Genomic DNA, 115,343 nt, shown 5'->3' with positions numbered 1-115,343 from the left:
TTTCTTCTTATGTCATCGGCTTTGTTGATTAAAATGTCAGCATATTTTGAATACCGTTCTTTTAAAATCTCTTTTAATTCCTTATTTAAATCTCTACCAATAAATTTGTTTCTTATATATTCGCTTTCTTCCCACATTTTAACTAGCACATTAATGTTACTTTCTCTCAGAAAGGTATATAGCACACTATTCTCTTTCTTGAGCTTTGACACTTCTTTGTTAAATTTTGAAAACCACCTTGGTAAATTCTGCAAGAAATTGTTATTTCTTCCTCTCCAGAACCTCACTAACTCATCCATAAATTGAATATTTCGCTGATTGATAAACAACCCAGCAGCTTTTAGTTTTGTAATGTGAACTATCATCAATTTTATATCTGCACTAATACCAAATTAATGAACCAAATAAGAAGCATTGCAGAGTTGTTTAACCGTGGAAGGGGAAAGAGAGGTAATAAATTTACACAAAGCACATTCAAGCAGAACAATTGTATCGTAGATTTTATTGCGTAAAATGTTCTGTTTTATATATAACCAAAACCTCTCAACAGGATTGAGGTCAGGTGAGTATGGTGGTAGGTATATAATTTCGATATTTTTAGGTACCTTTAAATTTTTTCCAACTAGCGCAATCCATCACGAGAAAAGCCTTTCTTATTCCTAAATATTGCGACATCTGTTCAAGGAATATATTTATACAATCAGTGTTGACGTTTGGTGCAAATAAGCTAAAATTCTCTCCATTTCTGGGATTAACTGCACTATAGAGATAAAAATTTTCCCTACCTAATTTTACCTTAACCTGTGTCCTACTGCCTTTTTTAAACCACCCATGTCCAATTTTTGAATGTGTACCAAACCGTGATTCATCGAAGAAAAATAGCTCTTTTTCAGAATGCATGACAATAGTTTCATTGAGGTTTTTTTTAAAACTCCTCTTGCTTGTTTTTATCTTGTCCACTATGTTGGTGTGATATATGAGAATTTCATTTTTTGCATATTACGATGTATTGCGGATTTGCTGATATTCAAACCAAATCTTTCTTGGATTCTTATTCTCATTTCTCTAATAGTAATATTGGGGTTTTCCTCGGCGTTGAGGTGGAGCAAATAATTTTTCTTCTCTTCCAAATTTTATGTGCTTTATCCATGTAGTAATTGCCTTTCTCGAAATGCAACATATTTTTGCTACAGCTGTTATACTGTGCTTTTTTCCTGCAATTACAGCATTTAGTTTTTTTGCAACATACGCATTATTTCTTACTCTCTTCAGCATCTCTTTTGCTGATTTTACCACTTTTTCATCCAATAATTTTGATCTTAATGCCATCTAAACCTCGCTATTTTACTTACTTCAGTATGGCTTTTTTTCCATTATTGTCTATTCGTTGCTTGTATAGCGGGAATTGGTATAAGATGACTACTTCTTAAATCATAACTACTTAAAGGAGTATCTCCTTCTCTATTAACTAAATTAATATTTGCCCCTGCTTTAAGTAAAAGTTTTATTACTTCTTTATCGTCTTCACCGCCGCCCATACCACCAACGCAATGAAGTGGAGTATTTCCCTCATCATCTGCTAAGTTAACAGCAGCTCCCTTTTTAAGCAGCTCCTCTAACAAATAACTATGTCCTCCTTCTGCTGCAATATGTAAAGGAGTCTGCATCTTATATGTTAAAAACAAGTCTTTATAAAATATTATAAAATAGTGATATAAAGACACATAGAGAAGAGGAACCGTCCTACATCTTGGTCATAAGGACCGTCCATCAGCAAGGTTCTCTTCTTTTATGTTTTGTACTGAAAGTTCCGAACAACTGGTTGAGCTTTTAGGCTCGTATATAAGGGTGGAAAATGCAGTATACATTATTTTTATGGAGGAATTATGTTATCAAATATAGTTGCTGGAATTGATGTTAGCAAAACTAAACTAGATGTTGATGTCCATCCACTTGGGCATCATAAAGTATTTGAAAATAACGTACAAGCTATTGATCAAATACTCGACTTTTTACGTTTGCATAATGTAACCAAAGTTGGACTTGAAGCAACTGGTGGGTACGAAAAATTATGTGCTTATACTTTACTAAGCCATGGTTTCAAAGTATATGTCATTCAGCCTAGATGGGTTAGAGACTACGCAAAAAGCCTTGGTATTGCTACTAAAACTGATAAAATAGACTGTAGCATTATCTCACGTTATATTAGTAATACAGATATGCGTGTTACTCCTTTAAAAGTTAGTAACAATAATATTGACTGCTTGAAGCAAAAATTATCTCGCAGAAATCAACTAGTAGAAATAGCAAAAATACAAAAAACTCAAGCTCATCAGATAACTGATGTATCTATCATAAAACAAATAGAAGAGTTGCTTGTCATTTTACAAAATCAAATTCAAATTTTAGAAGATGAAATGATGGTATTGGTTGATCAAAGTCAAGAACTTAAAAAAAAATACATATCAATAACTAGTATTCCAGGCGCAGGTAAAACCTTAGCTATTACTATGATTTGTTATCTACCCGAGCTTGGAACTCTCCAACATAAAGAAATATCCAGCCTTTCCGGAGTTGCACCTTTTAATCGAGATAGTGGTTTTAGTAAGGGAAAAAGGTGTATTCAGGGTGGTAGGTTACAAGTTAGAACAGTTTTGCATATGTGTATTCTTAGCGCACGGGAGTGGAATTCTTACATAAAACTTTTTTTGATAGATTATATAACCAATATAAAAAGCCATATAAAGTTGCTTCTACCGCTGCTATGAGAAAGCTACTTTTACTTGCTAACTCTTTGGTAAGAGATGGCAGAACGTTCACTGAGGAATATAATCCAAAGTCTACTTCTATTTAGTACTAGTAAGTTAGTGTAGCTGTGGGTAAGTACGCCCACACAAACTATAAGTACATACTGTAATTGCTATTGAATGATGGAGAGACATACTCCATTATTTTAGCACGAAGTAACAAATTCAATGAATTAGTTCTTCAAGAATAATTTAAACTTTTACAGTAGGAGTAGTCTCATGAAACATTATAGCGGGTTAGATGTCTCACTCAAAGAAACTTTTATTAGTATCATTGATGAGAAAGGAAAAATTGTTAAAGAAGGGGTTGTTGCAAGTGAAAGCAGTGCAATAGCTGAGTTTCTGCTTGGTCAAAACAAAAAATACGAGTCCATAGGAATAGAAAGCGGGCAATTATCAATATCGATGTGCAAAGAGTTGAGGAATCTTGGATTACCAGTAACTTGTGTAGATGCAAGGCATATGGCAGCAGCATTATCTGCGAGAATCAATAAGAATGATAAAAATGATGCAAGAGGCATAGCACAAATGATGAGAGTTGGGCTATTTAAGGAGGTATTAGTAAAATCAGACGAAGCTTGTCAGGTTAAAATAATACTTGGAAGCAGAAGACAATTAATACGTTGCAGAGAGCAAATTGCGGGAACAATAAGGGGATTACTGAAAATATACGGGATAAAAGTTAATCAACGTCTTAGTTCTGCAAACTTTGCTTTAAAAGTGCAAGAAATGGTTAATAATCTAGATGAAATTAGCCAAACCTCAATTGAATCATTAGTACATAGTTTAGAAATAATAGAAGAATCAACAAGAAAACTTGATAAAATGCTCTCAGAACAAAGCAAAAAAGATGAGGATTGTAAATTATTAACTACTGTTCCAGGAGTTGGTATTATAGTAGCAATGACATATAAAGCTGCAATAGATGATCTGCATAGGTTTGAAACATCTTATACAGTTGGAGCCTATATGGGATTAAGTCCAAGACAGTACGCTTCTGGTGAGATTGATCGACACGGAAGTATATCAAAAATGGGACCAGTGGACTGTAGGAATATGTTATATGAAGCCGCGCAGGTCTTACTGGTAAAATGTAAAAGGACATTTAAATTAAGAAGCTGGGGATTGAAGCTTAAAAAGAAAAAGGGCATGAAAAAAGCAATTGTTGCAGTAGCAAGAAAATTAGCCGTGATTATGCACAAGATGCTAATCGATAGAAAAGAGTTTTGCTATCAATAAACACTAAAGAAGTATAAAACGATAATTTTACTGAAAGTAAAGATAGCAATGCCGATGGAAGGGATAAGCAAGAGGATAAGTTGAAGCATAGACTTCGTGGCGTACATGTTGCCGTCCACTTCCGCCTAACAAGTATAGTGCGGCTTGGCTACAATATAAATTAGCCATATTAGACCGCGGAGAGAACAATGGAAGCATGCTACTTTTAACTTATGTAAAATCATTAAGACTATAGAGGAAAAGAATGATACCTTAGTTTTTATAAGCTTAATGAATATGTGGATAAATACTTTAAGTTTGTGTGGACGTATTTATCCACATATTCATTGGCTACATAGTTTAAAAGAGATTAATTGGAAATTAGTGTTGATGTTTTTATTGCCAATAAAACCTCTTTTGATTGAATAAGATAATACAATAATAAATAAAAGGTTGTATTAGAGCTGAATTTTACATCAAAAAATATTTTTCATGATACAAAAAATTATTGTTGACTTTTATGCAATTAGAGAACTTATCCTACCAGATTGTTCCGCAGCTTCAATTGCCTGTAATTTCGCTCTACTTAGGTTAATGTTTTTTACTACTGTACGTTCTGTTGAAATAAATTGAATGCAGGTTACTCCCATTTCAGTTGCTTGTCTTACTATGTTGCTTAAGGCGCCGCTTTTTACCAGAGCACAATACAAATATAGATTTTTTTCATGTTGTTGTTGTTTAGTGCGTTCTTTTATTATAATTTTTGTCGATTTACTTGATATATTCACTACTTCTCCTAACCATTCTCCATCCTTTCCATTAAAAAGATAGATGTTATCATGCTTCTTAAGCCGCATTACATTGTAAATATAGTGACTTTGTCGTGGATGAAGCGCCAAACTTACATTTTGTGATAAAGCTTCTTCAACATAAAGCCTAATTTTTTTCATTCAAAACTTTAGTTATTTGCATTCTGTTTGAGTGACTCTTACGGGATTTGAACCCGTGTTACCACCGTGAAAGGGTGGTGTCCTAACCACTAGACGAAAGAGTCGACTTGGATCTAACTGAGTTATATCGATTATACGTATAAAGTCAATTCAATTATTTTGAATCACACAGTTAGAGTGATATATCAGTGATTTTATATCGACAGCCTCCTATTACCCCATGTTCAATGCTTACTGAACCTATCTCAGATTTAGGAGCTTTAGATCCTAATTCTAATTTTTGTTCAACTTTTGTATCTGAATCATAGCCAGAATCGTATCCAGAATCTCTACGCTCAAAATTTTGCCTTATTTCTTTTACGTTAAAGCCAGCCTTGGTCTTGATTTGCTGACTCGCTGGCTTATTAGCACTTTGCTCATTTAGTTTTACTTGCAAATTATTCACTTTATCCTGCACTAATCCATGATAAGTCCCAGAATTATCTTTTATATGTTTTGCTTGTCTTTCTGATCTCTTTTTCGATAAATCTACCTTAGCATAAATAGGCTCTGGTTGCTCTTTATGATTTAAGCTAGTGGGCTTTTTTTGCTCTGAGAAATCATCTACATCTTCATAAATAGGTTCTCCTGATATACTAGAACAACCACTATCTTTCAATGATAAATTTTCAGTAGATCTTTTATGCAAATCATATACTTCAGCATAAATGGATTCTTCCGATACGCTCAACTCTTCTAATGAGTTACTAACCTTAGCGTCATATACCTCATCATAAATGGGCTCTTTTAAAAGTAAAATATCATCGTGCTCAAAAATTCTAGGAGGTTTTTTAGGTGAGTTGGCCTTAAATTTTAGCTCTACTTCCTCTTTAAGCTTGTCACAACTTTCCGTTTGTTTCAAAATCTCCAATATTTCTTTTCTATAATGCACCCCATAAACTAGACCAAAAAAAAATGGTTGATCCGAGTAGGAAGGTAAAGGGGTAAAAGTATGGCAACAAAAAAATATGAACCAGAGTTAAAAGCAAAGATAGCTTTGGAAGCAATAAAAAATCAAAAAAGCACAGCTGAGATATGTAGTGAATATAAAATACCATCAACAAATCTATATGATTGGCGTGATAGAGTATTGGCAAGGTTAAAAGACCTATTTGTTGAAGAAAGTGAAAGTGCGAGAAAACAAAGAATCTTAGCGCAAGAAATAGAAAGTTTACATAAAGTAATAGGAGAATTGACAGTGGAAAATAGCTATTTGAAAAAAAAATTACTGAAATAAGCAAAAAAGATAGAGTAAGGTTTATAGAAAAAGATTCTGATCTGTCAATTAGGAAACAGGCTGATTTATTGGGGATTTGCAGATCTAGCCTATATTATAGGCCTATAATTAATAACGAAAGTGAAGTAGCAAATTTGATTCAAGAAGTATATTTGGCTTCTGATTGCCGTTATGGATATCGTAAAATTACTGCTGAAATCATAGCGAGTGGAGTAGTAGTCAATCACAAAAAAATCTTAAGAATTATGAAAAAAATGAAGATTAGTGGGCTGTATTGTAGAAAAAGATGTAATACAAGTATTAAAGAAAAAAAGCATAAAATATATCCTTATTTACTCAAAGATTTGATTATTTGTAGAGTTAATCAGGTATGGGCTACTGATATAACATATATTATGGTAGAAGGTAAGTTTATCTATTTTGTGGCAATAATGGACTTGTATAGTCGCTATATTATTGCTCATTCATTATCACCATATCTCGATGCTGGATTTTGCCTTTATACTCTCAAAGAAGCTCTAAAACAAGGTAAACCTGAGATTTTTAATAGTGATCAGGGGGTGCAGTTTACTAGCTACAACTTTATTATGGAATTAGAGCGTGCTAATATTAAAATCAGTATGGACCATAAAGGACGTTGCTTCGACAATATATTTGTTGAGCGCTTATGGAGAACTTTAAAGCAAGAAGCTATATATTATTATAGACCAAATAGTATCAGAGATTTAAATCTTATAATAAATGATTTTGTTGCTTGGTATAACTATAGAAGGCGACATCAGACTCTACATTATAAAGTTCCTGCTGATCTTTATTATCATAAACAGTAAATGAATATATTGATAAATACTTTAAATGTGTGTCGACGTATTTATCAACATATTCATTTTAAAAATCGGATCACTTTGAAAAAAATGGTCTAGACAAATGGGTGCATTATAGTCCTTATCTCCGTACTGCATAGCTTCTGATGCTCTTTTGTATTGAAGGATTACATTTCCTATACTATTATTTATTTCACTAATATTTGCTCCAGCACTAATAAGTAACGTCATTACATTATGATCAAGATTTGTTACTGCATACTCTAAAGCTCGATTTAAAGTTTGATCATTATTCAAGTCAAATGACCCCTTGTTCCTAAAAGGATTAATTCTAGAAAAGAGTTTTTCAAAGCTGTTTACTATATTATGAAGACTTAAAGCTAGCCTCACGCCTCTTATATTGCTATTTCTAGCGGATTTAATTAAAAAACTATCTACTATACCCATGATTGTACCCCTCTATACAAAAGCTCACCATTGTGGTACAATTTTAAACTATAACGATTTATTTTATATTAATAACCGCTTTTCACACCCACTTAACAAGAGGCGGCATCGACATCATAATTGCATCGGGGTTACCATTAGTCATTAAACCAAACCTTGTACCACGATCATAAAGAAGATTGAACTCCACATATCTGCCACGTTTTATCAATTGTTCTTCTCGTTGTTCTTTTGTCCAAGATTTTTGCATATGTTTGTGTATGATGTGTAAGTAAATTTCTAAAAATGCTTCACCTACTGCTTTTGTGAACTCAAAATCATTTTTCCAGTTGCCAGAAGTTAGATTGTCATAAAAAATTCCACCAATACCACGTGGCTCTTTTCTATGTTGTAAAAAAAAGTAATCATCACATTGCTTTTTAAATTTCGGATAATATTCGATGTTGAACTCATCGCAAGTTGCTTTAATTGATTCGTGAATATACTTGCAATCTCCCTCATCTTTATAAATTGGAGTAAAGTCCATTCCTCCACCAAACCATTGTTTTGAGGTATATATCAGCCTTGTGTTCATATGTGCTGCAGGGATAAGGGGAGATTGCATGTGAGACACTAAAGATATACCGCTTGCCCAAAACTCTCCATTGCTTTCACTTGCACCAGGAATTTCATTAATGGCTGAGTCTGCAAGCTTTCCGTATACTCTTGAAACGTTTACTCCAACTTTTTCAAAAATATTACCAAAGATAATTGTAGATTCACCACTTCCTCCACCTGGTCGGTTCCACTTTCTTTTTTCGATTTTTGGTTCTGTGAATGACTGCACCTCAATTGATAAGAAAGATTCGGTGATCTTGTTTCTCAGTGCGCAGAACCATTTAAATGCTTGTATTTTTTGTTCTTCCATAATGCCTTCTGTTGGCTATTAATATTATTGTACTCTATATTTACAGGACTTAATTAGATTGGGATAGTAACTACCCATCAAGGATGTTAATAAATCTATAATAATTAAATCAATATAGTAGAATATTTTTATATGTGCAAGGATGCCAAGCAATAATAATGAGTAAAAGATACATAGATAACAAAAAAGAGAACAGAGTTGACTTCATACTAAGAAATTATGGGATGTCAATTATTGTGATGGCAGTCATTATGTTCTTACCTCCAATAGCAATATCAGTACTCTATTTTTCTAATGTATATAGTCAGAATGTTAATATAGAGATTAATTTATTAACTAGCACTCTAATGATTCTCTTTGTGATATATAATATAAAACGTTACAAGTATCTACTTAATATCATAGAGTTTCAAAATGCAATATTTGCAAATGCGCTAAATCATAATACAGAGTTTTGTCTCATTTTACATAAAGATGAGGGTATTATTTATGCTGATGCTAGATTCTACGAAAGGTTTAAAGATCACATAAACGATGATGTTACGCTAGATAAAATTCTTGAAGCAGGAGATGTTTCAGAAAAAGACAGAAAATCACTCTATCATGCGTTAAGAAATAACACTTCTGTACAAGTATGCATTTCCTTAAGCAAGAAGAGTAGAGTATCTAATTTTCTTTTGCTCTCTGAACCAATACCGGATAATCCACAAATTGCTATAAATAGTAATAAGACTTTAAATTTGTCATTAGCACCAATAGCAAGACCGAATGGGTATTTTGTACTGAAGGCAACACAGGTAAACAAAGAGCAGGTATATGAAGAGTTGATAGAGAAACACAATATAGCAACTTACGTTGCAAATACAAAAGGAGGTATCTTATCTGTAAATAAAAGATTTTTAGACATGTTTGAACTAAAAAAATTGGAAAAAGGTAGCTCAATCAATGATTTTATATCTCAATCTAAGTATGACGATACAATAACCAAAAATGAAATTATGTTTTTTACTATAAGCGGTGCTCCATTTAAGGCTTATATGAGTACTGCTATATTTTGTGATAAATACAATCATAGCTATATACATGGCTTTATAACACCAACTGAATCAAATATTGTTGATTATCAACTACACCCTTGTTTTACAAATTCGTCAATTGCTATTGCACAATGCGACATAAATGGCAATTTTATAAAGAAAAATACAGCATTAATAAAACTTGCGGGGCCAAATAATGATTCTATCTTTGCATTGATGTTAGATAGTTATCATACGAAAGTACGTGAATATTTTTCGAGCAATAGGATAAATAATGCGTCTTTTGACGTGCAGCTCAATGGTGGTAATAATATGAAAATATATTTCAATAAGTTCCTTCATAATAAAGTGATGTTCATACTTTGTTATTTTATTGATAATACTGAACGTAAGAAACTAGAGATAAAACTTGAGCATTATCAAAAGGTGCAAGCTATAGGGCAGTTAGCGGGTGGAATTGCACATGATTTTAACAATATATTAACCGGGATAATAGGATTTTGTGATTTGCTTTTACTCCAACACTCAGCTAGTGATCCATCTTTTGGAGATATAATACAGATACAGCAAAATGCAAAACGTGGGTCAAATTTAGTAAGACAACTGCTTGCTTTTTCAAGAAGACAAACCTTGCAGCCAAAGATTATTAATGTAAATGGTACTATAGCTAATCTTTATGAAATGATTAAAAGATTAATAGGTGAAAATATAAAATTTAATATTTATTATGGTAGCGATTTGGGTGCTGTTAGGGCTGATCAAGGGCAATTAGAGCAAGTTATGCTTAACTTAGCAGTTAATGCTGGCGCTGCTATGGAAAAGGGGGGAGAGTTAACTATACGAACCTTTAATCAAAAGATTAATTCATTAAACTCTACACCTCAGGATATGTTTTCTCCAGATAAGGAAATGATTGAACATGGGAATTATGTTGTGATTGAAGTAATTGATACTGGGTGTGGAATGACAAGTGATACAGTTGAAAAGGCATTTGACCCATTTTTTTCCACCAAAGATATTACTTCTGGTACAGGTCTTGGCCTCTCTACTGTATATGGCATTATTAAACAAACTGAAGGATACATCTATGTTGCTAGCAAAGTAAATCATGGAACTAAATTTAGCATATTTTTGCCCATAGTTTACATATCGGATGAAAATGATAAAGAGGAAGATAGTGAAGAAATAGAGAAACCGGTAGAAATTGAAGGTAATGGTATAATTCTATTAATTGAAGATGAAGATTCAGTAAGGAAGTTTACTGCTAAGGCGCTTACAAGAAAAGGTTTGAATGTAATAGAAGCGAGTATAGGCAGCGAGGCACTAGAGATCATTAGAAAAAAAAATCAACACATAGATCTAATAATCACTGACGTAATCATGCCAGAGGTGAGTGGCCCAGAAATAGTTAAAGAAGCATTGATCCATAGGCCAAATATCAAAGTTATTTTTATTTCTGGATATGCAGAAGATGCTTTTTTGAAGAGTGATGAAATCAATATAGAAGACTTTCACTTTTTACCAAAACCATTTACTCTGAATGAGTTAGGAAATAAGGTTCACAATGTGTTGTGCAAGACAAAAAAAGGCAGTCCACTTTGAATGTGATTGGCAACAAAAAAAATTCTAATGCAAAAATTTCTTGCATATATACAATAGGATTATTTTATACATAAAATAAAAGGCGTGAGCAAGATAATTGCAATAGTAAATCAAAAGGGTGGAGTTGGTAAAACCACAACTAGTATAAATTTATCGACAGCCTTTGCTGCTGTGGGGAAAAGTACTTTATTGGTAGATCTTGATCCTCAAGGAAATGCTAGCACAGGATTCGGGATTTCTTATCGTAGTAGGGAAGAAAAAAATATATACAAAATACTGCTGAGCAGAGGAAGTGAGTTGGTGGAATCGGCAATTTTCAATATAAAGGAAATTCCAAATTTAGCACTAATTTCATCAGTAGTTGACTTATCAGCTGCAGAAATTGAGCTATCACAACTTGAGCGGGGAAAATTCGTACTAAAAGATACGCTAGAGAAAGTACGTAATTATGAGTACATAATTATCGACTGTCCTCCATCGCTTGGTCTGCTTACTATCAATGCGCTGACCGCTGCTAACTCTATTATTGTTCCTCTTCAGTGTGAATTTTTCGCTCTGGAAGGATTGAGCCATTTAGTTAAGACTGTAGAGCTGATAAAAAGAAATAACCTAAATCCTTTCTTAGTAATAGAAGGAATATTGCTCACAATGTATGACAGGCGCAACAAGCTTAGCGAACAGATTAAAAATGATATTTGCCAATATTTAAATGATAAGGTGTATAAAACGATTATTCCATTATATGAGACTATTATTCCACGTAATGTGCGGTTATCAGAAGCACCTTCTCATGGGAAACCTGCTATTGTATATGATCTTAAGTGTCCTGGTGCACAAGCATATATAAGTTTGGCAAAAGAAATTTTAAAGAAACACATGAGCATCTTTAAAGAGAAAAAGCTGGTAAGTGAGGGTGCAGCGTGAAGGACAATAGGCGCTTAGGTAGAGGTCTTGCTGGCCTCATAGGCGATAATTATGATAATAAAGAAGATCGGTTACCTATTTCATTATTACACCCGAGCAAATTTCAGCCGAGAAAATATTTTGATGAGGAGTCATTAAAAGAACTTGCAGGTTCGATAGAGAGAAATGGTATCATACAACCTATTGTGGTGCGCAAAGATCCAAATAATGACGGTTATGAAATAGTAGTAGGGGAACGTCGTTGGCGAGCAAGTAAGGTCATAAATCTTGATAGTGTGCCGGTTATCATAAAAAATTTAAATGACAAGGAATGCTTGGAAGTATCGATAATTGAAAACATACAGAGGCAAGATATTAATCCAATAGAAGAAGGTGAAGCGTATAGTAGACTAATAGATGAATTCTCCTATACACATGAAGAATTAGCCTTAATTTTAGGCAAAAGCCGCAGTCACATAACCAATATGATTCGAATATTATCACTTCCTGATGGAGTAAAAACAATGATCAACGAGAAAAAATTGTCTATGGGCCATTCAAGAGCGCTGGTTAATGTTAAAAATGCGGAAAGTATTGCAAAAAGAATAGTTTCTCAGGGCCTGAGCGTTAGGCGAACTGAAAAATTGATAAAAGACTTACAACAAAATAATGATCAAAAAGAGTATAAATGTACTACAAATCAAGATATGGCAGTACTAGAAGGAGCTATATCTTCTCAGCTTGGGTTAAAGATCAAAATTAATGACAGTAATTCTAAGGGTAAAGTCATGATACGTTATAACAACTCAAATGAATTGGATTTTATATTGAAAATTTTGAATAGAAAACTTGAATCAGCTATTAATGTCGAAAGTAGCTCATAGAAATTTCTTGACAAACCTTCCCACTTGCCTTGTAATGGAAGTGAAATGGTGGAGTTTGTTAAGTAAGTTATTTCGTTTCTACTTCAATAAAAATTTGCACGCAATAGCACGGAAGCATACGCTGCTACTCCTTCATTTCTTCCAATAGAACCCAATTTTTCTGCAGTGGTTGCTTTTACATTTACAAATTCACCATCAATTTCTAATATTTTTGATATGAATTCCTTCATTCCTGCTTTGTAAGGCGATATTTTAGGCTCTTCACAAACTATAGTAATATCTAAATTAGACACGCTATATCCTTTTTCCTGTGCTTTTTTAGCAGCAAAGTCAAGAAAATGAGATGAATTGTAATCCTTCCATTTGGGGGAATTAGGAGGAAAATGTTCTCCTATATCGCCACATCCTAGTGCTCCGAGTATTGCATCAACGATTGCATGTATTGCAACATCACCATCGGAATGTGCCTCTATTGCCATATTATGCTCAATTTCCACACCGCAAATTTTTATAAAGCTCTTAGCATCATTTTGAATTTTAACAAATTTATGTATATCATAACCGGTTCCGACACGGAATTTTGGCTCTCCAAAGAGAAGTTTTGCCATATTGATATCCTCTTTTGTAGTTAACTTAAAATTCTTTTTCTCACCTTCAATAATCGCAACATGTTTTTTATGCTCCACCATTAGTGATGAATCATCAGTAAATTCTTTGACTGATTGATGGCATGATAATAATTCTCCAAAATTAAAAATTTGAGGAGTTTGTATGGCTCTAAACTTTTCCCTTAAAATCGTAGTTTCAACAAAATTATTACTTACCAACGATATAGTATCTTCGACTTCTATTGCTGGAATTACCCCTGTATATTGACCATTAATCATAGATTCTATCAAGTCATCTATTAGAACATTTGACACAAAAGGCCTGCAGGCATCGTGTATAATGACAAAATCTGGATTGATCTTTTGCAAATTCTCCAGTCCGAGTTTAACTGAACTCTGCCTACTCTCTCTTCCGTATATTGGACTTAGTAATTTAGCATCTGTAATTGATGATATTGTTTCCTTATAGAAGTTCTCGTGACTTTTATTTATTACCACTCCTATATAACTTATGTACTGATTAGCTAAGAATTTTCTCATTGTGTGAAATAAAACAGATTTACCTGCCAGTTTTATGTATTGTTTAGGGGTTTTGGCACTGCATCTAATTCCTACTCCTGCTGCAACTATTAATACTGCTATCTTGTATTTCTCAAGTCTATTAGTTATCATTTTCAGCATTAGTAAATAGTAATAGGTTATTTAGCATTTTAAAAAAGTTGATTTGATTCTCAAAAAAGAATATTCTTTTACTAGGTATAATATATGCTAGAAGAAAATAATGCACGTTGCTAAGTATAATAAAGAAAATGAGATACATCTTATATTTTTTCATGGGATAGGTGATAATCATAAAAATGCTACCAGATATATACAAGGTGAATTTACATACCCCCACAGATCTAATTTTCACACTCATGCGCATAAATATTCAACTACGTTTCAAAATTATATAACCTACGCAACAGCAAGCTTCATGCTTCTAGGAGTATCCATACTATTACCAATTTTAATATTACTTATTAATCCAATGACGTCTAAGATAGCAAGTTTAGCCATCTTAGCAGCTTTGACTTGCACCTTTTTATCTGTATCACTACTTATGATTCCATTTATAAATAAGAATCAAAGCTTGTCTCAGCCTTCAATAAAAGAAATTAGTAAATTAATTGACAATGGTGTGAAGCCTGAAAACATTATACTTTTCGGCCATTCTTTTGGAGGAGCAGTTGCATCAGAAGTGCTGAAATATTTTGCAGACAAAAACATTAAACTTGGAGGTATTATTTTTACTAGCACTTTTAGCTCTTTTCATAACGCAATAAAGCATTTTCCAATTCCTCAAGCAAAAATTTTAAGTGTACTGCCCTCATGCTTATTGAAAAAGATGCTTAAGGTCCTAAATTTAGATTTTGATATAGTAAGCAATATACAAAAGCTACAAAATGATAATATACCAATAGTAGTCATTAATCATGAAAGAGACACCTTAATACCATATCCTGTACAATTGGCAAAGGCAGTAGATGATCTATTGTTAAATAGAAATTCGATTAAGATCGTTAATCTGAGAGGCTTTACAGATAACCCGAATAACGGAGTTTTATCTAGTTGGCAATTGAGTGAAAATTTGGCTGATCTCATGCCTAATAAAATAATGAATAGATAGTACTTACAAAAAACTGTATATTTTTCGGTAAATTAACTATTCTAAACACATGCAAAAACGTCATATAACTATTTGTTGTGTACTGCTTTTCATAATAGGGGCATTATTTTTGATGCGTCCTATGATTGTTCCGTGTCTAATATCTGTTTTTGTTGCACATCTATTTAACCCGCTAGTAACCAAGTTTGAAAAATACAGAATACCGCGTTCATGTTCTGTAGTTTTTATAATACTTACCTTATTGATAGCTTTTATATTAGTTATTACATTTGTTTTACCTATTATATATTTTCAAATTACTTTAATATTAAATTTCTTAGTGAATAAGATACCTTCATTAAAGCTTAAAATGATTCCTTCTGTGCTAGAATTTCTTAATATAAAAACTGAAGATAATTTATTTGATCACTTGTCTAAAAATCTAGTAGAAAATTACAGTGATTATATATCTTATTTTATAAATGCTCTTAGCATGGGCAGTAATCTTATAATTCAAGTGCTAAATTCAAGCTTTAGTTTGATTTACATGGTATCATTAATAGCTATTACGCTTGTGGTGTTTTTTTATGTATTACGTGATTGGCCTTCAATTGTAGAAAAGGCTAATAAACTAATTCCCATTCTTTACAGAGAAAAAGCTGCAGGTTATTTTTTCAAAGTAGATTTCATTATATCTAATTACCTAAAGGGACAGTTAAACGTATGTATAGTCATGATGATCTTTTACTCCGTGGGCCTTAGCATAATTGGGCTGAAGCATTCTGTAGCTATTGGAATTTTATCAGGAACATTAACATTTATACCCTATATAGGGCCATTATTATACACTATTATCGGATTTTTGAGCGCCATTACTCAATTTAGTGGATGGTTTGAAAGTGCTGCTGTCTTGCTATTATTTAGTGTTGGTCAATTAATAGACTCAAGCATATTAGTGCCTTTATTAATAGGAAAAAAAGTTCATATACATCCAACTATCATTATTTTGGGAGTTGTCATATGTACCTCATATTTTGGGTTTATAGGTATATTATTTTTTATTCCAATAATAGCAATGTTCAGTGTATTAGTAGAATATGCAGTCAATAAATATTTTGAAAGTGAGCTTTATAAAAATGGCTAATTAGTTCACAATAAAAAGAAAAAGGACCTCTGATACATTTGAGAAATGGTGCGACCTGAAAGTCTTCGGTCATATTGTTTAAAAGGAGAGGAATTCATTCAGAAAGAAACTGAAAGGATTCTAAAACTTATTAAACCAGATGTTTTGCCGTCTGAGTCTACGCATCAGTGCGAATCGGGCAACCGGTTGGTGCCAAGCGATGCGGACAATGAACCTCCTCTTGAAAAAGAAGATGCTCAATTGTGAGAGGGGCATAAACTGCAAGCATCATGTGGTTGGAGGGCTAGGCTAGTGGTATGGTGAACGTAAGTGAAGCTTTATAAGTACCGATACGATGAAAGAGCTAAAGATGCTGATAAGCTCTGACCAAAAGGTAATGTGGATAAGTTACATTTTTCATTTCTAGATGTACGCAAATAATAACTCCACCGGTATAGAGAAGCCACCTAACCCACTATTATAATGCACCCCATAAACTAGACCAAAAAAAAATGGTTGATCCGAGTAGGAAGGTAAAGGGGTAAAAGTATGGCAACAAAAAAATATGAACCAGAGTTAAAAGCAAAGATAGCTTTGGAAGCAATAAAAAATCAAAAAAGCACAGCTGAGATATGTAGTGAATATAAAATACCATCAACAAATCTATATGATTGGCGTGATAGAGTATTGGCAAGGTTAAAAGACCTATTTGTTGAAGAAAGTGAAAGTGCGAGAAAACAAAGAATCTTAGCGCAAGAAATAGAAAGTTTACATAAAGTAATAGGAGAATTGACAGTGGAAAATAGCTATTTGAAAAAAAAATTACTGAAATAAGCAAAAAAGATAGAGTAAGGTTTATAGAAAAAGATTCTGATCTGTCAATTAGGAAACAGGCTGATTTATTGGGGATTTGCAGATCTAGCCTATATTATAGGCCTATAATTAATAACGAAAGTGAAGTAGCAAATTTGATTCAAGAAGTATATTTGGCTTCTGATTGCCGTTATGGATATCGTAAAATTACTGCTGAAATCATAGCGAGTGGAGTAGTAGTCAATCACAAAAAAATCTTAAGAATTATGAAAAAAATGAAGATTAGTGGGCTGTATTGTAGAAAAAGATGTAATACAAGTATTAAAGAAAAAAAGCATAAAATATATCCTTATTTACTCAAAGATTTGATTATTTGTAGAGTTAATCAGGTATGGGCTACTGATATAACATATATTATGGTAGAAGGTAAGTTTATCTATTTTGTGGCAATAATGGACTTGTATAGTCGCTATATTATTGCTCATTCATTATCACCATATCTCGATGCTGGATTTTGCCTTTATACTCTCAAAGAAGCTCTAAAACAAGGTAAACCTGAGATTTTTAATAGTGATCAGGGGGTGCAGTTTACTAGCTACAACTTTATTATGGAATTAGAGCGTGCTAATATTAAAATCAGTATGGACCATAAAGGACGTTGCTTCGACAATATATTTGTTGAGCGCTTATGGAGAACTTTAAAGCAAGAAGCTATATATTATTATAGACCAAATAGTATCAGAGATTTAAATCTTATAATAAATGATTTTGTTGCTTGGTATAACTATAGAAGGCGACATCAGACTCTACATTATAAAGTTCCTGCTGATCTTTATTATCATAAACAGTAAATGAATATATTGATAAATACTTTAAATGTGTGTCGACGTATTTATCAACATATTCATTTTAAAAATCGGATCACTTTGAAAAAAATGGTCTAGACAAATGGGTGCATTATATGTTAAAATCAGAGCGGATGCAAATCCCCTTGACTTAAAATGGAAAAAGTATTTTGATGAGAGAGTGAAACGAACAAGAATGTTAGCAAGCTCTTTCTCAAGAGAAGGTTCTCTACTGTTGGTGTCACCATTAAGAATGATGTTTCCTGAGGAATCATGAAGGACAAGCCGGTTCTAGAAAAGAAGAACTTAGATAAGGGGCTCAAGCGTAGTGTTGGGAAACCTGCATGCTGCGTTTCTAAGGGAGGGGGTAGTAGTAATACTGCTTCCTTACCTGACCAAGTAAATTTTTATGCAAAAATTATTATCAAAAAGTAGCAATTTAAGAGGCTTTACGTGCAATTAAATTTATTTAACAATAATCAAGTTGATTATTGTTGGCAAAATTATATCATCTTAGACGAAAACAAGCACGTATATAACTCAATAGCTAACGATTTATCTTGGAAATGCCTGATTCTTTTTGGACCTAACAGCTCTGGAAAAACTCACCTTGCTCATATTTGGCAATCAATAAACAATGCAATTTTTATCAACGTGAATAATTTTGTAAGCGAGATTAGGTATAGCAATGCGTTTATTTTAGAGGATGTACAAAACATTAAAGATGAGGAAATGTTGTTACATTGTTATAATTATATGAAGGAAAATGATAAGAGATTGCTGATCACTTCTTCAATTTCACCAAAAAAGCTTAACTTCAAGCTCAAAGATTTGAGCTCTCGAATATTGTCAACTATCAGCGTAAAAATTTTACCTGCAAGCGAGGAGTTATTAAGAATTATGCTAATAAAACAATTTTCAGATAAACAATTAAAAATTGATCTAAAGGTAATTAATTATATTCTAGCAAGAATAGAACGTTCTTTCCACAGCATTAATAAAATTATAGAAAAAATAGATAGTGAATCCATAGGATCAAATGTAACCATTCCTTTTATTAACACTTTATTAAAAAAAAGTCCCAAGTGATTCCTTTTGCTGCAAGACATTTGTTATATATATATATTAAAGATTTATTAATACCCATACAATAATGAAGTTGAAATCACTATTTCTTTATGTTAAAATTATAATAAATACTATGATGTAATAAGAATAAACAGACATATCTAAGGGATATTTTTACGATAGTAAAACTTACTTTACAGGATGTTTTTTATAGATTTGATGTTATAATTAAAATATGGTAAAAATAAGATCAAATTTAAAAAAAAGGTTAAAACAAAGGTTTGTAGTACTTACTTTATTGATAAATACTTTGTTTATCTCATATTTTCTTATAAAAAACACAAAAAATACTTTCAATCAAATTATAGTCAAAGAAATAAATATAGGAGCTGATAATGAAAAATAAACAACTACAAAATAAAAAAGAGAATCTTTACATAACGTATTACATAGATACTTTGGTTTCCGAAAAATCCTCTACACAAAATACTTTGGAAAGTTATCGTTCAGATTTACACCAACTTGAAGAATTTTTATTAGAAGGAGGCACTACCTTAGTTGGTGCAAGTAAAGCTAATATTAAAGATTATGTAAGCTTTTTACGTACACAAAAGAAATATAAAACTAGCTCTATATCAAGAAAAATATCTGCTATCAAAAATTTCTATAAGTGCCTATTTAATGATGGAATAATAGACTTTAATCCAGCACCGGCTAATGATAATGAATTAAGAAATCCAAAAGTTTCCCGTCCTTTGCCTAAGTATTTAAGTGTTCAAGAAATATTTTTGCTCATGGAAACAGTAAAAAAATCAGCAAGCGGATCGAATAAAGAGATAAGCAGTAAAAGGCTATGTGCAATTTTAGATATCCTTTACTCTTCCGGGATGCGTGTTTCTGAATTAATTAATATGAAGTTATGTGAAGTATCACATTTAGTAAACAGTAATGGTAAAGAAGGCTATATAATAATAAAGGGAAAAAGTGGCAGAGAAAGGCAAATCTTTTTTAATGAGCAAGCATTGCAAAGCCTTAAAGATTATTTATCAGTTCGTGACAACCTGCTCCCTAACAACAAAAAATCTGATTGGCTATTCCCAGGTGATAAACCTAATAAACCAATTACAAGGCAAAGAGTTGGTCAATTAATAAAGGAATTAGCAAGAAAGTGCGATATTGATGAAAATAAAATCTCCCCACATGTGATTAGGCATTCTCTTGCTACCCATCTACTGAATAGCGGAGCGAATATTGTGCTGATACAAAAAATTCTTGGCCATACTAATCTTTCTACAACGCAAATATATACTCATATTGCTAACGAAAAGTTAAAGGACAAATTAGCTGATTCTCATCCTATTACTCAGATGATCAATAATTAAACTTATTGCTTTTAATTTTGTAGTAAAGTTAAATTCAAATAAGTTTACGTATGTTTGTGATTGCAAGTTTATTGTTTAATTTACTCCTTATATTATGGGAAGTATTCTATACTTTTATTACTCTTCCTGTAATTTTCTTTCCTGAGTGTGTAATAACCATTTTCCTCGTTTGCTCGGTGAGAGTTGTATTATTCATGTTACGTTTATTATGTGGCATTAAATATGAAGTGAGGGGAATGGAAAACATTCCTGAGCAACCTTTTATAATTGCATCTAAACACCAATCTCCATTTGAAACATTTATTTTTATACTACTATTTAGAAAAGCAGTTTTTATTTTAAAACGTGAATTGAAATGGATTCCATTCATTGGTTTGCATCTCATGGCATTAAAAATGATTTTTATTAACCGCTCAGATGGTATTAGTTCTGTGCGTCATATCATGAAATTAGCAAAAATGCGTATAAAAGAAAATAGAGGCATAATAATATTTCCTGAAGGCACAAGAACGACTATAAACCAAAATATAAAATATCAACCAGGTATCGCTGCTTTATATAGCGTATTATCTGTTCCTGTATTACCGATTGCTTTAAACACTGGTTTGTTTTGGCCAAAAAGCATACTTTCTCTGAGAAAGAATCCCGGAAAGGCGGTAATAGAAATATTACCTCCCATATATCCCGGGTTAAACAAAAATGAATTCTTGCAAAGTTTAGAAAAAATCATTGAAGAGAGAAGTAGTAGATTAATTCCAGAAAAAACTGATATTGCAAATTAACAAAAAGACTTTATAATTAAAAGAAAAGTACAGGTATTAATATATGGCAAATCATAAGAGTGCTAAAAAAATGATAAAGGTAATAGCAAAGCGTACTTTAGTGAATAAGATGCGAAAAAGCAAAACTCGTACTGCTATTAGAAGATTAGTTGATATAATCAAGTCTGGTGATAAAGAGAATGTTGTCTTGGCATTTCGGAATGCTGAATCCAATTTACATAGATGTGTAAATAAAGGTGTTATTCATAGGAATACTGCTGCGCGTAAAATAAGTCGTTTAAATGCAAAAGTAAAAGCATTGATGACAGCATAATATGGTTAATGTAAGGTTAACCGGATTAATGTATACTCTTCAATTTGTATACCTTGTATAAAATTTAAGTAGCTCAAGTGATGGATAAAAAAGCATTGTTGGAACTAAGTGATGGGTCAAAAATTGAGCTACCCATATTAAGTGGAACAATAGGTCCTGACGTGTTAAATATCAAGGATTTATATAAAGTAACTGGATTATTTACTTACGATCCAGGATTTGTTTCTACAGCTTCATGTTCTTCTGCAATTACATTCATTGATGGAGATGAAGGAGTTCTTAAATATAGGGGACATGATATAGCTGATTTGGCAGAAAATAATAGTTTTACTGCTGTGATTTATTTATTACTCTATGGTGAACTACCAAGTTCAGAGCAACACAAAAAATTTCTTTTCAAAATACAAGAATTGTCCAAAGTATCAGAGCAAGTTACAAATGTAATCAAAGCATTTCCAAAAACTGCTCACCCTATGTCGATTTTGATTGCATGTTTTGCAAATTTGTCAGCGTCTTACCATGAAATGCATAGCAACAATGTCAATGGTGAGGATTTAGATTTTGGAATTTCTGCAATAGCACAAGTTCCTGCAATTGTTGCAATGACTTATAGGCATATCAACAATCAGGAATTCATAAATGCTAACAATGAATTAAGTTACAGTGAAAATTTCTTAAAGATGATATTTGGCGATGCTGTTGATAATGCCCTTTTTGCAAAAGCTCTGGATAAAATATTTACTCTCCATGCTGATCATGAACAGAATGCTTCTACGGCAGCTGTCAGATTGGTAGGGTCAGCTGGTTCTAATCTATTTGCAAGCCTGTCTGCAGGAGTTGCTACACTTTGGGGTCCAGCACACGGTGGAGCTAATGAGGCAGTTATAAATATGCTAAAAGAGATAGAGCAAAGTGGAGATGTAGATAGATTCATTGAGAAAGCTAAAGATGATAAAGATCCATTTAAGCTAATGGGGTTTGGACATCGTGTTTATAAAAACTATGATCCGCGCGCGCTTATATTAAAGGATGCTTGTCATGAGATTTTAAGCAAACTAGAGCAAAACAATGAATTACTTGAAATTGCAAAAAAACTTGAAGAAGTAGCTTTAAAGGATGAATATTTCATCACGCGTAAATTATATCCAAATGTTGATTTTTACTCAGGTATAATAATAAATGCTATCGGTATCCCTTCAAGTATGTTTACACCCATTTTTGCACTTGCAAGAACCACTGGTTGGGTTGCCCAGTGGTATGAAATGGTAACCGATAAAGAAACCAAGATTTGTAGGCCAAGGCAGCTATACCTTGGCAAATAAACTTTCATTCACAATTTGTCCTCAAATAGTCTAATTTTCTTTAGCTATAAAATACAGCAACTTATGTTTTTACCAACTGATGTATGCTTTTTTGTAGAACACTGTTCAGATTGTAATACAGACGGTTGGTCAAGTATTGGTTTGGGCTTATCATTAAAAGAAGATCGTGCTGAAGAAGTGCCAAGGCCACTATCTTTAGCCGAATTATCATCTTTAATTCTTTGTGCATCTTCATCATAGTAATTGGGGTCAAGTAATTTTCTTGAGTGTCCAGCACGTGATTTACCTATAGTTGAATTCTAAGAACCTGTTCATAATCTTTTGAGGAGTAAAGCAGAGAAAGCAAGAACGATCATTTGTAAGCTAGTGTTGAGTTTTCGCTCGCAATTTTTCCACAAACGCCTGCATTTTTCCAGCCAAGCAAAAGAGCGCTCGACAACCCATCTTTTCGGCAATACAGCAAAAGTGTGTAATTCGCTTCGCTTTATTACTTCAACATTGGCACCAATAGTTGCCTTTATTTGTGTTGCAAAATTTTCTCCATTGTAGCCAGCATCAACCAATATATTTTTAACTTCAGAGAGGGTTTCTTTAGCATTTCCGACCTATAATGCACCCCATAAACTAGACCAAAAAAAAATGGTTGATCCGAGTAGGAAGGTAAAGGGGTAAAAGTATGGCAACAAAAAAATATGAACCAGAGTTAAAAGCAAAGATAGCTTTGGAAGCAATAAAAAATCAAAAAAGCACAGCTGAGATATGTAGTGAATATAAAATACCATCAACAAATCTATATGATTGGCGTGATAGAGTATTGGCAAGGTTAAAAGACCTATTTGTTGAAGAAAGTGAAAGTGCGAGAAAACAAAGAATCTTAGCGCAAGAAATAGAAAGTTTACATAAAGTAATAGGAGAATTGACAGTGGAAAATAGCTATTTGAAAAAAAAATTACTGAAATAAGCAAAAAAGATAGAGTAAGGTTTATAGAAAAAGATTCTGATCTGTCAATTAGGAAACAGGCTGATTTATTGGGGATTTGCAGATCTAGCCTATATTATAGGCCTATAATTAATAACGAAAGTGAAGTAGCAAATTTGATTCAAGAAGTATATTTGGCTTCTGATTGCCGTTATGGATATCGTAAAATTACTGCTGAAATCATAGCGAGTGGAGTAGTAGTCAATCACAAAAAAATCTTAAGAATTATGAAAAAAATGAAGATTAGTGGGCTGTATTGTAGAAAAAGATGTAATACAAGTATTAAAGAAAAAAAGCATAAAATATATCCTTATTTACTCAAAGATTTGATTATTTGTAGAGTTAATCAGGTATGGGCTACTGATATAACATATATTATGGTAGAAGGTAAGTTTATCTATTTTGTGGCAATAATGGACTTGTATAGTCGCTATATTATTGCTCATTCATTATCACCATATCTCGATGCTGGATTTTGCCTTTATACTCTCAAAGAAGCTCTAAAACAAGGTAAACCTGAGATTTTTAATAGTGATCAGGGGGTGCAGTTTACTAGCTACAACTTTATTATGGAATTAGAGCGTGCTAATATTAAAATCAGTATGGACCATAAAGGACGTTGCTTCGACAATATATTTGTTGAGCGCTTATGGAGAACTTTAAAGCAAGAAGCTATATATTATTATAGACCAAATAGTATCAGAGATTTAAATCTTATAATAAATGATTTTGTTGCTTGGTATAACTATAGAAGGCGACATCAGACTCTACATTATAAAGTTCCTGCTGATCTTTATTATCATAAACAGTAAATGAATATATTGATAAATACTTTAAATGTGTGTCGACGTATTTATCAACATATTCATTTTAAAAATCGGATCACTTTGAAAAAAATGGTCTAGACAAATGGGTGCATTATAGTATTTATCAATATATTCATTTACTGTTTATGATAATAAAGATCAGCAGGAACTTTATAATGTAGAGTCTGATGTCGCCTTCTATAGTTATACCAAGCAACAAAATCATTTATTATAAGATTTAAATCTCTGATACTATTTGGTCTATAATAATATATAGCTTCTTGCTTTAAAGTTCTCCATAAGCGCTCAACAAATATATTGTCGAAGCAACGTCCTTTATGGTCCATACTGATTTTAATATTAGCACGCTCTAATTCCATAATAAAGTTGTAGCTAGTAAACTGCACCCCCTGATCACTATTAAAAATCTCAGGTTTACCTTGTTTTAGAGCTTCTTTGAGAGTATAAAGGCAAAATCCAGCATCGAGATATGGTGATAATGAATGAGCAATAATATAGCGACTATACAAGTCCATTATTGCCACAAAATAGATAAACTTACCTTCTACCATAATATATGTTATATCAGTAGCCCATACCTGATTAACTCTACAAATAATCAAATCTTTGAGTAAATAAGGATATATTTTATGCTTTTTTTCTTTAATACTTGTATTACATCTTTTTCTACAATACAGCCCACTAATCTTCATTTTTTTCATAATTCTTAAGATTTTTTTGTGATTGACTACTACTCCACTCGCTATGATTTCAGCAGTAATTTTACGATATCCATAACGGCAATCAGAAGCCAAATATACTTCTTGAATCAAATTTGCTACTTCACTTTCGTTATTAATTATAGGCCTATAATATAGGCTAGATCTGCAAATCCCCAATAAATCAGCCTGTTTCCTAATTGACAGATCAGAATCTTTTTCTATAAACCTTACTCTATCTTTTTTGCTTATTTCAGTAATTTTTTTTTCAAATAGCTATTTTCCACTGTCAATTCTCCTATTACTTTATGTAAACTTTCTATTTCTTGCGCTAAGATTCTTTGTTTTCTCGCACTTTCACTTTCTTCAACAAATAGGTCTTTTAACCTTGCCAATACTCTATCACGCCAATCATATAGATTTGTTGATGGTATTTTATATTCACTACATATCTCAGCTGTGCTTTTTTGATTTTTTATTGCTTCCAAAGCTATCTTTGCTTTTAACTCTGGTTCATATTTTTTTGTTGCCATACTTTTACCCCTTTACCTTCCTACTCGGATCAACCATTTTTTTTTGGTCTAGTTTATGGGGTGCATTATATATCCTTATAAGTAAATTAATGTTATCCTTAACTATTGCTAATCTAAAATTTTTTATGTTCATACACTTACGTGTTCATAGCGTTTATTCTCTGCTTGAGAGTTCGGTTAAAATTGAGGAGCTGATTGGTCTTTGTTTGCAGAACAAAATGCCGGCAGTTGCAGTTACTGATTCAGGCAACTTATTTGGCTCACTTGAATTTGCAGAATATGCAGCTAATAGGGGAATACAGCTAATAATAGGATGCAATATTATCGTTCGACACTTAGAACAAAATTTATCAATACTGCTACTTGCAAAAAATGAACAAGGGTACACTAATTTAGTCACCTTGGTGAGTGAGTCTTTTAAAAAGCGCAAAAATAGCAGCGATATTCCCTACGTTGATTTTGATGAGCTATTAAGTTTTAATACAGGTCTAATCGCCTTAACTGGTGGATGTTTGGCTCAACTGTTATTGGAGCAAGACAAAGAAACGGTTGAAAAACTGCTTTCAGCATTCGATGGTCATTTATATGTTGAATTGCAGCGTCATGGGCTGAATAAAGAGCTAGAGCTTGAAGAAGCTTTAATAGATTTTGCTTATCAGCGCAATATACCACTAGTGGCAACGAATGATGTGTTTTTTTCAAATAGATCTGATTATGAAGCTTATGATATATTAACGTGCATATCGGAGGGCAGTTATGCCCTGGAGAATAACAGAAAGAAGTTAACTACCGAGCATTACTTCAAATCTGTGGAAGAAATGGAGGAACTGTTCAGCGACATTCCCGAAGCAATTTATAACACTTTAGTGATAGCTAAGCGGTGCTCTTACATGCCAAGAAGCAGGCAGCCTATCTTGCCTAAATTTCCTTGTCGAGAAAATAAAACTGAGAATGAAGAACTGAGGGAGCAGGCAGTTGCAGGATTAGAATTCCGCATTGCAAATGAAACAGACATAAACCTTAAACAATACTACGATCGGCTGAATTACGAACTAAGCGTAATAACTTCGATGAACTACGCTGGCTACTTTTTGATAGTTTCTGATTTTATTCGTTGGAGCAAAGCAAATGGCATTCCAGTTGGACCGGGAAGAGGTTCTGGTGCTGGATCAATTGTTGCTTGGAGCTTGCAGATTACAGATCTTGATCCAATAAAATTTGGTCTGATCTTTGAAAGATTTTTAAACCCTGATCGTATATCAATGCCTGACTTTGATATCGATTTCTGCCAAGAGAAAAGGGACCTGGTTATTGATTATGTTCAGAAAAAGTACGGTTATGTTGCTCAAATAATCACTTTTGGAAAATTGCAAGCAAGGGCAGTATTGCGTGATGTTGGTAGAGTATTGCAAATGCCTTACTCTCAAGTGGATAAAATATCTAAAATGGTTCCATTTAATCCAGTAAATCCTGTAACTTTATCGCAAGCGATAGAGCTTGATCAAAACCTACAGAAAGAACGAGATAGTGATGAGGTAATTGCAAAGCTTCTTGATATATCACTAAAGCTCGAAGGAATATATCGTCACGTTTCAACTCATGCTGCTGGAATTGTAATATGCGATCAAAAATTAGAAAATTTTGTTCCCGTCTATTATGATCCAAATTCGGCTCTGCCAATCACTCAATACAGCATGAAATATGTAGAGAAAGCTGGGTTAATAAAATTTGATTTTCTTGGACTTGGTACGCTAACACTAATAGATCATGTATGTCGTTTAATTAATCGTGATGAAAAAAAATTTGATATTTCCTCGGTTTCTTTGATTGATCAAAGAACCTATGAAATGCTCTCAAGAGGTGATTCAATCGGAGTGTTTCAGCTTGAAAGTTCGGGAATGAGAGAAGCTTTAATCAAACTAAAGCCAGACTGCATTGAAGATATCATCGCTTTAATTTCTCTTTATCGCCCAGGGCCTATGGATAACATTCCAACTTATGTTGCAAGAAAGCATGGACTTGAAAAGCCAGATTACATTCATCCATTGCTTGAGAAGGTGTTAAAAGAAACATTCGGAGTAATAATCTACCAAGAACAGGTAATGGAAATAGCGCGTATTCTCTCTGGATATAGCTTAGCAGAGGCGGATTTACTCAGACGTGCCATGGGTAAGAAAATTAAGGAAGAGATGGATAAACAACGTGAACTCTTTGTTCAAGGAGCAACAAAAAACGGTGTTGATTACGACAGGGCAAGTTATATTTTTGATCTTGTTGCAAAATTTGCTGGTTATGGATTTAATAAATCCCACGCTGCAGCATATGCGATTATATCTTACCAAACAGCTTACCTTAAGGCTAACTACCCGCTAGAATTTTTTACGGCCTTGATGAATCTCAATATTGATGATAGAGACAAACTGAATTTGTTTTATCATGCTGCAAAATTCAGTGGAGTTGCTGTTCTTTCGCCTGATATCAGCAAATCTAAGGCTGAATTTTCAATAGAGGGTGAGCACATACGCTACGGAATTGCTGCTTTGCGTAATGTTGGTTTTGCTATAGCAGAAGGAATAGTAAATGCACGCTCAAGTTCTTATAAGGACATATGGGAATTCATTCAAAATTTGGGGCATATAATAAATAAAAGGGCATTAGAAAGTTTAATTAAATCTGGAACATTCGATAGTGTGCACCAAAATAGAAAGCAGTTATACGAGTCAATAGACACATTGATTTACTTTGCAAATAAAAATAGGCAGTCAAATCAAGCTGTTTTATTTGGCAATCTTGATGTCCTCAAGCCAAAACTCGAGGATGTGGAAGATTTTAATGAAGAGGAAAAATTAGAGCATGAGTTGTTTTCACTAGGGTTTTATTTAACTAATCACCCGCTTAAAAAATTTAAAACTCTTTTGAAAAAATTAAATATTGGGTTTATCGGAGAGAGTAAGACGATAAAAACTGCTGGTGTAATATTAAATGTGCGTATGAGAACCTCAGAACGTGGAAGATTTGTTATCCTAACACTTTCTGATCCCCACAATGTTTCTGAAATAGCATTCTACAATAATGAAATAATAGAAGAAAAAAGGAATCTATTTTCACCTGGAGCATTTGTGATAATTGATCTTGAAATTTCAGAAAACACAACGAGACTATCAGGAAAGGACATATCTGAATTTACAGAAAAGGTTACTTCTCTAATGAAAGGATTAGTTTTAACTGCTGTATGTGCAGACTCGCAAAAAGTTGCTGAGGAGTTGAATTCAGTGTTGAAAAATGGAGGCAAAACCAAAATAATGCTAAAGTTTCTTCTCGAAAAACATAAAGTCAGCATCTTGTTGCCAGGTGCATATTCAATCACCCCCCAAGCTATTTATGAAATATCTCACTTAAGTTGGATTGAAGGCGTAGAAATTAATACAAATAACTTGCTTATATAAAAAAGTTTTATATAATAAAGTGTTTAATTGATATTAAAGGAAGATATAGTGAGTCTCTATGAATTTACTTTTATAGCACAACCGAACTTATTGCAGCAAGAAGTAGAAGAAATGGTCCAAGAATTGGCTATTTTGTTGAAAAATATTAAAGCAGATGTTATTTCTCAGGAGGTTAAAGGTCTCATAGAAAGAGAACATAGCACAGTTACAAAACAAGAGCTAGAGGCAAGTACTGAAAGCATTAAAAAAAGTCTGATTGTTTACTCTGATTTTTTGGAAACTCTGACAAAAATTTTATGGGTTGAATTGGAAGAAGATTTTTCAAATTTAAAAGAAATAAAGTCAAGAATCGATAAAGAATTGAAAAATGAACTAAGTGATACGGGAATAAAACAAAATTTTATGGACCTTCCAGGAGCTAACACTAAAAGTGCATTTATCTATAATGTAGTAAATGCTTTTAAGGAAAATATTTCACAACATCTAATAAAATCCCTTCAAGAGGTTTTAAAAAGTTTTAAAATAGTAGACTCAAATCAATTGAGTAAAACGCTGGAAGTGCTTTTGAAAAATATTGAAGCTTCAGGATTGATAAAATATGAATATTGGGGTCTATTGGATTTTGCATACCCAATAAATAAGATGAAAAGTGGTCATTACTGTATGATGTGTATAAGTTTTACTTCAAGCATTATGGATGAATTTGAGCGTAGAGTAAAACTGAATGAGAATATTATTCGCCACTTGTCTGTACGGGTTAATGAGTTTTTTAAAGGTAAATCTTACATGATGGATAAACAAATTGAGGAGAAAAGTGCATAATGATGAAAAGACGAAATAGTTTTAATAATTCTTACGTGTCTGTAAATAACAGAACTGGCTTTAGGCGTCCTAAGGTCTGTCCTCTTGCTGCATCTAAAGATGAGGACATAGACTATAAGAATATAGATTTATTGTCCAAATTCACCTCTGACTATGGTAGAATATTACCTAGAAGGTTAACAGGTGTGTGCGCAAGAAAACAAAGAAAGTTGCGCTTAGCAATTATAAGAGCACGCTTTTTAGCTCTTGCTCCTTACTGTACTAAAAAAGTTAGGTAATTTATGTTAATAATTTTAAAGGAAAATATAACAACTTTAGGTAAGCTTGGTGAAGTTGTCAAAGTTAAGCCAGGTTATGCACGTAATTTTCTTTTTCCACAAAAAAAGGCGATGAAAGCCACTAAGGAAAATTTAATAAAGTTAGAGGAACAGCGTTTATTATTGGAAGAAGAAAATATCAAAAAATTAAATGCAGCAAAAATGCTTGCATCATCACTGCATGATAAATTTATTATATTAATAAAGCAAGCTTCAGAGGATGGAAAGATTTTTGGCTCTGTAACCACACGTGAAATTGCAAAAACTTTATTACAAGAAGGATATGATATAAGTCATCATAGTTTATCTTTTGGTGGAATAAGTATCAAAAATTTGGGCGAGTATCAAGTGAATATAGAATTACATAGTAAAGTGATAGTGCCAATTACTATATACGTTGTCAGATCTGAGAAAGATGCACATGAATTGAGGCAAGTAAAGTTGCAAAATCAGAAATCTGAGCAACAAGAAGATACAAATAACGAATAGCAGTGAATAAAATATTTCAACTACTCCTGTCATTCCAGTGCACTTTTTTTCTGTCGTCCCAGTGTTACACACTGGGATCTAGCATGTTCAAAGATAAGACAGGGATCATCTAATGATCCCACGCTATAGCCGCAAAGAAATCTCTTCCATTTGGGAAGAAAAAAATAAGTTCAACATATGGCTCAAAATAGAAAAATTAGCATGTGAAGCTCAAGCAAAATTAAAAGTTATTCCAAATGATGTTGCTGAAAAGCTCTCTGGTGCTATTGAATTTGATATTGAGCGTATTAACGAAATTGAATCCATTGTAAAACATGATGTTATAGCTTTTTTGACATATATTGCTGAAAAAGCGGGAGTTGATGTTCGTTATCTCCATTACGGAATGACAAGTTCTGATGTTTTAGATACATGCCTTGCAGTGCAGTTGAAAGAGTCATGTGATATTTTACTCAAGAATCTAAAAAATTTACTTATAGTATTGAAAAAAAAAGCTGAGGACTATAAAGATATTGTTTGTGTTGGGCGCAGTCATGGAATGCATGCAGAACCAATAACTCTTGGGTTAAAATTTGCTAGATTTTATGCTGAATTTAAACGCAATTATCAGAGATTAATTAGCGCGCAAAAAGAGATCTCAATTTGTAAAATATCAGGTGCAGTAGGTAATTTTGCAAATATTAATCCATTTGTTGAAGAGTATGTAGCGAAAGAAATGGGACTCATACCTGAAACCATATCGTCTCAAGTCATCCCTCGTGATAGACATGCCATGTTCTTTTCAATTTTGGGAGTAATTGCAAGCTCAATAGAAAATATTGCAATTGAGATTCGTCATTTGCAAAGAACTGAAGTCGGCGAAATCTCTGAATATTTTTCCACTGGGCAGAAGGGAAGTTCTGCTATGCCGCATAAGTGTAATCCTATTTTAAGTGAGAATTTGACTGGGCTCTCACGCTTAATACGCAGCTATGTTTTTCCTGCATTAGAAAATGTTGCACTATGGCACGAACGAGATATATCGCACTCGTCTGTGGAAAGGTGCATTGCTCCTGATGCTTGTATAGCAATGGATTTTGCTTTAGTACGATTAACAGATTTGATAGATAAATTGGTGATCAATAAGGAAAATATTGAAAAGAACTTAAATTCTTCAAAAGGCTTGGTTTTTTCACAACGTGTATTGCTTGAGTTGGTAAGTAGTGGTTTAACTAGGGAAGAGGCATATAAAATTGTTCAGAATAATGCAATGAAAGTAAAGCAAGATAACAGTGATTTTCTGTTCGAATTGAAACAAGATAAATCCTTACATGGAATTATTGACTCTGAAAAACTTGAGTCTTTGTTTGATTTGAAGTATTATATGAAACATATAGATTACATATATAGCAAGGTTTTCAATTAGGCTGAGTAGCTCAGTGGTAGAGCAGGAGGATCATAATCTCTTGGTCGGGGGTTCAAATCCCTCCTCAGCCACTCAAGCTAAACTATGGTTTGGCAAGAGCAGCGCATTTGACAAAATAACGTGATTCATTGTCCAATTAACTGAAGTTTTTTTTCAGTTGTTCATATAGTATATGGAATAATGTATGTGAAGTGATAAAGATACAACATTTGTTGTATCTATTCAGGGGAATGGCTAATGGTATCCGTTCAAGAAAGTGGTAAGGTAGATGAGAAAAGACAACTAAATGAATTTCATCCGAGTAGCTGACACTGGCATCTATATAAAGACAATCTAATGCACTCATTTAAAGTGAAGTTTTCTGGATCCCAGTCTCTAGGCACTCGGATGACAAGAAAAGAGTTGACTTGAATGACACTGAATAGGCACTGGGACAGAGGCTACTTGAATAATATTTCACCATGTCATTCCAGCACTTGATGCTGGAATCCAGAAGTTTTTTGAGCACAAAAGTCATGCTAAGTTTTTGTTGTTAAGAAAGGCTGGATAGCTACTTGAATGACACCATTTGTTACTGTGTTTTTGTCTATCTTATTTTGCTACCCTACTGAACGAATACACAAAATCTAACTTTTTTCTATACAACCAGCTAGATCAAGAAAGGTGAATCTATCTCTTGTTGCAAATGTAAGATTGACTACCTTGCAATATTGCTCTTTGTTCCAATTAAGATGCTCCGGTAAGTACGGAATTGATAGATCTTCAAATACTTTCTGCAGGTGTTTTGCAGATAGTAAATTTTGCTTAATTAAACTAGAAATATTACTCCATTCTTTGCAAATAATCTCTTGAATTTTTTGCTGCATAATTTGCTTCTGCTTTAGAATTTTTATAAATTCGGTATTACCAAAGCACTGAGTTATATGTTTTACATCTAAAGTGATCGGTTTGGTAATCGGGTTTTGTATTGACAATATCTCCTCTTGCAAGTTAGCCATAGTAATCGTCGTAACAGCAATTTTTTCGCCATGTAACGAGGAGGAATAATCTTTTGTTACCGTCTCCATTGCATGAGCTATCATATGTTCTCCTTGGCTTGCAGAGTAGCTGCCTTTTGACATCACCATTCCAAGTCCTGAAATCAATAAGGCTTCCATAAGTAATAAAACTACTCTTTTATCTTTTTTAGCAAGTGCCAAGTGTTCTCTGAGCAAAATTTTCTCCAGATTGCGAACAAGTTTAAAGGGGAGTTCATTATATTCTGTGCCAAGTAATAGATTAGATAATAGCCAATCGGCTTGTACTGTTGAACGGCAGATGAAATCTGCAAATCCACTTAATGTGAGGCGTAGTGGTGCGTTGGCAATTATATCGGTATCAATGTATATTGCCTTTGGAAGATGTGCTCCGAACGATTTTTTATATCCATCAACTAATATTGAAGCGTTTGCAGAGCTATACCCATTCATGGAAGCAGCTGTTGGAAAGGATATGTAGTCTTTGCCTTCTAAATAGCTTGCGTACTTACAGATATCATTAACAGTGCCACTGCCAAATGCAACCATTAAGTCACTATCTTTTGCTTTATTTCTAACTAGGTTTACAGCTTGGAGAGAAGCAGCTCTGTTCAGTCTATTTGGTGTCATCCAAGTAGCGTGACACTGCGATCCATCATAGTCACGCACTGGAATGACAGGTGTGGCTGGAATAATTAAATGAGAAACTTTATTAAGTATGTTTTTGTTTAAAAGTTTTGCTGTATTTTCATCTGCAATCAGAAAAATGTCATTTCCGTATTGTCTACATATTTCATAGATATTATCAGCAAGTACTGTTACTTCCCTTATAAGAACTTGTTCTGTGTGCTGTAATATTTGTTTTAAATATCGCATAGAATGTTTACAATACGGTAATGTTAGTATTTCAAGATTGATATGAAGATTGACCCTGTAGAACTAACTAAGAAATTAATTTCTTTTAAAAGTATAACACCAAAAGACGATGGGGCAATAGAGCATATAGCAGCCATTCTCAAGAAAAGTGGTTTTGAATGTGAGATTTTAGAGTTTGGTGATAAAGTTAAAAATCTTTATGCGAAATATATAAATGGAGTACCAAACTTGTGTTTTGCTGGACATGTTGATGTTGTACCACCAGGTGAGTTAAAAGATTGGATATCTGATCCATTTAAGCCAGAAGTTAGAGATGGAATGCTATACGGAAGAGGAGCAGCTGATATGAAAGGCGGAGTAGCTGCATTTATTGCTGCTATCGTAGATTCAGTTGCAGGTAAGTTTCGATTCAGCGGTTCAATCAGTGCATTGATTACCAGCGCTGAAGAAAGCACGGAAGAACATGGAACAAAGGCCATTTTGGAATGGATGAAAAGCAAGCAAAAAAAGATAGATTTTTGTATAGTTGGAGAACCAACGAGTAGTGAGAAATTAGGTGATACCATAAAAATAGGTAGAAGAGGTTCTGCAACATTTAAATTGATTTGCCATGGTAAACAAGGGCACGTTGCCTACCCAGATCTAGCAGATAATCCAATATATAAAATGGTATCGATACTAAGTAAGATAAAAGATACCACTTTTGATACTGGTAATAAATACTTTCAGCCTTCACATTGCGAAATTACTACTATCGACGTTGGAAATAATACTAATAATCTAATACCTAGTTCAATAGCAGCAGGTTTTAATGTTCGATATAACAATACACAAACACCAGACGTTTTATATAAGATGATTGATGCAATATGCACCAATGTGACTAACGATTATAAACTGTCTATGCAGAGCAGCAGGGACGTTTTTCTCTCTATTCCTGATAGAAATACTGATATTATGCTTGATGCGATAAATAAAATTACCGGTATTGATGCTGTGCTGAGTACAAATGGTGGCACATCTGATGCTGCGTTTATTAAGGATATTTGTCCAGTAATTGAATTTGGTATGATCAACAAAACCGCACATCAGGTAAATGAATGCGTATCAATAGACGATATACATAAATTAACAGCTATATATAAGGAGTTTATAAAAAATTATTTTTACCCCACTAATAAAATATTAAACCAAATCAATGTAATTGGTAATACGCCTGATGGTCCATTATTAGCTTGAGGTGCAGTTGCATAGAGAAGAAACTTACTAGACACATTTTACCAACCCCTTATTATAATATTAAGGGTATTTTTGACTCAAAACTTGTCTTTGATCTGTGCGAGCTTAATAACAAAAATTCAGTAGAAAGCTTATTGGCGAAAATTATCTGTTCAGCAGAGTGACAAAATAAGATAGACAAAAAGGGTGTAAGAACAAATAGTGTCATGCAACACTGGCTTTTGTACACAAAACGTTGTAAAGCGCTTTTGTCAACCTGGATCCCAGCTCGGATAACAAGAAAAGAAGCACTGGTTTCACATAGATCTGAACAGATATAATTTCTTAAACATTTATAGCTCACATAAAACCCGGTCTGACTGTCATAAAGGCTACTCATTGCAGCAGACAACTTTCGCACTACTTCAAATTCTAATTTTCAACTTAAAGAGGTACGTAATGTCAAATAACTTCAATTTCAAAGAATTTTTTCACCATCACGAAGCAAATAGCACTTTAGATGATATACAAAGGTACTGCATACTGTGGCAATCAGTGATATCACAGGCAATGATTGATGCAGCAAGTAACTGTAAAAAAACAGAAAGCTTGGTAGAGAAACGTAAAGCAATTTCCTGGCTATCAGACTTCAGTCAAGATTTTGTTGAAACATGTATACTGGCTGATTGCGATCCATTATACGTAAAAAACAAAATACAGCCAATTCTAAAAAAGATAAAGCCCTTTTAATGAGGTTTACCCCTCTCACCAAGAAAAATATCATTTAATCTTTTTTCTATAGCTTCATCTATATCTTGGATTAATAGCTGCTTTATCATATTCACTTTCCGTTCTGCCTCTTGAAGATTATTGTTACCGTAACTGTTCTTATTACTATAACCATAACTACTGCCATTTGGTTTATTACTCATTTTTCTTCTTGTGCTGAGTATCTGAACTATCTTCTCCTTGAAAAAAGACTTCCAGCCTGTGCCAGAAAATAATTTGTAGAGAAAATGCGGAGTAAGAAACGCTACTAATATTCTAATAGAAACTCCATAACCCAAATCATCTCTATTTTCATAATACCATTTTAAATATTGATACAAATGGTAAAATGCATTTTTGAAAGAGCTAAACTCTACAGCATACCAAAAGCCACTGGTGAGAAACATGAGCATAATGCTCGATGTATAAAGATACAAAGTGAAAAGAAATAGCTTGACAACTATATCTTTCAAACTGCCCAGTATGTAATTAAATAACCTTAATTTATAAAAAAGTGATATCATTTCACGCACACTTCAATAAAGCTGGGGTGGAAGGATTCGAACCTTCGCGTGGCGGTATCAAAAACCGCTGCCTTACCACTTGGCTACACCCCAATATTGTTTATATCAATAACATTATTAACCCAATTAGTAAAAGATTTATTCGCTTTTCCTATGGGTATTATCACAACGGCTGGTTGATCATAAGAATGCATTGACTCGATTTTTTCTACAATCTTATCAGCCTGATCATTCCTACTTTTCATAATTGCCACTACTTCACAATTACTATTAGTTTTACCTTCCCATAAATACAGAGAGTTTACTTCAGGAAATATATTTACACACACAATTAACTTCTCGTTTAACAATTCTTCAGAAATAGCCTGAGCCTCTTTCAAGTTTGAAAAAGTTATATAGACTAAAACTAAATTGCTCATTAATCGCTACATAAATGCATTTTTACTATACTCTACTTAGATTTATTCATCAAGAGAAAATAGGAGAGACCTCTTCAGTGCTTGACACACAGAAATTGAAGATGTCATTTAGTAGCTCTCCCCTGTTATTTAAGTAGCTAACACTGAGATCCATAAATTTAACTGGATGCCAGTTTCTGGGCACTGACCATCATAAAGGAGCCAGTGTCATGCACTGATAGTTGTCTTTTCTCGCTTACCTTATTTTACTACTCTGCTGAACGGACACAATTGCATATAGTATAGTCTTTAGTTTTAGTGAGAATAGTTTTATTCCACTGATCAAGGAGTGCTAAATTGAAATACGTATCACCTTTATAAGTTTTATGCATTTCAGTCATAATAAATTCTGAGATTAGGTTATGCTCTAAAAAAAGGTGTACTATTTGTGCCCCACCAATCACAAAGACTTGAGAACTACTTTGAATTGACAGAAATTCTTGCATGGAAGAGACAACAGTACATTTTGGGCCTCTATTAAAACACTTGTTACGGGAGAAAACAATAGGTGTACGATTCTTTAGTATGCTTTGAGGCACGGTTTCAAATGTCTTTCTTCCCATCACAATAACTTGCTTGTCGGTTACTTGACAAAAATGTTTAAACTCACTTGGATAACGCCAGGGCAAATCATTATTTATTCCAATTACCCCATTAGGGTCAACAGCCATAATTCCAATAATCTTCATCCCTTTAAGACAGCTTGGGCTACAAAAAATCTCATGTGGTCACGTACATTATGTACTCTAAGGAAATCAACCTTATTTTGCAGTATAGCAGATGTAGCAATTGTTTCTAAATCTCTATTAGAGGGAGATTCTATGGAAAAAGAGGAAATAAATGACTTTCTGGAATGACCAACTAAAACCTTGCAGCCAAAATTTTGTAAAGTTTCTATACTGCGTAAAATCTGAATATTCTGATACATAGATTTGCCAAAACCAATACCAGGATCAATAATTATTGAATTTTCATCAAAACCAAGGTCAAGTAACCTATTAATGCTCTCCTCTGCCCAATTATTTATGATATCAATTGGGTCAATATCATGTGGAATAATATTGTCCTTATGTGGTGGTATCGAAAGTGAATGCATAATAACGACATTACACCCACTACTAGCAACTTCTTTTAAGGTATTACTACTCAGATCTCCCTTCTGATCATTTACCCAGGCAATATTGTAGTGCTTCAAAACGTTTAAAATAACGTCTGGCCAAAAACTATCAATGCTGACTTCAATATCACCATTTTTCATATAGTCGCTAAGATTATCAAGTACTGGTTTTAGACGTTCATACTCTTCCTCTGGCGTCTTTATTGAAGCTCCAGGCCTTGTTGATTGAGCTCCAAGATCAACTATGCTTGCACCATCTGATACCAGCTGCAATGCCTGCTTGGTTGCTCGATTCGCATCATAATAAAGACCACCATCTGAAAATGAATCAGGGGTAATGTTGACGATACCCATAAGCTTTGGTGAAAGCGTAAAACTCTTTGAAAAACAGTCTTGAACATTGAAAGCAAAGGTTTTGTTAACCATTGCCATCAAGTGGAGCAAAAATGGTCTATTTACTAATTCTGGGTGAGGAATTTTAAGGTCAGGTATATCAAGCGTTAGATCATCCCATAACAAAACATCTAAATCAATAACACGAGGTGCCCATTTTTCGTAGACTTGTGGACGACCAATATCACATTCGATTTGTTTTAAGCCTTTTAGTAGCTCCTCAGGAGAAGAAGAACAACTTCCATAGACAATCATGTTGAGAAATGGCTTGTTCCAATCAGGTGGAGCACCATTTGGTAAAATAGCCTTAGTTTCTAGAATGATTGAAGACTTTAAGTCTTTTAAATAGCGCTTCTTTAGTAACTCAGTAGCCTTTTGTAAATGGGAAAGGCGATTCCCTATATTTGAACCAATAGAAATATAGATCATTCTTGCAATTCATTACAGTAAGTAAAAAAAACGCCCCCATGCACACCAGGAACTGGTGGTGCAGTTTTATGAGTAGTCACCTTGACAGAAGAAATAATATGCTTCTTTCGCAGCAAAAGGTTATTAATGGCTCTGTATATCTCATGAGTTAAATGTTCGATTAAATTAAATTGCTTGCCCTGAACAAGAGATTGAATATTCTGCACTACCTCCAAATAGCAGATAGTATCTTTAAGTTGATCAGTTGTAAGTCCTAAAGGAGGAGATTTAAAAGTGACATCAACGTCAATACTCACCAATTGGGGAGAAAACTTCTCTTCTGCACTACATCCTAAATGAACCCAAAGCCGCAGATCAGATATAAGAAGATTACATGCTACCACTGAATTTAGTATCTACTTATAATTAATGGCAAACGTTAACATTCAGCATGCCGTCAAGAAAACCCCATAAGAGTTTTGCTCCTTTTTTAGCGCCTTGTATGACTTTCTCTTGCTCTTCTTCGCTTAAATCTGCAATAAGGTTTGCACATTCCTCAGAATGCCACTCATCAGCTTCCATATGAACGGTAAAAAATTTGAGAGAACGCTCATCATTTATTGAATAGTGTTTTTTCAGACCTTCAATTTTAGACTTAGAAACCTCTGGAGTTTGACGTTCATAAGCGTACAGAGCTCCAAGACCTGCTGCAAAATCTGATTTTACAATGTCAAAATAACCATCAACTAATTCTCGTGTCTCCTTAATTTGTGCATTTTCACAAAGTTCTGAACGTGCTACTCCCAGTCCTTCAGCAAAACGCTGCCATAATTCTGGGTGATTCTCATCACCTTGTTCTTCCTCTATTAAATTACCAAGTAAAACTTGCCGCATTTTCAAATTCGGACACAAGGAATGTATACCGCTGATATAACGAGGAAAAGCAGCAACATGGTGATAATATTCCTTAGCATAGGTTTGAAGAGCCTGCAGGCTTAAGCTACCTTCATTCCATGACTCGTAAAATGGGTGTTTTAATAAGTGTAAACTATCTAATTGATTATTAAGTGATTGAACAAATGTTATAAATAAACACTAAATTATTTTAGGCTACGTTTAGGTTTATCAAATGTCAAGAGACATTTCTCATTACTACCTTAATTCCAATAAATACAAAGATAGATGCGTTATTGGTTAATTTTTTAGTAAAAATTGATTTTTTCTAAAATTTCATGTATTATTAAATCAATATAGTGAAAAACGCAAAATGAAAGTAACAGAAGAAAATACAATAAAAATTAGGGAAGAGTTCGTAGAAGTTCAAAATGGAATGCGAATTCAAAAGATAGTGATGTCAAACTCGAAGAGCAGTGCAGATAGCAGAAAGAAAAAGCATATAGTTTACTTTCCAGGACTTACATATACTTTTGAAAAAGAGCCAGATGAAGACAAAAGTGAATGGAATTGGGCAGCTGAAGCAGGTATGGATGTTCACCTTATTAATTTTCCTGGTTCTGGAAAAAGCAAAGGTCATTCTTTAAACGGTCAAAATCGAGTAAATGCAGGAATTGCAGTCATTTCAGATCTTCTAAAGCAAGGCATTTACCCAGATAATATAGTATTATATGGAAGCTGCGCTGGAGGACCAATAGCTGCAGAGGTTTATAAAAAGTTTAAAAAAGATGACAATGTTCATTTAAGATGCATTATCAATAAATCCTTTAGCTCATTCAAAAAACTTGTAGTGAAATTACTACACATATCAAAACCTAAATGGCTATTTCCTCCTATAATAAAATTCATACTCAAATGCTTTGGTTGGCACTTTAAGCCACATACAATAGTAAACGATATTACTCCATACACAATTTGTTTTAATCTAGAGAACGATGGCTTTATTAGTAATACCAATTCCCGTTACACGGGAAACAGATAGACAATAATGGAAGAAAAGCCATAATGAAATAAGTGAAATAGTTTAGGTATAAATGGCACTCAGATCAAAATTATTGGATGAAGAAGTAGTAAAATCAGCAAAAGAGATGCTGAAGAAAGTAAGGAATAATGCATATGTTTCAAAAAAACTAAACGCTGTAATTGCAGCAAAAAAGTACAGTATAACGTCTGTAGCAAAAATATATTGCATTTCAAGAAAGGCACTAACTTCGTGGATAAAACTCTTGAAATTTGGCAGAGAAGAAAAACTGTTTGCTCCTCGATCACGCCGAAGAAAAACTAAATTAAATCAGGCTCAACTACAGCAAATTGAAGCATGGATAGAAGAAAACCCTAATATTACCATTAAAGAAATGAGAATAAGAATACAGGAAAAGTTCGACTTAAATATTAGCAAATCTACAGTACACCGCCATATGCAAAAGATGAAATTTTCATATATTACACCAAGACCAGTACACAACGTACAAGATAAAAGTAAACAAGAGGAATTCAAAAAAAAATCTCAATGAAGTTATTGGAAAGTATCCTGAAAAAGAGCTATTTTTCTTTGATGAATCAAGGTTTGGCACACATTCGAAAGTTGGGCATGGATGGTTTAAAAAAGGTACTAGAACTCGGGTTAAAATAAAGTTAGGTAGGCATAATTTTTATCTCTACAGTGCAGTTAATCCTAAAAATGGAGAGAGTTTTAGCTTATTTGCACCAAATGTTAACACTGATTGCATGAATATATTTCTTGAGCAAATGTTGCAATATCTAGGGACAAGAGAAGCTGTTCTTGTTATGGACTGTGCTAGTTGGCATAAGTCAAAAAATTTAAAGGTACCTAAAAACATTGAGATTATATACCTACCTCCATATTCACCTGAACTTAATCCTGTTGAGAGGCTTTGGTTATATATAAAACAGAACATTTTGCGCAATAAAATATACAGTACTATTGCTTTGCTTGAGAGCACTTTATGCAAATTTCTTACCTCTCTTGCTACTTCTACAATTAAACAACTCTGCTCTGTTTCCTATTTGACTCCACAACAATGAGAATTGGTATTACTATCAGTGCTTTGAGATTCTGAATTTTCTGATAAAATATCGCTTGTTATGGCTGGAATTGCTGATTTATCTGCAGTGTTATCACTTTTTTTCCGTACAATAAAAGTTGCTGGAGTGCTGTACATTTGATTCCATAAATCTTGACGTTCGGTGCAAGAATATTCTTGCACATCGATAGAAAATTGCAGAATATTTCTAATATGTATTAAATTTGATACAAGATCGGTATTCTCTTGGCGTTTATTGTATTTTGGATCTTCAGTGTATATATCATATCCTGCATGAGCAACTTGAGCTAATCCATTTATAACACCCGGCACATAATTGTAGTTATATTCATGTAAAGCTTCAGACTGCAATAATTTATTTTCCCTTTCTAGATCTTCCATGCGCTTCTCTATGCTAGATTTAAAAATCTCACACTCCTCTCGAAAAATTATGCTAATTTCATCACTTTCTGTGCACAAATAACATACTTTTTTGACTAATGAGTAATCTTCTTGATCTGTCGAGTAGTGTACCGCATTTCTCAGTATATTATAATGCACCCCATAAACTAGACCAAAAAAAAATGGTTGATCCGAGTAGGAAGGTAAAGGGGTAAAAGTATGGCAACAAAAAAATATGAACCAGAGTTAAAAGCAAAGATAGCTTTGGAAGCAATAAAAAATCAAAAAAGCACAGCTGAGATATGTAGTGAATATAAAATACCATCAACAAATCTATATGATTGGCGTGATAGAGTATTGGCAAGGTTAAAAGACCTATTTGTTGAAGAAAGTGAAAGTGCGAGAAAACAAAGAATCTTAGCGCAAGAAATAGAAAGTTTACATAAAGTAATAGGAGAATTGACAGTGGAAAATAGCTATTTGAAAAAAAAATTACTGAAATAAGCAAAAAAGATAGAGTAAGGTTTATAGAAAAAGATTCTGATCTGTCAATTAGGAAACAGGCTGATTTATTGGGGATTTGCAGATCTAGCCTATATTATAGGCCTATAATTAATAACGAAAGTGAAGTAGCAAATTTGATTCAAGAAGTATATTTGGCTTCTGATTGCCGTTATGGATATCGTAAAATTACTGCTGAAATCATAGCGAGTGGAGTAGTAGTCAATCACAAAAAAATCTTAAGAATTATGAAAAAAATGAAGATTAGTGGGCTGTATTGTAGAAAAAGATGTAATACAAGTATTAAAGAAAAAAAGCATAAAATATATCCTTATTTACTCAAAGATTTGATTATTTGTAGAGTTAATCAGGTATGGGCTACTGATATAACATATATTATGGTAGAAGGTAAGTTTATCTATTTTGTGGCAATAATGGACTTGTATAGTCGCTATATTATTGCTCATTCATTATCACCATATCTCGATGCTGGATTTTGCCTTTATACTCTCAAAGAAGCTCTAAAACAAGGTAAACCTGAGATTTTTAATAGTGATCAGGGGGTGCAGTTTACTAGCTACAACTTTATTATGGAATTAGAGCGTGCTAATATTAAAATCAGTATGGACCATAAAGGACGTTGCTTCGACAATATATTTGTTGAGCGCTTATGGAGAACTTTAAAGCAAGAAGCTATATATTATTATAGACCAAATAGTATCAGAGATTTAAATCTTATAATAAATGATTTTGTTGCTTGGTATAACTATAGAAGGCGACATCAGACTCTACATTATAAAGTTCCTGCTGATCTTTATTATCATAAACAGTAAATGAATATATTGATAAATACTTTAAATGTGTGTCGACGTATTTATCAACATATTCATTTTAAAAATCGGATCACTTTGAAAAAAATGGTCTAGACAAATGGGTGCATTATAACTTAAAGGCATACAATTTCACAATCAAATGGGGAAAGCAAACAACTACGGATGATTTGGGTGGTGATATCATTAGAACTAGCACTATAAAACCTGAATATAACCAAATAAATTGTGTGATTAAGGATTTTATTGGTGAGATAACACAAACTCCTCCTCAATTTTCAGCAGTAAAAATCAAGGGAGCAAGAGCATATAAATTAGCAAGAAGTGGGCAAAAGGTAAATATAAAACCTCGACAAGTCAAAATACATGAACTGAAGATGATATTTTTGGACACCATAAATAATAGTGCCGATTTTTCTATGATCTGTGGTAGCGGCGTATATGTAAGATCAATTGCAAGAGATCTTGGAATTGAATTAAATTGCTTTGGACATATTACAAAATTAAGAAGAACGATGGTAGGTGACTTTAGAGAAAACGAATCAGTGACAATTGAACAGCTCGCTGAAAGAAACACAACAACCTACTCTCCCCAGTGCTTGACACTGGATACAAATACTTACAAATCATGTAATGGACAAAAGATTCTAGGAGCATATGTCAAAAACAATGTTCGTGATGCAATAAGCTTGATCCCAGTGCTTGACACTGGGATGACAGAGGGAGGTGGGATGGCAGAAGATGATGGAGGTAATACAAAAAGTTTCATCATCCCCATTGAATCTGCTTTAAAATCGATGTTCAAAGTTGAAATTTCCTTAGAGGAGGCGGAGAAAATCAGAAAAGGTCAAGAAATTATATTAAATAACTTGCGTGGTTTAAAGAATTATGATATTTTTTGTACTATAGTGGGTGATGTGCCCATTGCAATTTGCAGTTTTACTCATGGTTATGTGAAGCCTGTTCGTGTTTTTAATATTTTGAAATGAGGTTTAGATGTCAATAACATCCAAAAAGAAAAAAAGTTTGATTAGTACATATGCAATTAAAGAAGATGATACAGGTTCATCTTTTGTACAGTGTGCAATTTTAACCGAGAGAATCAGTAATTTAACTGAGCATTTTAAAACGCATAAGCATGACCATAATTCTAAGCGCGGTTTACTTGTATTGATAGGTAGAAGGCGCAAGCACTTAAATTATATAAAACGTAAATTTGGTAATGAAGCCTATCAAGAGTTAATAGAGAAGTTAGGCATTAGAAAATAATCGAGGAATTTTGTATGTTTGAAATTATAAAAAAATCTATAGATTGGGAGGGGCGTACCTTATCTTTAGAAACTGGGAAAATAGCACGTCAAGCTGATGGTTCAGTAGTTGTAAATTATGGAGATACTTCTATCTTAGTCACTGTTGTACGAAAAAAGAAGGAAGAAAGTGTTGATTTTCTCCCTTTAAATGTGCAGTTTATTGCAAAAAGTTATGCCATGGGTAAGATTCCTGGTGGTTTTTTCAAAAGAGAAGGAAAACCATCTGATAGAGAAACTTTAATTTCAAGAGTAATAGATAGAAGTATAAGACCGTTATTTCCTGAAGGTTTTCATGATGAAATTAGTGTAGTATGTAATCTATTAACTTACGATACGGTCAATTCTCCTGAAGTACCAGCATTGATAGGTACCGTCGCAGCTCTTGCAATTTCTGGTGTTCCTTTCCACTTTACTATAGCTGGAGTTATGGTCGGTTGTGATGAAAATAACAATTATATACTCAATCCTTCCGTTCAAGAGATGAAAGCAAGCAACTTGGATCTGTTTTTGTCTGGTGATGAAAATTCGATCTTAATGGTCGAATCGGAAGTCAAAGAGCTCTCTGAAGAAAATGTTTTGAGTGCAATAAAATTCGGCCATGAACATCTTCAACCTGTTATTAAGCTTATAAAAGAATTTGCTGATACAGTAGGCAATAAACCTGAAAGCTTTGCTCCTGTTGATATATCAGATATAACTCAAGAACTTGAGAAATATCGCAAAGACTTTGAAGAAGCATATTCAAAAACAGTAAAACAAGAGCGGGTTCAAGCTCTAGAAGTGGTCAGGAATAATATATTGAATACTCTTAAAGAGGCTGGAAAAGACGAAAAGTTAATTACTTATGCAGTAAAAAGCTTTGAAAGATCTTTAGTGCGTGAAATGATTAGAAAGAAAAGTGTGAGGATAGACAGCCGTAAGTACGATGAAATACGCCAGATAGAAATCGAGGCTGACATTCTACCAAAGACTCACGGTTCTGCGCTATTTACAAGGGGTGCCACTCAGGCATTAGTTGTTACTGCTCTTGGTACTACACAAGATGAGCAAATTGTGGATGACATTGAAGGGGATAGACGTGAACATTTTATGTTGCATTATAATTTTCCTCCATTTGCTGTTGGAGAGGCTTCTGCTATACGCGCACCAGGAAGGAGAGAAATTGGTCATGGTAAACTTGCTTGGAAAGCAATTCATCCTGTTTTACCTGATAAATCTGAATTTCCTTATACAATAAGGGTAGTATCTGAGATTATGGAATCTGATGGTTCTTCTTCTATGGCAACAGTTTGTGGAACTTCAATTGCATTAATGGATACAGGTGTGCCAATAAAGGCTCCCGTTGCAGGAATTGCTATGGGTCTCATCAAAGACAAAAATGAGCATATAATACTTTCTGATATACTGGGCGATGAAGACTATCTTGGTGATATGGATTTCAAAGTAGCAGGAACTAGCGAAGGGATTACAGCACTGCAGATGGATATGAAAATTCCTGGTATAAGCTTTGAAATTGTTGAAAAATCTTTAGAACAAGCAAAAGTCGGAAGATTACATATCTTAGAAAAAATGAATGCAGTAATTTCAGAACATCGTAAGGATATAAAAGATCATGTACCAAGAGTGTTATCGTTTTATATAGATAAAGATAAAATTTCTGCAGCTATTGGTGCTAAAGGAAAAAATATACGCAGTGTATGTGAAAGAAGTAATGCAAAAATTGAAATAGGGGATGACGGTAAAGTTTCTGTTTTTGCCATTAGTAGTACTGAAGCTGAAGCTGCAAAGGATATGATGATTGATTCAATAACAGAACTAGAACAAGGTTCTATAATTGATGCTAAAGTTGTAAAGATAGAGAAGTCTATTGTAGAGTTAGAACTTCTTAATGGAAGAAAAGGAAAAATGCATATAAGCGAGGTAGCTAATCAACATGTAGAGTCCATTGAGGATATACTTAAACAGGGTGATACCTTCAAAGCTTTGATAATTGACTTTGAAAAAGGTGGATGTCCAAAATTATCAAGACGTCGTGTTGATCAAGAAACAGGTGAATTTTTTGAAGGTAAGCTTTACAATGAAGAAAGGAGAGATGGTTTAAATAATAGGGATAATTATTATAACAACTCGTTTAATAAAAAACCTGGAGATAATTATCATAGTAATAGACCTACTCGTCCTCGTTCTGGTTTTAGTAATAGAAACAGACCAAAATTTGGTAATAATGACTCATCATCAGGTTTCTATTGAGGTTGAACTTACTTTCTATTATCTCAGTGTCGAAGCACTGGGATAATAGGAATTTTTAAAACTGACAAGATAACAAAAATGGTTTGTGTTATCTGTAGGGTTATAACGCAAGATTTTTAAGATCGTTTATAGCCTTTTTCATGTCTTCAGCTTTAAATATTGCTGATCCAGCAACTAATATATTTGCACCTGCTTTTATTATATCAGCTGCGTTAGAAAAGTTAACTCCACCATCTACTGAAACTTGTGTTTTAAGATTACGGTCCTGTATCATTTTCCTCACGGTAGATATCTTACTCAACTGCGAATGAATAAACTCCTGTCCTCCAAATCCAGGATTGACTGTCATAATTAGTACAATATCTAGCTCATGTATTATATACTCAAGCACGCTTGGAGAAGTTGAAGGGACAATTGAAACTCCAACTTGTATTGTTTTTTTTGTATCATTTATGTTTTTATATGATTTTATCCTTTTTACTAGCCTCTCAAGATGTATCTCTGCTTCTGCATGTATAGTGATAATATCAGCACCAGCATTTATAAAGCTTTCAATATGGTCACCAGGAGATTTAACCATTAAGTGTACATCAAAAGGAAGATTGCTATATTTACGTATTGCAGAGATAACATTCGGACCTATTGTAATATTTGGAACAAAATTTCCATCCATAACGTCTATGTGTATATAATCTACATTCAAGTCGCTAATTCTTTTTACTTCCTCTCCTAATTTTGCAAAGTCTGCTGAAAGTATAGAAGGTGCAATTTTAATACCCATAGACTACTTTTTACCAAAAATAAAAAAAGTAACTTATTTTTTAAACTCTGTCATCCCAATACTATATTAATCTCATTTAGAAATTTTTGTATCCTTCCAGATGCATGTGAAACCAGTCCTTTATTTTTCTCTGCCCATTCATCTGGCCATCGTAATACTCATTAGACTTCTTTCTTTGCCTCTTCTAAATATTCCAACACAGTTTCATGCAGCGCAGTCCAAGACATTTGCTTTTCCATATTCGGTATAAACTTTTGTTTCCAAGTGTCCTTAAATTCTTGGAACCACTGCTTCTCAAAGTTTTGGAAATCAGGTAAAATTTTCGACCTAAACCCATTAATTAAATTCGAGACTTCTATAGCCTTTTCAGGGCTTATAGACTTAAAAGACAATATTTCATTCTTTAAAACATCTAGCTTCTCAAATGAATTAAGCTTAAATGGAATATAAAGCGAGGATCTTATATTATACCTTAGATAAGAGTCGTAATATAGCTTAATCTTGTACATGAGCGTAGCAAATGCACTAGAAGAAATATTATTTTCATATTCTGCAAGAGAAGATAATAAAAGCTTGTAATCCTCTTCATTCAAAAATGGTGGTTGTAAACTTGATTCAATTTTATTATTAAAAGATGTGAATCTGTTGAAAATACAATTGCCATATTCGCTTAAAAATTCAGGCAAAATATCTTCCTGTTCTAATTTTAGAGGCAAGTCTTTTCTAATCTCTTTCGGCAAATGATGCATTGAAAACTGATTAATAACCCACGCAAAATTCTCATCAAACTCATTTGAGTAATCAGCATTATTGTCAGCGTTACCTTCTTTATCATTCCAAGGCAGTATTTTATAAAAAAAATTGTTCAACCTTTTTTTTAATTTCAAAATACTTTCACTCTTATCGCCTACCTTATATAAAACCTCTTCTACTTTTTGTCTTGCGTCTTGAGAACTGATTCTATCACCTATATGCAGTCCAATGCCATTTCTCTCCAATAACTCCCAATCAAACAACTTATGTGGGTCAGGTTTACGCATTGCGTAGCCTTCAATGGCTGAGTTATATACTATAGTACCTATTTCAGCGTGACTAAATATCATATCTTTTCTAATCTTAAAGCGCTTCATGAGGTACAAAATCAGATCTTTAACAGATTTCATTTGCTCTTCTGGAAAAGGCTCAAGCCCTGTGTTTACAATCTCTATACCTATAGAATAATCATTCAGTTTTCGTAGCTCTTCAATCACATTATCTACTTGAACTTTCGCATAACTTATACCAGCATGCCACGCTCGTTTTTCGAGTGGAACCATCAGAGTATAATGCACCCATTTGTCTAGACCATTTTTTTCAAAGTGATCCGATTTTTAAAATGAATATGTTGATAAATACGTCGACACACATTTAAAGTATTTATCAATATATTCATTTACTGTTTATGATAATAAAGATCAGCAGGAACTTTATAATGTAGAGTCTGATGTCGCCTTCTATAGTTATACCAAGCAACAAAATCATTTATTATAAGATTTAAATCTCTGATACTATTTGGTCTATAATAATATATAGCTTCTTGCTTTAAAGTTCTCCATAAGCGCTCAACAAATATATTGTCGAAGCAACGTCCTTTATGGTCCATACTGATTTTAATATTAGCACGCTCTAATTCCATAATAAAGTTGTAGCTAGTAAACTGCACCCCCTGATCACTATTAAAAATCTCAGGTTTACCTTGTTTTAGAGCTTCTTTGAGAGTATAAAGGCAAAATCCAGCATCGAGATATGGTGATAATGAATGAGCAATAATATAGCGACTATACAAGTCCATTATTGCCACAAAATAGATAAACTTACCTTCTACCATAATATATGTTATATCAGTAGCCCATACCTGATTAACTCTACAAATAATCAAATCTTTGAGTAAATAAGGATATATTTTATGCTTTTTTTCTTTAATACTTGTATTACATCTTTTTCTACAATACAGCCCACTAATCTTCATTTTTTTCATAATTCTTAAGATTTTTTTGTGATTGACTACTACTCCACTCGCTATGATTTCAGCAGTAATTTTACGATATCCATAACGGCAATCAGAAGCCAAATATACTTCTTGAATCAAATTTGCTACTTCACTTTCGTTATTAATTATAGGCCTATAATATAGGCTAGATCTGCAAATCCCCAATAAATCAGCCTGTTTCCTAATTGACAGATCAGAATCTTTTTCTATAAACCTTACTCTATCTTTTTTGCTTATTTCAGTAATTTTTTTTTAAATAGCTATTTTCCACTGTCAATTCTCCTATTACTTTATGTAAACTTTCTATTTCTTGCGCTAAGATTCTTTGTTTTCTCGCACTTTCACTTTCTTCAACAAATAGGTCTTTTAACCTTGCCAATACTCTATCACGCCAATCATATAGATTTGTTGATGGTATTTTATATTCACTACATATCTCAGCTGTGCTTTTTTGATTTTTTATTGCTTCCAAAGCTATCTTTGCTTTTAACTCTGGTTCATATTTTTTTGTTGCCATACTTTTACCCCTTTACCTTCCTACTCAGATCAACCATTTTTTTTTGGTCTAGTTTATGGGGTGCATTATAAGTTACAAGATAAATACGGTATAGTTTTTGTTGCTTCACCAAGAGCGATCGGTAATATACCTGAAGCCAAAGGATCAAGTGTTCCCAAATGTCCGGCTTTTTTTATTCCAAAAATCCTTTTAATTTGAGTTACAGCTTGTGCAGAACTCATTCCTATTGGTTTATCAAAATTGAGCCAACCATTTATCATATATCAATCTTATATAATTAGTAACAATTTAGAAAGTAGGTAAAATATTAATTTGTTAATAAAATGTTTGACTCGCGTGCATTGTTAATATAAAATTAACTTTATTATTAATCTTAGCTAAGTGATTATGACTACAAGTATATGGAAACTAAAAAACATAGCACCTATCACAAAAATGGGTATTGAAGCTACATTTGCAACTGCATCTTTAGCAGCAGCAATAACAACATTATTGATTGCTACTAAAGTAATTGCTGGACCTGCATCTTTAGCACTTATTGCTAGCCCTGCTGGAATTGCAGTTCTATTTATTACCGCTGTATATTTTTCCGCACTAGCTATTTCTTCATATCAGCAAATGCATAAGAATGAAGAAATAAGTAATTTATCTACAAATTATAAACTTTATGAACCAAAAATAGAGAATAAACATAAAAAATCAGAGGGAGTAATTATGACTACAAGTATATGGAAATTAAAAAACATAGTGCCTATAACAAAAATGGGTGTTGAAGCTACATTTGCAATTGCATCTTTAGCAACAGCAATAACAATAATACGGAATCTTAAAGGAACTCCTCCACCTTTAGTTTTTTTAGGTCCTAGTGGCCCTGAGTTTGCAATTTTTATTATTTGTCTCTTTGCTGCAATTGCAGTTCTATTTATTGCAGCTATATATTTTGCTGCAGCAGCTTGTGCTTCATATCAGCAAATGCATAAGAATGAAGAAATAAGTGAACTTAAAGCAGGCGCTGAAACAGTAGCTAGTAAAGCTGAAACAGCAGCTAGTAAAGCTGAAGCAGTTAAAACAGAAGTTAAAGGAAAAATTGAAGATTTAGTTACTAAAAATGAGTTGAATAGCAAACTGAATTCAAATGATCTTGAAAGCAAAGTTAAAGAACTTTTACCTGCTCTCTTAATAAATCCTGATGTTGTTACTGCAGATGTTAAAAAGGTACTTCAAGCAACAACAAATTAACATGACTAGAGGTAGATCTTCTACCTCTTTCTTTTCTCCTTTCATCTGAACATATAAAAGTTACAATAGCCTATCCCACATCTCAACTACATCCTCACTGAACTCTATTATCTCTGCTTTTTTGAACTGGTAACAGTTGTTAATAGATTGAATCCCTAAATCTCCTACAAAAGGAGTGGCATCATTACCTAAAATCTTGCCACTACGGCAGATTATCAACCTGTCGATTAAATTGTGCTTTAATAATTCTGTAATCAACACTCCTCCACCTTCAACTAATAACCTTGTTATACCAATTTCTGAAACAAGTTTTGATGCCATGTCTTTTAGGCAGACTTTTCGATCTGATGTCATTCCAGTGCTTGACACTGGAATCCAGTTTTCACTACGCAATTGCTTGAAGTTTTCTGGATCCCAGTGTCTGGGCACTGGGATGACAGGAGAAGGCATTGGAATGACAGGAGAGTGTGTTGGGGCAACATCTGGAATAACAGGAGGTTTGTGATTTGAATTGACTATCAAATAATTAATGTCTTTTATTTTTCTCTCTACTTCCTTATTTGTGATTACCCAAGTTATTACTTTGTCTGCAGTCTTTGCAATATTATGCTCTTCCTGCAATTTTTCCTGGCTATCTATAATTAGCCTTATTGGTGATCTATTTTCGAGCCCTGGTAATCTGCAAGTTAAGAGTGGATCGTCACTAACAAGGGTATTGCTGCCAATCATAATTGCGTCATATTTTGCTCTGAGCTCATGTATCCAATTTCTCGTATCCTCACTTGTTATCCATTTGCTATCACCTGTAAACGTTGCGATTTTTCCGTCAAGAGTTGTTGCGATTTTGCAAGCTATGAATGGTCTATGGAGTTTCTTGGTGGTAAAAAAGCCAACATTCAGCTTCTCTGCTTCTTTCTGCATAATACCTTGCTTCACTTCAATTCCTGCTTCTTTCAGAGCTTTAATTCCTCCGCCTGAAACTCTACTATCTGGATCAATTGCTGCAATCACTACCTTTCTTATTCCTGATTTTATGATTTCTGCAGTGCAAGGTTCTGTAACTCCAAAGTGGCAGCATGGTTCGAGAGTGACGTACATAGTTGCACCATGAGTTAAGTCTTTAGCATTTTGTAAAGCAACTACTTCTGCATGTGGACGTCCACCGATTCCTGTGTAGCCTTCACCGATCACCATACCGTCTTTTACAATGACACATCCAACAGTGGGATTTGGTGCAACACTTCCAAGACTTTTTTCTGCAAGTTTTAATGCGATCGACATGAAATAATCTTCAGTCATTAGAAAGAAGTCATTTCGTATGAGGTATCAAAAATTCTTCTGTGCTCGTGTATGGCAAATCTATCTGTCATACCTGAGATATAATCACATATTATTACTGAACGCTGAGATTCACAAGCAAGCTTGTTCCACTCTATAGGTAATAACCCTGGGTTTTCATAAAAACATTGAAAAAGCTCCTGTACTATACGTTTTGCTTTGCTCATTGTTCTATTCAATTTATAGCTTCTGTATATTTTTTCCATGTTAAATTTTTTCATCTCTTTTGTGGCATTTGCAACTTCTGGTGAAAATGTGACTAGCATTGTATTTAGACCTCTTACATCTTCTACGCTTTTTATTTTGTAGTCTTTAATATTTTTTTCAGTCTGAAAAACGACATCATTTATCATAATCCCTATAGTTTTACTCAGTGATTCATGTATGAGTTTACTTTGGGCCAATTCTGAATATTCGCTTTTTACTTCTTTGAACATTTTGCCAATTAAAGGAACATCGAGCAAATCTTCGATGGTTACTAAATTTGCCCTGAGTGCATCATCAAGATCGTGAACACTGTAAGCAATATCATCGGCAATTGAAGCAACTTGTGCTTCAATGCTTGAAAATTCCTCAAGTTTTAGATCATATTTTTCATTATATTTTAATAACAGCTGATTATTTGTAGAAGACTCCGCGTTTTGACCAAGCAAGGGACCGTTATGCTTTGCAACACCTTCAATCACTTCCCAACTTAGATTCATGCCATTAAAGTCAGCATGTTTTTGTTCAAGATAAGTTAAAATCCTTATAGCTTGAACATTATGATCAAACTTATACTTCTCCTTATCAACTTGAACTAGAGCATCCTCACCTGTGTGACCAAATGGAGGATGACCAAGGTCATGTGCAAGCGCTATGCATTCAGTGATGTCCTCATCTAATCTGAGCCTGCGTGCGATGGATCTTGCAATTTGTGCAACTTCAAGGCTATGAGTTAGCCGAGTGCGATAGTAGTCATGCTCATAATTGATAAAAACTTGTGTTTTGTATCCTAGTTTCCTAAACGCATTAGAGTGAATAATTCGGTCCCTATCACGCTGAAAGCAGCTGCGATTTTCATCTTCTGGCTCTTTAAAATTTCTTCCTTTTGTTTTATTTGGAAAGCACGCGTAACTTAATAGAAAATTATTGTTTGACATGTAAAATTTCTACTATAATAGGTTATCAATAATGAACGGTGGTTGTTATGTCAACAGATTACAATATTAGCTTAACTGACAATGCATTAAGGAAAATCCACTCCCTTGTAGAACAGGAAGGAGATGAGAGTTCTGTTTTGCGGGTTGCAGTTTCAGGTGGTGGATGCTCTGGCTTCAAGTATAATTTTCTTATGGATCAAATAAATAAGAAGATGTCTTTGGGTGACGATTTTGACGATGACGAAGATAGCGAGGATTATAGAAGCCACTCCAGTTTTAGTGAAAAAGGTAAAGATATAGTAATTAATGATGAGAATGGAAACCCTGTGTTAATGGTTGATAATTGTTCAGCAAAATTTTTAAATAATTCAACTATAGATTATACTGAAGATCTCAGTGGTTCTGGTTTTCAAATCAAGAATGCTCTCGCTAAGTCTCGATGTGGGTGTGGTAACAGTTTCTCGGTCTAATTCTCCCTCCTGGATCTTTTTATAATATGGGTAGTTGTGTAACACTAGAGCTAGCTTCTGTAAGTAAGAGCTTCAAAAAAAGTCCTGCTATTATAGAAGATATCAATCTGAGTCTTACAAGGGGGCAAGTAGTTGCATTGATTGGTAGTTCGGGATCAGGAAAAACAACTATACTACAAATTGCAGGCCTATTGGATAAGCCAACTTTAGGTGTAGTGACAGTAGATGGAGTAAATTGCACGCAAGCCAGCAATAAATATAAAACTCATGTAAGAAGAAATTTTCTTAGCTTTGTTTATCAGTTTCACTATTTATTACAAGAGTTATCAGTGTTGGAAAACGTTATGCTTCCCCAGCTTATTGCAAGAAGAAGCAAAGCTGAAGCAAAAAAAAAATCGCAAGCAATATTAGAAAAATTTGGTCTGGAAAGTAAAGCAAGTAGTATGGTATCTGAAATTTCTGGTGGAGAAAGGCAGAGGGTTGCAATTGCAAGAAGCATTGTAAACTCTCCAAAGCTTTTACTTGCAGATGAGCCAACGGGAAATTTAGACCCAACAAATTCTTTGAATGTGTTTTTGCTATTACATTCATATGTAAAGGAAAATAATAGCTCTATGCTTATAGTAACACACAACTATATCCTTGCAGAAAAAGCAGATCACATTTTTCAGTTAAAAAACCGATCATTAGTAAAGTTGTGAATGGAAGAAGCAATACAATACAAAGCTACCTATAACTTGTACTTATTTAACCAATGATCATTAACGGAGTATAATTCGCATGAAATGCCTTCATTGCTTTTTATACACGGACTCTTTAACTTACGCTGTTTACTTAGAAAGCATCCTGACAGCATAAATATCGCTAAAACGAGAAATAATAATTGCCTAAACATAACAAGACTTTTTTTATTTGTATTAATACATTCATTTCTCTCATTTGTAAAGTTAGGCATATTCTTTTACCCTTATCTCTTTTTTAGCTTTCTGAGGAGAAGTAGCTGCACTGTTTAAACGTAGTTTTATATAATTATCTATAATTTGAGCTACTTCCTCTTCTTTATCCCTTAGAAAGTGGTTAGTATCGTCTACTATATGGTATTCCATATGGTTGTTTTTTACCGAATTTATTAACCTTTGTGCTAATTCTGTTACATCGCTTTCTTCTGAAATTGTATCATTATTACTTTGTATTATAAGTCCAGGAACTGGGCAAGGAGAGAGAAAAGAGAAATCGTACTTAGTTGCTGGAAGAGAAAGGGCAACAAAACTTACTATCTCTGGACGGCGCATTGTCAACTGCATAGCTACCCATGCTCCAAAAGAAAAACCGACTATCCAAATTGGAACGTTGTTAGAGTTATGCTCCTGAAGCCAATCAATAGCTACTGCAGCATCAGTTAATTCTCCTATACCCTTATCAAAAGTTCCGGTAGATTTTCCGACGCCACGAAAATTAATTGTCAATGCAGAAAAGTTATTATCGATAAAAGATTCATATATACTATGTATAATCTTACTATCCATACTACCACCATATTGGGGATGGTGATGTAAAATTAGCACAACCGGTGCATTGGCATCTTTGCTTTGATGGTATCTACCTTCTATCTTTTTTGTTGAATTATTTAAAAAGACTTCTACCATGATGACTCCTAATAAAAACCTGTTTTGACAGGGATTGATAATGTAAATTGTTTATTAATTATGTATTAATTTCGCTGTTTTTGCAATAAATTTTTATCGTGTTAAAGTTAACATACATAATTGGTTGATGGTAAGTGAAAAATAAGCCTGTGAGTTTATTCTCTCTGGAAGATAGTAGTTGTGTGTATGCCGATTATAATGCAACTGCTCCAATGAGTAAAAATGTAAAAAAAAGTATACTTGAGATTTTGTCAAAACAAACACTAAATCCATCATCGCTGCATAAAAGAGGACAAGAAGCGAGGAAGATTCTTAAAGATGTAAGAGATAACGTACGTGATGCTCTTGACGTTCCAAATGATAAAGAAATAGTTTTTACGTCTGGTGCAACTGAGGCGAATAACCTAGTCATGAGAGGAATGGAAGGTTATCTGCATGTAATTTCAGCTATAGAGCATCCTTCAATTCTTAATTCTGCATGTAATCCACATATAATACCCGTTAATCAAAGGGGTATTATTGACTTGTTAGAGCTAGGGAAAATTCTAAGTGAGCTTGAGGGGAATAAAATAGTAATTTCAGTGATGATGGCCAACAATGAAACTGGAGTTATCCAGCCTGTTAAGGAGATAGCTAAAATGGCACATAAATTCGGCGCAATCTGTCACGCTGACGCTGCTCAAAGTGTTGGGAAAATCGAAGTAAATATGGAAGATTTAGGAGTGGATTTACTTACTTTATCTGCTCACAAATTTGGTGGTATAGCAGGTAGTGGGGTTTTAATATTTGACAAAAAGCTTGTAATAGAACCTATTATAATAGGTGGTGGGCAAGAAAAAGGATTGCGTGGTGGTACAGAAAATATTGTTGCAATAGTAGGTCTTTCTGCTGCATTGCAAAACATTCCAAACCTTCTATCAAAAATGGATGAAGTAGAGAAGCTGCGTGATCAATTGGAGTGTGAGTTATTAAGTCTTGTCAGTGATATCAAGATCTTTGGCAAAAATTCTAAAAGATTGCCAAATACAAGTTTCATTTATATGCCGAGAGTGAAGAATGATCTGCAGCTCATGCACTTTGACTTAAATAATATTGCAGTCAGCAATGGTTCTGCATGTTCTTCTGGAAAAGTTGGGCCTTCTCATGTTTTGCTTGCAATGGGAGCAACAAAAGAGCAAGCAGAATGTTCAATTAGAATCAGTATAGGTCCAGAGATTAAACCGCGAGACATAGAAAAAATAGTAGATTGTTGGCATAGTATCTATAAGAAGAATGCCTTAGTAAATGCAAAAACCACTTTCACTATTTCTCTTTAATCATGATAAATGGAATGGTGAAAATAGTTTCTATTGGCAAGAATTGTTATAATAGTTATATGCTACTGAAACCCGACTTGCTTATAGTTATGGAAGAAATTCTCTAATTGCACACCACACCATTCAATTGCAATTGTAGTATGTCATTTTATACTTGATAAAAACGCTGTATTGTATTATAATATACCATCAAGAGATAATAAGGAGTTACATTGTCTTATATGAAAAACGAACAGGATATTCGCTCTCAGGGCGTTTATTATAGTGCTGGACTCAGGAGTTACCTAACTAAAGTATACAATTATATGGCTTTAGCTTTAGGTGTTACAGGGCTTGTTGCGTTTTTAACAGTGTTTTCTGGTCTTTTCCAGGTGATTTATTTCAATCCTGTTCTATCGCTTGTGGTAATGCTGTCTCCAGTTGCATTGGTGTTTTATATGTCTTTTAGGCTTCAACACCTAAGTGCTCAGTCAACACTTACTGTATTTTTTCTATTCTCAGTTTTAATGGGAATTTCTTTATCTCATATTTTTATAATTTATACTGCAGAAAATATAGCGAGAGCATTTTTCATTACATCGATCATGTTTGGTTCTATGGCTTTGTATGGTAATACTACAAAAAAAGATCTGACCAGTATGGGTTCTTTTTTGATTATGGGAATCTGGGGATTAATCATTGCATCTATAGTTAATCTGTTCCTTGGGAGTAGTCCACTCTATTTTGCAATATCATTTGTGTCAGTAATAGTGTTTACTTTAATGACCGCATACGATGCTCAGAGAATCAAAGATGTTTATTATAGGTATAATGATGGCTCAGAGGTTGCAACTACTAAGCTGGCAGTACTTGGTGCAACTAATCTTTACTTTGACTTCATCAATATATTCCTCAATTTACTCAGGTTACTTAATTTATTCAACAATAAGGATTAGATGATTTCCTTTTTAAGGGGAAACAATGAAAATTCTATAGTTTTTTTCCTAGTATCTTTAGTGGTATTGATGCTGTGTCTTGCATATGCTTCGGTACCATTGTATAGCATCTTTTGCAAAGTTACTGGATATGGTGGCACAACGAGAAAAGCAACTAATACGACAATAAATGCAACTGACCAAAAAATCAGGATTCACCTTAATGCTGATATAATATCAGGTCTGCCTTGGGAATTTAAATCAGAAACTAACTACATCGATACAAATATAGGGCAACAAAGTTTAGTATTTTATTATGCAAAAAATTTATCTGATCAGCCTTCTTTTGGAATGGCAGTGTATAATGTCACACCTTTTAAAGCAGGTAAATATTTCAATAAAGTTGCATGCTTTTGTTTTGAAGAGCAAATGCTGCTACCAAAACAAAAAGCGGCTATGCCCGTATCCTTTTACGTAGACCCTGAAATAATGCGTGACAATAGTACAAAAGATTTAAGTGAAATAACACTATCATATACGTTTTTTAAGCTTAAATAACAAACCTTTTCCTATTGTAATCCGAACAAGGTTGTACGATACATCTATTGAATTGAGCAGGAGCTCTTATTTGCTTTTTGCACACTGACTACTTGTGTTTCAGTGTTCGTTGTTGCTAATTCCCATCCTTCATTATTTGCTTCACAAGCATTCCAACATTGAGCCAACTCCTTATTATTTTTTACAGAATCTGGTATTTCTATGTTGGGATTTTTTTCTAATGTATGCTTAATTAGAATCTCACAGCAATTTTTGCGTTCAATTGACTTATCCTTACAATATAATTCAGCAACACACTCTAAAGCAGTGTTTCCATTGTAGTTTTCATCTGGGCTATCATTCACTCCCGCTTTTATGAGAGCCTTTAATATGTCCGGAGAATGGGTCAAAACACAGGTATGTAAATATCCTTTTTCGTTTTGCACATTAGCTCCTGCTTTTATTAAAACTTGCGCTAGATTTGTTAAAGTGTACGGTTTATAGTTAATGGCGATGGAAAAAAGACTATCTATTGGAAAGCCATCATAATCTTTCAAGTCAAATCTGTGATTAATATCAAATCCTTTTTTTCCCAAGAAGTATATAAATATTTACAATAGTCTCCTTTTTTATCTGATTTTTGCATTTTACATTTTAACCTTTCTTTTATTTTTATTATTGGTATCTAAATCGTCATCTTCATCCACTTCACACAACACATTGAATAAAACACCATAAAGCCAAGTTTCTCTGTTTGTCATAATTTGTGCCTCAAAACTATTAACAATACGCTTATGTAGTGTATAAACTCTAAATAACATTTTGCAAAATATTAATTGCTAGATAACATAATTAAAGTTTTTGTCTTACATTTATCATGGTTAGAGCTATACAAATTAAAAAAACTGGGGGGCCAGAAGTATTAGAATTTGTAGATAAGAGCATAGGTGAGCCAAAAGATGAGGAAGTCTTAATACGTCATACAACTATCGGCTTAAATCGTTATGATTTAGAACACAGAAAAGGTACACGCAAAATTAAAGATCTGCCATCAGTGCTTGGAGTGGAAGCAGTTGGGGTTATTGAAAAACTTGGTAAAAAAATCAGTGATGGATTCAAAGTTGGAGACAGAGTTGGATATTGCACAGCTCCTCCAGGGGCATATTGTGAAAAGCGCATTGTACACCAGAAATATTTGATAAAAATTCCGAATGATATACCTGATGAAGTTGCTGCTGCAGTGCTGTTTAAAGGTATGACAGCTCACTATTTAGTTAATCAATCTTATAAAATTAGGCCTGGTGCTTTCGTGCTAGTTCATGGGGCTAATGGTGGTTTAGGACAAATAATATGCCAATGGGCAAAGGATAAAAAAGGTGTAGTGATAGGTTCTATAAGCTCTGACGAAAAAATGAAGATAGCTTTACAAAGTGGCTGCACATACGCAATAAACTACAATGATAAAGATTTCGTTTCTAAAGTTATGGAGATTACGAAAAATAGAGGAGTAGGTGCAGTGTATGACCCTATAGGTTACGCTACAAGCAAGATCTCTTTTGAATCTTTAGGTAAGTTTGGTATATATGTTTCCTATGGGCAGATATCAGGTAATGCTCCTATTAATTTCTCTTTACTTAGTTCGCGTTCGTTATTTGCAGCTGGAACTTCAATATATCATTACAAGCATAATAGACTTACGTTAGTGCTTACTGCAATGGAAATTTTTGAAATGATAAGAAAAAAACTTTTAATTGTACGAATTAATAAAAAATATAAATTTGATGAAATAATAGAGGCTCATCGTGACATGGAAAATAGAAAAATAAGTGGGCTAAATATCATCAAATTTTCTTAAAATAAATTAGTAACCTAAAATAATTATTCATTAAGTCATATCAACAAGAATTTCATATGGTTAATTCTCTTTTTGGGAAAGTTAAAAGCATACAGCTATAGCTAAACTGACTGAGATTTTTACCGGACTAGTTTGAAAAACTTGTCATTCTGCTACTCGTTAGTGGCGTGGTAATGCGATGTTTTATCTATAGATATTATGTTCACAGTAGTTTCAAAAGAAGCTGAGTAAATAAGTTATATTTCAAATTAGATTTGGTGTCACATCTAACATTATAAGTATTATCACTTTAATAGTATATGGAGCTGTTATTTTTCTTTTAAATGAATGCTTTTTTCTGTTTTACAATAGTTTTAGAGTTGAGTTTATAGTACTTATACCAATTCTCATTGTTGTGGAGTCAAATAGGAAACAGAGCAGAGTTGTTTAATTGTAGAAGTAGCAAGAGAGGTAAGAAATTTGCATAAAGTGCTCTCAAGCAAAGCAATAGTACTGTATATTTTATTGCGCAAAATGTTCTGTTTTATATATAACCAAAGCCTCTCAACAGGATTAAGTTCAGGTGAATATGGAGGTAGGTATATAATCTCAATGTTTTTAGGTACCTTTAAATTTTTTGACTTATGCCAACTAGCACAGTCCATAACAAGAACAGCTTCTCTTGTCCCTAGATATTGCAACATTTGCTCAAGAAATATATTCATGCAATCAGTGTTAACATTTGGTGCAAATAAGCTAAAACTCTCTCCATTTTTAGGATTAACTGCACTGTAGAGATAAAAATTATGCCTACCTAACTTTATTTTAACCCGAGTTCTAGTACCTTTTTTAAACCATCCATGCCCAACTTTCGAATGTGTGCCAAACCTTGATTCATCAAAGAAAAATAGCTCTTTTTCAGGATACTTTCCAATAACTTCATTGAGATTTTTTTTTGAATTCCTCTTGTTTACTTTTATCTTGTACGTTGTGTACTGGTCTTGGTGTAATATATGAAAATTTCATCTTTTGCATATGGCGGTGTACTGTAGATTTGCTAATATTTAAGTCGAACTTTTCCTGTATTCTTATTCTCATTTCTTTAATGGTAATATTAGGGTTTTCTTCTATCCATGCTTCAATTTGCTGTAGTTGAGCCTGATTTAATTTAGTTTTTCTTCGGCGTGATCGAGGAGCAAACAGTTTTTCTTCTCTGCCAAATTTCAAGAGTTTTATCCACGAAGTTAGTGCCTTTCTTGAAATGCAATATATTTTTGCTACAGACGTTATACTGTACTTTTTTGCTGCAATTACAGCGTTTAGTTTTTTTGAAACATATGCATTATTCCTTACTTTCTTCAGCATCTCTTTTGCTGATTTTACTACTTCTTCATCCAATAATTTTGATCTGAGTGCCATTTATACCTAAACTATTTCACTTATTTCATTATGGCTTTTCTTCCATTATTGTCTATCTGTTTCCCGTGTAACGGGAATTGGTATTAGAAAGTTTACATTGCTTTATGAATTGTCTCTGTTGTTCTGATATATCCAGTAATCATAAGTTCTCCTTTAATGGCATTTTGTTCTCATATTTTATATACCATTACACTCTAGGACCATACATATAGGCTAAAGTGTGCTGAAAGTCAATTAAAATTCCTTAATAAGTTGACTATATAAATTAAAAATGCTAGTATTATATTATTAATTTTAAATGGGAGTAAATATTATGGGCTATACAAGAATACAACTAAAACAGGCAATGCAAGCAAAAAGTAACCTAGAAAAGAAAATTGGATCAAAACTAGAACTATAGTAGTTTCGAAAATGAATGATAAATTTTCATTACGAGATTACCCCCTAAAAGCTGCGAGTTTGTATGTTAGTGCACTATCATTTATTTTAGAAAACACTATAGCAGCAGGCACAATAGTGATACTAACAATAGCACTAGGAATGGGCGCTGTTACTGGGGCTCTTGCAGGTTTAGCTCTAAGTTATGTTAACTTGCCACCTCTCATTGCAGGTGGAATCATTGGTTCTGCAATGTTATTAGTAGGCTTAATCAAGGCTTGTTTTTTCTCAAAAACTACAAATCTCAACGATATACCAGAAGGCATGTCCAAAGAACATGAACAAATTTTGAGAGAATATAGCAACAGCGCTGAATATAAAATTAAAAATTATGCACATACTATCAGTAGTATTGGTGTTTTTTTTGGAGTTGGAGCAGGACTAGTTGCTCTTGGTTTTACATCACCAGCAGCTATAGGTGCTTTAACTTTTGTAGTGAGTGTGATTGCTTGTATTCCTTTAAGTTTCTTAATTGATAAAGCAATTGAGTGCTTTTTTCCAGAAGGAAATAGACAGCCAGGTAGTTCCGTTGATGGGGAGATATACAAAGGAAATAAACAGCCAGGTAGCTCAGTTGATAGTGATGTGAAAATTGTTGATGGGGGTGTGTGCAGGAGAGTATTTTAAGAGACGATAGATAGAAGTTTTTGAAGAGGATTTAGCCCATTTTTTTGTGTTAAGTATAATTGAATTATCATCTCAATTCCTAATCCTGCATAGCTAGTTGATTTTCCCATCCAAGAATCATTTTATTAGCTTGCCTCAATGTTTCAATAGAAGGCAAATCTTCTGTGCTGAGTGGTAGGCGGACAGTTTTGTGTTCTATGAGCCCAATGTCATGCAAAAGTGCTTTAGTAGGTATTGGATTGCTGGCAGTAAATAGAGCTTTGCAAGCTTGTTGCCAACTGTCTGCTTGAGGGTTCTTGCCGCTCATGCATTGCTTAACATATTCATGTACTACACTTGGCCAAACATTGGCAGCAACAGAAACCAGACCAGCCGCACCCTTAGCAGCCATATCAAATATCATATTATCGTCCCCACAAAACACCTCAATATTTGGTGCAACTTTCTTATACTGAGTTAAAGTATCAACGGTGCCACTTGAATCTTTGATAGCCCAAAATTTTTCGTGGCTGGATAAGTTGCGTACAGTTTCAGCGTGAAGACTCACTCCTGCTCTTGATGGAATATTGTAAAGCATGGCTGGCATATGTGCTTTTTTAAGCAGCTTTTCAAACCATAAAGTTTGCCCCATGATTCCAGGCTTTGCATAAATGGGAGTTGTCATTAGATAGCCATGAATAGGCATACCCTTGCAAAAATCAAGCCATTCAAGAGTCTGATATAGATTCACTCCTGGTACACCGATTATAATTTTCGTATTTAATTTTAGCTCACATACAAATTCAACTAATGTGCGCTTTTCAGAATCAGTAAGTGATAAGCTTTCACCTGTGCTACCTAGCAACACTACACCATTTTCAGCTTCAGCTTGCATTGTTAGTAAACGCTGCAAGCTTTGGTAATCTATACTATCTCCACTGCAATTAAAAGGAGTAACACAAGCAGTCCATAAAAATGTAGATTTCAATTGAAGTTATTAAAATGGTATTTCATCATCGATTAGTTCGTCTTTTATATCGTTGTCAAAACTTCCGTGTTTATCTTTTTGTTCTGTTTCATTTTGTTTGTATTCACTTGGCTTGTAATCAGAGTTTGACATACTGTTTCGTGAATCTAAAAGGGTAAGGGCACTATTAAAGTTATATAGCACCACCTCTGTCGTATACCTTTCGCTACCATTTTGGTCAGTCCATTTTCTAGTTCTCAGAGAACCTTCAACATAAACTTTACTACCTTTGCGCGCAAAATCCTTAACAATTTTTACTAATCCTTCACTAAAAATTACAATATTATGCCATTCTGTCTTTTCAGAGCGCGTACCAGAAAATTTGTCAGTCCAACTTTCAGATGTGGCTATCGAAAAACTTGCCATCTCTTTTCCATTTTGTGTAGTCCTAATTTCAGGATCTTTTCCTAGATTACCAACTAATATGACTTTATTTATAGTACCACTAGACATAATTATGCTTTAAAACAAACATCTTTATTATCTTATGTGAGAGTATTATTGTCAAATTTAATTAAAAACGCGCTTGGAGGGATTCGAACCCACGACCTTTGCCTCCGGAGGGCAACGCTCTATCCAACTGAGCTACAAGCGCAGATGTATTAGATTATTTAATAGATAAACTATCTAAATCAAATTTTTGTTCTGGATAAAGCGTAAACATAATACCTCCATGTCCAAAATGTACATTTTTAGAATTGCTTATCCGTTCTTTTGTTATCTTTTGGTTTACAGCCCATGAAAAAGTTACATAATTTTCAGTTACTGAGTGCACTTTTAAATCCTTAGTATTTATAAACAACTTTCCATTTACCCATATTTTCCATGTATCGGGGGAAAAGTATAAAATTGAATCTAAACTGACTACTTTACAATTGAAATTTTCTTCCTCTGTAACTCCTGAAGACTGTAAGTTAAACTTTTCCATCTCACTAACTATTCTATTAACCTGCTCTTCATCAAAAAAAATGCTTTTTATGCTACCATATTGCGATAAAGTACTCTCTGCTGCCTCTTTTATTATATCGTCTCGATCTATATAATAATTGTTGGTAAAAAAACACTCCTTCGCACGCAAATTTGCTATATCAATGAAGTCATTTATTTCTTGATTTCCAACTTTTAAAATACTTTTTAAGTACTTCTTTTCTATAATCATTCCATCATTAGAATGATGACAGACCATTTCATCATTGCCTTGTCTTTCTATATATACACATAAATTTTCACTATTTAACCCTAATATTTTATGCTCAATAAAATCTTCATTACTAATATGCTGTTGGCAAGAATATTTTTTACAAATCCCTATATTTTCTACAAGATCTTCGCAATTGCAATATGCACTAAAATTAAAAAATAGCAGCGTAAAAATAAAAAACAACTTTATATTCATCTACTTAATATGGTATACCAATCAAAAACTATACTAGCTCTCACTATCTCTATCATATTACCACTTAAAATCTGGTTTATAACTTTAGCATCTATATTTCTCTGCTTATTCAAGGTAAGAGATCTGATCATAACATAACCAGGAAGATTTGGAATAGACTGTAGAAATAAAAAAATATGCTTATCGCTAATTGAGCTTAAACTTAGAACCACTTCACTTCTTATTACTTTTGTATGTTCACTTTTATTGTGGAGTTCAGCTTCTTCAGGTATAGAAATTGATATTTCAGGTTCTAACATGTAGTGTTTTTTATATAGCTTGTTAAGCTCAAAATTTAAATTTGTAATGTATCTGCTACTATGTAAGTTTGAAGAAGAAATTCTTTTCCATAAATCTAGGTTTTTATTTAGAACGACTTCTTTCTTTTGAATTTCAATGATCTGTAAATTAATAGAGCGTATTTCCTCAGCTGCAGTTTGATTTTTATTATAAACCTTTTTGTTATAGATAATAAAACACGTTGATAACCCTATTAATACAATAGATAACAATAAGTAATATATGCACTGAATTGTAGCTTTTCTTTTTAGTTGAGAGATAGTCATCAATCTACATTGCCTCTCCTATTTCAACATCAATAGATAGATTTTTCTCTTTAGTAGTAGGTAAGCTAGAAATACTAATATCATGAGTAAGGAAATTATCGTTTAAATTTTTCTGTAGTTTCTCGTATTGATAAGAAATGTCTTTACCAGATTGAAAATTAAACCTTAAAGTTGTGGTAATATAACTTTTTGCCTCATTATAATTCCACTCAAATAATTGAAGCTCTACATCTGGTACTTTTAGCTTTTCTACATACTTAACTTGTGTGAGAGGAGAGTACTCTATTTTTGATAAAATATTATTGATATTAATAAAATCGTAAACTTCATCTATCTTTTTTACATTATAGCTTTGGCTAAGTTTTATTAGTTTGTTATTTAAAGCACTCCGCTTTGCAGATAAATTATCAGCAATATTAAAATTCGAATACAAATTCCGCAAACAAAAGGTGTTAATTACAATTAAAGTCAAAAGGAGGTATAGAAAAATCCGAGGAGAGTTTAAATAAAGGTAATTGAATAGATAAAATTCTTTAGTTTCTTTTGTATTAAAAACATCTGTTGGCTTATTCTTAAAGCTATGGAACAAAATTGTAGTATCACAAAAGCTATCTTTTTCGCATATAGCTAATTCTGCTACCAATAGTTTACCTAGCTCATATGGAGTCAATATGTTCACACTATTCTCTGAAAAATTTATAACTGATAAACTAGATTTAATAGCTTCTGATACTATGATGCAAAGGTCGATAGGGTCATTTTTTTCAAATCCAAACTTAGTTAAAGATTGAATTGTATTTTTCACTTCCTGATATATTTCACCAGCAATGATTCCTGGTAAATTATCATTAGTAAATGGTATTAAACGTGTAAATATCATTTTGTTCTCTTTAAGAACCACTTGTCTATAGCCACCTGTTTTAGTTGCAGCAACTATAATTTTCCAGTTACTAGGATCTTTGTGTAGAATCTTTTTTGCTATACTGACTAGTTCTATAGGAAACATTAATATTCCTTTAAAGTTAGAGCCTATTTCAACAAACACGTCCAACCAATATTCTATTAAATGATTTGCTTTTGATGAAACAAATAGATACCACCAGTTTTGATTAAATTTATTCGGCTTTTCGACCAAGAGAATAGAATTTATATCGTTATTATGAGCAAAATGCTCTACTTTTGTTTTTGCTGATAGATAAGCACTAATCCTATTTACTCTTGGGATAGACTGTAGCAAATAGTTCTGATCAGTGTGATTGAGAACCAGATATAAGGGTGCTTTTTTATCTGATGAGAGACATGAAATTAAGTCAGAAACAACTTTATTATTTTTGTCCTTAGCAAAATATCTTTTATTTAAAGTATCATTTTTAAAATATAGTAACATTGTGCCTTCTTTTCCTATAGAAAGCATAAACTTACTTTTGGGTTTTGACCCAAACATATTAACAAAGTGTATACTCATCTAGAATTAAAAAGGTAATTTATTGAAATTCATTAAACATGAGATGACAATATTACTTATATTATAAGTTTTTGATAAAATTAGTAGTAATATTAACCCTTTTGTATGATGAAGGTTTTTTATATTTGTGCTAGACACAACTTAACCTGACAAACGAGGATTAATTATATCTCAGCTTGATATTTTATTCTCCAACAGACTGAAAATTGAATTGAGCTAAAGACTTGATTTGACGCACGTTGTTGCACATTACCATTTAGTATACTTGAACTGAACATTTTCAGTGAATCCATCTGGCATGACTGAAACTTTTGTATTCATATTTATTTTTAAGTAATTTACTAGCTCATCAACTAATATATCAGGAGCAGAAGCACCTGCAGTAATTCCTATTTTTTCTGCGCCCTGCAACCAATTTTTGTTCATACATTTATAATTATCAATCAAATAGGCTCTTTTTCCTGTGGAAATGCACAGGTCTAATAAACGGTTTGAATTTGAACTGTTTTTGCTTCCTACAATTAACACTACGTCTGTAATTTTAGCCAATTTTTTAACAGCGTTCTGCCTATTTTGTGTTGCATAGCATATATCTTTTAAGTCGGGGCCTGTAATGCTTGGAAATCTGAGCTTCAGTGTAGCAATAATTTCTTTGGTATCGTCAATACTTAACGTGGTTTGTGTTACATAAGATAAATTATCTGGATCTTTGATTTGTAAATTGTATACGTCTTGCATAGTTTGCACTAGAGATATAGGATTACTTACTCTTCCTATAATTCCTTTAACTTCTGGATGATTTTCATGTCCAATTAGAATTAATTCTTTACCACTATCCTCATACCTTTTTGCCTCTTTATGTACTTTGCTAACTAATGGACATGTTGCATCAATCACTTGAACACCCTTTCTTTTTGCCTCATCCTCTATACTTTTCGACACTCCATGTGCGCTAAAGATCAATATTCCTCTATTGTCTTTAATGTCTTCTATGCTGCTTACAAAAACCACTCCTTGTTTCTTGAAGTCCTCTACTATATACTTATTATGAACGATTTCGTGTAGTACATAAACTTGGCGTTCATTTTTGTATTTCTCTAAAGTGATTGCTAATATGTCTACAGCTCTTTTAACCCCTGCACAGAAACCGCGTGGTTCAGCTAAGATAATCTCCATTTTTTAAGTAAGTATGTAAACATTGCTAAAAAGTAAGCTCCGCTCACTATGTTTCATATCATGACTGCTTTACTATAATTTCAAATTTATCACTACCAAGACTCTTGTTAATATACCAGGAACCGTCATCTTTAATTGTAAATTCAGGACTCTTGAGGTCTCTTTTTATTGTCTTTCCATCTTGGCCATCCATAGCAATATGGATATCGAATGTAACGATGTCTATATTTACCATGGCTTTTTTCCCACTGTGTGAATTTAGACTAAACTTGCCCAACATGACATCATTAATACTCACTTCTCCTGCATAAGTATCACACTGACCATCTACACAACACTCACTTTCAATATAAAAAAGATCTGACATATTTATATCTATAAAAAAAAGAACTAAACTTACATACTAAATATAGCTTACCGTTAATAAGCAATTACAGATTACTTTGGCTACAACAATAATGCAACTGGAAGTATAACATAATTAATTGTATAAGAAACTACACTTTAGAGAAATGGTTGTTTGGTTTTTTTATTAATTTTTTTCACCATACTGTCAATCATGTGTTTTATTCCTTGATATACAGAGTGTGTACTTTCGTCACTACGCATATAAGCAGAGCAGGAAAATATATTATGCTTTTCGTCTTCTATTGATAGCTTTGTATCGCATGTTATATGTTCGCCGCCGAGCTTCTCTATCAACTGGTCTTTGTCGTCTCCTATAGTTACCTTAATCTTACTTTCTTCTTTACCTATCTTGCTATTTAAAATTAAAACAATAATGGCTGGAGATATACATATAGTTCCTATTGGCTTTTTTGCAACAAAGAACTCTGAGACTAATCTTTCAAACTCAGGCATTACTGTTTTATTTTCAGCTAAGTCAGATAAATTTTTCGCAACTCCATATCCACCAGGTACGACTAGCATGTCAAAATTTTCAGCTTTAGCTTCTCTTAAATCATTTATCTCACCTCTTGCAATTCTTGCTGCTTCTACAAGTACATTCCTTTTTTCTTTTACTGCTTCTTTTGTTTTGTGGTTCATAACTTGTGTAATATCAATGTCAGGAGCAAAACATGTGACTTCAACTTCCTGCTGATCAAACACAAGCAGAGTTAAGACTGCTTCTCTCACCTCTGTGCCGTCGAGGTGGCCGCATCCTGATAAAACCACAGCGGCTCTTAATTTTTTCTCACCCATAAAATACCTTGATTTCATATAATCTAGGTATTGTAATACAAATTCCATATTTGGAAAGGAGTAATTATTTTATGTCAATTATAATATAATTAATAATTAGCATATATAATTAGGCATATTTATAATTTATAGGAATTGAATATGGTACAAGGTGGTACAACAAATCCAACCAATTCGGACGAGTTCATTGAAAATGTAGTAAAATACATTAGTAAAAGAGAAGATTTGTTGGAAGCATTGGAGTCTCTATTACAAGCAAATGAATTTATAAAAAGCGGTGAAATTTTTAATGAATCAACCATCAAGAATGTGTCTGAACGGCTGATAAAAGATGAAGGTCTTTTTAAGGGCACAATGGATATTTTAAAGGAGTATCTTGAGAAAGACAATAATCAATTAAAAACACTTCTTGAACAAGTAAATAAAGTAGAAGGCATGGAGAAAGAGCTTGAAACTTTAGGCAATCAACTGTTAGCTCAAGGATTGATAAGTGGAGCAGCAGTGACAACACTAACAGGTGCACTAGCAGGTTTATTAACAGTAGGAGGAGTGACCGGTGCATTAATTATTGGTGGAGCAGCATTCGTAGGGTTTGTAGCACTATTTGCTATAGCTGCTATTGGTTATCTTATATACCAGAATAGAGGTGAGATAAAAGAAGGTGCAATTAAATTCGGAAAAACAGTGAAAAGTTTTGTGAAAGATGTGATCGATAAATTACCTACGATTCAAGCAAGAGAGAATAATTTTGGAAAGTTAATAAGCAATTTGACAGAACAGGGTCTTAGAGCTAATGGAGAAGAAAGAACAATTCTTGATAATAAAGTAAAAATAATAGAAATGCTCCGAAATGAAGAGCAGCGATCTGCTATACGAAAGTTAGTAAAGGATGGAGACATTAAAGAATTTTCAAAAAAGGATATGGAAAGACTTCTACAAAAGGGCCTCAGTACTCATGAAAGTGATAAGGAAGCACTTGAGGATTCTATAGAAGAATTAAAAGCTGCAATTACTTCAGATAGCAAAACAGTAGAAGATTTTATACAAGAGGTGAATAATAAAGCTAAAGGAATGAAGCCAAGTTCTAAAGTGAAGGAGTCAAATTCTGAACAAGTTGATGGAAACAACATGAAAAAATAGAATTGATGCATTTGGGGAGCGTTTTGATGCAAAAATTACTATCAGAAAGCGGGGCTACGCGGGAACGTTCAGAAAAGTGTGTCAAACCAAATTTTTAATTCAACTCAATCTTCAATCTACTAGGAAAAAAGATATCAAGTTGAGACATAGTTAAAAGACAAAGCTGTAGTCCATTTTTGCTCTGTCTTTTTATAGCGCAGTATACCAACTTGTACAAGCTGGTAAATGAACCTTTGGTTTTAGTAAATTTTCTTCCTCGATAGGATTAGTGGAGCCGCCGGAATACTTAAAATAAATTTTTCCAATTGTTTTGCCACGATTTTATGACCAAAGGATATTTTTCACCCATCAGCTCAAGCAAATAATTTTCAGCGATTTCTTTACTTGAAGCACGATATATTTTTTTTAATCACTCATGAAAGTTTTTGCTGCTTCAGTGAATTTCTTATCTGATGTACAATACATTTCTGCTTTAGCTATTTATAGCTGCAGGAAAACTTTTTAACACATGCAATCAGAATATCCTCTACTCCTCTCTCTTTTAGGTCGTTTAACACTTCTAACCAGAACCTCACTTTCAGCTTTTTCTTGCTTTACCATATCTCTTCCCCTCTTGTCTCTATCTTTATGTATTAAGCTATATAACTCAAAATCTTGATAAAATGCAGAAAAGTTTTTTTAATTTCAGCTCCATCCTCGAAGAGTTAGAAAATAACTTTAAGCAAGTTAGTCAGAATTTTTCTGACGTAAAGGAGCAAGTTTTAAATTTAGCTGTCAACTCTGAAGATTTGGCAGGCAAGTTTCTTAATTATCACCCGAATATGTGCATAGTATAAAATTAGCTTGATAAACTTCAAGAGCTTTGCCCATGAAATCAGTGTGCTTCTTGAAATACAATATACTTTCGTTACTTTAATTATGAAAATCCGTTAAGCCTTCTTGCCAATTATTACAATATTTTCACTTGGAAAAAAGTAGTCAGGTATAGCCATGTTTTTTGGTGCAGGACCGCCAATTACTCGGCCTGATGTGTCATAATATGAACCGTGACAAGGGCAGAACCAACCGTTGCCGTCTTTTGTAGCGTGATCAACTGGTACACATCCAAGATGGGTGCATATTCCAATCATAATTAACCATTCATCTTTCCCTTTGTATACTCTTTTTTCATCTGATTCAGGATCTCTCAAATTTTCTGCATTTATGGCTCTTGCAGCCTCAATCTCTTGTTTCGTACGTCTGCGAATAAATACTGGCTTACCTTGCCATTTTACCTTTTTTCCTTGTCCTTCTTGAATGTCAGATAGATTAACCTCAACCGTAGACATCGCTAAAACCTCAGCAGAAGGATTCATAGACTTAACTAGTGGCCAAAAACCGCTTGCAGCTCCTATACCTGCCATGGCGAATGTAGTTAATGTTATAAAATCTCTTCTACTCTTATTTTGAGTAAGATCCTTAATAGGAGATGTTTTTTTATTCTTCTCATTTGTCAACGATTTTTTATTTTTAGTTAATTTCTTATCCATTAATCTCTACTTGACCATAGATATATATTTTAATTTAAATACTATAGATTAATCAACAGAAATTTGCACTTTTTGCTTAGCCTTTGCTATACAGTTAAGAAGGAACAGAGTTTTCAATTTCGGAAATACTATCTTCAGTGGAGTTAGGATCCTCAATTTTCGCTACTGAAACCACCTTTTCTCTACTCTCTGTTTTAAACAGAGTGACTCCTTGAGTGCTACGTCCTGTAATTCTGATATCATTTACTGAAATACGAATTAACTTTCCTTTATCTGTAATAAGCATGATATTATCACCCTGCTCAACTGGAAAGCTAGCAACAACATTGCCATTTCTGCTAGTAGTAAGGATATTTGTAATACCAACACCACCTCTATTTGTTACCCTATACTTGTACGCAGAAGTTCTTTTACCAAAGCCATTTTCAGTAATAGTTAATATGAACTCCTCATTCATTGCAAGTTTTAAGAACAGTTTGTTATCTATTTCTAAATCATTCAAAGTTTTTTCTAATTTAGAATCAATTGAGTTGTTGGTTACAGCTTCCATCCTTTTTGCAAGTGGAACTTTTAAGTAAAGTTCTTTTATTTCTATTGCAATACCTATGCCGTTTAGTATGGTCATGGATATCACACTGTCATTTTTTGCAAGTTTGATACCTCTTACGCCATCTGAATTACGACTCTTAAATTGACGCACATCGCTTACAACAAATCTGATGCTTTTTCCAAGTGTTGTTGAAAGTAGAACATGATCAATTTCGCTACATACTTTAACTGATATTAACCTGTCCCCTTCGTCGAGCTTTATTGCTATTTTTCCATTGCTTGGAATATAGTGAAAATCTGCTAAGGAGTTACGCCTTATGTTCCCATGAGCAGTAACAAAAACTATATTTTGATTTTCGTCATTCTCACTTGGAAGCGGCATGATGTTAGTTATAGTTTCACCATCGCTAAGCGGGAATATATTAACAAGCGCTCTTCCACGTGCAGTTGGCTCTGCAAGAGGCAGTTTATAAACTTTTAATCTGTAAACTCGACCAGTATTAGAAAAGAATAAAAGGCTAGTATGAGTATTTCCAACAAATAATTTTGTGATTACGTCCTCCTCTTTTAATCCCTGTCCTAGCTTTCCTTTTCCACCACGATGTTGGGTTCTATAGTGAGAGAGCTTCACACGTTTGATGTAACCATTCATAGTTACGGTCACTACCATATCTTCTTGTGGAATTAGATCTTCAGCTTCAATGTCCATGTCTGATTCTTCTATTGAAGTTCTTCGAGGTACGGCAAATCTATTCTTTATTTCTTGTAAATTGTTTTTTATTTCTTGCATCAATTTCTCTTCTGAGCCAAGAAAAGCAATATATTCTTTTATCAGGCTAAGCATTGAATTTAACTCATTTTCTAATTTGCTTTTTTCAAGGCCTGTTAAGCGTTGCAATTTCATGTCAAGAATAGCTTTTGTTTGCAGCTCAGTTAATCTATATACTCCATCTTTCAAAAAGCTCACACTGTCTGAGATTAGTTCAATAATCGTGTTTATTTCAGCTGAGGTTTTCCATTCCTTGTTTAAAAGCTCTCTGCTTGCTTCTTCAGGATCTTTTGCACCACGGATGATTTTTATCACTTCATCTATGCTGAGGACCGCAATGTAGAGCCCTATGTATATATGAGCTTTTTCCCTCGTTTTTCTTAAACGAAATTCTGTTCTCCTGATTAATACTTCTTTTCTAAAATCAATGAAAGCAGCTATGATTTCTTTCAATGACATCAAAGCAGGCCTGTTATTGTTGAGGACTAAAGTATTAACACTAAAACTACTTCTTAGTGGAGTTAGTCCCAATATTTGATTAAGTATAAAACTTGCTTCAGCATTTCTTCTGAGGTCAATTACTACTCTAATACCAGACTTATCAGACTCATCCCTAATTTCTGTTATGCCATCAATTCTTTTTTCTTTTACAAGCTCACCTATCTTCTCAATTAATTTTACTTTATTTACCTGGTAAGGTATTTCATCAATCACTATTGCTTGCCTATCTTGTGGCAGGTCTTCCATGTGAGTCTTGCCTTGCACAACAATTGATCCACGACCCGTTGCAAATGCTGATCTTATTCCAGACCTTCCAAGAATCGTTCCTCCAGTTGGGAAATCCGGTCCTGGCATCACTTCAAGTAACTCATCCAAAGTAACTTCAGGATTATCTATATATAACATACAAGCATCTATTATTTCTCCAAGGTTGTGAGAAGGAATATTGGTTGCCATACCAACTGCAACACCGCTTGCACCATTTACCAATAGATTCGGAAATTCTGCAGGCAGTACAACAGGCTCTGTTTCATTTCCATCGTAGTTTGATCTGAAGTCAACTGTATCTTCATCAATATCATTCAGTAAAAAATGCGATACTCTGTGGAGCCTTGCTTCTGTATATCGCATTGAAGCTGGTGGATCTCCATCTATTGAACCAAAGTTACCTTGCCCATCGATAAGCGGTAAAAGAAGAGAAAAATCTTGAGCCATCCTGACCAAAGAATCGTAAATGGCTGCATCACCATGTGGGTGATATTTTCCCATTACATCCCCGACTATACGAGCTGCTTTTTTATACGGTTTACCGGCATCGAACCCAGCCCTCGACATTGCGTATAATATGCGCCTATGAACAGGTTTAAATCCATCTCGCACATCAGGTATAGCTCGACTTATGATCACACTCATTGCATAGGAGAGATAAGAATCTTCTAGCTCTTTCACTATTGAAACTGGTACTATGTTGTCTTGCATTTTCTATACTTTGATTGAAATAATTGTAATATTAATATTCAACTAGGCTAATGGGCAATGACAGACTTGAACTGCCGACCTCCTCGGTGTAAACGAGATGCTCTACCAGCTGAGCTAATTGCCCCTCTAGATATAATTCTATAGTTCAATGTTGTTGTTGTAAACAAAAATAGCGATACAAGCAACTCTTATGGAATCGCTGGGTGCGCACTATGGAGTTGTATAAATTTTAGTCTTGCTGCTACCTTGTATAAAGGTATTCTTTCACTTGCATTTTTTGACATGTTCAACAACTTTGAATAACATGCTGTGGCATTTTTAAAATCTGAGAGCTTATCTAGAATAACAGCTAAATTATAGGTATAAAAAATATTGTTTTGATCTAAAGAAATTGCTGCTTTCATATATTCTTTAGCTTTTACGTAATCCCCTTTTTTCATATAGATCAAACCTAAATTTGCTGATAAAGGGGCGCTATTTCTGAGTGTATCATACAATTTCAACATTTCACTCAATGCTAAATTAGGATCATATTGTGAGATTATCGTCAGAAAGTTCTTTAATACATAAGGGTTGCTAGGATATTCTTTTAACAGTCTTGTGTAAATCTCTACAGCTTTTTTAAATTCTTTGTTAGCGTAATAGATATTCCCTAGTCCAATTAAAGCACTTTCATGATAAGGAAATTTTGCGATAATCTGATTGAGGAGAGAAGTAGCTGTTTCACTATCTCCTAACTCAAAGGAATCTTTTGCTTTTTTTAAAATAGAGTATATGTCAAAATTCTTGCCAGAATTCTGCGAAATTTTGATATTAAATTTGTCACTTTTTCTCTCGATAACATCAAGATCTTTATATTTTTTATCAGCTTTTATATGCTTGACAACACTATCAAAGACCTTCTGTATCTCCAAATTTTCACTAGCATAGGTAACAGAAGACCTCCATAAAATCACAACGCAAATTAACATGCAGACAAACATAGATCCTAGTGTTGTGGCATTGGCTGCAGCGCGTAACCAGTAAATCTTATTTCTTTGAACTATACGCAACACATTACAAATTCATAAATGCTACATTACTTATCTAATATAATAATAAAGATATTATTAATTGGCAGATACTATTTAGAATGAGTTAAAAGAGCACTTCTACACATTCCATATGGTTGCCAATTACACTCCTCACATGCGTAGTCAAATTTCTCTAAAGACATTTTCTTTCTAATTCTTTTTACTGCTTCATTCCAGGTTAAAATCTCTCCTATTTTCATTCCTAAAATTTCCATATGCCTTCTATCTAGCTCTAAAACTTTAGCTTGTGTGGTACATTTACCTTGTTTAGTCTGGTTTGGGCAAACACTGCAAATAGTGTCAAGATTATCAACTACTTCGATTTTAGTATTAGGATCATTAATTACTTTACTTGCTATCTTTTTGTAATTTTCTACAAAACCCTGAGAATACCCATATCCTTGAAATGCAAGAGTGCACATGAAATGATGAGGACGAAATTTTATCATTTTTTCAAATATTGCAAAGCTGCTACAAGTAGAAAAATTTTTACCAAACCAGGAAGGATAAATGGTAAAACACCTACCATTATTGCTCGTTCCAGACCAAAGTAAACAGAAAGCCAACTAACACCACAAATAAAGATTACAGCTGTACCGGCCAGACAACTTAAAGAATTACACACAAATGATTTATATTTAGAGTTCAGTAATTCATTTACTTTGTTCATTACCATAACAGCAGCTAAACAGCCAATTAAATATCCACCTGTTGGTCCAAGAAAAATGTGATAACCACTAGAAAAATTCGCAAAAACAGGAAATCCTGCTGCACCAAGTGATAGATATGTAAGCACAGAATAGAATGCTGTTCTGCGGTTAAATTTAAGCCCAATGAGCATTACTCCTAAAGTTTGCAATGTGATAGGCACAGGCTGCAACGGTACGCTTATTTGAGCCATCAAGAATAAAAGTAAAACGCAAGACAATATTTCAACCAGTGTTGACCTACTGCTTGATTGTGTTATAAACATATCTTCCCAATAGAAATAACTTACTAAATGTAATATATGTGTGTAAGAGGTTTTGCAATTTAAATTTTGCTCATATTGCGCTACAATGAATTATTTATGCACTATTTAAAAATGATGAGTAAACAAGATCTATTATCGTTGATGAAAGCAAGACACAGTGGACGTTCATACGATCCTACAAAAGCAATATCTCAAAAAGAAATGGATATTTTAATAGAAGCTGTAAGGCTAACACCCTCGTGTTTTGGTGATGAACCTTGGCGATATGTGATATGCAACAAACAGAACAATCAAAGCGCATGGAAAAAATTGTTCGATTGCCTTGATGAATCTAATCAAAAGTGGGCAAAAGATGCACAAGTGTTAATCATATCTTTAAGTGCTAAAAACTTCCGAAAGCCAGACAAAGGGGGAAATTTTTGGGCTAAGCATGATACTGGTGCAGCAAATTACGCACTTATGCTACAGGCTACAGCTATAGGCTTAATGGCTCATCAGATGGGCGGATTTGACAAAGACAAAATAATAGAGAGGTTCAATGTACCTGATGATTTTAATCTAATGTCAGTGATAGCGGTTGGTTACGAGGAAGAAGGTGCCGAAGTTAAAGAAAAGAACAGAAAGCCAATAGAAGAAATATTTTTTTATGACGAATGGCCAGCGAGCTGACTTGACCATTCTTTTTTTAATATCTTAAAAATTGGATTATCTGGCAAATAATTTTTTTTCATCCTACCCTCTTCAATTGCTTGCCAATCTTTCCATGAAAGCTTTTTACTTCCCAATTCATAATCCATTCCATCCCACATATCTTCTCGAAAGCCATAAACAGCAAAGTGCCAATTATATTCATTAAAAATAGAAGTAAGATCTCGAAAATAGTGCTCTAATCCTTTTGAACAGCGATGTCCGCCAAACTCTCCAGCAAGGATCTGATAATCTGGTATATTATACTTCTCTTGGAAAATTTTTACAGGTTCTATATATAATTTTAACTTATCTTTATTCCAATACTCTACTTTTTTTCCATCAAAAGATTGAACATGTCCAGGGTAGGCAAAGTTATCCTGGTTTAATTTTAAATTTGTATAAGCAAAGGGCTCATACATGTGAAAAGAATAAAGAATATTAGAATCATCAACTGGTTTGAATTTATCAAAAGTATTAGAGTCAGCATAACTGCTGCTATCAAGTATTATTGGGGTCTCTGAGTCAACTTGGCGGACACTGTTTACCACGCTGCTATAAAAGCCAAATAGATTCTTCTGAACTTTGCTTTGTTCTACGTTATAAATAGCCGAATCTGCAGTATTATAAAGCCTTTCTGGATGTGGTTCATTTAAGATATTATATCCAACAATAGCAGGATGATCTTTAAGCTCTTTCGCAAGATCTTGCCAAAATTTTGCTGCTTGTTTTTGAAAAGCTTGATCTGACCATAAACGTAAATCATCTTTATCGTTATTATTTTGCTTCCATCTAGATCCAGGTAAGCTAAGCATCGTTAACACTACTGGTATTTTTTGTTGATGAAAAGCATCTAAAACATCTTTCAGAACTTTCAGGTCTTTGGGAATTAGGCCCTGATAACTGTCTGCATTACCTAAGAGGAAGTCACGTTGCGTAGTTTCAAATTTGTCAGGAGCAAGACGAATAAAACCAATTTTGTATTCCTTTGCTGCTTTGATTAAGTCACTATCAACTTTTCTATTGAAAACATTTGCTCCCTTTCTAACTCCAGTTTGCCAAAAGAGCATTTTGCTGTTCTCCGGTATTGACTTAGCACTCACATTACAGAAAACTATAGAATACAAAACAGCTGTAATTAGAAGAAAAATTTTCACTTATATAATTTTGCTATAATGGTAAGTAACCTAACAGACAAGATCCCGTTTGTAAAGATGCATGGTACTGGCAATAGTTTTGTTATCATAGACTCACGTTCAACAAATAATTTAGACTGGAATTATAGACAAATTGCTGATCAAGGCAGTTGTGATCAAGTGATAATTATAACAATGTCTAATGCTGCAAACTGCTTTATGCATATCTACAATGCTGACGGTAGTCGAGCTGAAATGTGTGGAAACGCAGCACGCTGTGTTGGATATTTGATAATGTTAGAAAAAGGTACTGAATATATCACTATTGAGCTGATAAATAATCGTATCTTAGAATGTTTTAAAGTAGGTGATAAATCAATAAAGGTCAATATGGGTAAACCACTGCTTAAATGGAATGAAATTCCTCTTTCTTGTGAATGCGATCCCCTTTATCTACCTATAGAGCTTGAAATGCTGAAAGAGCCAGTTGCAGTAAATATTGGTAACCCTCATATAGTTTTTTTTGTTGATAACATAAGCGAAATACCATTGCAGAATTTAGGACCAAAGCTAGAAAATCACGAATTATTTCCTCAGAAAACAAATGTTAGTATTGCACAAATAGAAAAATCTGGAGAAATAAACTTAAGAGTTTGGGAAAGAGGAACAGGTATTACTGCTTCATGTGGTAGTGCGGCTTGTGCAGCATTTGTTGCATCTATACTTCGTAAGTGTTTGGCTACTAAACAAACTTCAGTGCATTTACCAGGAGGTCAGTTACTGATTGAGTGGTCAAAAAATATACTGATGACTGGGGATATAGGGTTTTTATGACCTAGGCTAGGCACTGACACTCATTACTTCTAACACCTTTTTACCAATCACAGCAGGGGTTTCTGCAATTGCAATTCCAGCACTGCGCATAACCTCTAACTTTGCACCAGCACTTCCGCCACTAGAGGAGATAATAGCCCCAGCGTGCCCCATACGTCTTCCTGGAGGTGCTGTTTGACCTGCTACAAAACCAACGATTGGCTTTTTAGTTTTTTCTGTTTTCACAAAATGTGATACATCCTCTTCTTCGTTTCCACCTATTTCACCAATAACTACAATACCATGAGTATCGTCATCTTTTAAAAAGAGCTCCATACAGTCAACAAACGTCATACCATGAACAGGATCCCCTCCAATTCCTATACATGTTGACTGACCAAGACCAACAGCGGTTGTTTGTGCTACCGCTTCATAAGTTAAAGTTCCAGAACGAGACATAATTCCTATATGTCCACGTCTGTGAATATGTCCTGGCATAATTCCTATTTTGCATTCTTCGGGTGTAATAACCCCTGGACAGTTTGGGCCAATCAATCGACTGTTTGAACCAGCGAGAGCGTGCTTTACCTTTACCATGTCAAGTATAGGAATGCCCTCTGTGATGCAAACTATTAATTCTATCTCTGCATCTATTGCCTCAAGTATTGCATCAGCTGCAAATTTAGCAGGTACATATATTACCGTAGCATTCGCATCAGTTTTTTCTCTAGCTTCTGCTACGGTATTAAAAACTGGTAAATTAAGGTGAGTGCTTCCACCCTTGCTAGGAGTTACACCGCCAACCATTTTGGTTCCATAGCTAATTGCTTGTTCTGAATGAAATGTACCTTGTGCACCAGTAAAGCCCTGGCATATTAATCTTGTATCTTTATTTACTAAAACAGACATACTCTACTTCACCTCTTGTACTATTTTCTGTGCAGCCTCGTCAAGTTCGTCTGCAGCAATAATATTTAGCCCTGACTCTTCTAAAATTCTTTTTCCTTCTTTAAAGTTAGTGCCTGATAATCTAACCACTAAAGGGACCTTAATATCTATTTCTTTTGCAGCTTCAACTATTCCATTTGCAATGATATCACAACGCATTATACCGCCAAATATATTAACCAAAATTCCTTGTACATTACTATCAGATAATATAATTTTAAATGCTTCAGTGACAGTTTCCTTACTTGCTCCACCACCAACATCTAGAAAGTTAGCAGGCTCTGCTCCATAGTACTTTATTATATCCATTGTTGCCATAGCAAGACCTGCACCGTTCACCATGCAACCAATATTGCCATCCATTTTGATGTAACTAAGTCCATGTTTTGAAGCTTCTATCTCTTCTTTAACTTCTTCATCATAATCACGAAGCTGCACGATTTCTGGATGACGATATAAAGCGTTGTCATCAAAATTAATTTTAGCATCAAGTGCAACAAAATCCCCGGAATTTGTTTCAACTAGTGGGTTAATTTCTATTTGGCTTGCATCAGTTGTAATAAACGCATCATATATATTTTTTGCAATATTTGTTATTCTTTCTATTTGTTCTGAATTCAAATTAAAATTATTGGCAAGTTTACTGTTATCAAGATTTGTAAAACCAGTAGCAGGGTCAATATCAAATTTCACAATTTTTGTAGGAGAATTTTTTGCCACTTCTTCAATATCCATTCCACCTTCTGAGGAAAATATAAATACTAACCTACTGAGCTTTGGATCAACTACTAGACTCAAATAGTACTCTTTTTTAATGCTTGAACCTTCTTCAATGTATACTTTCTTTACCTGCTGTCCACTAGGCCCTGTTTGATGAGTAACTAAAGTTATGCCAAGCATGTCCTTTACAAGTTGTTGAGCTTCTTTAGTTGACTTTGCTAGCTTTACGCCACCAGCCTTACCCCTACCACCTGCATGAATCTGAGCTTTAACCACAAACACGTCAGATTTTAGTTGATTTATTTGAGTTTCTACTCCTTCTGCAGATGTAGCAACAAAACCCTTTGGTACCGGGACATTAAACTTGTGTAAAATTTCCTTTGCTTGATATTCGTGAATATTCATAAGATAACTAATTATTAACCTTAGTAAAAACTACCAACCATAACGCTGTCTTCTGCATTCTTGCTGATATCTCTTTTTCCTTGCTTCAGCTTTTTTTTTAGCTGTTTTCTCTGATTTCTTTTCGTGATATTTTTTTTTCATTTTGAGCCCTCTTCCTTCCTTTTGAATTATTTTTTTCAACAGTGGAAGAGCTCTATCTACATCACCATAATGGACTGATACTTCAATCAAACTCTATACCTCCTTCGGTAATCACTTCAAAATCCATTTATAAATTAGAAAATTAACATTGTCAATTATTTTATAAACTTGAGCGATAGAATATGATATGCAGTGATTTATATGAAAAAAGCTTCATTCTGCTGTCAATCATTTACTTGCTGATAAAAATTGCTCTTAGGTTACAGTGCTCTTGTAATTTTTCTAATCTCGGGGCGGAGAGATTTGAACTCCCGACCCTTTGGTCCCAAACCAAATGCGCTACCAGGCTGCGCTACGCCCCGACTTCTTTACTAAGAGTATCGATAGTTCGGAAAAATGCAAGTTTCATTTATTTCTTTTAGGAAAAATATAATGCAGATTTCTTTATATAGAGTGTCAAGTTGCACTAGCCATATTAAAAAATCTAGCTATACCAATTGGTGAAGGTTAATGCAGCAACTACAGCAGTATCAACTCTCAAAATTCTTTTTCCTAGACTCAGTTTCTGACAAAATTTATTGGCAGAATCAAGTTCGCAAGATGAAAAACCACCTTCGGGGCCAACAATAATAGCAACGTTTTTCTTGCCTTTTAGAACTTTGTTAGGAGGTTTTCCTTCACCTGTTTCATCACACAAAACAAAATTTTTATTCTGAGAATCGGGTAATTCATAAAAATCAATGGGAAGCAAAATCTCTGGTATACATACTGTAATTGCTATTGAATGATGGAGAGACATACTCCATTATTTTAGCACGAAGTAACAAATTCAATGAATTAGTTCTTCAAGAATAATTTAAACTTTTACAGTAGGAGTAGTCTCATGAAACATTATAGCGGGTTAGATGTCTCACTCAAAGAAACTTTTATTAGTATCATTGATGAGAAAGGAAAAATTGTTAAAGAAGGGGTTGTTGCAAGTGAAAGCAGTGCAATAGCTGAGTTTCTGCTTGGTCAAAACAAAAAATACGAGTCCATAGGAATAGAAAGCGGGCAATTATCAATATCGATGGCAAAGAGTTGAGGAATCTTGGATTACCAGTAACTTGTGTAGATGCAAGGCATATGGCAGCAGCATTATCTGCGAGAATCAATAAGAATGATAAAAATGATGCAAGAGGCATAGCACAAATGATGAGAGTTGGGCTATTTAAGGAGGTATTAGTAAAATCAGACGAAGCTTGTCAGGTTAAAATAATACTTGGAAGCAGAAGACAATTAATACGTTGCAGAGAGCAAATTGCGGGAACAATAAGGGGATTACTGAAAATATACGGGATAAAAGTTAATCAACGTCTTAGTTCTGCAAACTTTGCTTTAAAAGTGCAAGAAATGGTTAATAATCTAGATGAAATTAGCCAAACCTCAATTGAATCATTAGTACATAGTTTAGAAATAATAGAAGAATCAACAAGAAAACTTGATAAAATGCTCTCAGAACAAAGCAAAAAAGATGAGGATTGTAAATTATTAACTACTGTTCCAGGAGTTGGTATTATAGTAGCAATGACATATAAAGCTGCAATAGATGATCTGCATAGGTTTGAAACATCTTATACAGTTGGAGCCTATATGGGATTAAGTCCAAGACAGTACGCTTCTGGTGAGATTGATCGACACGGAAGTATATCAAAAATGGGACCAGTGGACTGTAGGAATATGTTATATGAAGCCGCGCAGGTCTTACTGGTAAAATGTAAAAGGACATTTAAATTAAGAAGCTGGGGATTGAAGCTTAAAAAGAAAAAGGGCATGAAAAAAGCAATTGTTGCAGTAGCAAGAAAATTAGCCGTGATTATGCACAAGATGCTAATCGATAGAAAAGAGTTTTGCTATCAATAAACACTAAAGAAGTATAAAACGATAATTTTACTGAAAGTAAAGATAGCAATGCCGATGGAAGGGATAAGCAAGAGGATAAGTTGAAGCATAGACTTCGTGGCGTACATGTTGCCGTCCACTTCCGCCTAACAAGTATAGTGCGGCTTGGCTACAATATAAATTAGCCATATTAGACCGCGGAGAGAACAATGGAAGCATGCTACTTTTAACTTATGTAAAATCATTAAGACTATAGAGGAAAAGAATGATACCTTAGTTTTTATAAGCTTAATGAATATGTGGATAAATACTTTAAGTTTGTGTGGACGTATTTATCCACATATTCATTGGCTACATAGTTTAAAAGAGATTAATTGGAAATTAGTGTTGATGTTTTTATTGCCAATAAAACCTCTTTTGATTGAATAAGATAATACAATAATAAATAAAAGGTTGTATTAGAGCTGAATTTTACATCAAAAAATATTTTTCATGATACAAAAAATTATTGTTGACTTTTATGCAATTAGAGAACTTATCCACAGCTACATCAATTAAGAGACTTTAGATTAGGGGTTATAACTTCTTTATTTCTCCATAATTAAATTTGTTTGTGAACGCAAATCTGAATCAAATACTAGATTAAAACTGTCAGCACGCTTTTGATCTTCTGCAATTTCTTGGTCAATTTCCTCAGCGTCATAGCCTAGTTCTGAAACTACTTCTGATCGACTCTTAAAACCATTTCTTACTGCCATCTGCTGTGCTTGCTGGTCTTTTAGTGGGTCTACCCAATCAAATCCCTGTGGTATCCATTTTACTTCTTTTAATGTCTGCTCATCGTTTGCAAAAATTTTCCCAGATAAAAGTGCAAGTTCAATCCATCTATTCCATATAGGCCTACAAAATTGGAATACCATGATATTATGTTGTAACATAGAGCAACGACGACGAAACTCTATCAATCCTGCCCTAATAGATGAATAATTGACATTGGTTAAATCCCCTGTAAGCTGTTCGTAGGTAATTCCTATACCAATAGCAATTGCTCTAAGCTGCTGTCTCATAAAGGCCTCATAGCTTCCACCAACATCAGATGGTTCTGAAAATTTAATATCCTCACCTGGATCTAAAAGTTGCATAGTTCCTGGTTCAAGTCCTGATAACGCAACTCCATGCTCATTTGATTCACTCTCTCCCATAATATTTGCTTCAGGATCAAGTCGTGTAATAAATCCCGCAAACATTGCCGCAGTTTTCTTTCTAATACCAATTCCCGTTACACGGGAAACAGATAGACAATAATGGAAGAAAAGCCATAATGAAATAAGTGAAATAGTTTAGGTATAAATGGCACTCAGATCAAAATTATTGGATGAAGAAGTAGTAAAATCAGCAAAAGAGATGCTGAAGAAAGTAAGGAATAATGCATATGTTTCAAAAAAACTAAACGCTGTAATTGCAGCAAAAAAGTACAGTATAACGTCTGTAGCAAAAATATATTGCATTTCAAGAAAGGCACTAACTTCGTGGATAAAACTCTTGAAATTTGGCAGAGAAGAAAAACTGTTTGCTCCTCGATCACGCCGAAGAAAAACTAAATTAAATCAGGCTCAACTACAGCAAATTGAAGCATGGATAGAAGAAAACCCTAATATTACCATTAAAGAAATGAGAATAAGAATACAGGAAAAGTTCGACTTAAATATTAGCAAATCTACAGTACACCGCCATATGCAAAAGATGAAATTTTCATATATTACACCAAGACCAGTACACAACGTACAAGATAAAAGTAAACAAGAGGAATTCAAAAAAAAATCTCAATGAAGTTATTGGAAAGTATCCTGAAAAAGAGCTATTTTTCTTTGATGAATCAAGGTTTGGCACACATTCGAAAGTTGGGCATGGATGGTTTAAAAAAGGTACTAGAACTCGGGTTAAAATAAAGTTAGGTAGGCATAATTTTTATCTCTACAGTGCAGTTAATCCTAAAAATGGAGAGAGTTTTAGCTTATTTGCACCAAATGTTAACACTGATTGCATGAATATATTTCTTGAGCAAATGTTGCAATATCTAGGGACAAGAGAAGCTGTTCTTGTTATGGACTGTGCTAGTTGGCATAAGTCAAAAAATTTAAAGGTACCTAAAAACATTGAGATTATATACCTACCTCCATATTCACCTGAACTTAATCCTGTTGAGAGGCTTTGGTTATATATAAAACAGAACATTTTGCGCAATAAAATATACAGTACTATTGCTTTGCTTGAGAGCACTTTATGCAAATTTCTTACCTCTCTTGCTACTTCTACAATTAAACAACTCTGCTCTGTTTCCTATTTGACTCCACAACAATGAGAATTGGTATTACCAACAAAAACTTAGCATAACTTTCATGCTCAAAAAATTCCTGAATTCCAACATCAAGTGCTGGAATGATACCGTCATACCTGTTGGAATATGGATGTAGCCTTACCTCACACTCCTGTCATCCCAGTATCTTTATTTTTCATTCAAGTAGCTGACACTGGGATCCAGGAAATTTGATTGGATATTAAGTTTATGAGCATAGAAGCAGCTAATTTTATGTTAAAACACAACATTTTTGATGAGGCTGTATTAAGAGATGGATCCCAGTGTCAGCTACTTGAATGACACCTTTGCTATCTTCAAAAATGAATGCTCGTACAGCTGTGTGTCAGCTACTTACATAACGCCTCTCTAAAATTACTTTAGTTACAAATATTAAGAAATTTACTAAACGAAGAAAAAAGGCAAAAGAATCCCCGTGTGACGAGTTTTAATAATTTAAATTGATAATGTGATAACAAGCGTGTTTTGGCTGAAGTAGAAAAAATTTAAAAAACATGCAGCCGCTATAATTTTTGTGTAATTTGCCAATAAATATCTGAATTTTGTCATTGAGCCTGCAGGTCAAAAACAAGGATAAATACTCTTAGTATCATAGTAAAGGGAATGACGAAATTTGTAAAGTAGTTTTTACTCAAATGACGCCCAGGCAAAAACTATATGGTTATGCAAAAACCTATTTTTAAAACTGTTAATGTAATATAGAAAAAACCTCACCTTCATTAATAATAGATTACTTACCAATCGGATAATCACCAGTGAAACAAGCATCGCAATATTGCGGTGTAGCGTTGTTACGTTTTTCTTCTTTAACAGCCCTGTATAGTCCATTAATACTCAAGAAGGCTAGGCTATCTATTCCTATAACTTCCTTAATTTCCTCTACAGATTTATTTGCAGCAATTAAATCTTTGCACTCTGGCGTATCTATTCCATAAAAACAAGAATGCTTAATTGGTGGGCTTGAAATTTTGAGGTGAATCTCTTTTACTCCTGCATCCTTTAGCATAACTATTATGTTTGTTAACGTACTACCACGCACTATACTATCATCTATTAAAATTATGTTTTTGCCTTTCAAAGTGTGCTTATTAGCATTGAATTTTAATTTTATTCTAACTTTACGTACTTCAGCGGTGGGTTGTATAAAAGTTCTTCCTATGTAATGATTACGAATTATCCCCAGTTCCATAGGTAATCCTGAATGCTTTGCATATCCAATAGCTGCAGGTATTCCAGAATCAGGTATTGGTACAACCATATCTACATTGTTTTTTGGTGGGCTCTCTTCTGCAAGTATTCTTCCTATTTCTTTTCTTATATCATATATGGACCTATTCTCCATTATGCTGTCTGGTCTCGAAAAGTAAACGTATTCAAAAATACAAAAACTTGATTTTTGCTGTGGGAAAGGAAACATTGAGGCTAGCTTACTATCCGAACTGATGGTAACTAATTCGCCTGGTTCTATTTCTCTAACAAACTCTGCATTTATTATATCAAGAGCACAAGTTTCAGATGTAAGAACGTAAGAACCGTTTAACTTTCCTAAAACAAGAGGCCTGATTCCAGATGGATCACGTACTCCAATAACTACTTCTTGATTGATTGCCACAAAAGAATAAGCACCTTGTATTTGCTTTAATGCATATATAAAACTCTCTAAAAAGCTATCTTTTTCACCGCTTGCTGTCAGATGCACTACTACTTCTGTATCAATATCTGACTGAAAAACGCACTCTTGTTTGATTAATTGTTCGCGTATCGGAGAAATATTAATTAAATTACCATTATGTGCTATGGCAAAATCCCCAAATTTGCCACTTTTGCCAAACATGGGCTGCACTCCAAATTTACTACCACTTGTTGAGTATCGAACATGACCTATTGCACAATCTCCAGGTAAGGATTTCTTTATTTCATCTATATCATCAAATACACTGCTCACTTGACCTTGAAAGTGATAAGAGTGCAGCTTATCGTTGTTACTGGTTACTACGCCAAAAGACTCTTGACCTCTATGCTGCAAAGCGTGGAGAGCAAGTATAGAGTTAAAGGCAGCACTTTGGTTACAACTTATGCCAAATACCCCACACTCCTCATGTACTTCATCAAGCATGAAAAATATTAAATAAAGCCTGATTGTACTTTAGTAGAGGCAAAGTACAAGAATTTTATTTGTTAATCCCTTTCAAAGTTGAAGCTTTCTACGGTAGTTTTGATGTATACCAGAAAGTAGGTTATACGCAATTAACCAATTTTGAGATTTTCGACAATTTTTTAGCACTGAAGAGAAAAAGATATTTTTATTGACTTATCTATGTATTAAAGTAATCACTAAAAAGTTTTAGTGGTTATGGTATATAATATGTCTAATACCAATTCCCGTTACACGGGAAACAGATAGACAATAATGGAAGAAAAGCCATAATGAAATAAGTGAAATAGTTTAGGTATAAATGGCACTCAGATCAAAATTATTGGATGAAGAAGTAGTAAAATCAGCAAAAGAGATGCTGAAGAAAGTAAGGAATAATGCATATGTTTCAAAAAAACTAAACGCTGTAATTGCAGCAAAAAAGTACAGTATAACGTCTGTAGCAAAAATATATTGCATTTCAAGAAAGGCACTAACTTCGTGGATAAAACTCTTGAAATTTGGCAGAGAAGAAAAACTGTTTGCTCCTCGATCACGCCGAAGAAAAACTAAATTAAATCAGGCTCAACTACAGCAAATTGAAGCATGGATAGAAGAAAACCCTAATATTACCATTAAAGAAATGAGAATAAGAATACAGGAAAAGTTCGACTTAAATATTAGCAAATCTACAGTACACCGCCATATGCAAAAGATGAAATTTTCATATATTACACCAAGACCAGTACACAACGTACAAGATAAAAGTAAACAAGAGGAATTCAAAAAAAAATCTCAATGAAGTTATTGGAAAGTATCCTGAAAAAGAGCTATTTTTCTTTGATGAATCAAGGTTTGGCACACATTCGAAAGTTGGGCATGGATGGTTTAAAAAAGGTACTAGAACTCGGGTTAAAATAAAGTTAGGTAGGCATAATTTTTATCTCTACAGTGCAGTTAATCCTAAAAATGGAGAGAGTTTTAGCTTATTTGCACCAAATGTTAACACTGATTGCATGAATATATTTCTTGAGCAAATGTTGCAATATCTAGGGACAAGAGAAGCTGTTCTTGTTATGGACTGTGCTAGTTGGCATAAGTCAAAAAATTTAAAGGTACCTAAAAACATTGAGATTATATACCTACCTCCATATTCACCTGAACTTAATCCTGTTGAGAGGCTTTGGTTATATATAAAACAGAACATTTTGCGCAATAAAATATACAGTACTATTGCTTTGCTTGAGAGCACTTTATGCAAATTTCTTACCTCTCTTGCTACTTCTACAATTAAACAACTCTGCTCTGTTTCCTATTTGACTCCACAACAATGAGAATTGGTATAAGCAAGTAGGTAAACAAGGTGAAAGTAATCTTATTTTAGAGCCTGAACAGTTCTCTAACAGCTTCTTCAATAGTCAACAGAGTAGTTCATCAAATCCAAAATTACCGACTATAAGTCGTAAAGATAGGCATATGGATTTAACCAAGAAAAGGTACGCAAAAAACAAAGATGTTGCAGAATATCTAAGGAGTTATGACTTTGTTAAAAGAGCAGAGGAATTGTCAATAATTTATCTTTTTGAGCGAGACCCATCTTCTACGAAATTGCAAATACCATTGACTACAGATGAACAAATTCTAGTTAAAAAATTTTGTGATGAGATGATAAAAGGTATAACAGAACACGATGAGCAAGAAAGCGTTTTAAAGTACATGGAATGCATAATAGAGGATTATTTAAATCAAGGAATAAGATTAAACTCATATTACGGTAAGGATAATAAGACTGTAACAAATTTTATATTTGAAAAAATGGAAGAATTAATTAATCGCTTTCATGCAAATCCACACAATTCAACTACAAAAAATATTATACAAAAGATCACTCGTAATTTAGTGTTAAAAGGTGGGGTAGAAAAAGGATTATCTTTTTACAGCGATATTGAAGGCGGATATTACGGCTCTAATTATTTAAACGATCTTAACGAACAATGTAAGAGTAAGAAAAAAATGCTAGAGGGTCTAGCATATGAAGGTATTGTGAAAGAAAATAACAAGCAAATTGATAAATATGATCTTGAAGTAGAAGTAGATAATAAATATTTTTATATTAAGTATCCACAAGGTAGTATTGTTGAAACTGCAAGAACTTTAAATAATGAAAAAGCTAAGGATTTAGAAGTTGGCATATTTCAGATTGAGGAAAGTATAGTAAAAGTTGAAATTACAGAAGATGGAAAAAGAAATTACACAGATATCTTAAAAGGTGGTATTGAAATATTTTTTACTACTAAAATAGGAGAGATTAGTATTTATCTACGGAAAGATGGTAACAAAATGGTAGTAGAAATTGATGAGAAAAGCAAAATAAGGTTTAGCAAGTTAGAAAACAAATCAAGCTTTGGAGGGAATTGTCTTATACAGGGGAAAAGTGTTTTAGAAGTTATGGGCAAGAGTTTTGAAAATATTCCTGAGGAGTTAACTCAGACTATTAAAAACGTTCCATCTACTAGTCTTATGCAAACATGTTTACAACAACAAGAAAACTCTAGTAGGGAATTAAATTAATGTATTTTTAGGATAAGAATTAAGAAGTTAATTATAAACATCCATACGCATTCGATTGGAGTAGAGGATATGGGGCAGCAATTAGCACAAGGACTAAAGGCAAATATGGTTGTCAAATAGTGATTGATTAAATCAATTTAGAGAAGTAAATAGCAGCTTTGCAGCTTGTTTTTATGAACAAAGATAAAACGTTGTAGCCAAGTGCGCTTTCAGCATTGTGCTGAATTGCAATATCTCTGTGTTCTAACTCCTCATCACGAAACTTACTTATAGTTTCTCTTAATTCCCCATCTTCTAAATGTAAGACCTGCTTCTTGTAATGCTCTCCGATCACCTCTTCAACTGCAGCAGTGCAAGCCATAGCAGCTTTTTTACCCATCATAGCAGTTACAACACCAAATGACACCCCTAAAACATTCCAAACTGGCAACAAAACAGTAGGACGAACTCTTTGCTCCTTGATTTTCTCATTAAAATAGTGGAAATGTTTTTTTTCCTGCTCCTCCATTTCAATTATTTTGTCAATTATGGAAGATTTTTTAAGAATAAATTTTTGACCGGAATAAATGCAAATGGCTCCATATTCGCCAGCATGATTTACTCTAATTGCTTGTTCTAAAAAATTTCCTTTCAATTTTTTTATATTGCTTTCCAATGTCTCCTCCCTTTATTTCTGCATTAGTACTACTATAAACCAACATATTATAGAGTAAATAAAATTCCATGCGTACATTGCACAAACATTGTGATTACAGGAACTCAAGCAGCTATAGCAACGGCAAGAGTTACTTGACGGACTCCTCCATTCTCCTTAAAATAAGGGTGAAGATATATTATTTATCTTCAGTCTGTGCAGATAAAGCGACAAAAAGCTCAATATACTTGATGTTTAATTTTTTGCACTATGTGCACTCTATGTCTTTATAAAACTTTTACCCACATAAGCTAAAATGCGCTTATCAAAGGATTTAACACAATGAAAAACGCCAATTAAAAAAATAGGTAGTAGCTGATAGATTTTCTTTTGCCTTTTTCTCTGTTTAGTAGATTTTTTAATATTTAATTCAATTAGCCGGTACTAAGATGATAACGAGTAGTAAGCTAAACATCCGTGTAGTTATTGGTATTATCAAGATATTCCCTAATCTTCTTCAAATCTTCCCAAGCTAAGCGTTTTTGTGCTGGTTGACGAAGTAGATAGGCTGGATGAAATATAGCGGCTGTAGTAATTGAATGAGATAAATATTGGTTAGTATAAGTATGAAATCTGCCACGCAAGTTCGATATAGTCTTTGTGTTATCAAGAAGGCTATAACATGCAATTCCTCCGACAAAAATCAGAATTTGCGGTAAAATAAGAGCAATGTGCTTCTCAACAAATGGTCTGCACATATCAAGCTCTAGGTCAGTTGGTTTTCTATTACCTGGTGGACGCCAAAACACCGCGTTGCTTATGTACACCTTAGTGCGGTCCAAACTAATTGCACTGAGCATCTTATCAAGCAGCATTCCGCTTGCACCACAAAATGGTATGCCTTTAAGGTCTTCATTTGCTCCTGGTGCTTCACCAACAAGCATGATTTTTGCATTTGGATTACCATCGGAAAAAACAGTATTAGTTGCAGTTTTTTTTATTTCACAACCCTCAAATGACTTAACTGCACTTCTTAGTTCATCTACACTACCACATTCACTTGCAAGTTTCCTTGCTTCAATGATCCAGTCACTTGGGAACATGGCTTTTTTCTGCTCGATGACAGAAGACTGTACAGCTCTCTCATTTTCCATTTTTTTTTCCTCTTCACTTTCAGTTAGTGTGCAATCAACTCCCACTTCATGATAGAACTTCAACAATTCTAGATCTTCATTGCTCATAGTGTCTCTTAACCTTTTGTGCTTTTTTCATAGCCAAATCATACTTCAACTTAGATAAATGTCTAATGTATAATATACCATTTAAGTGATCCAATTCATGCTGAATACACCTTGCAAGCCAACCACTAGCTTTTAGCGTCTGTTCTTCGTTATTTAAGTTTTTATATTTTACAGTTAAATATTTTGGACGCTTGATTTCATGGCTTTGCTCCGGAATTGAAAGACATCCTTCGCTCATAATCACTTGTTCATCGGATAATTCCTTAACTTCAGGATTAATCATGCAAAACTTACCAACTGAATCATATCCTACTAACTCATCTCCAGCCTTTTCTGTCTGAACGTCCATGACAAAAATTCTCTTCAGCACTCCAACTTGTACTGCAGCAAGACCAAGACCTTCTGCATCGTACATAGTTTCGAACATGTCGTTTACTAATTCTTTAATTTTATCGGTTATATCTGTTACTTCACTGGCGCGTGTAGTTAATCTTTCGTCAGGGGCAATTACAATTGGTAACTTAGACATAAAAATTGTAATTCTGTGTTTTATTTTTCTTTTTGTCTAGGTATATTAAAATGTTGCTACATTTATGATAGAAATATAAATTCATTCAGGGAAGCTACAATTTAAATGGAATCGCATCATAAGGTCAACCAATGTACTCTGCAGTAATAACAAAACCAAAGCAGAATGTTTTTGCTGTTTTAGACGTGGGTACAACAAAAATTATCTGTCTCATTGTTAAAATCAATAGCAATTTTAGCTATAAAATAATAGGAGTGGGTTATAAAAGTGCAGAAGGTATAAATGGTGGATCAATAACTGACGCAAAGCATGCAAGTTACTCTATTTCATCAACTGTAGGTTTAGCTGAACAAGTATCAGAAGAGACTATAGACCAGATATATGTGAATGTGGCTGGATGTGGGATTTCGTCTTTTAACGTACATAACGAAATAATTGCAGCTAATCACGAAATTTTAGACCGAGATATAAAACGTGTAGTCTTTCAGACATTTGAGAAATATATCGAAGAAAATGTTATAATTCACAATATACCACTTAAATATCACTTAGATGATATGACTGACATAAAGGAGGTCAGTGGATTATATGGAAAAAGATTGTCTGCTGATGTTAATGTTGTCACTGCTTCGCGTCCAGCTCTTACCAACATTGAAAATTGCATAACTAATAATAGTGGGATAAGTATGGCTGGTTGTGTTGCTTCTGCATATTCTGCAGGTCTTGCTTGTCTAAGTGAAGATGAAAAAGAGCTAGGAACTGCCGTTGTTGACATAGGAGGTGGATGCACTGCAATTGGAATTTTTAAGAGAGGAAAACTTGTGTACACAAGCAGCATTCCAATTGGTGGCATTCACATTACCCGAGATATAGCTTATGGACTATGCACAAGTATAGAGCATGCTGAACGCATAAAAATACTATACGGTAGCACTATTGTAACTTCAATAGATGAGAATGAATGTATTGCAGTGCAAAGTAATGAAAGCGATGAACCAACTCAAGTGTTTAAGTCTGAACTTGTTAACATCATAAGACCAAGGATTGAGGAAATACTTGAGCTGATAAGAGAACAATTTCAAGAACAGAAAGATCCAATTAATAAAGTAGTGATCACAGGTGGAACCAGTCAACTCACAAGCATGAAAGAAATTGCAAGCTATATATTCAATAAACAAGTCCGTATCGGATGCCCTGAATCTTGTAGCGGTCTTGATGGCGAATACGACAAAAATCCTGTATTTTCTGCTGCTTTAGGCTCTATAAAGCTAATAGTTGACACCTTTTATAGAAATAATTCTGGAATGCTTGGTCACGATGGCAAAATAAGTAAGTTATACCATTGGGTTAAATCAAAAGTCACAGTCTAGATTTTTGTCTTTATCTCTTAATATACAAATGGCTTGATCTAGGAGCTTATTTTTATAGTATTATTACACTGATGTATCCGTAAGAGAAGCAGAAAATTACAATAAAAACGTAAGAAACATGAACATAACTATACATTCACAAGAAGATTTTGACTTTATGCGTAAAGCTGGCAGGCTTGCAGCTGAAACCCTTGATTTTATTGCACCATACGTCAAAGTAGGGGTAACAACTAATGAATTAAATGATCTATGTCATAATTTTATAATCAATGCAGATGCAATTCCAGCACCACTGAATTATAAGGGATATCCGAAATCAATTTGTACTTCGAAAAATGCTGTTGTATGTCATGGTATTCCTGATGATAAACCTCTTAAAGATGGAGATATTTTAAATATTGACGTTACAGTGATTTTAAATGGCTGGTATGGTGATACAAGTCGCATGTTTTGGACTGGTAAACCCTCAATAAAAGCAAAGCGTTTGTGTAATGCTGCCTACAATGCGCTAATGGAAGCGATAAAACAAGTTAAGCCCGGCAATAAGTTAAATGAAATAGGATTTGCTATAGAAAAATATATTGAAGATTTTGGATATTCTATCGTACGCAATTATTGTGGACATGGCATAGGAAAGGTTTTTCATGCTCCACCAAATGTTGTACATTTTTATGATGAAGGTGAGGATCTTATCTTAAAAGAAGGCATGTTTTTTACGGTAGAACCAATGATCAATGCTGGAAAACATGAAACTCTGCTCAGCAAGCTAGATGGCTGGACAGTGACAACACGTGATCTTTCACTTTCTGCACAGTTTGAGCATACGCTTGGAGTCACAAAAGATGGAGTTGAAATATTTACACTATCACCTAAAAATTGGCATTTTCCACCTTATGATTAGATTTTTTAAACACTTGGTTTTTGAAAAAATCTAACTCTTAACTTGTGATATAGCAACTAACCCAATTAGTGCACAGAAAATCATGTAAAAACTTGCTAAAGTTCCTTGTCCTGTAACTTTGATAATAGTTGTGCATATAAATGGTGCAAGACCACCAAAAAATCCCGAAGCTATATTTCTTGATAAACCAAATCCACTGTATCGTACCTTTATTGGGAATAATTCGCACATAAACGCGCTAACAGGACCAAGAGAAGCAGCTATTGGGATTATAAAAAGAACGTGCGCCATTATGGTGAGCAAATTATTACCACTTAGTATCATTGAAAAAACTGGATAACTTACTACTATAAAAGTCACAAATGCAAATTTCATGACTCTTTTTCTCCCTACCTTATCAGAAAGCATTGCAAATAGTATAGTCAATCCTCCAAGTGCAACCTGATTCAATATTTCTACTGCGTGATTAAAGTGAGTGTTTATTGTTGATGCAAGTAGATTAAAAAACACTAAATATATGTAAAGAGATGCATTCTCAACTATGTCAACTCCAATTGATATTAGAAAAGGTTTTTTATAGCCATTTAACAGTTCTTTTAACGGTAGTTCATGTGGCTTTTCCTGCTTTTTATATTCTGGGCTTTCATCGAGTATATATCTCATATATATACTGATTAATCCTATTACAAAACTGAAAATAAAAGGCAATCTCCATCCCCAAGATTCAAAATCGGATACTTTTTTGCATATAAGCACCACTATAAGACTTAATATTGAGCCAAGAATTGCGCTCAATACTTCAATACTGCCAAAGAATCCTCTTTTATTTTTAGGAGCATGCTCTATTAAAAATGGGGCATTTCCTGCCTCTCCTCCAAGAGATATACCCTGCAATAATCTTAAACATACTACCAGTACTGATGCGAGTACCCCAATGTTCTGATACCCTGGAACAAATGCAATAAGTACGGTTGATAGAGTCATCAATATGATAGAGAGAAATAGAGCAATCCTTCTTCCATATTTATCGCCAATGTGGCCAAATATAGCAGCACCAATTGGTCTTATTAAGAAACCCACTGCAAACACTCCAAAAGCTTTAAGTATGCTGACTAATTTGTCGTCTGATGGAAAAAACACATCTCCGATTATGCTTATTAGATGGCTGAAAAGCATGTGATCATACCACAACAAAGTGTTACAAATTAAACTTGATAGTATTACTTTTGTTATTTGTTGCACAAAATCTTCCGTAATTTGTTTGATATTATAGTAATATTACTTACTTTTTCAAACGTGAATTATGTAAATGTTATATTAATAATATTATCTTATTAAATTTTTATATCGTTGATTATATTTAAATATTCTTATACTATACCTATATATTTCCATATATTTTTTGGCGAGAAAGTTATTTTAATTTAAGTGCACAAAGTCTCTTGATATGACACATATTCCAGTTTTGTTAAAAGAGATGCTACTGCAATTGTCACCACACAGTGGTGGTATATATGTGGATGCCACGTTTGGAGCTGGAGGATATAGCAAAGCAATATTGGAATCCGCTGATTGCAAAGTGTATGCAATTGATAGGGATGAAACAGTTACCAAATTTTATGATGATCTGAACGTTAAATACCCTGATAGAATAAATCTATTTATTGAGAAATTTAGTAATATTAAAAATTTATTAGATAGTAATAATATTAAAGGTATCAATGGAATAGTTTTCGACGTTGGAGTTTCATCTATGCAGCTTGATAATGGAGATAGAGGATTCTCATTTCTACGTGATGGCCCACTTAACATGAGCATGGATAACTATTCTCATATGAATGCTTCGACATTTGTTAACGCTTTACGTGAAGAAGAGATTGCAAATACTATATATAATTATGGGGGTGAGCGTCATTCTCGTAAAATCGCAAGAGCGATAGTAAATGCGCGGAAGAAGAAAATTATCAAAACTACATTTGAACTTGCGGATATTGTACGTTCTGTAGTGTTTCGTGGAAAAAGCAAGATTGACCCTGCAACTAGGACATTTCAGGCAATCAGAATATGGGTAAATGATGAGCTAGGAGAGCTTGAAAAGGGTATTAAAGCTGCATCTGAGATTTTAAGTGAAAACGGCAAATTAATTGTAGTTACCTTTCATTCTCTAGAAGATCGTATAGTTAAAACCCTTTTTAAAGATTTGTGTGAACCAGGACCTACCAAGACATTCTCCCTTTTAAACAAAAAAGTGATTAAAGCAAGTTCGGAAGAAATAAATGCAAATCCGCGTGCGCGTTCAGCAAAATTAAGAGCTATACAGAGGTTGTCATGAGAACCTTCTGTATTATTTCAATAACTATGTTTTTACTATAGGGTTATTTAAGGTAAAATTACATGTCCACTCACTAAATAAATAGCTAACACAAATAAAACGTGAAATTAATTTAGTGCAAAGCAACATAAAAGTTCTTCAAGCAGAATGAAGTTATTTGAGTAATCCAAAAAAACTTGCAGTCTTACGGAGAAATACCTAAAAAATAACTCTTTGATACTAGCTAGCCAGGTTCAACTCTCTAAATAGCCGCAGTGCGTTAGCAAAATCATAGTAACGATTAGGTTTAGGTTTTTAGATAAACACACTACAATAAAATTTACTTTAGTATAAAATTATTTGCATAAGATTTTGGCAGTCTTTTAACATCTTTTGGCATTTCAATTGTGTACTTTGTGTTGTGTTTCTTTGCGTAAGATATTGCTTTTTCAAGAGAATCAAACTTTAATACAATCTGTTTTTGGGGATCTTTTGAGCCAACCCATCCCATCAAAGGTTCAATATAGTAAGAACAAGGCTCAATTTTTAGGTACCAGAATTTTGTATTACCTAAGCCAGATTGTGTTGCAGTTTTTGTTGGCTTATAAATCTTAAAAACTACTTGATCGTTAATACTCATAGCTCTTACTACGTAATCTTAAGTATATATCTAAATAAATTTTTCCACAAAGAATTAGTGTGAAAGAATGAAGTTTGAAATAAATATTTTTATGTTATATTATTAAATTATATAAAAAGGATTAGCTGAATAGGAGTAATCGATGGCACAGCAAGAAATGGTAACAATTAATGCAGAGTTACGTGATGTAAAAAAAAAGAAAGCGATTCAGGCTCTGAGGGAGAAGGGAAGTATACCTGCAGTTATATATGGTAAAGGGCATGATAACGTAAATTTGACATTGTCTGCAAAGGAATTTACTAAACAATATAAATCAGGTGCTCTTTCTGCACATTTAATAGAACTAGATATTTCAGGGAAAAAAGAATATGCTCTTGTTCGTGATATTCAATGGCATGTAGTAAAGGATACTGTGCAACATGTTGATTTTCAGTTTGTTGATAAAGGTAGTGAAATTAAAATAGATATACCTTTATCATTCATCAATGAAAGTAAATCACCAGGAATCAAATTAGGTGGAGTGCTTAATGTTTTGTGTCGTTCTATTACTGTCAAATGCTCTCCTGAGAAAATACCTCAACTCATAGAAATTGATTTGTCTGGCAAAATGATTGGTCAGTCTATACATATCAATGATGTAAAATTGCCAGAAGGTGTTAAATTTGTAGCTCATGAGGAAGAAAATTTTACCATTGTCACAATTTCTGCTGCCGATAGTGATGTTGAAGAGCCTCAAACAAAAACAGAGGAGTAGTGCATTTAATAGCTGGGCTTGGTAATCCTGGTAGTAAATATGAATTAACTCACCATAATATTGGCTTCATAGTTATTGACGCAATTCACAAATATTGGAATTTTCAATCATTTTCTAATAAAGCTGATTACTTGATAACCTCTGGCATAATTAATAATAATAAAATCATGCTGATAAAACCTTATTCATTTATGAATAATTCAGGTATTCCTATTGCAAAAATAAAAAATTTTTACAAATTATCGCTAGACAATATTGTTGTCATACATGATGATGCTGACTTAAAATTCGGAAGAATAAAAGTAAAAAAGGGCGGTAGCTCAGCAGGACATAATGGACTTAAGTCTATAGATAGCCTTATTGGTAATGATTATTGGCGTTTGAGATTTGGAGTAGGTAGGCCTGAAAATCGGAAAAGCTTAGCAGATTATGTATTATCAAAATTTGAAAATTTTGATAATGTTATCCTCTTAGTGGAAAAAATAGCAAAAAATATACACCTGATGCTACAAGGAGATAACACAGCTTTTATAAGCTTAGTTGGAAGTATAATGCACCCCATAAACTAGACCAAAAAAAAATGGTTGATCCGAGTAGGAAGGTAAAGGGGTAAAAGTATGGCAACAAAAAAATATGAACCAGAGTTAAAAGCAAAGATAGCTTTGGAAGCAATAAAAAATCAAAAAAGCACAGCTGAGATATGTAGTGAATATAAAATACCATCAACAAATCTATATGATTGGCGTGATAGAGTATTGGCAAGGTTAAAAGACCTATTTGTTGAAGAAAGTGAAAGTGCGAGAAAACAAAGAATCTTAGCGCAAGAAATAGAAAGTTTACATAAAGTAATAGGAGAATTGACAGTGGAAAATAGCTATTTGAAAAAAAAATTACTGAAATAAGCAAAAAAGATAGAGTAAGGTTTATAGAAAAAGATTCTGATCTGTCAATTAGGAAACAGGCTGATTTATTGGGGATTTGCAGATCTAGCCTATATTATAGGCCTATAATTAATAACGAAAGTGAAGTAGCAAATTTGATTCAAGAAGTATATTTGGCTTCTGATTGCCGTTATGGATATCGTAAAATTACTGCTGAAATCATAGCGAGTGGAGTAGTAGTCAATCACAAAAAAATCTTAAGAATTATGAAAAAAATGAAGATTAGTGGGCTGTATTGTAGAAAAAGATGTAATACAAGTATTAAAGAAAAAAAGCATAAAATATATCCTTATTTACTCAAAGATTTGATTATTTGTAGAGTTAATCAGGTATGGGCTACTGATATAACATATATTATGGTAGAAGGTAAGTTTATCTATTTTGTGGCAATAATGGACTTGTATAGTCGCTATATTATTGCTCATTCATTATCACCATATCTCGATGCTGGATTTTGCCTTTATACTCTCAAAGAAGCTCTAAAACAAGGTAAACCTGAGATTTTTAATAGTGATCAGGGGGTGCAGTTTACTAGCTACAACTTTATTATGGAATTAGAGCGTGCTAATATTAAAATCAGTATGGACCATAAAGGACGTTGCTTCGACAATATATTTGTTGAGCGCTTATGGAGAACTTTAAAGCAAGAAGCTATATATTATTATAGACCAAATAGTATCAGAGATTTAAATCTTATAATAAATGATTTTGTTGCTTGGTATAACTATAGAAGGCGACATCAGACTCTACATTATAAAGTTCCTGCTGATCTTTATTATCATAAACAGTAAATGAATATATTGATAAATACTTTAAATGTGTGTCGACGTATTTATCAACATATTCATTTTAAAAATCGGATCACTTTGAAAAAAATGGTCTAGACAAATGGGTGCATTATATTAATATTGGGCAAAAAGCTTGGCAGTACTTTTCTTATGACATGCTTAATGGCAAACCAGAACTTCTCAATCGGATTTAAATCTGGCGAGTATGGAGGCAAGAACAAAATTTTACACCCAATATTTGCTATCAAATTTTTCGTCCTTGCAGATTTATGAAAGCTTGCTTTATCGAGAACAATAGTCTGTTCAGGTTTTAATATAGGAACAAGTATATTTTCTACATAAGCATCAAAAATCTCGCTGTTGCAGTAGCCTTCAGGAAGCTTTAACTTTTCCTTCATTTAGTGCTCCAATTATTCTTACCCTCTTTCTTTTAAACCCTGGACAAATAACCTCTTACCTTTTTGAGACCACCCATATTCATAAAATCTGTTATCTTCTACTCCAGACTCATCTATGAATATCAAGTTTTCTTTTTCTATTCCTTCTATTTTTTTATGAACTCCTTGGGTTTCTCTTCATTCCTTTCCTGATAAAGAAAAGTTTTTTTTATATGTATAGCTTACTTTTTTAAGATAATTGTAGACTGTATCTTTGCACATGTTGCCAAATTTTTCAATTATTTTTTCAACCGTAATATCTCGGTTTTCATTCAGAAATTTGACAAAGCTATCTAAGTCTTTAATTTTATGACTATGTCCCTTTTGATAGTCTGAAGACGGTTTTATACTTCCTCTTTCTTCTCTTCTTTTCCTCCACTAGTATATAGTTTTCTATCAATTTTTAACATCTTGCTTACTTCTTCCACAAGACCTACTGGGAAACAGTATGGAACTAAATTCAGCGTGAGTTAGGTCAATAGCAGGATCAATTAAAACTTGTGTTTGAGATTTACCAGATCAGCAATTATGTTAAATCTCATGTTGTATTTCTTCTGAAAATTGCGATAGGTATGTGACATGATTTTAAAAACCTTAATTTCATGAATTTTATGCTCCACTCTCATTCTAAATGATGTCAGCTTTCGATTGTGCTCTTTTTGATCATCGGTCAGCGATTTTTTTCGATACCTTTTATATGGAATTACAACGTTACTCTGCAATTTTTGCCACCCCTGATACCCAGAATCAACATACTTGATATTCTCTTTTGACAACATTTTTTCCTGTTTTCGTATCTTAAAATCATGAATTCGACCTCTGTGTGACTTTGACACTGATAGAATTTGCCCATCTTCTTTTATAACAATTTCTGTTTTTATTGTATTTACTCTTTTCTTTCCGGAATAAGACAATTTTCTTTTCTTCCTATCTTTTGATCGTTGTATTGGTTGTTCTGTAACATCTGCTAATATTTTCAAAATTCTTTCTGGCGTCATAGTTCTATCCTTTTTTATTGAGACTTTCTTAGCCAAAAGTGGTTCCATTTTCTTGAGTAATCGGTAGATGCTTGAGTTATGAAAGTTGAATAGTTATACCAATTCTCATTGTTGTGGAGTCAAATAGGAAACAGAGCAGAGTTGTTTAATTGTAGAAGTAGCAAGAGAGGTAAGAAATTTGCATAAAGTGCTCTCAAGCAAAGCAATAGTACTGTATATTTTATTGCGCAAAATGTTCTGTTTTATATATAACCAAAGCCTCTCAACAGGATTAAGTTCAGGTGAATATGGAGGTAGGTATATAATCTCAATGTTTTTAGGTACCTTTAAATTTTTTGACTTATGCCAACTAGCACAGTCCATAACAAGAACAGCTTCTCTTGTCCCTAGATATTGCAACATTTGCTCAAGAAATATATTCATGCAATCAGTGTTAACATTTGGTGCAAATAAGCTAAAACTCTCTCCATTTTTAGGATTAACTGCACTGTAGAGATAAAAATTATGCCTACCTAACTTTATTTTAACCCGAGTTCTAGTACCTTTTTTAAACCATCCATGCCCAACTTTCGAATGTGTGCCAAACCTTGATTCATCAAAGAAAAATAGCTCTTTTTCAGGATACTTTCCAATAACTTCATTGAGATTTTTTTTTGAATTCCTCTTGTTTACTTTTATCTTGTACGTTGTGTACTGGTCTTGGTGTAATATATGAAAATTTCATCTTTTGCATATGGCGGTGTACTGTAGATTTGCTAATATTTAAGTCGAACTTTTCCTGTATTCTTATTCTCATTTCTTTAATGGTAATATTAGGGTTTTCTTCTATCCATGCTTCAATTTGCTGTAGTTGAGCCTGATTTAATTTAGTTTTTCTTCGGCGTGATCGAGGAGCAAACAGTTTTTCTTCTCTGCCAAATTTCAAGAGTTTTATCCACGAAGTTAGTGCCTTTCTTGAAATGCAATATATTTTTGCTACAGACGTTATACTGTACTTTTTTGCTGCAATTACAGCGTTTAGTTTTTTTGAAACATATGCATTATTCCTTACTTTCTTCAGCATCTCTTTTGCTGATTTTACTACTTCTTCATCCAATAATTTTGATCTGAGTGCCATTTATACCTAAACTATTTCACTTATTTCATTATGGCTTTTCTTCCATTATTGTCTATCTGTTTCCCGTGTAACGGGAATTGGTATAATAAACCAAATGAGCGATTTCAACTTTAAAGAAATAGACAATATAGAAGTTGAAGTTAAGCCCACAAACTTTGAGGACATTGCAGATAAAATTGCAACAATTCATTACGTCTATCAAGTTATGGATAAGTTAATCTACGATTTAAATGAGAAGTTTGTCTCTAATTTGAATGTCTCACTTATGAAAAACATAGTACAACTTCGAGAAGAGTCTCTTGATACAAACCAACTCTTGGCCAAAGGTTTATCTCATTTGAATGAGTTAATTCAACAGGATGGATTTATTGATAATAATCAAAACTATAGAACATGGACAGAAGAACTTGATCACCTAAAGGAAGAAGTTGAAGGATTAAAAGCAGCAATAATTGACCATAATAACGTAAAATGGGAAGCGCCAGCCAGCTCTGATATATTGTAGTAGTTAAGAAAGTAGCAGTTTGCTAGCAGGCTGTTACTCTCTCTACATATCGTTTCAATACAGCTGCATTAGGGAATCTATTTTAAAACTTTCGGCTTGTAGTTCTCATCATGTTTTGCAAACACCGTATCTGCAAGAAGGGTGCTGTTATCAGACATTTTACCTTGCACAACAACACCACTTTTTTCTGAAAACATCGGTGGAAGTATTCCCTGGTATTTCACCGTGACGCTTTTATTAAAATCTGTCATTTGAAAAACTACTTCGCTTTCGCTCCGTATCACGCTATTTTCAACAACCATTCCACCAACACGGATTGGCTTTTGACTATTTGGTAAAACTATTGCCTCACTTACTGTATAGAAAAATGAGATATTTTCTTTGAGCGTTGTTAAAATAAAAAAAACTGCACAACTTAAAAAGCAGAAAATTCCTGAAGTTATAAGTAATCGCTTATGTTTCTTCTTCATTTTTGCTTTTAAGACTTTCTAAGTTTTTTTTACTTTTAATATAGCAAGAAACAGTAAAAATCAAATTTCCACCAATCAGTATGAAACTGATAAGGTAAGCAAAAATTACATATGTATTCATAATGCATTGCCAATAAATAACTCACCTGCATTAAAATAAATTAAGCTTCCATTCTTTTGCTGCAACACCAATTTACCACTTTTGTCTACATCAGCAAAAATTCCTTCATACAATTTATCAGCTAACTTTATAGTAATTTGCTCATTCACTTTGAATGCTCTTGTGAGCCACATTTCTCTTATAGCATGAAACCCATCAAATAGCCATTGCTTTCTTAGCTTATTAAAATTTATTATTAATTTTTTTAGTAGATCTATGTTAGACACAGACTCACCGTAATTGCTAATGCACGTTGTTCCTGGAAGTGGTGCATGATTGACATTAATTCCAATTCCTATAACAAGCCAATGCGAATTGGACTTTCTTTCAAGCAATATTCCACTGATTTTTTTATCATCAATCAAAACATCATTTGGCCATTTATATTGAACATTACTATCAGCTATAAATGACAGTAATGTATTGCCAACAGCAACAGCAGTCACAAAAGTCAATTCTGTCAATTTGCTGACATCCGTTTCTTGGTTAATTATCAAACTCGCATAGAAATTACCTTCTGGAGAAACCCAACTTTTTCTAGTGCGTCCCCTACCTTCTGTTTGTTTATCAGCAATAATAACGGTTTCATTTGATATTCCTTTATTAATTAAATCCAATGCTTCCGTATTAGTGCTTGAAACTTCTTTGTAATGATGAATATGAAAGCCTTCAAGGATCACCTTGTCAGCCCTTTAGTTTAATGAGTGAGTAAAGATCTTCTGCGTACAAGAAAAGAACGAGGTTGATCAGTGAAGCCACTGAAGTGATAATGAATAGACTCTTAGAATAAGCAACCTTATTACCACTAGCTTTATCAAAATACATAACTTTCATGATATTTAAATAATAGTAGCATGATATCACACTCGCTATTACAAGGATCAAAGACAGGCTGATAAAGCCAGAATTTATTAAACTTTTGAATATAAAAAATTTAGCGATAAAACCTGCAAGTGGAGGTATTCCCGACATCGAGAGTAACAGTACAGAAAGATGAAATGCTACAATTGGGTGTTTCTTCCCTATACCAGATAAATTTGCAATATCACAATCGTCATCGTCAATTTGTACGAGATATGAGAATAGCCCTATGCTTGTGATGATATATATCACCAAATACATTAAGGCACTATCTGTTCCTGCTTGTGTAAAAATAGAAAGTGAAGCAAATATAAAACCAATGTGACCAATTGAACTGTAAGCAAGCAGCCTTTTTAAGTTTTGCTGACGTAAGGCCCCAAAAGCTGAGATAAGCACAGACAATGCTGAAACGTATAAGAAAATAGGCTGAACATAACTTTTTACATTTACTAACTCTTCATTCATCAATCGAATTAAAAATGTTACAAGTGCAGCTTTTGGGGCCGTAGAAAAAAACGCAGTTACTATGGTAGGTGCACCTTGATAGACATCTGGAGCCCACATATGAAAAGGAGCAATAGCAAGCTTGAAACACAAACCAATAAGGATAAAAACTAACCCAAAAACTATTCCATAAGTTATCTGATGGTTTTGCAAGAATGAACCGAGCTCAGAGAAATTGACTTGTCCTGTATATCCATAAAGCAGCGACATTCCATATAGCATAATGCAGGAAGATAGTGCACTAAGTGTAAAATATTTCACTCCTGCTTCACATGAATAAGCTGAATCTTTATTAAAGCTCGCAAGAACATACAAAGATATACTCATCAACTCAAAAGCTAAATAAAAAGAAATCAGACTATTTGCTGAAACCAAAGTTATCATGCCAAATAGCGCAAAAAGAATCAGTATTGAAAATTCATATTTATAGTCATATTTTGATAAATTCAGCATCAAAAGTATTAAAATTCCTGTGCTGAGAATTAACCCTTGGGCTGACCTGATGTATAAATTGAGTTTTAACAACGAATTTAAGAGAAAAATTTCATTGTTTTCTGCCGAAATAATTAAAATAATCAAAGTTACCACTGTGCAGCCAAGTGCTAATAAGTTGATAGTTCGGCGGTTAAATATAATTCCAAGCAGTAGCAACACTAACGAGGAGATAATAGAGAACGTTTCCGGCAATATCTGTATATAATTCATAGCGCATTATATTTGACTAACAAATTTGCCATACATGGCTTCAAATAATTCAGTGCAAGGGTTGGGTAAAATCCAAGCAAAATAACAAACACTGCAAGCAGAATTAAGACAGAAAATTCTATGCTATCCAAACGGTTATTTAATAATTTAGAATAGCTAACCCCCCATATTATTTGCTTACATAAATTCAGCATATAAACTGCGCTTAAAATAGTGCCAAGTGCGATAAATCCTGTAAAAAACCCTATGCTCTTAAACATTCCAACCATAGCCAAAAACTCACCTATGAATCCAGATGTTCCAGGTAGCCCTATTGAAGCCATTGAAAATAAAATGAACATAAAACCAAATTTTGGCATTGTATTTACTATGCCAAAATACTTTGTAATCTCCAAAGTTCCAGTTCGAGTATATAGCATTCCAACACACAAAAATAAAGCAGCAGAAATAAGGCCATGACTAATCATTTGAAATATGCTACCCAGTACTCCTTCCTCACAAAATGAAAAGAGGCCAGCAGTAACGATCCCCATATGTGCTATTGAAGAATAAGCTATTAACTTCTTTATATCATCTTGAGCAAACGCAACTAGCGAAGCATATATCACCGCAATAATGCTCAGCACAACAACAAAATTTGAAAAATACAAACTTGCCTGAGGAAGCATTGGAATAGAAAATCTTAAAAATCCATATCCCCCCATTTTAATAAGCAAGCCAGCTAAAACCACAGATCCAGAAGTTGGTGATTGCACATGCGCATCAGGAAGCCAAGTGTGAAATGGAAACATTGGAACTTTTATTGCAAAGGAAATAAAAAATGCAATCCACAGCAATGACTGCACTTCAAGATCAAGGCTTGGCACTAATGTGGCTAATTTTTGTATATTAAACGTCCCAAAAATGCTATAGATGTACACTAATCCAAGTAGAAATAATAATGAGCCAGTTAATGTATAAAGAAATAACTTAAACGTTGCATATACCCTGTGTTTTCCTCCCCAAATGCCAATAATAAAGAACATTGGTATTAAAACAGCTTCAAAAAACACATAAAAGCTTATAGCATTCAGTGAAACGAAAAACCCGACTACAAAACTCTCAAGCAGTAGAAATAATGCCATATAGGCTTTTAGGTTCGTATAACTCATTTTGCAGTTATAGAGTATACAAATTACAAACAAGAAAGTTGTAAGCAGAAGGAAAGGCAACGATATACCATCTATCCCTATTCCTACATTCTTGATTGGATAGCTGACAAACTGAAAGTCCGCATTGTTATAATCAAATTCTATACAAGTTACAATGCTAAGCAAAAATGGAAGTATAGTAAAAAATAGGGCAAGGAATCTTAGGTGTATAGATTGATGATTAATCCTGATCGAGGATAAAATCAACGCTCCTATCAGTGGAAGCAAGAATATACTAAGTAACAACACCTTCTATTTAATTCCAATAATATATAAAGCACCGATTATTAAAGTAACAAACATAATAAATGCATAATCAAATATATAACCAGTTTGTAACTTTATAGAACTTTTTGAACATTCATTAACCAACCTTACAACACCATTTGGTCCAAATGAATCAATAGCCTTAACATCAAACTTCCATAGAAGCCTAGATATAAACCTTATCGGTGCAATTATAACAAACTCATACACCTCATCAAAGTACCATTTATTCTGCAAAAACTTAAGTAAAAATTTACTCTTAATTTTCCTAATTACTTGATATTGGTAAATTAGGTACGCAAGTGCTATTCCACTTAGGCTCGCTAAGGTTGGCAGCAGTTTTATAAAGAAATTATGAACTCCATGCTCATCAATCACCATTAAACTTGATTTCCAAAACGCATTACTAGTTATGTTCAAAATATTTGCTCCCCACACTCCAGAAAATACCGATCCAAAAGCAAGTATCAGTAATGGTATAAGCATAATCTTCGGTGCTTCATGTATATTAATTTTACTTTGTTTTTGGCTATGGAACACAAGAAGCAATAACCTCCAAGAGTAAAACGCTGTGAAGAATGCAACAACTAAGCTTATTACAAAAGCAAAGCTATCCGTGCTATAAGCATGTTCAATTATCAAATCCTTTGAGTAAAAACCTGCAAATGGAAATATTCCAGAAAGCGCAAGAGACCCAATCCACATGAGAGCGTAAGTGCAAGGTATTTTCTTCCAGCAATTTCCCATTTTCTGAATGTTTTGCTCATGATGCGTTGCATGAATTACATTGCCAGCACCAAGAAATAGTAGAGCTTTAAAAAAAGCGTGTGTCATTAAGTGAAAAATAGCAAAATTGTAAGCAGAAAGCCCACATGCCATGAACATATAACCAAGTTGACTGCAGGTTGAATAAGCAATTATTTTTTTTATATCATTCTGAGTAATCGCAACGTTGGCTGCAAAAAAAGCAGTAAGTGCACCAACGATAACTATTAATTCTCGTGCCACATTTGATAACTCAAACAATGGAGAACATTTTGCTACTAAAAATATACCTGCTGTTACCATCGTTGCTGCGTGAATGAGTGCAGAAACAGGGGTTGGCCCTTCCATTGCATCTGGCAACCAAACATGTAAACCAAGCTGTGCAGATTTACCCATACAGCCGATAAAAAGTAATATGCATATTATATGAATTATTTTAAATTCACAGCAGAATGCCCTAATGTTCTGCGTGCCAAGAAGATCAGTTGTGTCAAAAACTTCAGTAAAATTCAAAGAGTGAAATGTATAATAAATAAGAAAGATTCCAATCAATAGTGCAAAGTCTCCTACCCTATTCACAACAAATGCTTTAATTGCTGCATTATTTGCAGAATATTTTTGGAACCAAAATCCTATGAGTAAATAAGAACACAGGCCAACCCCTTCCCAGCCAAAAAAAAGCTGCACGAAATTATCGCTTACAACCAGCACAATCATGCAAAACGTAAATAGCGATAGGTAAGAAAAAAACCTCGACTTCCCTTTGTCATGCTCCATATAACCGATAGAATAGAGGTGGACTACTAGTGAAACGGTGGTAATAACAATAAGCATTAAGGATGAGAGAGCATCCACACTAATTGCCCAATTTACTTTTAATACACTTAATGAAAATAGAGGAAATAAACTCAAGTGATAATTTTCAGAGAAGGTGAGAAAAACATACCAAGATAAAACTGCAGATATTCCAATCCCCGCCGTTGTAACTAACTGACTTTTTCTAAAAAGTGCTGCAAATAGCGAACCAAAGAGTGGCAAAAATACTATTAATTTCAGTATATCCATCATACTTTCATTCTTTCATTAAGTTCGCTTGTTCAACATCTATATTGCCACGACTTCTATAATATACAACCAATATTGCAAGCCCAACTCCTGACTCTGCTGCCGCAACAGTCAACACAAACATCACAAAAATTTGCCCAACTATATCATTCATAAAGGCAGAAAAAGCAACTAAATTGATGTTAATCGCCAGCAATAATATTTCTATTGATAACAGTATATTGATTATGCTCTTACGGTTGATGAAAATACCACACACTCCAATAGTGAACAAAATAGCAGCAACTATCAAAAAATGATTTAATCCTATTTCCATTCTACTCCTTTTCCAAATTTAGCCTTAACCAATTTTACAGATGAAGATTGTGTCAATTGCTTTAATACATTCTGTTTTTTAACTCCTTTTTTCTTGTCCTGCAAAGTAAGAGCAATTGCACCAACAATTGCAACAAGCAGCAGAATACCAGAAAGATGAAAAGCGTACATGTAGTCAGTGTAGAGCAAATTACCGATAGCTTCCACGTTATTGGCATTATAGTTTATAACATTACTTATATTCAGCGTTGAGCTGCGGATTACAAAACTGATAATCAGAAAAAACACAACACATAATATAGCACCAGGAGTGAAATGCTTCGAAAAACCCTGGCGTAGCCTTACATAGTCAATATCGAGCATCATAACTACAAAGAGGAACAACACTGCAACCGCACCGATGTATACTATCAGCACCATCATAGCGATGAATTCAGCTCCAAGGAGAATAAAAAGAACTGCAGAGTTAACGAAAGTGAAAATTAAAAATAACACTGCATGCACAGGATTCCTTACGCTAATTACACAAACAGCAGATAAGATGCTTAGAATTGCAAAAGAATAAAAGAAAAAAGGCATTGATACTTTAACTGCAACAATAGCTACTAACTTAAAGTAATTATTGCTGTAAAGTCAATATTATATTAAACGTTTGAAAACATTCTACTACAAGCTTCAGCTCCATTTTAAATAGAGCATTTTCTCAGTAATGCAATAAACACTCTTGACGGTTTTAATTTATTAACTTATAGTATATGTATATTAATAGTTAGTGATGGCTCAAAATGTATAACATATTTGGTTACTTCAAAACTTGTGACAAGCAAAGTGAAAAATTAAATAGAGAGAGTTATCAATATACCACAAGAGATTATGTGACAATTTACTTCAATAATACACTAGCCAGTTTAGGCAGATCATGGAGAGAATTTAAAGAAAAAGCATATGGTTTTATATATGATATTGGAGCTTGGTTGAAAGAAATATATGAAAATTTCACTGAACGACCTGAAATGCATAACTTCTATATTTCAGAAAAACTTCCTATTAAAGCTGAGGAAATGATGAAGGAACTGAATCATAAGTCTAAGCCATTTCAAACTCTACCTATTCATCCAACAAGCAGAAGTTTTGATGCCAATATCTCAAATCAAGTTATTGTTACTCAGCATACACTAATTACTCAAATAAGATAGATACAAATCCCTACGCTTAAATATGTAGTACTTGAATGAGTTGACTGTTATGTTCAATAAGACCTTTACAATATTTCGATCATAGGTTTAACTTTACGAAGTTATAATCTATAGTGCTGCAATGAACGATTATCTCTCGCTGCTAAATCCAGAACAACAATCAGCTGTAACTAACATAGATGGACCAATTTTAATACTGGCAGGAGCCGGAACGGGAAAAACAAGAACGATCACTTCAAGAATAGCGCACATAATTCGAAATGGCTACGCTTACTCCGATGAGATCTTAGCAGTTACATTCACGAACAAAGCAGCAAATGAAATGATATCAAGAGTGCTTGAACTTACGGGCACAAATATACCATGGCTTGGCACCTTCCACGCAATTGCAGCAAAAATTTTACGTCATCATGCTGAAATTGTGGGCTTAAATTCCAATTTCACAATCATTGGTGTGGATGATCAATTACAGGTAATAAAAAATATTATTAATGAAATAAGCCCTGATTACCTATCAGAAAAATGTAAGACCATTATGAATATCATCCAGCAGTGGAAAGAGAAGTGTTTATTGCCGTCTGAAGTGGAAGACGTTCAATCATTTAGGCCAGTTTACGTAACTGCACTCAAAGTCTATTACCAGTATCAGGAAAGGTTAAAATTCCTTAACTCTGTCGATTTTGGTGACTTATTGTTATATAACATACAACTTTTTAATAAAAAGACCGAGGTTCTGTCCTACTACCAAAACAAGTTTAAATATATCATGGTAGATGAATATCAAGATACAAATGCAATACAATATCTTTGGCTAAAATACCTTGCAAAAGAGCATTCAAATATTTGCTGTGTAGGAGATGATGACCAGTCGATATACAGTTGGCGTGGTGCAGAAGTTGAAAATATTTTGAAATTTTCCGATGATTTTAAAAATGCAAAAACCGTTAAACTGGAGTGTAACTACAGGTCAACATCCCACATAATTGCAACTGCATCATATGTGATCAATCACAATAAGACTCGCTTAGAAAAAAAAATGTGGACAACAAACATTGAAGGGGAAAAGGTAAATCTAATAAAATTATGGGACGGGAAAGCTGAAGCAAGGTTCATAAGCGAACAGATATTAAAGCTCAATAAATACATATTTAGTGACATTGCAGTGCTCGTAAGAGCGACTTTTCAAACTAGAGTGCTCGAAGAGTATTTTATAAAATATTCAATTCCCTATAGGATTATAAGTGGCGTAAAATTCTACGAACGTCAAGAAATAAGGGATATAATTGCATATTTGAGGCTTGTTACAAATAATAATGATGATCTCGCTTTTGAAAGGATCGTAAATCGTCCCAAAAGAAGCATAGGAGCTACAACTCTAAAGAAAATATACACGACTGCTCAGGATAACAAAATTTCTTTTTTTCAGGCAGCAAAAATATTGGTTAATAGTGATCAAGTAACCGAAAGAATTAAACTCTCACTAAATGATTTTTTAAATAAAATTAAAGCTTGGGAAGAAATAGTAAGCGTAAAACCGCTGCATGAATTCGTTAAAATCGTAGCAAATCAATCAGGATATATGGAAATGCTTGAGAATGAAGGAGTGACGGGTTTAGCGCGAATAGAAAATGTTAAAGAGCTCATTGCATCTTTGAAGAATTTTGACAGCGCTATAACCTTCTTGGAGCACATTAGTTTGGTGATGGAAGTGGATAATATGAATAGCGATGACAATGTATATGTTATGACTCTTCATGCGGCTAAAGGGCTTGAATTCCCGTGCGTGTTTTTACCTGGTTGGGAAGAAGGATTATTTCCTCATCAAAGATCTTTTGAAGATAAAAGTGGTAAAGCTTTGGAAGAAGAGAGAAGACTTGCATATGTTGGCATAACCAGAGCCAAAGAAAGGTTAGTCATTTCATGTGCAGATAGGAGGGAGATTAATAATCAGTGGCAACCAATGCGCACTTCTCGATTTATTAAAGAACTGCCAAGAGAAAATGTTGAGGTGATCAAGAATAGCGCCTACTGTTGAAGCTATAACTGCAGTTCTTACGACAAACACATCTAAATTACTTCAATTATATATTTCTCCTGACAAAAATTCTCTGATGGTCTTAAATAAAATTTTCAGTGAATGATTATCAGACATATTGTGCTCTGCTGATTTTATTAAGTGTACTTCAACGTCTGTTGACTTAATTTTTTCAGCTAAATTCAATGAAGTTTGATAAGGAACATCTTTATCATTAATGCTATGCAATAAGCGCACAGGACAGTTTATATCTATTGTTTCTTGATTTAAAAGGAGATTCTTTCTGCCATCCTCGATCAAATTTTTAGTTATTTTGTACGCGCAGTGCCCTGAAGTAAAATCTATTACACCTTTAGAACACAGCTCTTCTTTTTGCTTATCTGATAATTGCTTAAATATTAAATCTTCAGTGAAGTCAGGAGCAGACGATATACCAATTAGCGCTGCAGTTTTTTCTGGAAATTGAAGGGCAGTGAGCAGCATCAGCCATCCACCCATACTTGAGCCTATAATTATTTGTTTGCTGCTAGTTAATTCGCTTATCACTTTAGCACAATTTTTTTGCCAATCACTTATTGTATAATCAGCGAAGTCACCGCTTGAATTACCGTGACCAAAATAATCAAAGAGCACAAGTGCTACGTCATTTTCTTGGCAAAATTTGTAAATAGCAGTTGCTTTAGTTCCATCCATATTGGATGCAAAACCACTAAGAAAAACTATAGAAGCCTTCTTTCCTTGTAGCTTTCGATATGCTATATGGCCATTACTTCCATCAAGTAATTTACAATAATTCATACTACTTTGGCAAGGCAACCGGACTATCGCTCATCGAACGCAAATAGCTGACTAGATCTGCAATTTCTTGTGGATTGG

111 protein-coding genes, 6 tRNA genes and 8 pseudogenes (2 of these 125 only partly in view) are annotated in these 115,343 nt (G+C 33.6%); 54 read left to right on the top strand and 71 right to left on the bottom strand.

From position 1 onward, the window contains the following. The 3 genes and pseudogenes from OOK99_RS06850 to OOK99_RS06840 all read right to left on the bottom strand — a co-directional run. A protein-coding gene (locus tag OOK99_RS06850; RefSeq protein WP_264336515.1) for a hypothetical protein crosses the window boundary here: on the bottom strand, positions 1-365 show its 5' portion. It extends 298 nt beyond the left edge of the window; 365 of the gene's 663 nt are visible here — the first part of the coding sequence; it begins with the start codon at positions 363-365; its stop codon lies off the left edge, out of view. Positions 366-392: 27 nt separating this feature from the next. Continuing rightward, positions 393-1,329 (bottom strand): annotated as a pseudogene (locus OOK99_RS06845) (IS630 family transposase). Between the two features lie 44 nt (positions 1,330-1,373). Continuing rightward, complete coding sequence (locus OOK99_RS06840; RefSeq protein ID WP_264336516.1) at positions 1,374-1,667, bottom strand: ankyrin repeat domain-containing protein; 294 nt, start codon at positions 1,665-1,667, stop codon at positions 1,374-1,376. 219 nt (positions 1,668-1,886) lie between these two features. Between OOK99_RS06840 and OOK99_RS06835 the strand changes: the two genes are divergently transcribed. Both OOK99_RS06835 and OOK99_RS06830 read left to right on the top strand, forming a co-directional pair. After that, entirely contained in the window at positions 1,887-2,768 is an 882-nt protein-coding gene (locus OOK99_RS06835) for an IS110 family transposase (RefSeq protein WP_264719801.1), read from the top strand. 258 nt (positions 2,769-3,026) lie between these two features. Continuing rightward, positions 3,027-4,046: an IS110 family RNA-guided transposase gene (locus OOK99_RS06830; RefSeq protein WP_114517104.1), complete on the top strand. Its 1,020-nt coding sequence runs from the start codon at positions 3,027-3,029 to the stop codon at positions 4,044-4,046. 512 nt (positions 4,047-4,558) lie between these two features. Here the strand turns inward: OOK99_RS06830 and OOK99_RS06825 are convergent. From OOK99_RS06825 to OOK99_RS06815, 3 genes and pseudogenes are all read right to left on the bottom strand, one after another. Further along, positions 4,559-4,975 (bottom strand): annotated as a pseudogene (locus OOK99_RS06825) (RsmE family RNA methyltransferase); the annotation flags it as partial. Positions 4,976-5,007: 32 nt separating this feature from the next. Beyond that, a tRNA-Glu gene (locus tag OOK99_RS06820) sits at positions 5,008-5,079 on the bottom strand. Positions 5,080-5,147: 68 nt separating this feature from the next. Continuing rightward, on the bottom strand, positions 5,148-5,876 hold the full coding sequence (locus OOK99_RS06815; RefSeq protein WP_264719799.1) for an ankryin: 729 nt from the start codon (positions 5,874-5,876) through the stop codon (positions 5,148-5,150). Positions 5,877-5,966: 90 nt separating this feature from the next. On the opposite strand from OOK99_RS06815, the gene OOK99_RS06810 reads away from it, so the two are divergent. Further along, positions 5,967-7,081, top strand: a protein-coding gene (locus OOK99_RS06810; RefSeq protein ID WP_214303219.1) for an IS3-like element ISWpi17 family transposase whose coding sequence is annotated in 2 segments (ribosomal slippage) — positions 5,967-6,240 and positions 6,240-7,081 — 1,116 coding nt in all. Because the reading frame shifts where the segments join, the coding sequence is not laid out codon by codon here. Between the two features lie 21 nt (positions 7,082-7,102). On the opposite strand, the gene OOK99_RS06805 is transcribed toward OOK99_RS06810, so the two are convergent. Both OOK99_RS06805 and hemF read right to left on the bottom strand, forming a co-directional pair. Continuing rightward, positions 7,103-7,522: a hypothetical protein gene (locus tag OOK99_RS06805; RefSeq protein ID WP_264719798.1), complete on the bottom strand. Its 420-nt coding sequence runs from the start codon at positions 7,520-7,522 to the stop codon at positions 7,103-7,105. A gap of 82 nt (positions 7,523-7,604) precedes the next feature. Continuing rightward, on the bottom strand, positions 7,605-8,429 hold the full coding sequence (hemF, locus tag OOK99_RS06800) for an oxygen-dependent coproporphyrinogen oxidase (RefSeq protein ID WP_264336410.1): 825 nt from the start codon (positions 8,427-8,429) through the stop codon (positions 7,605-7,607). A 158-nt stretch (positions 8,430-8,587) separates the two neighbouring features. Here hemF and OOK99_RS06795 point away from each other — a divergent pair, with 158 nt between their 5' ends. The 3 genes from OOK99_RS06795 (at position 8,588) to OOK99_RS06785 (ending at position 12,855) form a co-directional block, all read left to right on the top strand. Then, positions 8,588-11,068, top strand: a complete 2,481-nt coding sequence (locus OOK99_RS06795) for a response regulator (RefSeq protein ID WP_264719797.1) — start codon at positions 8,588-8,590, stop codon at positions 11,066-11,068. 84 nt (positions 11,069-11,152) lie between these two features. Beyond that, positions 11,153-11,992 (top strand): ParA family protein, encoded by an 840-nt coding sequence (locus OOK99_RS06790; RefSeq protein WP_264336408.1) that lies wholly within the window; start codon positions 11,153-11,155, stop codon positions 11,990-11,992. Then, entirely contained in the window at positions 11,989-12,855 is an 867-nt protein-coding gene (locus OOK99_RS06785; RefSeq protein ID WP_264719796.1) for a ParB/RepB/Spo0J family partition protein, read from the top strand. The genes OOK99_RS06790 and OOK99_RS06785 overlap by 4 nt, the downstream gene beginning before the upstream one ends. Positions 12,856-12,938: 83 nt before the next feature. Here OOK99_RS06785 and ispD read toward each other — a convergent pair whose 3' ends face one another. Continuing rightward, a complete protein-coding gene (gene ispD / locus OOK99_RS06780) occupies positions 12,939-14,144 on the bottom strand; it encodes a 2-C-methyl-D-erythritol 4-phosphate cytidylyltransferase (RefSeq protein ID WP_264719795.1) in 1,206 nt (401 codons plus the stop codon). A gap of 100 nt (positions 14,145-14,244) precedes the next feature. Here ispD and OOK99_RS07195 point away from each other — a divergent pair, with 100 nt between their 5' ends. The 8 genes from OOK99_RS07195 to OOK99_RS06740 all read left to right on the top strand — a co-directional run bounded on the left by OOK99_RS07195 (position 14,245) and on the right by OOK99_RS06740 (position 22,759). Further along, positions 14,245-15,132, top strand: coding sequence for an alpha/beta hydrolase family protein (locus OOK99_RS07195; protein ID WP_458694688.1), 888 nt, complete (start codon positions 14,245-14,247; stop codon positions 15,130-15,132). Positions 15,133-15,181: 49 nt separating this feature from the next. Next, the gene (locus tag OOK99_RS06770; protein ID WP_264719793.1) at positions 15,182-16,255 is read left to right on the top strand and encodes an AI-2E family transporter; all 1,074 of its coding nucleotides are present in this window, start codon (positions 15,182-15,184) and stop codon (positions 16,253-16,255) included. Positions 16,256-16,783: 528 nt separating this feature from the next. After that, positions 16,784-17,898, top strand: a protein-coding gene (locus tag OOK99_RS06765) for an IS3-like element ISWpi17 family transposase (protein WP_214303219.1) whose coding sequence is annotated in 2 segments (ribosomal slippage) — positions 16,784-17,057 and positions 17,057-17,898 — 1,116 coding nt in all. Because the reading frame shifts where the segments join, the coding sequence is not laid out codon by codon here. Between the two features lie 447 nt (positions 17,899-18,345). Beyond that, positions 18,346-18,981 carry a DnaA ATPase domain-containing protein gene (locus OOK99_RS06760; protein WP_264336404.1) on the top strand — a complete coding sequence of 212 codons (636 nt, stop codon included), beginning with the start codon at positions 18,346-18,348 and terminating at the stop codon, positions 18,979-18,981. Positions 18,982-19,355: 374 nt separating this feature from the next. Further along, positions 19,356-20,342, top strand: coding sequence for a site-specific tyrosine recombinase (locus OOK99_RS06755; RefSeq protein WP_264336403.1), 987 nt, complete (start codon positions 19,356-19,358; stop codon positions 20,340-20,342). Between the two features lie 56 nt (positions 20,343-20,398). Beyond that, on the top strand, positions 20,399-21,124 hold the full coding sequence (locus OOK99_RS06750) for a lysophospholipid acyltransferase family protein (RefSeq protein ID WP_319606856.1): 726 nt from the start codon (positions 20,399-20,401) through the stop codon (positions 21,122-21,124). A 43-nt stretch (positions 21,125-21,167) separates the two neighbouring features. Further along, positions 21,168-21,437 (top strand): 30S ribosomal protein S20, encoded by a 270-nt coding sequence (gene rpsT, locus OOK99_RS06745; RefSeq protein WP_108784107.1) that lies wholly within the window; start codon positions 21,168-21,170, stop codon positions 21,435-21,437. A gap of 80 nt (positions 21,438-21,517) precedes the next feature. Next, complete coding sequence (locus OOK99_RS06740) at positions 21,518-22,759, top strand: citrate synthase (protein ID WP_264336401.1); 1,242 nt, start codon at positions 21,518-21,520, stop codon at positions 22,757-22,759. Between the two features lie 311 nt (positions 22,760-23,070). Here the strand turns inward: OOK99_RS06740 and OOK99_RS06735 are convergent. After that, positions 23,071-23,352 (bottom strand): annotated as a pseudogene (locus tag OOK99_RS06735) (transposase); the annotation flags it as partial. Between the two features lie 83 nt (positions 23,353-23,435). Between OOK99_RS06735 and OOK99_RS06730 the strand changes: the two are divergent. Then, a protein-coding gene (locus OOK99_RS06730; protein WP_214303219.1) for an IS3-like element ISWpi17 family transposase occupies positions 23,436-24,550 on the top strand; the annotation gives its coding sequence in 2 pieces (ribosomal slippage) (positions 23,436-23,709 and positions 23,709-24,550; 1,116 coding nt in all). A gap of 131 nt (positions 24,551-24,681) precedes the next feature. Here OOK99_RS06730 and OOK99_RS06725 read toward each other — a convergent pair. After that, positions 24,682-25,796, bottom strand: a protein-coding gene (locus tag OOK99_RS06725; RefSeq protein WP_214303219.1) for an IS3-like element ISWpi17 family transposase whose coding sequence is annotated in 2 segments (ribosomal slippage) — positions 24,682-25,523 and positions 25,523-25,796 — 1,116 coding nt in all. Because the reading frame shifts where the segments join, the coding sequence is not laid out codon by codon here. A gap of 125 nt (positions 25,797-25,921) precedes the next feature. Between OOK99_RS06725 and dnaE the strand changes: the two genes are divergently transcribed. From dnaE to OOK99_RS06695, 6 genes are all read left to right on the top strand, one after another. Then, positions 25,922-29,242, top strand: coding sequence for a DNA polymerase III subunit alpha (gene dnaE / locus OOK99_RS06720; RefSeq protein WP_264719792.1), 3,321 nt, complete (start codon positions 25,922-25,924; stop codon positions 29,240-29,242). Positions 29,243-29,290: 48 nt separating this feature from the next. Further along, on the top strand, positions 29,291-30,064 hold the full coding sequence (rpsF, locus tag OOK99_RS06715) for a 30S ribosomal protein S6 (RefSeq protein ID WP_319803443.1): 774 nt from the start codon (positions 29,291-29,293) through the stop codon (positions 30,062-30,064). Further along, entirely contained in the window at positions 30,064-30,342 is a 279-nt protein-coding gene (gene rpsR / locus OOK99_RS06710) for a 30S ribosomal protein S18 (protein ID WP_015587948.1), read from the top strand. Before rpsF ends, rpsR begins: the two co-directional genes overlap by 1 nt. A gap of 3 nt (positions 30,343-30,345) precedes the next feature. Then, positions 30,346-30,870: a 50S ribosomal protein L9 gene (rplI, locus tag OOK99_RS06705; RefSeq protein WP_264719790.1), complete on the top strand. Its 525-nt coding sequence runs from the start codon at positions 30,346-30,348 to the stop codon at positions 30,868-30,870. 112 nt (positions 30,871-30,982) lie between these two features. Further along, positions 30,983-32,275 carry an adenylosuccinate lyase gene (purB, locus tag OOK99_RS06700; protein WP_264330918.1) on the top strand — a complete coding sequence of 431 codons (1,293 nt, stop codon included), beginning with the start codon at positions 30,983-30,985 and terminating at the stop codon, positions 32,273-32,275. After that, positions 32,275-32,346 (top strand) — tRNA-Met (locus tag OOK99_RS06695). The genes purB and OOK99_RS06695 overlap by 1 nt, the downstream gene beginning before the upstream one ends. Before the next feature lie 555 nt (positions 32,347-32,901). Here OOK99_RS06695 and OOK99_RS06690 read toward each other — a convergent pair. Then, positions 32,902-34,167, bottom strand: a complete 1,266-nt coding sequence (locus tag OOK99_RS06690; RefSeq protein WP_264719789.1) for an iron-containing alcohol dehydrogenase — start codon at positions 34,165-34,167, stop codon at positions 32,902-32,904. Positions 34,168-34,209: 42 nt separating this feature from the next. On the opposite strand from OOK99_RS06690, the gene dapE reads away from it, so the two are divergent. Both dapE and OOK99_RS06680 read left to right on the top strand, forming a co-directional pair. Then, on the top strand, positions 34,210-35,406 hold the full coding sequence (gene dapE / locus OOK99_RS06685; protein ID WP_264719788.1) for a succinyl-diaminopimelate desuccinylase: 1,197 nt from the start codon (positions 34,210-34,212) through the stop codon (positions 35,404-35,406). A gap of 438 nt (positions 35,407-35,844) precedes the next feature. Continuing rightward, the gene (locus OOK99_RS06680; RefSeq protein WP_007301973.1) at positions 35,845-36,135 is read left to right on the top strand and encodes a hypothetical protein; all 291 of its coding nucleotides are present in this window, start codon (positions 35,845-35,847) and stop codon (positions 36,133-36,135) included. Here OOK99_RS06680 and OOK99_RS06675 read toward each other — a convergent pair. The 7 genes from OOK99_RS06675 to OOK99_RS06645 all read right to left on the bottom strand — a co-directional run bounded on the left by OOK99_RS06675 (position 36,132) and on the right by OOK99_RS06645 (position 40,139). Then, positions 36,132-36,560 (bottom strand): hypothetical protein, encoded by a 429-nt coding sequence (locus OOK99_RS06675; protein ID WP_227738357.1) that lies wholly within the window; start codon positions 36,558-36,560, stop codon positions 36,132-36,134. The genes OOK99_RS06680 and OOK99_RS06675 overlap by 4 nt on opposite strands. 138 nt (positions 36,561-36,698) lie before the next feature. Then, a tRNA-Gln gene (locus tag OOK99_RS06670) sits at positions 36,699-36,770 on the bottom strand. Next, the gene (gene cutA, locus OOK99_RS06665) at positions 36,761-37,096 is read right to left on the bottom strand and encodes a divalent-cation tolerance protein CutA (RefSeq protein WP_006015205.1); all 336 of its coding nucleotides are present in this window, start codon (positions 37,094-37,096) and stop codon (positions 36,761-36,763) included. The genes OOK99_RS06670 and cutA overlap by 10 nt, the downstream gene beginning before the upstream one ends. A gap of 248 nt (positions 37,097-37,344) precedes the next feature. Further along, positions 37,345-37,824 carry a dihydrofolate reductase gene (locus OOK99_RS06660; RefSeq protein WP_007302111.1) on the bottom strand — a complete coding sequence of 160 codons (480 nt, stop codon included), beginning with the start codon at positions 37,822-37,824 and terminating at the stop codon, positions 37,345-37,347. After that, positions 37,821-39,074 (bottom strand): dihydropteroate synthase, encoded by a 1,254-nt coding sequence (folP, locus tag OOK99_RS06655; RefSeq protein WP_264719787.1) that lies wholly within the window; start codon positions 39,072-39,074, stop codon positions 37,821-37,823. The genes OOK99_RS06660 and folP overlap by 4 nt, the downstream gene beginning before the upstream one ends. Then, a complete protein-coding gene (locus tag OOK99_RS06650; protein WP_264719786.1) occupies positions 39,071-39,457 on the bottom strand; it encodes a dihydroneopterin aldolase in 387 nt (128 codons plus the stop codon). The genes folP and OOK99_RS06650 overlap by 4 nt, the downstream gene beginning before the upstream one ends. Positions 39,458-39,479: 22 nt before the next feature. Further along, a complete protein-coding gene (locus OOK99_RS06645) occupies positions 39,480-40,139 on the bottom strand; it encodes a CADD family putative folate metabolism protein (protein WP_264720255.1) in 660 nt (219 codons plus the stop codon). 181 nt (positions 40,140-40,320) lie between these two features. Here OOK99_RS06645 and OOK99_RS06640 point away from each other — a divergent pair, with 181 nt between their 5' ends. Next, a complete protein-coding gene (locus OOK99_RS06640) occupies positions 40,321-40,989 on the top strand; it encodes an alpha/beta hydrolase family protein (protein WP_264719785.1) in 669 nt (222 codons plus the stop codon). Positions 40,990-41,041: 52 nt separating this feature from the next. After that, positions 41,042-42,053, top strand: a protein-coding gene (locus OOK99_RS06635; protein ID WP_264719384.1) for an IS630 family transposase whose coding sequence is annotated in 2 segments (ribosomal slippage) — positions 41,042-41,503 and positions 41,505-42,053 — 1,011 coding nt in all. Because the reading frame shifts where the segments join, the coding sequence is not laid out codon by codon here. Here OOK99_RS06635 and OOK99_RS06630 read toward each other — a convergent pair. Then, the gene (locus tag OOK99_RS06630) at positions 42,032-42,532 is read right to left on the bottom strand and encodes a hypothetical protein (RefSeq protein WP_264719784.1); all 501 of its coding nucleotides are present in this window, start codon (positions 42,530-42,532) and stop codon (positions 42,032-42,034) included. The two genes, OOK99_RS06635 and OOK99_RS06630, sit on opposite strands and share 22 nt — an antisense overlap. 141 nt (positions 42,533-42,673) lie before the next feature. On the opposite strand from OOK99_RS06630, the gene OOK99_RS06625 reads away from it, so the two are divergent. The 4 genes from OOK99_RS06625 to pnp all read left to right on the top strand — a co-directional run bounded on the left by OOK99_RS06625 (position 42,674) and on the right by pnp (position 47,345). Then, positions 42,674-43,788, top strand: a protein-coding gene (locus OOK99_RS06625) for an IS3-like element ISWpi17 family transposase (protein WP_214303219.1) whose coding sequence is annotated in 2 segments (ribosomal slippage) — positions 42,674-42,947 and positions 42,947-43,788 — 1,116 coding nt in all. Because the reading frame shifts where the segments join, the coding sequence is not laid out codon by codon here. A 101-nt stretch (positions 43,789-43,889) separates the two neighbouring features. Continuing rightward, the gene (locus tag OOK99_RS06620) at positions 43,890-44,774 is read left to right on the top strand and encodes a pseudouridine synthase family protein (protein ID WP_264719783.1); all 885 of its coding nucleotides are present in this window, start codon (positions 43,890-43,892) and stop codon (positions 44,772-44,774) included. A 7-nt stretch (positions 44,775-44,781) separates the two neighbouring features. Further along, positions 44,782-45,054 carry a 30S ribosomal protein S15 gene (gene rpsO / locus OOK99_RS06615; RefSeq protein WP_143689333.1) on the top strand — a complete coding sequence of 91 codons (273 nt, stop codon included), beginning with the start codon at positions 44,782-44,784 and terminating at the stop codon, positions 45,052-45,054. Between the two features lie 14 nt (positions 45,055-45,068). Beyond that, positions 45,069-47,345 carry a polyribonucleotide nucleotidyltransferase gene (pnp, locus tag OOK99_RS06610; RefSeq protein WP_264719782.1) on the top strand — a complete coding sequence of 759 codons (2,277 nt, stop codon included), beginning with the start codon at positions 45,069-45,071 and terminating at the stop codon, positions 47,343-47,345. A gap of 100 nt (positions 47,346-47,445) precedes the next feature. On the opposite strand, the gene rpe is transcribed toward pnp, so the two are convergent. The 4 genes and pseudogenes from rpe to OOK99_RS06590 form a co-directional block, all read right to left on the bottom strand. Continuing rightward, positions 47,446-48,126, bottom strand: coding sequence for a ribulose-phosphate 3-epimerase (rpe, locus tag OOK99_RS06605; protein WP_264719781.1), 681 nt, complete (start codon positions 48,124-48,126; stop codon positions 47,446-47,448). 161 nt (positions 48,127-48,287) lie between these two features. After that, positions 48,288-49,457 (bottom strand): N-acetylmuramoyl-L-alanine amidase, encoded by a 1,170-nt coding sequence (locus OOK99_RS06600; protein WP_264719780.1) that lies wholly within the window; start codon positions 49,455-49,457, stop codon positions 48,288-48,290. 101 nt (positions 49,458-49,558) lie between these two features. Continuing rightward, positions 49,559-50,672 (bottom strand): IS3-like element ISWpi17 family transposase gene (locus OOK99_RS06595; protein WP_264719779.1). Its coding sequence is split into 2 segments (ribosomal slippage): positions 49,559-50,408 and positions 50,407-50,672, totalling 1,116 coding nucleotides; the frame shifts between segments, so codons are not numbered across the junction. An 83-nt stretch (positions 50,673-50,755) separates the two neighbouring features. After that, positions 50,756-50,929: pseudogene (locus OOK99_RS06590) on the bottom strand (tRNA pseudouridine(55) synthase TruB); the annotation flags it as partial. A 130-nt stretch (positions 50,930-51,059) separates the two neighbouring features. Here OOK99_RS06590 and OOK99_RS06585 point away from each other — a divergent pair. Further along, entirely contained in the window at positions 51,060-51,911 is an 852-nt protein-coding gene (locus OOK99_RS06585; protein ID WP_264719778.1) for a hypothetical protein, read from the top strand. 60 nt (positions 51,912-51,971) lie between these two features. Here the strand turns inward: OOK99_RS06585 and ribD are convergent, their stop codons facing one another. After that, the gene (gene ribD, locus OOK99_RS06580; RefSeq protein ID WP_264719777.1) at positions 51,972-53,210 is read right to left on the bottom strand and encodes a bifunctional diaminohydroxyphosphoribosylaminopyrimidine deaminase/5-amino-6-(5-phosphoribosylamino)uracil reductase RibD; all 1,239 of its coding nucleotides are present in this window, start codon (positions 53,208-53,210) and stop codon (positions 51,972-51,974) included. After that, positions 53,210-54,391 (bottom strand): deoxyguanosinetriphosphate triphosphohydrolase, encoded by a 1,182-nt coding sequence (locus OOK99_RS06575; protein ID WP_264719776.1) that lies wholly within the window; start codon positions 54,389-54,391, stop codon positions 53,210-53,212. Before OOK99_RS06575 ends, ribD begins: the two co-directional genes overlap by 1 nt. Before the next feature lie 47 nt (positions 54,392-54,438). Here OOK99_RS06575 and OOK99_RS06570 point away from each other — a divergent pair, with 47 nt between their 5' ends. Together OOK99_RS06570 and OOK99_RS06565 are read left to right on the top strand one after the other, a co-directional pair. Beyond that, a complete protein-coding gene (locus tag OOK99_RS06570; protein WP_230608963.1) occupies positions 54,439-54,861 on the top strand; it encodes a HesB/IscA family protein in 423 nt (140 codons plus the stop codon). A 26-nt stretch (positions 54,862-54,887) separates the two neighbouring features. Further along, on the top strand, positions 54,888-55,562 hold the full coding sequence (locus tag OOK99_RS06565) for an ABC transporter ATP-binding protein (RefSeq protein WP_264719775.1): 675 nt from the start codon (positions 54,888-54,890) through the stop codon (positions 55,560-55,562). Positions 55,563-55,808: 246 nt separating this feature from the next. On the opposite strand, the gene OOK99_RS06560 is transcribed toward OOK99_RS06565, so the two are convergent. Further along, entirely contained in the window at positions 55,809-56,507 is a 699-nt protein-coding gene (locus OOK99_RS06560) for an alpha/beta hydrolase (protein WP_143689340.1), read from the bottom strand. Between the two features lie 134 nt (positions 56,508-56,641). Between OOK99_RS06560 and OOK99_RS06555 the strand changes: the two genes are divergently transcribed. From OOK99_RS06555 to OOK99_RS06545, 3 genes are all read left to right on the top strand, one after another. Beyond that, positions 56,642-57,823 carry a cysteine desulfurase family protein gene (locus tag OOK99_RS06555; protein ID WP_264719774.1) on the top strand — a complete coding sequence of 394 codons (1,182 nt, stop codon included), beginning with the start codon at positions 56,642-56,644 and terminating at the stop codon, positions 57,821-57,823. 212 nt (positions 57,824-58,035) lie between these two features. Beyond that, the gene (locus OOK99_RS06550; RefSeq protein WP_264719773.1) at positions 58,036-58,758 is read left to right on the top strand and encodes a Bax inhibitor-1/YccA family protein; all 723 of its coding nucleotides are present in this window, start codon (positions 58,036-58,038) and stop codon (positions 58,756-58,758) included. Further along, the gene (locus OOK99_RS06545; protein WP_264719772.1) at positions 58,759-59,295 is read left to right on the top strand and encodes a cytochrome c oxidase assembly protein; all 537 of its coding nucleotides are present in this window, start codon (positions 58,759-58,761) and stop codon (positions 59,293-59,295) included. A 44-nt stretch (positions 59,296-59,339) separates the two neighbouring features. On the opposite strand, the gene OOK99_RS06540 is transcribed toward OOK99_RS06545, so the two are convergent. After that, positions 59,340-59,870, bottom strand: coding sequence for an ankyrin repeat domain-containing protein (locus OOK99_RS06540; protein ID WP_010407015.1), 531 nt, complete (start codon positions 59,868-59,870; stop codon positions 59,340-59,342). A 281-nt stretch (positions 59,871-60,151) separates the two neighbouring features. On the opposite strand from OOK99_RS06540, the gene OOK99_RS06535 reads away from it, so the two are divergent. After that, the gene (locus OOK99_RS06535; protein WP_264719771.1) at positions 60,152-61,129 is read left to right on the top strand and encodes a quinone oxidoreductase family protein; all 978 of its coding nucleotides are present in this window, start codon (positions 60,152-60,154) and stop codon (positions 61,127-61,129) included. A 386-nt stretch (positions 61,130-61,515) separates the two neighbouring features. Here the strand turns inward: OOK99_RS06535 and OOK99_RS06530 are convergent. Then, a protein-coding gene (locus tag OOK99_RS06530; RefSeq protein WP_264719384.1) for an IS630 family transposase occupies positions 61,516-62,527 on the bottom strand; the annotation gives its coding sequence in 2 pieces (ribosomal slippage) (positions 61,516-62,064 and positions 62,066-62,527; 1,011 coding nt in all). A 411-nt stretch (positions 62,528-62,938) separates the two neighbouring features. On the opposite strand from OOK99_RS06530, the gene OOK99_RS06525 reads away from it, so the two are divergent. After that, positions 62,939-63,592, top strand: coding sequence for a hypothetical protein (locus OOK99_RS06525; RefSeq protein WP_264719770.1), 654 nt, complete (start codon positions 62,939-62,941; stop codon positions 63,590-63,592). Positions 63,593-63,671: 79 nt separating this feature from the next. On the opposite strand, the gene dapA is transcribed toward OOK99_RS06525, so the two are convergent. From dapA to elbB, 9 genes are all read right to left on the bottom strand, one after another. After that, entirely contained in the window at positions 63,672-64,559 is an 888-nt protein-coding gene (gene dapA, locus OOK99_RS06520; RefSeq protein ID WP_264719769.1) for a 4-hydroxy-tetrahydrodipicolinate synthase, read from the bottom strand. Positions 64,560-64,568: 9 nt separating this feature from the next. Beyond that, positions 64,569-65,051 (bottom strand): single-stranded DNA-binding protein, encoded by a 483-nt coding sequence (ssb, locus tag OOK99_RS06515; protein WP_006014313.1) that lies wholly within the window; start codon positions 65,049-65,051, stop codon positions 64,569-64,571. 68 nt (positions 65,052-65,119) lie between these two features. Beyond that, positions 65,120-65,193, bottom strand: a tRNA-Arg gene (locus tag OOK99_RS06510). 12 nt (positions 65,194-65,205) lie between these two features. Continuing rightward, positions 65,206-65,994 carry a hypothetical protein gene (locus OOK99_RS06505; RefSeq protein ID WP_264719768.1) on the bottom strand — a complete coding sequence of 263 codons (789 nt, stop codon included), beginning with the start codon at positions 65,992-65,994 and terminating at the stop codon, positions 65,206-65,208. Continuing rightward, positions 65,991-66,599, bottom strand: a complete 609-nt coding sequence (locus tag OOK99_RS06500; RefSeq protein ID WP_010406999.1) for a hypothetical protein — start codon at positions 66,597-66,599, stop codon at positions 65,991-65,993. The genes OOK99_RS06505 and OOK99_RS06500 overlap by 4 nt, the downstream gene beginning before the upstream one ends. A gap of 4 nt (positions 66,600-66,603) precedes the next feature. Beyond that, on the bottom strand, positions 66,604-68,064 hold the full coding sequence (locus tag OOK99_RS06495) for a hypothetical protein (RefSeq protein ID WP_264719766.1): 1,461 nt from the start codon (positions 68,062-68,064) through the stop codon (positions 66,604-66,606). Positions 68,065-68,313: 249 nt separating this feature from the next. Then, complete coding sequence (gene ispH / locus OOK99_RS06490; protein WP_139686676.1) at positions 68,314-69,240, bottom strand: 4-hydroxy-3-methylbut-2-enyl diphosphate reductase; 927 nt, start codon at positions 69,238-69,240, stop codon at positions 68,314-68,316. Between the two features lie 58 nt (positions 69,241-69,298). Continuing rightward, positions 69,299-69,607 (bottom strand): hypothetical protein, encoded by a 309-nt coding sequence (locus OOK99_RS06485; RefSeq protein ID WP_052264887.1) that lies wholly within the window; start codon positions 69,605-69,607, stop codon positions 69,299-69,301. Between the two features lie 137 nt (positions 69,608-69,744). Next, positions 69,745-70,443, bottom strand: coding sequence for an isoprenoid biosynthesis glyoxalase ElbB (elbB, locus tag OOK99_RS06480; protein WP_264719765.1), 699 nt, complete (start codon positions 70,441-70,443; stop codon positions 69,745-69,747). Positions 70,444-70,584: 141 nt separating this feature from the next. Between elbB and OOK99_RS06475 the strand changes: the two genes are divergently transcribed. Further along, entirely contained in the window at positions 70,585-71,583 is a 999-nt protein-coding gene (locus OOK99_RS06475; protein ID WP_264719764.1) for a phage tail tape measure protein, read from the top strand. A 94-nt stretch (positions 71,584-71,677) separates the two neighbouring features. On the opposite strand, the pseudogene OOK99_RS06470 reads toward OOK99_RS06475, so the two are convergent. From OOK99_RS06470 to OOK99_RS06440, 7 genes and pseudogenes are all read right to left on the bottom strand, one after another. Further along, positions 71,678-72,152 (bottom strand): annotated as a pseudogene (locus tag OOK99_RS06470) (transposase); the annotation flags it as partial. 360 nt (positions 72,153-72,512) lie between these two features. Beyond that, positions 72,513-73,112: a ubiquinol-cytochrome c reductase iron-sulfur subunit gene (gene petA, locus OOK99_RS06465; protein ID WP_264719763.1), complete on the bottom strand. Its 600-nt coding sequence runs from the start codon at positions 73,110-73,112 to the stop codon at positions 72,513-72,515. Positions 73,113-73,206: 94 nt separating this feature from the next. Beyond that, positions 73,207-75,909: a DNA topoisomerase (ATP-hydrolyzing) subunit A gene (gene gyrA / locus OOK99_RS06460; protein WP_264719762.1), complete on the bottom strand. Its 2,703-nt coding sequence runs from the start codon at positions 75,907-75,909 to the stop codon at positions 73,207-73,209. Positions 75,910-75,960: 51 nt separating this feature from the next. Next, positions 75,961-76,033, bottom strand: a tRNA-Val gene (locus tag OOK99_RS06455). A 64-nt stretch (positions 76,034-76,097) separates the two neighbouring features. Further along, on the bottom strand, positions 76,098-76,964 hold the full coding sequence (locus tag OOK99_RS06450; protein WP_010403952.1) for a tetratricopeptide repeat protein: 867 nt from the start codon (positions 76,962-76,964) through the stop codon (positions 76,098-76,100). 68 nt (positions 76,965-77,032) lie between these two features. Beyond that, positions 77,033-77,431, bottom strand: coding sequence for a DUF1284 domain-containing protein (locus tag OOK99_RS06445; protein ID WP_007302343.1), 399 nt, complete (start codon positions 77,429-77,431; stop codon positions 77,033-77,035). Next, positions 77,428-77,955, bottom strand: coding sequence for a biotin transporter BioY (locus tag OOK99_RS06440; RefSeq protein ID WP_264336415.1), 528 nt, complete (start codon positions 77,953-77,955; stop codon positions 77,428-77,430). The genes OOK99_RS06445 and OOK99_RS06440 overlap by 4 nt, the downstream gene beginning before the upstream one ends. Positions 77,956-78,051: 96 nt before the next feature. Between OOK99_RS06440 and OOK99_RS06435 the strand changes: the two genes are divergently transcribed. Further along, positions 78,052-78,624: a nitroreductase family protein gene (locus OOK99_RS06435; protein WP_264719760.1), complete on the top strand. Its 573-nt coding sequence runs from the start codon at positions 78,052-78,054 to the stop codon at positions 78,622-78,624. Here OOK99_RS06435 and OOK99_RS06430 read toward each other — a convergent pair. Further along, positions 78,600-79,799: a glycoside hydrolase family 5 protein gene (locus tag OOK99_RS06430; RefSeq protein WP_264719759.1), complete on the bottom strand. Its 1,200-nt coding sequence runs from the start codon at positions 79,797-79,799 to the stop codon at positions 78,600-78,602. The two genes, OOK99_RS06435 and OOK99_RS06430, sit on opposite strands and share 25 nt — an antisense overlap. An 18-nt stretch (positions 79,800-79,817) precedes the next feature. On the opposite strand from OOK99_RS06430, the gene dapF reads away from it, so the two are divergent. Then, positions 79,818-80,612: a diaminopimelate epimerase gene (gene dapF / locus OOK99_RS06425; RefSeq protein WP_264719758.1), complete on the top strand. Its 795-nt coding sequence runs from the start codon at positions 79,818-79,820 to the stop codon at positions 80,610-80,612. 6 nt (positions 80,613-80,618) lie between these two features. Here dapF and sucD read toward each other — a convergent pair whose 3' ends face one another. The 5 genes and pseudogenes from sucD to OOK99_RS06400 all read right to left on the bottom strand — a co-directional run. After that, entirely contained in the window at positions 80,619-81,500 is an 882-nt protein-coding gene (gene sucD, locus OOK99_RS06420) for a succinate--CoA ligase subunit alpha (RefSeq protein WP_063630884.1), read from the bottom strand. 3 nt (positions 81,501-81,503) lie between these two features. Beyond that, the gene (gene sucC / locus OOK99_RS06415; protein WP_264719757.1) at positions 81,504-82,664 is read right to left on the bottom strand and encodes an ADP-forming succinate--CoA ligase subunit beta; all 1,161 of its coding nucleotides are present in this window, start codon (positions 82,662-82,664) and stop codon (positions 81,504-81,506) included. A 30-nt stretch (positions 82,665-82,694) separates the two neighbouring features. Then, on the bottom strand, positions 82,695-82,895 hold the full coding sequence (rpsU, locus tag OOK99_RS06410) for a 30S ribosomal protein S21 (protein WP_264719756.1): 201 nt from the start codon (positions 82,893-82,895) through the stop codon (positions 82,695-82,697). Between the two features lie 198 nt (positions 82,896-83,093). Beyond that, positions 83,094-83,167: transfer RNA gene (locus OOK99_RS06405), tRNA-Pro, on the bottom strand. 122 nt (positions 83,168-83,289) lie between these two features. Continuing rightward, a pseudogene (locus tag OOK99_RS06400) lies at positions 83,290-83,568 on the bottom strand (RsmE family RNA methyltransferase); the annotation flags it as partial. A 120-nt stretch (positions 83,569-83,688) separates the two neighbouring features. Here OOK99_RS06400 and OOK99_RS06395 point away from each other — a divergent pair. Next, positions 83,689-83,889: a hypothetical protein gene (locus OOK99_RS06395; protein ID WP_264719755.1), complete on the top strand. Its 201-nt coding sequence runs from the start codon at positions 83,689-83,691 to the stop codon at positions 83,887-83,889. Next, entirely contained in the window at positions 83,886-84,707 is an 822-nt protein-coding gene (locus OOK99_RS06390; protein WP_264719754.1) for an IS110 family RNA-guided transposase, read from the top strand. The genes OOK99_RS06395 and OOK99_RS06390 overlap by 4 nt, the downstream gene beginning before the upstream one ends. Positions 84,708-85,273: 566 nt before the next feature. On the opposite strand, the pseudogene OOK99_RS06385 reads toward OOK99_RS06390, so the two are convergent. Next, positions 85,274-85,954: pseudogene (locus tag OOK99_RS06385) on the bottom strand (phage portal protein); the annotation flags it as partial. An 82-nt stretch (positions 85,955-86,036) separates the two neighbouring features. Here OOK99_RS06385 and OOK99_RS06380 point away from each other — a divergent pair. Next, positions 86,037-87,048 (top strand): IS630 family transposase gene (locus OOK99_RS06380; protein WP_264719384.1). Its coding sequence is split into 2 segments (ribosomal slippage): positions 86,037-86,498 and positions 86,500-87,048, totalling 1,011 coding nucleotides; the frame shifts between segments, so codons are not numbered across the junction. A gap of 745 nt (positions 87,049-87,793) precedes the next feature. Here the strand turns inward: OOK99_RS06380 and purF are convergent. Further along, entirely contained in the window at positions 87,794-89,179 is a 1,386-nt protein-coding gene (purF, locus tag OOK99_RS06375) for an amidophosphoribosyltransferase (RefSeq protein WP_264719753.1), read from the bottom strand. A gap of 340 nt (positions 89,180-89,519) precedes the next feature. Here purF and OOK99_RS06370 point away from each other — a divergent pair. After that, positions 89,520-90,531, top strand: a protein-coding gene (locus tag OOK99_RS06370; RefSeq protein ID WP_264719384.1) for an IS630 family transposase whose coding sequence is annotated in 2 segments (ribosomal slippage) — positions 89,520-89,981 and positions 89,983-90,531 — 1,011 coding nt in all. Because the reading frame shifts where the segments join, the coding sequence is not laid out codon by codon here. 142 nt (positions 90,532-90,673) lie between these two features. Continuing rightward, the gene (locus OOK99_RS06365; protein ID WP_264719752.1) at positions 90,674-91,768 is read left to right on the top strand and encodes a hypothetical protein; all 1,095 of its coding nucleotides are present in this window, start codon (positions 90,674-90,676) and stop codon (positions 91,766-91,768) included. A 127-nt stretch (positions 91,769-91,895) separates the two neighbouring features. On the opposite strand, the gene OOK99_RS06360 is transcribed toward OOK99_RS06365, so the two are convergent. The 3 genes from OOK99_RS06360 to def all read right to left on the bottom strand — a co-directional run bounded on the left by OOK99_RS06360 (position 91,896) and on the right by def (position 94,172). Next, on the bottom strand, positions 91,896-92,423 hold the full coding sequence (locus OOK99_RS06360) for a demethoxyubiquinone hydroxylase family protein (RefSeq protein ID WP_264719751.1): 528 nt from the start codon (positions 92,421-92,423) through the stop codon (positions 91,896-91,898). A 446-nt stretch (positions 92,424-92,869) separates the two neighbouring features. Next, positions 92,870-93,643 carry a uracil-DNA glycosylase gene (locus OOK99_RS06355; protein ID WP_264330898.1) on the bottom strand — a complete coding sequence of 258 codons (774 nt, stop codon included), beginning with the start codon at positions 93,641-93,643 and terminating at the stop codon, positions 92,870-92,872. Next, a complete protein-coding gene (def, locus tag OOK99_RS06350) occupies positions 93,633-94,172 on the bottom strand; it encodes a peptide deformylase (RefSeq protein WP_264330897.1) in 540 nt (179 codons plus the stop codon). The genes OOK99_RS06355 and def overlap by 11 nt, the downstream gene beginning before the upstream one ends. A gap of 131 nt (positions 94,173-94,303) precedes the next feature. Here def and ftsA point away from each other — a divergent pair, with 131 nt between their 5' ends. Together ftsA and map are read left to right on the top strand one after the other, a co-directional pair. Further along, entirely contained in the window at positions 94,304-95,542 is a 1,239-nt protein-coding gene (gene ftsA, locus OOK99_RS06345; protein ID WP_264719750.1) for a cell division protein FtsA, read from the top strand. 118 nt (positions 95,543-95,660) lie between these two features. Further along, on the top strand, positions 95,661-96,443 hold the full coding sequence (gene map, locus OOK99_RS06340; RefSeq protein ID WP_264719749.1) for a type I methionyl aminopeptidase: 783 nt from the start codon (positions 95,661-95,663) through the stop codon (positions 96,441-96,443). A gap of 30 nt (positions 96,444-96,473) precedes the next feature. Here the strand turns inward: map and OOK99_RS06335 are convergent, their stop codons facing one another. After that, positions 96,474-97,685 carry an MFS transporter gene (locus tag OOK99_RS06335; protein WP_264330895.1) on the bottom strand — a complete coding sequence of 404 codons (1,212 nt, stop codon included), beginning with the start codon at positions 97,683-97,685 and terminating at the stop codon, positions 96,474-96,476. Positions 97,686-97,890: 205 nt separating this feature from the next. Here OOK99_RS06335 and rsmH point away from each other — a divergent pair, with 205 nt between their 5' ends. Further along, positions 97,891-98,775, top strand: a complete 885-nt coding sequence (rsmH, locus tag OOK99_RS06330; protein ID WP_264719748.1) for a 16S rRNA (cytosine(1402)-N(4))-methyltransferase RsmH — start codon at positions 97,891-97,893, stop codon at positions 98,773-98,775. Between the two features lie 319 nt (positions 98,776-99,094). Here the strand turns inward: rsmH and OOK99_RS06325 are convergent, their stop codons facing one another. Next, a complete protein-coding gene (locus tag OOK99_RS06325) occupies positions 99,095-99,394 on the bottom strand; it encodes an ETC complex I subunit (RefSeq protein ID WP_007302320.1) in 300 nt (99 codons plus the stop codon). 142 nt (positions 99,395-99,536) lie between these two features. On the opposite strand from OOK99_RS06325, the gene OOK99_RS06320 reads away from it, so the two are divergent. The 3 genes from OOK99_RS06320 (at position 99,537) to OOK99_RS06310 (ending at position 101,880) form a co-directional block, all read left to right on the top strand. After that, positions 99,537-100,148 (top strand): 50S ribosomal protein L25/general stress protein Ctc, encoded by a 612-nt coding sequence (locus OOK99_RS06320; protein ID WP_264719747.1) that lies wholly within the window; start codon positions 99,537-99,539, stop codon positions 100,146-100,148. Further along, complete coding sequence (gene pth / locus OOK99_RS06315; RefSeq protein ID WP_264719746.1) at positions 100,148-100,717, top strand: aminoacyl-tRNA hydrolase; 570 nt, start codon at positions 100,148-100,150, stop codon at positions 100,715-100,717. Before OOK99_RS06320 ends, pth begins: the two co-directional genes overlap by 1 nt. Positions 100,718-100,765: 48 nt before the next feature. Continuing rightward, positions 100,766-101,880 (top strand): IS3-like element ISWpi17 family transposase gene (locus tag OOK99_RS06310; protein ID WP_214303219.1). Its coding sequence is split into 2 segments (ribosomal slippage): positions 100,766-101,039 and positions 101,039-101,880, totalling 1,116 coding nucleotides; the frame shifts between segments, so codons are not numbered across the junction. An 89-nt stretch (positions 101,881-101,969) separates the two neighbouring features. Here the strand turns inward: OOK99_RS06310 and OOK99_RS06305 are convergent. The 3 genes and pseudogenes from OOK99_RS06305 to OOK99_RS06295 all read right to left on the bottom strand — a co-directional run bounded on the left by OOK99_RS06305 (position 101,970) and on the right by OOK99_RS06295 (position 104,429). Continuing rightward, a complete protein-coding gene (locus OOK99_RS06305) occupies positions 101,970-102,275 on the bottom strand; it encodes a transposase (protein WP_264719745.1) in 306 nt (101 codons plus the stop codon). Positions 102,276-102,805: 530 nt separating this feature from the next. Beyond that, positions 102,806-103,405, bottom strand: a pseudogene (locus OOK99_RS06300) (transposase family protein); the annotation flags it as partial. A 12-nt stretch (positions 103,406-103,417) separates the two neighbouring features. Beyond that, positions 103,418-104,429 (bottom strand): IS630 family transposase gene (locus OOK99_RS06295; protein WP_264719384.1). Its coding sequence is split into 2 segments (ribosomal slippage): positions 103,418-103,966 and positions 103,968-104,429, totalling 1,011 coding nucleotides; the frame shifts between segments, so codons are not numbered across the junction. 94 nt (positions 104,430-104,523) lie between these two features. On the opposite strand from OOK99_RS06295, the gene OOK99_RS06290 reads away from it, so the two are divergent. After that, entirely contained in the window at positions 104,524-104,934 is a 411-nt protein-coding gene (locus tag OOK99_RS06290) for a hypothetical protein (protein WP_264719744.1), read from the top strand. Between the two features lie 77 nt (positions 104,935-105,011). On the opposite strand, the gene ccmE is transcribed toward OOK99_RS06290, so the two are convergent. Genes ccmE through OOK99_RS06255 form a run of 8 tightly spaced genes read right to left on the bottom strand, consistent with a single transcriptional unit; the run spans position 105,012 to position 111,815 of the window. Beyond that, positions 105,012-105,404, bottom strand: coding sequence for a cytochrome c maturation protein CcmE (ccmE, locus tag OOK99_RS06285; RefSeq protein ID WP_264336476.1), 393 nt, complete (start codon positions 105,402-105,404; stop codon positions 105,012-105,014). Next, the gene (locus OOK99_RS07190; RefSeq protein WP_456201129.1) at positions 105,388-105,525 is read right to left on the bottom strand and encodes a CcmD-like small membrane protein; all 138 of its coding nucleotides are present in this window, start codon (positions 105,523-105,525) and stop codon (positions 105,388-105,390) included. The genes ccmE and OOK99_RS07190 overlap by 17 nt, the downstream gene beginning before the upstream one ends. Further along, positions 105,522-106,244 carry a biotin--[acetyl-CoA-carboxylase] ligase gene (locus OOK99_RS06280; RefSeq protein WP_264336477.1) on the bottom strand — a complete coding sequence of 241 codons (723 nt, stop codon included), beginning with the start codon at positions 106,242-106,244 and terminating at the stop codon, positions 105,522-105,524. Before OOK99_RS06280 ends, OOK99_RS07190 begins: the two co-directional genes overlap by 4 nt. Before the next feature lie 4 nt (positions 106,245-106,248). Further along, positions 106,249-107,634 carry an NADH-quinone oxidoreductase subunit N gene (locus OOK99_RS06275; protein ID WP_264336478.1) on the bottom strand — a complete coding sequence of 462 codons (1,386 nt, stop codon included), beginning with the start codon at positions 107,632-107,634 and terminating at the stop codon, positions 106,249-106,251. After that, a complete protein-coding gene (locus OOK99_RS06270; RefSeq protein ID WP_264719743.1) occupies positions 107,631-109,073 on the bottom strand; it encodes a complex I subunit 4 family protein in 1,443 nt (480 codons plus the stop codon). Before OOK99_RS06270 ends, OOK99_RS06275 begins: the two co-directional genes overlap by 4 nt. Before the next feature lie 3 nt (positions 109,074-109,076). Next, entirely contained in the window at positions 109,077-110,924 is a 1,848-nt protein-coding gene (gene nuoL, locus OOK99_RS06265; protein WP_264719742.1) for an NADH-quinone oxidoreductase subunit L, read from the bottom strand. A 4-nt stretch (positions 110,925-110,928) separates the two neighbouring features. After that, positions 110,929-111,237, bottom strand: coding sequence for an NADH-quinone oxidoreductase subunit NuoK (nuoK, locus tag OOK99_RS06260; RefSeq protein WP_019236815.1), 309 nt, complete (start codon positions 111,235-111,237; stop codon positions 110,929-110,931). Beyond that, complete coding sequence (locus OOK99_RS06255; protein WP_264719741.1) at positions 111,228-111,815, bottom strand: NADH-quinone oxidoreductase subunit J; 588 nt, start codon at positions 111,813-111,815, stop codon at positions 111,228-111,230. The genes nuoK and OOK99_RS06255 overlap by 10 nt, the downstream gene beginning before the upstream one ends. Positions 111,816-112,021: 206 nt before the next feature. Between OOK99_RS06255 and OOK99_RS06250 the strand changes: the two genes are divergently transcribed. Together OOK99_RS06250 and OOK99_RS06245 are read left to right on the top strand one after the other, a co-directional pair. Further along, entirely contained in the window at positions 112,022-112,432 is a 411-nt protein-coding gene (locus OOK99_RS06250) for a WD_0964 family protein (protein WP_264336481.1), read from the top strand. 121 nt (positions 112,433-112,553) lie between these two features. Further along, positions 112,554-114,467 (top strand): ATP-dependent helicase, encoded by a 1,914-nt coding sequence (locus OOK99_RS06245; RefSeq protein ID WP_264719740.1) that lies wholly within the window; start codon positions 112,554-112,556, stop codon positions 114,465-114,467. 42 nt (positions 114,468-114,509) lie between these two features. Here the strand turns inward: OOK99_RS06245 and OOK99_RS06240 are convergent, their stop codons facing one another. Both OOK99_RS06240 and OOK99_RS06235 read right to left on the bottom strand, forming a co-directional pair. Further along, entirely contained in the window at positions 114,510-115,265 is a 756-nt protein-coding gene (locus OOK99_RS06240) for an alpha/beta hydrolase (RefSeq protein ID WP_264719739.1), read from the bottom strand. 1 nt (position 115,266) lies between these two features. After that, on the bottom strand, positions 115,267-115,343 hold the final stretch of the coding sequence (locus OOK99_RS06235) for a c-type cytochrome (protein WP_264719738.1). 448 nt of this gene lie beyond the right edge of the window; only the last 77 of its 525 coding nucleotides appear in the window; its start codon lies beyond the right edge, outside the window; the stop codon is at positions 115,267-115,269.

Origin of the sequence: Wolbachia endosymbiont (group B) of Eucosma cana (genome assembly GCF_947250645.1) — a bacterium.
In the GTDB taxonomy this organism is placed as follows: Bacteria; Pseudomonadota; Alphaproteobacteria; order Rickettsiales; family Anaplasmataceae; genus Wolbachia.
The sequence above is the reverse complement of the archived record's forward strand: the minus strand, read 5'-3'. Positions and strand labels throughout refer to the sequence as shown.

Bases quoted from the DNA above. Each gene is read 5' to 3' on its own strand.
- OOK99_RS06840 (WP_264336516.1), bottom strand. From the start codon at position 1,667: ATGCAGACTCCTTTACATATTGCAGCAGAAGGAGGACATAGTTATTTG.
- OOK99_RS06835 (WP_264719801.1), top strand. From the start codon at position 1,887: ATGTTATCAAATATAGTTGCTGGAATTGATGTTAGCAAAACTAAACTA.
- OOK99_RS06830 (WP_114517104.1), top strand. From the start codon at position 3,027: ATGAAACATTATAGCGGGTTAGATGTCTCACTCAAAGAAACTTTTATT.
- OOK99_RS06805 (WP_264719798.1), bottom strand. From the start codon at position 7,522: ATGGGTATAGTAGATAGTTTTTTAATTAAATCCGCTAGAAATAGCAAT.
- hemF (WP_264336410.1), bottom strand. From the start codon at position 8,429: ATGGAAGAACAAAAAATACAAGCATTTAAATGGTTCTGCGCACTGAGA.
- OOK99_RS06795 (WP_264719797.1), top strand. From the start codon at position 8,588: ATGAGTAAAAGATACATAGATAACAAAAAAGAGAACAGAGTTGACTTC.
- ispD (WP_264719795.1), bottom strand. From the start codon at position 14,144: ATGCTGAAAATGATAACTAATAGACTTGAGAAATACAAGATAGCAGTA.
- OOK99_RS07195 (WP_458694688.1), top strand. From the start codon at position 14,245: ATGCACGTTGCTAAGTATAATAAAGAAAATGAGATACATCTTATATTT.
- OOK99_RS06770 (WP_264719793.1), top strand. From the start codon at position 15,182: ATGCAAAAACGTCATATAACTATTTGTTGTGTACTGCTTTTCATAATA.
- OOK99_RS06755 (WP_264336403.1), top strand. From the start codon at position 19,356: ATGAAAAATAAACAACTACAAAATAAAAAAGAGAATCTTTACATAACG.
- rpsT (WP_108784107.1), top strand. From the start codon at position 21,168: ATGGCAAATCATAAGAGTGCTAAAAAAATGATAAAGGTAATAGCAAAG.
- OOK99_RS06740 (WP_264336401.1), top strand. From the start codon at position 21,518: ATGGATAAAAAAGCATTGTTGGAACTAAGTGATGGGTCAAAAATTGAG.
- dnaE (WP_264719792.1), top strand. From the start codon at position 25,922: ATGTTCATACACTTACGTGTTCATAGCGTTTATTCTCTGCTTGAGAGT.
- rpsR (WP_015587948.1), top strand. From the start codon at position 30,064: ATGATGAAAAGACGAAATAGTTTTAATAATTCTTACGTGTCTGTAAAT.
- rplI (WP_264719790.1), top strand. From the start codon at position 30,346: ATGTTAATAATTTTAAAGGAAAATATAACAACTTTAGGTAAGCTTGGT.
- purB (WP_264330918.1), top strand. From the start codon at position 30,983: ATGATCCCACGCTATAGCCGCAAAGAAATCTCTTCCATTTGGGAAGAA.
- OOK99_RS06690 (WP_264719789.1), bottom strand. From the start codon at position 34,167: ATGCGATATTTAAAACAAATATTACAGCACACAGAACAAGTTCTTATA.
- dapE (WP_264719788.1), top strand. From the start codon at position 34,210: ATGAAGATTGACCCTGTAGAACTAACTAAGAAATTAATTTCTTTTAAA.
- OOK99_RS06680 (WP_007301973.1), top strand. From the start codon at position 35,845: ATGTCAAATAACTTCAATTTCAAAGAATTTTTTCACCATCACGAAGCA.
- OOK99_RS06675 (WP_227738357.1), bottom strand. From the start codon at position 36,560: ATGTTTCTCACCAGTGGCTTTTGGTATGCTGTAGAGTTTAGCTCTTTC.
- cutA (WP_006015205.1), bottom strand. From the start codon at position 37,096: ATGAGCAATTTAGTTTTAGTCTATATAACTTTTTCAAACTTGAAAGAG.
- OOK99_RS06660 (WP_007302111.1), bottom strand. From the start codon at position 37,824: ATGAAGATTATTGGAATTATGGCTGTTGACCCTAATGGGGTAATTGGA.
- folP (WP_264719787.1), bottom strand. From the start codon at position 39,074: ATGATCTATATTTCTATTGGTTCAAATATAGGGAATCGCCTTTCCCAT.
- OOK99_RS06640 (WP_264719785.1), top strand. From the start codon at position 40,321: ATGAAAGTAACAGAAGAAAATACAATAAAAATTAGGGAAGAGTTCGTA.
- rpsO (WP_143689333.1), top strand. From the start codon at position 44,782: ATGTCAATAACATCCAAAAAGAAAAAAAGTTTGATTAGTACATATGCA.
- pnp (WP_264719782.1), top strand. From the start codon at position 45,069: ATGTTTGAAATTATAAAAAAATCTATAGATTGGGAGGGGCGTACCTTA.
- rpe (WP_264719781.1), bottom strand. From the start codon at position 48,126: ATGGGTATTAAAATTGCACCTTCTATACTTTCAGCAGACTTTGCAAAA.
- OOK99_RS06585 (WP_264719778.1), top strand. From the start codon at position 51,060: ATGACTACAAGTATATGGAAACTAAAAAACATAGCACCTATCACAAAA.
- ribD (WP_264719777.1), bottom strand. From the start codon at position 53,210: ATGACTGAAGATTATTTCATGTCGATCGCATTAAAACTTGCAGAAAAA.
- OOK99_RS06575 (WP_264719776.1), bottom strand. From the start codon at position 54,391: ATGTCAAACAATAATTTTCTATTAAGTTACGCGTGCTTTCCAAATAAA.
- OOK99_RS06570 (WP_230608963.1), top strand. From the start codon at position 54,439: ATGTCAACAGATTACAATATTAGCTTAACTGACAATGCATTAAGGAAA.
- OOK99_RS06565 (WP_264719775.1), top strand. From the start codon at position 54,888: ATGGGTAGTTGTGTAACACTAGAGCTAGCTTCTGTAAGTAAGAGCTTC.
- OOK99_RS06560 (WP_143689340.1), bottom strand. From the start codon at position 56,507: ATGGTAGAAGTCTTTTTAAATAATTCAACAAAAAAGATAGAAGGTAGA.
- OOK99_RS06545 (WP_264719772.1), top strand. From the start codon at position 58,759: ATGATTTCCTTTTTAAGGGGAAACAATGAAAATTCTATAGTTTTTTTC.
- OOK99_RS06535 (WP_264719771.1), top strand. From the start codon at position 60,152: ATGGTTAGAGCTATACAAATTAAAAAAACTGGGGGGCCAGAAGTATTA.
- OOK99_RS06525 (WP_264719770.1), top strand. From the start codon at position 62,939: ATGAATGATAAATTTTCATTACGAGATTACCCCCTAAAAGCTGCGAGT.
- ssb (WP_006014313.1), bottom strand. From the start codon at position 65,051: ATGTCTAGTGGTACTATAAATAAAGTCATATTAGTTGGTAATCTAGGA.
- OOK99_RS06505 (WP_264719768.1), bottom strand. From the start codon at position 65,994: ATGAATATAAAGTTGTTTTTTATTTTTACGCTGCTATTTTTTAATTTT.
- OOK99_RS06500 (WP_010406999.1), bottom strand. From the start codon at position 66,599: ATGACTATCTCTCAACTAAAAAGAAAAGCTACAATTCAGTGCATATAT.
- OOK99_RS06495 (WP_264719766.1), bottom strand. From the start codon at position 68,064: ATGAGTATACACTTTGTTAATATGTTTGGGTCAAAACCCAAAAGTAAG.
- ispH (WP_139686676.1), bottom strand. From the start codon at position 69,240: ATGGAGATTATCTTAGCTGAACCACGCGGTTTCTGTGCAGGGGTTAAA.
- OOK99_RS06485 (WP_052264887.1), bottom strand. From the start codon at position 69,607: ATGTCAGATCTTTTTTATATTGAAAGTGAGTGTTGTGTAGATGGTCAG.
- elbB (WP_264719765.1), bottom strand. From the start codon at position 70,443: ATGGGTGAGAAAAAATTAAGAGCCGCTGTGGTTTTATCAGGATGCGGC.
- OOK99_RS06475 (WP_264719764.1), top strand. From the start codon at position 70,585: ATGGTACAAGGTGGTACAACAAATCCAACCAATTCGGACGAGTTCATT.
- petA (WP_264719763.1), bottom strand. From the start codon at position 73,112: ATGGATAAGAAATTAACTAAAAATAAAAAATCGTTGACAAATGAGAAG.
- gyrA (WP_264719762.1), bottom strand. From the start codon at position 75,909: ATGCAAGACAACATAGTACCAGTTTCAATAGTGAAAGAGCTAGAAGAT.
- OOK99_RS06445 (WP_007302343.1), bottom strand. From the start codon at position 77,431: ATGATAAAATTTCGTCCTCATCATTTCATGTGCACTCTTGCATTTCAA.
- OOK99_RS06440 (WP_264336415.1), bottom strand. From the start codon at position 77,955: ATGTTTATAACACAATCAAGCAGTAGGTCAACACTGGTTGAAATATTG.
- OOK99_RS06435 (WP_264719760.1), top strand. From the start codon at position 78,052: ATGCACTATTTAAAAATGATGAGTAAACAAGATCTATTATCGTTGATG.
- dapF (WP_264719758.1), top strand. From the start codon at position 79,818: ATGGTAAGTAACCTAACAGACAAGATCCCGTTTGTAAAGATGCATGGT.
- sucD (WP_063630884.1), bottom strand. From the start codon at position 81,500: ATGTCTGTTTTAGTAAATAAAGATACAAGATTAATATGCCAGGGCTTT.
- sucC (WP_264719757.1), bottom strand. From the start codon at position 82,664: ATGAATATTCACGAATATCAAGCAAAGGAAATTTTACACAAGTTTAAT.
- OOK99_RS06395 (WP_264719755.1), top strand. From the start codon at position 83,689: ATGAAACATTATAGCGGGTTAGATGTCTCACTCAAAGAAACTTTTATT.
- purF (WP_264719753.1), bottom strand. From the start codon at position 89,179: ATGCTTGATGAAGTACATGAGGAGTGTGGGGTATTTGGCATAAGTTGT.
- OOK99_RS06365 (WP_264719752.1), top strand. From the start codon at position 90,674: ATGGATTTAACCAAGAAAAGGTACGCAAAAAACAAAGATGTTGCAGAA.
- OOK99_RS06355 (WP_264330898.1), bottom strand. From the start codon at position 93,643: ATGAGCAATGAAGATCTAGAATTGTTGAAGTTCTATCATGAAGTGGGA.
- def (WP_264330897.1), bottom strand. From the start codon at position 94,172: ATGTCTAAGTTACCAATTGTAATTGCCCCTGACGAAAGATTAACTACA.
- ftsA (WP_264719750.1), top strand. From the start codon at position 94,304: ATGTACTCTGCAGTAATAACAAAACCAAAGCAGAATGTTTTTGCTGTT.
- map (WP_264719749.1), top strand. From the start codon at position 95,661: ATGAACATAACTATACATTCACAAGAAGATTTTGACTTTATGCGTAAA.
- rsmH (WP_264719748.1), top strand. From the start codon at position 97,891: ATGACACATATTCCAGTTTTGTTAAAAGAGATGCTACTGCAATTGTCA.
- OOK99_RS06325 (WP_007302320.1), bottom strand. From the start codon at position 99,394: ATGAGTATTAACGATCAAGTAGTTTTTAAGATTTATAAGCCAACAAAA.
- OOK99_RS06320 (WP_264719747.1), top strand. From the start codon at position 99,537: ATGGCACAGCAAGAAATGGTAACAATTAATGCAGAGTTACGTGATGTA.
- OOK99_RS06305 (WP_264719745.1), bottom strand. From the start codon at position 102,275: ATGAAGGAAAAGTTAAAGCTTCCTGAAGGCTACTGCAACAGCGAGATT.
- OOK99_RS06290 (WP_264719744.1), top strand. From the start codon at position 104,524: ATGAGCGATTTCAACTTTAAAGAAATAGACAATATAGAAGTTGAAGTT.
- ccmE (WP_264336476.1), bottom strand. From the start codon at position 105,404: ATGAAGAAGAAACATAAGCGATTACTTATAACTTCAGGAATTTTCTGC.
- OOK99_RS07190 (WP_456201129.1), bottom strand. From the start codon at position 105,525: ATGAATACATATGTAATTTTTGCTTACCTTATCAGTTTCATACTGATT.
- OOK99_RS06275 (WP_264336478.1), bottom strand. From the start codon at position 107,634: ATGAATTATATACAGATATTGCCGGAAACGTTCTCTATTATCTCCTCG.
- nuoL (WP_264719742.1), bottom strand. From the start codon at position 110,924: ATGATGGATATACTGAAATTAATAGTATTTTTGCCACTCTTTGGTTCG.
- nuoK (WP_019236815.1), bottom strand. From the start codon at position 111,237: ATGGAAATAGGATTAAATCATTTTTTGATAGTTGCTGCTATTTTGTTC.
- OOK99_RS06255 (WP_264719741.1), bottom strand. From the start codon at position 111,815: ATGCCTTTTTTCTTTTATTCTTTTGCAATTCTAAGCATCTTATCTGCT.
- OOK99_RS06250 (WP_264336481.1), top strand. From the start codon at position 112,022: ATGTATAACATATTTGGTTACTTCAAAACTTGTGACAAGCAAAGTGAA.
- OOK99_RS06245 (WP_264719740.1), top strand. From the start codon at position 112,554: ATGAACGATTATCTCTCGCTGCTAAATCCAGAACAACAATCAGCTGTA.
- OOK99_RS06240 (WP_264719739.1), bottom strand. From the start codon at position 115,265: ATGAATTATTGTAAATTACTTGATGGAAGTAATGGCCATATAGCATAT.